The organism is Microbacterium allomyrinae, assembly GCF_020682705.1.
Classification (GTDB): domain Bacteria; phylum Actinomycetota; class Actinomycetes; order Actinomycetales; family Microbacteriaceae; genus Microbacterium; species Microbacterium allomyrinae.
The window spans coordinates 1-115,343 of sequence record NZ_JAGTTN010000009.1; the positions used below are offsets into that span (position 1 = coordinate 1).

The 115,343-nt window shown below is 68.7% G+C and carries 100 protein-coding genes and 1 pseudogene (1 of these 101 running past the window's edge); 50 read left to right on the top strand and 51 right to left on the bottom strand.

Annotation, left to right across the window (positions count from 1 at the left end):
• Positions 1–278: 278 nt before the first annotated feature.
• Entirely contained in the window at positions 279–2,294 is a 2,016-nt protein-coding gene (locus KEC57_RS17600) for an acyltransferase family protein (RefSeq protein WP_229386006.1), read from the bottom strand.
• A 114-nt stretch (positions 2,295–2,408) separates the two neighbouring features.
• Here KEC57_RS17600 and truA point away from each other — a divergent pair, with 114 nt between their 5' ends.
• Positions 2,409–3,263, top strand: coding sequence for a tRNA pseudouridine(38-40) synthase TruA (gene truA, locus KEC57_RS17605; RefSeq protein ID WP_229386007.1), 855 nt, complete (start codon positions 2,409–2,411; stop codon positions 3,261–3,263).
• A gap of 85 nt (positions 3,264–3,348) precedes the next feature.
• Positions 3,349–3,948: a hypothetical protein gene (locus tag KEC57_RS17610; RefSeq protein WP_229386008.1), complete on the top strand. Its 600-nt coding sequence runs from the start codon at positions 3,349–3,351 to the stop codon at positions 3,946–3,948.
• Here the strand turns inward: KEC57_RS17610 and KEC57_RS17615 are convergent.
• Positions 3,926–5,098, bottom strand: a complete 1,173-nt coding sequence (locus tag KEC57_RS17615; protein ID WP_229386009.1) for a hypothetical protein — start codon at positions 5,096–5,098, stop codon at positions 3,926–3,928. The two genes, KEC57_RS17610 and KEC57_RS17615, sit on opposite strands and share 23 nt — an antisense overlap.
• Positions 5,095–6,756: a sensor histidine kinase gene (locus KEC57_RS17620; protein WP_229386010.1), complete on the bottom strand. Its 1,662-nt coding sequence runs from the start codon at positions 6,754–6,756 to the stop codon at positions 5,095–5,097. The genes KEC57_RS17615 and KEC57_RS17620 overlap by 4 nt, the downstream gene beginning before the upstream one ends.
• 182 nt (positions 6,757–6,938) lie before the next feature.
• Here KEC57_RS17620 and KEC57_RS17625 point away from each other — a divergent pair, with 182 nt between their 5' ends.
• Positions 6,939–8,423 carry a glycosyltransferase family 2 protein gene (locus tag KEC57_RS17625; RefSeq protein ID WP_229386011.1) on the top strand — a complete coding sequence of 495 codons (1,485 nt, stop codon included), beginning with the start codon at positions 6,939–6,941 and terminating at the stop codon, positions 8,421–8,423.
• A gap of 105 nt (positions 8,424–8,528) precedes the next feature.
• On the opposite strand, the gene KEC57_RS17630 is transcribed toward KEC57_RS17625, so the two are convergent.
• The 3 genes from KEC57_RS17630 to KEC57_RS17640 form a co-directional block, all read right to left on the bottom strand.
• Positions 8,529–9,473, bottom strand: a complete 945-nt coding sequence (locus tag KEC57_RS17630; RefSeq protein ID WP_229386012.1) for a response regulator transcription factor — start codon at positions 9,471–9,473, stop codon at positions 8,529–8,531.
• A 128-nt stretch (positions 9,474–9,601) separates the two neighbouring features.
• Positions 9,602–10,624, bottom strand: a complete 1,023-nt coding sequence (locus KEC57_RS17635; protein WP_229386013.1) for a glycoside hydrolase family 6 protein — start codon at positions 10,622–10,624, stop codon at positions 9,602–9,604.
• Positions 10,625–10,692: 68 nt separating this feature from the next.
• Complete coding sequence (locus tag KEC57_RS17640; protein ID WP_229386014.1) at positions 10,693–11,199, bottom strand: hypothetical protein; 507 nt, start codon at positions 11,197–11,199, stop codon at positions 10,693–10,695.
• A gap of 106 nt (positions 11,200–11,305) precedes the next feature.
• Between KEC57_RS17640 and KEC57_RS17645 the strand changes: the two genes are divergently transcribed.
• The gene (locus KEC57_RS17645; protein WP_229386015.1) at positions 11,306–12,022 is read left to right on the top strand and encodes an endonuclease/exonuclease/phosphatase family protein; all 717 of its coding nucleotides are present in this window, start codon (positions 11,306–11,308) and stop codon (positions 12,020–12,022) included.
• A 73-nt stretch (positions 12,023–12,095) separates the two neighbouring features.
• Here KEC57_RS17645 and KEC57_RS17650 read toward each other — a convergent pair whose 3' ends face one another.
• The 14 genes from KEC57_RS17650 to KEC57_RS17715 form a co-directional block, all read right to left on the bottom strand.
• Positions 12,096–13,919: an amidase family protein gene (locus KEC57_RS17650; RefSeq protein WP_229386016.1), complete on the bottom strand. Its 1,824-nt coding sequence runs from the start codon at positions 13,917–13,919 to the stop codon at positions 12,096–12,098.
• 59 nt (positions 13,920–13,978) lie between these two features.
• Positions 13,979–14,704, bottom strand: a complete 726-nt coding sequence (locus KEC57_RS17655) for a cohesin domain-containing protein (protein WP_229386017.1) — start codon at positions 14,702–14,704, stop codon at positions 13,979–13,981.
• 201 nt (positions 14,705–14,905) lie between these two features.
• Positions 14,906–15,754 (bottom strand): hypothetical protein, encoded by an 849-nt coding sequence (locus KEC57_RS17660; RefSeq protein WP_229386018.1) that lies wholly within the window; start codon positions 15,752–15,754, stop codon positions 14,906–14,908.
• Between the two features lie 69 nt (positions 15,755–15,823).
• Positions 15,824–16,186, bottom strand: coding sequence for a hypothetical protein (locus KEC57_RS17665; RefSeq protein ID WP_229386019.1), 363 nt, complete (start codon positions 16,184–16,186; stop codon positions 15,824–15,826).
• A 112-nt stretch (positions 16,187–16,298) separates the two neighbouring features.
• Positions 16,299–17,609, bottom strand: coding sequence for a UDP-glucose dehydrogenase family protein (locus KEC57_RS17670; protein WP_229386020.1), 1,311 nt, complete (start codon positions 17,607–17,609; stop codon positions 16,299–16,301).
• Between the two features lie 56 nt (positions 17,610–17,665).
• Positions 17,666–18,625 carry a glycosyltransferase family 2 protein gene (locus tag KEC57_RS17675; protein ID WP_229386021.1) on the bottom strand — a complete coding sequence of 320 codons (960 nt, stop codon included), beginning with the start codon at positions 18,623–18,625 and terminating at the stop codon, positions 17,666–17,668.
• Positions 18,622–19,962 (bottom strand): wax ester/triacylglycerol synthase domain-containing protein, encoded by a 1,341-nt coding sequence (locus KEC57_RS17680; protein WP_229386022.1) that lies wholly within the window; start codon positions 19,960–19,962, stop codon positions 18,622–18,624. Before KEC57_RS17680 ends, KEC57_RS17675 begins: the two co-directional genes overlap by 4 nt.
• Before the next feature lie 10 nt (positions 19,963–19,972).
• Positions 19,973–20,623 (bottom strand): 4'-phosphopantetheinyl transferase family protein, encoded by a 651-nt coding sequence (locus tag KEC57_RS17685; RefSeq protein ID WP_229386023.1) that lies wholly within the window; start codon positions 20,621–20,623, stop codon positions 19,973–19,975.
• On the bottom strand, positions 20,620–20,904 hold the full coding sequence (locus tag KEC57_RS17690) for an acyl carrier protein (RefSeq protein WP_229386024.1): 285 nt from the start codon (positions 20,902–20,904) through the stop codon (positions 20,620–20,622). Before KEC57_RS17690 ends, KEC57_RS17685 begins: the two co-directional genes overlap by 4 nt.
• A gap of 29 nt (positions 20,905–20,933) precedes the next feature.
• Positions 20,934–22,646: a fatty acyl-AMP ligase gene (locus tag KEC57_RS17695; RefSeq protein WP_229386025.1), complete on the bottom strand. Its 1,713-nt coding sequence runs from the start codon at positions 22,644–22,646 to the stop codon at positions 20,934–20,936.
• Between the two features lie 54 nt (positions 22,647–22,700).
• Entirely contained in the window at positions 22,701–24,431 is a 1,731-nt protein-coding gene (locus tag KEC57_RS17700; protein ID WP_229386026.1) for a fatty acyl-AMP ligase, read from the bottom strand.
• 2 nt (positions 24,432–24,433) lie between these two features.
• A complete protein-coding gene (locus tag KEC57_RS17705; RefSeq protein WP_229386027.1) occupies positions 24,434–25,435 on the bottom strand; it encodes a glycosyltransferase family 2 protein in 1,002 nt (333 codons plus the stop codon).
• The gene (locus KEC57_RS17710) at positions 25,432–25,971 is read right to left on the bottom strand and encodes an acyltransferase (RefSeq protein ID WP_229386028.1); all 540 of its coding nucleotides are present in this window, start codon (positions 25,969–25,971) and stop codon (positions 25,432–25,434) included. The genes KEC57_RS17705 and KEC57_RS17710 overlap by 4 nt, the downstream gene beginning before the upstream one ends.
• On the bottom strand, positions 25,968–26,954 hold the full coding sequence (locus KEC57_RS17715) for a glycosyltransferase family 2 protein (RefSeq protein ID WP_229386029.1): 987 nt from the start codon (positions 26,952–26,954) through the stop codon (positions 25,968–25,970). Before KEC57_RS17715 ends, KEC57_RS17710 begins: the two co-directional genes overlap by 4 nt.
• Before the next feature lie 310 nt (positions 26,955–27,264).
• Between KEC57_RS17715 and KEC57_RS17720 the strand changes: the two genes are divergently transcribed.
• From KEC57_RS17720 to KEC57_RS17735, 4 genes are read left to right on the top strand one after another with little or no spacing between them, the layout of a single operon-like run.
• Positions 27,265–28,221: a hypothetical protein gene (locus KEC57_RS17720; RefSeq protein ID WP_229386030.1), complete on the top strand. Its 957-nt coding sequence runs from the start codon at positions 27,265–27,267 to the stop codon at positions 28,219–28,221.
• Between the two features lie 6 nt (positions 28,222–28,227).
• Positions 28,228–29,835: an O-antigen ligase family protein gene (locus KEC57_RS17725; protein WP_229386031.1), complete on the top strand. Its 1,608-nt coding sequence runs from the start codon at positions 28,228–28,230 to the stop codon at positions 29,833–29,835.
• An 11-nt stretch (positions 29,836–29,846) separates the two neighbouring features.
• The gene (locus KEC57_RS17730; RefSeq protein WP_229386032.1) at positions 29,847–30,677 is read left to right on the top strand and encodes a glycosyltransferase family 2 protein; all 831 of its coding nucleotides are present in this window, start codon (positions 29,847–29,849) and stop codon (positions 30,675–30,677) included.
• Positions 30,674–32,365: a lipopolysaccharide biosynthesis protein gene (locus KEC57_RS17735; protein ID WP_229386033.1), complete on the top strand. Its 1,692-nt coding sequence runs from the start codon at positions 30,674–30,676 to the stop codon at positions 32,363–32,365. Before KEC57_RS17730 ends, KEC57_RS17735 begins: the two co-directional genes overlap by 4 nt.
• A gap of 15 nt (positions 32,366–32,380) precedes the next feature.
• Here KEC57_RS17735 and KEC57_RS17740 read toward each other — a convergent pair whose 3' ends face one another.
• From KEC57_RS17740 to KEC57_RS17785, 10 genes are all read right to left on the bottom strand, one after another.
• On the bottom strand, positions 32,381–33,376 hold the full coding sequence (locus KEC57_RS17740; protein WP_229386034.1) for a hypothetical protein: 996 nt from the start codon (positions 33,374–33,376) through the stop codon (positions 32,381–32,383).
• A gap of 346 nt (positions 33,377–33,722) precedes the next feature.
• Entirely contained in the window at positions 33,723–34,766 is a 1,044-nt protein-coding gene (locus KEC57_RS17745) for an alpha/beta hydrolase family protein (RefSeq protein ID WP_229386035.1), read from the bottom strand.
• A 111-nt stretch (positions 34,767–34,877) separates the two neighbouring features.
• Positions 34,878–35,420 (bottom strand): LPXTG cell wall anchor domain-containing protein, encoded by a 543-nt coding sequence (locus KEC57_RS17750; protein WP_229386036.1) that lies wholly within the window; start codon positions 35,418–35,420, stop codon positions 34,878–34,880.
• A gap of 9 nt (positions 35,421–35,429) precedes the next feature.
• Positions 35,430–37,298, bottom strand: a complete 1,869-nt coding sequence (locus KEC57_RS17755; RefSeq protein WP_229386037.1) for a DUF4012 domain-containing protein — start codon at positions 37,296–37,298, stop codon at positions 35,430–35,432.
• Positions 37,299–37,348: 50 nt separating this feature from the next.
• The gene (locus KEC57_RS17760) at positions 37,349–38,590 is read right to left on the bottom strand and encodes a hypothetical protein (protein ID WP_229386038.1); all 1,242 of its coding nucleotides are present in this window, start codon (positions 38,588–38,590) and stop codon (positions 37,349–37,351) included.
• Positions 38,571–39,473: a glycosyltransferase gene (locus KEC57_RS17765; RefSeq protein ID WP_229386039.1), complete on the bottom strand. Its 903-nt coding sequence runs from the start codon at positions 39,471–39,473 to the stop codon at positions 38,571–38,573. Before KEC57_RS17765 ends, KEC57_RS17760 begins: the two co-directional genes overlap by 20 nt.
• Before the next feature lie 124 nt (positions 39,474–39,597).
• Complete coding sequence (locus KEC57_RS17770; RefSeq protein ID WP_229386040.1) at positions 39,598–40,797, bottom strand: glycosyltransferase; 1,200 nt, start codon at positions 40,795–40,797, stop codon at positions 39,598–39,600.
• Positions 40,794–41,351 (bottom strand): acyltransferase, encoded by a 558-nt coding sequence (locus tag KEC57_RS17775; RefSeq protein WP_229386041.1) that lies wholly within the window; start codon positions 41,349–41,351, stop codon positions 40,794–40,796. The genes KEC57_RS17770 and KEC57_RS17775 overlap by 4 nt, the downstream gene beginning before the upstream one ends.
• Positions 41,348–42,517 (bottom strand): glycosyltransferase, encoded by a 1,170-nt coding sequence (locus tag KEC57_RS17780; protein ID WP_229386042.1) that lies wholly within the window; start codon positions 42,515–42,517, stop codon positions 41,348–41,350. The genes KEC57_RS17775 and KEC57_RS17780 overlap by 4 nt, the downstream gene beginning before the upstream one ends.
• A gap of 434 nt (positions 42,518–42,951) precedes the next feature.
• Positions 42,952–44,382 (bottom strand): tyrosine-protein kinase domain-containing protein, encoded by a 1,431-nt coding sequence (locus tag KEC57_RS17785; RefSeq protein WP_229386043.1) that lies wholly within the window; start codon positions 44,380–44,382, stop codon positions 42,952–42,954.
• Positions 44,383–44,430: 48 nt separating this feature from the next.
• On the opposite strand from KEC57_RS17785, the gene KEC57_RS17790 reads away from it, so the two are divergent.
• Positions 44,431–44,805 carry a PqqD family peptide modification chaperone gene (locus KEC57_RS17790; RefSeq protein WP_229386044.1) on the top strand — a complete coding sequence of 125 codons (375 nt, stop codon included), beginning with the start codon at positions 44,431–44,433 and terminating at the stop codon, positions 44,803–44,805.
• A 4-nt stretch (positions 44,806–44,809) separates the two neighbouring features.
• On the opposite strand, the gene KEC57_RS17795 is transcribed toward KEC57_RS17790, so the two are convergent.
• Complete coding sequence (locus tag KEC57_RS17795; RefSeq protein WP_229386045.1) at positions 44,810–45,721, bottom strand: nucleotidyltransferase family protein; 912 nt, start codon at positions 45,719–45,721, stop codon at positions 44,810–44,812.
• Between the two features lie 121 nt (positions 45,722–45,842).
• On the opposite strand from KEC57_RS17795, the gene KEC57_RS17800 reads away from it, so the two are divergent.
• From KEC57_RS17800 to KEC57_RS17810, 3 genes are all read left to right on the top strand, one after another.
• Complete coding sequence (locus KEC57_RS17800; RefSeq protein ID WP_229386046.1) at positions 45,843–47,441, top strand: hypothetical protein; 1,599 nt, start codon at positions 45,843–45,845, stop codon at positions 47,439–47,441.
• Positions 47,442–47,621: 180 nt separating this feature from the next.
• A complete protein-coding gene (locus KEC57_RS17805) occupies positions 47,622–48,806 on the top strand; it encodes a glycosyltransferase (protein ID WP_229386047.1) in 1,185 nt (394 codons plus the stop codon).
• Positions 48,803–50,308: a hypothetical protein gene (locus KEC57_RS17810; RefSeq protein WP_229386048.1), complete on the top strand. Its 1,506-nt coding sequence runs from the start codon at positions 48,803–48,805 to the stop codon at positions 50,306–50,308. The genes KEC57_RS17805 and KEC57_RS17810 overlap by 4 nt, the downstream gene beginning before the upstream one ends.
• A gap of 27 nt (positions 50,309–50,335) precedes the next feature.
• On the opposite strand, the gene KEC57_RS17815 is transcribed toward KEC57_RS17810, so the two are convergent.
• The 3 genes from KEC57_RS17815 to KEC57_RS17825 form a co-directional block, all read right to left on the bottom strand.
• Complete coding sequence (locus KEC57_RS17815) at positions 50,336–50,497, bottom strand: hypothetical protein (RefSeq protein WP_229386049.1); 162 nt, start codon at positions 50,495–50,497, stop codon at positions 50,336–50,338.
• A 57-nt stretch (positions 50,498–50,554) separates the two neighbouring features.
• The gene (locus KEC57_RS17820) at positions 50,555–51,145 is read right to left on the bottom strand and encodes a class C sortase (protein ID WP_372457104.1); all 591 of its coding nucleotides are present in this window, start codon (positions 51,143–51,145) and stop codon (positions 50,555–50,557) included.
• 802 nt (positions 51,146–51,947) lie between these two features.
• The gene (locus tag KEC57_RS17825; RefSeq protein WP_229386050.1) at positions 51,948–53,288 is read right to left on the bottom strand and encodes an HNH endonuclease; all 1,341 of its coding nucleotides are present in this window, start codon (positions 53,286–53,288) and stop codon (positions 51,948–51,950) included.
• A 394-nt stretch (positions 53,289–53,682) separates the two neighbouring features.
• On the opposite strand from KEC57_RS17825, the gene KEC57_RS17830 reads away from it, so the two are divergent.
• The 3 genes from KEC57_RS17830 to KEC57_RS17840 all read left to right on the top strand — a co-directional run bounded on the left by KEC57_RS17830 (position 53,683) and on the right by KEC57_RS17840 (position 56,436).
• Positions 53,683–54,648 (top strand): hypothetical protein, encoded by a 966-nt coding sequence (locus KEC57_RS17830; RefSeq protein WP_229386051.1) that lies wholly within the window; start codon positions 53,683–53,685, stop codon positions 54,646–54,648.
• A gap of 3 nt (positions 54,649–54,651) precedes the next feature.
• Entirely contained in the window at positions 54,652–55,509 is an 858-nt protein-coding gene (locus tag KEC57_RS17835) for a caspase family protein (protein ID WP_229386052.1), read from the top strand.
• A 414-nt stretch (positions 55,510–55,923) separates the two neighbouring features.
• Positions 55,924–56,436 (top strand): DUF4916 domain-containing protein, encoded by a 513-nt coding sequence (locus KEC57_RS17840; protein WP_229386053.1) that lies wholly within the window; start codon positions 55,924–55,926, stop codon positions 56,434–56,436.
• Between the two features lie 10 nt (positions 56,437–56,446).
• Here the strand turns inward: KEC57_RS17840 and KEC57_RS17845 are convergent, their stop codons facing one another.
• From KEC57_RS17845 to KEC57_RS17860, 4 genes are read right to left on the bottom strand one after another with little or no spacing between them, the layout of a single operon-like run.
• Positions 56,447–56,731, bottom strand: a complete 285-nt coding sequence (locus KEC57_RS17845) for a Dabb family protein (RefSeq protein WP_229386054.1) — start codon at positions 56,729–56,731, stop codon at positions 56,447–56,449.
• 2 nt (positions 56,732–56,733) lie between these two features.
• The gene (locus KEC57_RS17850; RefSeq protein WP_229386055.1) at positions 56,734–57,717 is read right to left on the bottom strand and encodes a GDP-L-fucose synthase family protein; all 984 of its coding nucleotides are present in this window, start codon (positions 57,715–57,717) and stop codon (positions 56,734–56,736) included.
• On the bottom strand, positions 57,714–58,760 hold the full coding sequence (gene gmd / locus KEC57_RS17855) for a GDP-mannose 4,6-dehydratase (RefSeq protein ID WP_229386056.1): 1,047 nt from the start codon (positions 58,758–58,760) through the stop codon (positions 57,714–57,716). The genes KEC57_RS17850 and gmd overlap by 4 nt, the downstream gene beginning before the upstream one ends.
• Positions 58,761–58,784: 24 nt before the next feature.
• Complete coding sequence (locus KEC57_RS17860) at positions 58,785–60,050, bottom strand: glycosyltransferase (RefSeq protein ID WP_229386057.1); 1,266 nt, start codon at positions 60,048–60,050, stop codon at positions 58,785–58,787.
• A gap of 16 nt (positions 60,051–60,066) precedes the next feature.
• Here KEC57_RS17860 and KEC57_RS17865 point away from each other — a divergent pair, with 16 nt between their 5' ends.
• The 7 genes from KEC57_RS17865 (at position 60,067) to KEC57_RS17895 (ending at position 66,793) form a co-directional block, all read left to right on the top strand.
• Complete coding sequence (locus KEC57_RS17865; RefSeq protein WP_229386058.1) at positions 60,067–60,678, top strand: LbetaH domain-containing protein; 612 nt, start codon at positions 60,067–60,069, stop codon at positions 60,676–60,678.
• 14 nt (positions 60,679–60,692) lie between these two features.
• A complete protein-coding gene (locus KEC57_RS17870) occupies positions 60,693–61,772 on the top strand; it encodes a glycosyltransferase (protein WP_229386059.1) in 1,080 nt (359 codons plus the stop codon).
• Positions 61,769–62,875 (top strand): glycosyltransferase, encoded by a 1,107-nt coding sequence (locus KEC57_RS17875; RefSeq protein WP_229386060.1) that lies wholly within the window; start codon positions 61,769–61,771, stop codon positions 62,873–62,875. Before KEC57_RS17870 ends, KEC57_RS17875 begins: the two co-directional genes overlap by 4 nt.
• A complete protein-coding gene (locus KEC57_RS17880; RefSeq protein ID WP_229386061.1) occupies positions 62,875–63,984 on the top strand; it encodes a glycosyltransferase in 1,110 nt (369 codons plus the stop codon). The genes KEC57_RS17875 and KEC57_RS17880 overlap by 1 nt, the downstream gene beginning before the upstream one ends.
• Entirely contained in the window at positions 63,981–64,919 is a 939-nt protein-coding gene (locus KEC57_RS17885) for a polysaccharide pyruvyl transferase family protein (RefSeq protein WP_229386062.1), read from the top strand. Before KEC57_RS17880 ends, KEC57_RS17885 begins: the two co-directional genes overlap by 4 nt.
• A 22-nt stretch (positions 64,920–64,941) precedes the next feature.
• The gene (locus tag KEC57_RS17890; RefSeq protein WP_229386063.1) at positions 64,942–65,268 is read left to right on the top strand and encodes a hypothetical protein; all 327 of its coding nucleotides are present in this window, start codon (positions 64,942–64,944) and stop codon (positions 65,266–65,268) included.
• Positions 65,269–65,401: 133 nt separating this feature from the next.
• On the top strand, positions 65,402–66,793 hold the full coding sequence (locus KEC57_RS17895) for a hypothetical protein (protein WP_229386064.1): 1,392 nt from the start codon (positions 65,402–65,404) through the stop codon (positions 66,791–66,793).
• Positions 66,794–66,997: 204 nt separating this feature from the next.
• On the opposite strand, the gene KEC57_RS17900 is transcribed toward KEC57_RS17895, so the two are convergent.
• From KEC57_RS17900 to KEC57_RS17925, 6 genes are all read right to left on the bottom strand, one after another.
• The gene (locus KEC57_RS17900; RefSeq protein ID WP_229386065.1) at positions 66,998–68,059 is read right to left on the bottom strand and encodes a polysaccharide pyruvyl transferase family protein; all 1,062 of its coding nucleotides are present in this window, start codon (positions 68,057–68,059) and stop codon (positions 66,998–67,000) included.
• A complete protein-coding gene (locus tag KEC57_RS17905; RefSeq protein WP_229386066.1) occupies positions 68,060–69,295 on the bottom strand; it encodes an oligosaccharide flippase family protein in 1,236 nt (411 codons plus the stop codon).
• A 794-nt stretch (positions 69,296–70,089) separates the two neighbouring features.
• Positions 70,090–71,643 carry a sugar transferase gene (locus KEC57_RS17910; protein ID WP_229386067.1) on the bottom strand — a complete coding sequence of 518 codons (1,554 nt, stop codon included), beginning with the start codon at positions 71,641–71,643 and terminating at the stop codon, positions 70,090–70,092.
• Positions 71,644–72,161: 518 nt separating this feature from the next.
• On the bottom strand, positions 72,162–73,046 hold the full coding sequence (locus KEC57_RS17915) for a hypothetical protein (protein WP_229386068.1): 885 nt from the start codon (positions 73,044–73,046) through the stop codon (positions 72,162–72,164).
• A 47-nt stretch (positions 73,047–73,093) separates the two neighbouring features.
• Positions 73,094–74,626, bottom strand: a complete 1,533-nt coding sequence (locus KEC57_RS17920) for a tyrosine-protein kinase domain-containing protein (protein ID WP_229386069.1) — start codon at positions 74,624–74,626, stop codon at positions 73,094–73,096.
• A 134-nt stretch (positions 74,627–74,760) separates the two neighbouring features.
• Positions 74,761–75,360 carry an arsenate reductase/protein-tyrosine-phosphatase family protein gene (locus KEC57_RS17925; RefSeq protein ID WP_229386070.1) on the bottom strand — a complete coding sequence of 200 codons (600 nt, stop codon included), beginning with the start codon at positions 75,358–75,360 and terminating at the stop codon, positions 74,761–74,763.
• 36 nt (positions 75,361–75,396) lie between these two features.
• Between KEC57_RS17925 and KEC57_RS17930 the strand changes: the two genes are divergently transcribed.
• The 6 genes from KEC57_RS17930 (at position 75,397) to glmM (ending at position 80,414) form a co-directional block, all read left to right on the top strand.
• Positions 75,397–76,191 (top strand): CPBP family intramembrane glutamic endopeptidase, encoded by a 795-nt coding sequence (locus tag KEC57_RS17930; RefSeq protein ID WP_229386071.1) that lies wholly within the window; start codon positions 75,397–75,399, stop codon positions 76,189–76,191.
• Positions 76,192–76,373: 182 nt separating this feature from the next.
• Positions 76,374–76,898: an LPXTG cell wall anchor domain-containing protein gene (locus KEC57_RS17935; protein WP_229386072.1), complete on the top strand. Its 525-nt coding sequence runs from the start codon at positions 76,374–76,376 to the stop codon at positions 76,896–76,898.
• Positions 76,899–76,906: 8 nt separating this feature from the next.
• Positions 76,907–77,677, top strand: a complete 771-nt coding sequence (locus KEC57_RS17940) for a CPBP family intramembrane glutamic endopeptidase (RefSeq protein WP_229386073.1) — start codon at positions 76,907–76,909, stop codon at positions 77,675–77,677.
• A 413-nt stretch (positions 77,678–78,090) separates the two neighbouring features.
• Complete coding sequence (gene rplM, locus KEC57_RS17945; RefSeq protein ID WP_229386074.1) at positions 78,091–78,537, top strand: 50S ribosomal protein L13; 447 nt, start codon at positions 78,091–78,093, stop codon at positions 78,535–78,537.
• A gap of 25 nt (positions 78,538–78,562) precedes the next feature.
• Positions 78,563–79,042, top strand: a complete 480-nt coding sequence (gene rpsI / locus KEC57_RS17950) for a 30S ribosomal protein S9 (RefSeq protein WP_308187616.1) — start codon at positions 78,563–78,565, stop codon at positions 79,040–79,042.
• A gap of 16 nt (positions 79,043–79,058) precedes the next feature.
• Positions 79,059–80,414, top strand: coding sequence for a phosphoglucosamine mutase (glmM, locus tag KEC57_RS17955; RefSeq protein ID WP_229386075.1), 1,356 nt, complete (start codon positions 79,059–79,061; stop codon positions 80,412–80,414).
• A 16-nt stretch (positions 80,415–80,430) separates the two neighbouring features.
• On the opposite strand, the gene KEC57_RS17960 is transcribed toward glmM, so the two are convergent.
• Entirely contained in the window at positions 80,431–81,702 is a 1,272-nt protein-coding gene (locus KEC57_RS17960) for a wax ester/triacylglycerol synthase domain-containing protein (protein WP_229386076.1), read from the bottom strand.
• A 195-nt stretch (positions 81,703–81,897) separates the two neighbouring features.
• Here KEC57_RS17960 and KEC57_RS17965 point away from each other — a divergent pair, with 195 nt between their 5' ends.
• The 8 genes from KEC57_RS17965 to KEC57_RS18000 all read left to right on the top strand — a co-directional run bounded on the left by KEC57_RS17965 (position 81,898) and on the right by KEC57_RS18000 (position 92,871).
• On the top strand, positions 81,898–83,613 hold the full coding sequence (locus KEC57_RS17965) for a fatty acyl-AMP ligase (protein ID WP_229386077.1): 1,716 nt from the start codon (positions 81,898–81,900) through the stop codon (positions 83,611–83,613).
• Complete coding sequence (locus KEC57_RS17970; protein WP_229386078.1) at positions 83,610–85,283, top strand: acyl-CoA dehydrogenase family protein; 1,674 nt, start codon at positions 83,610–83,612, stop codon at positions 85,281–85,283. Before KEC57_RS17965 ends, KEC57_RS17970 begins: the two co-directional genes overlap by 4 nt.
• Positions 85,262–86,716: an acyl-CoA dehydrogenase family protein gene (locus tag KEC57_RS17975; protein WP_229386079.1), complete on the top strand. Its 1,455-nt coding sequence runs from the start codon at positions 85,262–85,264 to the stop codon at positions 86,714–86,716. The genes KEC57_RS17970 and KEC57_RS17975 overlap by 22 nt, the downstream gene beginning before the upstream one ends.
• Positions 86,713–86,964: an acyl carrier protein gene (locus KEC57_RS17980; protein ID WP_229386080.1), complete on the top strand. Its 252-nt coding sequence runs from the start codon at positions 86,713–86,715 to the stop codon at positions 86,962–86,964. Before KEC57_RS17975 ends, KEC57_RS17980 begins: the two co-directional genes overlap by 4 nt.
• Positions 86,965–87,218: 254 nt before the next feature.
• Complete coding sequence (locus KEC57_RS17985) at positions 87,219–87,971, top strand: hypothetical protein (protein WP_229386081.1); 753 nt, start codon at positions 87,219–87,221, stop codon at positions 87,969–87,971.
• Positions 87,972–88,316: 345 nt separating this feature from the next.
• A complete protein-coding gene (locus tag KEC57_RS17990) occupies positions 88,317–89,978 on the top strand; it encodes a dicarboxylate/amino acid:cation symporter (protein WP_229386082.1) in 1,662 nt (553 codons plus the stop codon).
• Entirely contained in the window at positions 89,975–90,907 is a 933-nt protein-coding gene (locus KEC57_RS17995; protein WP_229386083.1) for a fibronectin type III domain-containing protein, read from the top strand. The genes KEC57_RS17990 and KEC57_RS17995 overlap by 4 nt, the downstream gene beginning before the upstream one ends.
• A 71-nt stretch (positions 90,908–90,978) precedes the next feature.
• Positions 90,979–92,871: an LAVTG motif-containing sortase-dependent surface protein gene (locus tag KEC57_RS18000; RefSeq protein ID WP_229386084.1), complete on the top strand. Its 1,893-nt coding sequence runs from the start codon at positions 90,979–90,981 to the stop codon at positions 92,869–92,871.
• A 246-nt stretch (positions 92,872–93,117) separates the two neighbouring features.
• Here KEC57_RS18000 and KEC57_RS18005 read toward each other — a convergent pair whose 3' ends face one another.
• Positions 93,118–94,062 carry a Ppx/GppA phosphatase family protein gene (locus tag KEC57_RS18005; protein WP_229386085.1) on the bottom strand — a complete coding sequence of 315 codons (945 nt, stop codon included), beginning with the start codon at positions 94,060–94,062 and terminating at the stop codon, positions 93,118–93,120.
• A gap of 83 nt (positions 94,063–94,145) precedes the next feature.
• Here KEC57_RS18005 and coaA point away from each other — a divergent pair, with 83 nt between their 5' ends.
• The 9 genes and pseudogenes from coaA (at position 94,146) to KEC57_RS18050 (ending at position 102,341) form a co-directional block, all read left to right on the top strand.
• On the top strand, positions 94,146–95,099 hold the full coding sequence (coaA, locus tag KEC57_RS18010) for a type I pantothenate kinase (RefSeq protein ID WP_229386086.1): 954 nt from the start codon (positions 94,146–94,148) through the stop codon (positions 95,097–95,099).
• A gap of 79 nt (positions 95,100–95,178) precedes the next feature.
• Entirely contained in the window at positions 95,179–97,029 is a 1,851-nt protein-coding gene (gene glmS, locus KEC57_RS18015; protein ID WP_229386087.1) for a glutamine--fructose-6-phosphate transaminase (isomerizing), read from the top strand.
• Between the two features lie 174 nt (positions 97,030–97,203).
• Positions 97,204–97,554, top strand: a pseudogene (locus KEC57_RS18020) (holo-ACP synthase); the annotation flags it as partial.
• A gap of 119 nt (positions 97,555–97,673) precedes the next feature.
• Positions 97,674–98,798 carry an alanine racemase gene (gene alr, locus KEC57_RS18025; protein ID WP_229386088.1) on the top strand — a complete coding sequence of 375 codons (1,125 nt, stop codon included), beginning with the start codon at positions 97,674–97,676 and terminating at the stop codon, positions 98,796–98,798.
• Positions 98,795–99,295 (top strand): tRNA (adenosine(37)-N6)-threonylcarbamoyltransferase complex ATPase subunit type 1 TsaE, encoded by a 501-nt coding sequence (tsaE, locus tag KEC57_RS18030; RefSeq protein ID WP_229386089.1) that lies wholly within the window; start codon positions 98,795–98,797, stop codon positions 99,293–99,295. The genes alr and tsaE overlap by 4 nt, the downstream gene beginning before the upstream one ends.
• Positions 99,296–99,389: 94 nt before the next feature.
• Entirely contained in the window at positions 99,390–100,049 is a 660-nt protein-coding gene (gene tsaB, locus KEC57_RS18035; RefSeq protein WP_229386090.1) for a tRNA (adenosine(37)-N6)-threonylcarbamoyltransferase complex dimerization subunit type 1 TsaB, read from the top strand.
• On the top strand, positions 100,046–100,624 hold the full coding sequence (rimI, locus tag KEC57_RS18040) for a ribosomal protein S18-alanine N-acetyltransferase (protein ID WP_229386091.1): 579 nt from the start codon (positions 100,046–100,048) through the stop codon (positions 100,622–100,624). Before tsaB ends, rimI begins: the two co-directional genes overlap by 4 nt.
• Positions 100,621–101,709, top strand: a complete 1,089-nt coding sequence (gene tsaD, locus KEC57_RS18045) for a tRNA (adenosine(37)-N6)-threonylcarbamoyltransferase complex transferase subunit TsaD (protein WP_229386092.1) — start codon at positions 100,621–100,623, stop codon at positions 101,707–101,709. The genes rimI and tsaD overlap by 4 nt, the downstream gene beginning before the upstream one ends.
• Before the next feature lie 110 nt (positions 101,710–101,819).
• A complete protein-coding gene (locus tag KEC57_RS18050; protein ID WP_267492823.1) occupies positions 101,820–102,341 on the top strand; it encodes a hypothetical protein in 522 nt (173 codons plus the stop codon).
• A 25-nt stretch (positions 102,342–102,366) separates the two neighbouring features.
• Here the strand turns inward: KEC57_RS18050 and KEC57_RS18055 are convergent, their stop codons facing one another.
• Positions 102,367–103,554 carry a THUMP-like domain-containing protein gene (locus KEC57_RS18055; protein ID WP_229386094.1) on the bottom strand — a complete coding sequence of 396 codons (1,188 nt, stop codon included), beginning with the start codon at positions 103,552–103,554 and terminating at the stop codon, positions 102,367–102,369.
• A 169-nt stretch (positions 103,555–103,723) separates the two neighbouring features.
• On the opposite strand from KEC57_RS18055, the gene KEC57_RS18060 reads away from it, so the two are divergent.
• From KEC57_RS18060 to KEC57_RS18075, 4 genes are all read left to right on the top strand, one after another.
• Positions 103,724–104,728 (top strand): hypothetical protein, encoded by a 1,005-nt coding sequence (locus tag KEC57_RS18060; RefSeq protein WP_229386095.1) that lies wholly within the window; start codon positions 103,724–103,726, stop codon positions 104,726–104,728.
• A gap of 135 nt (positions 104,729–104,863) precedes the next feature.
• A complete protein-coding gene (locus tag KEC57_RS18065; RefSeq protein WP_229386096.1) occupies positions 104,864–105,166 on the top strand; it encodes a hypothetical protein in 303 nt (100 codons plus the stop codon).
• Between the two features lie 38 nt (positions 105,167–105,204).
• Complete coding sequence (locus KEC57_RS18070) at positions 105,205–107,112, top strand: dynamin family protein (RefSeq protein WP_229386097.1); 1,908 nt, start codon at positions 105,205–105,207, stop codon at positions 107,110–107,112.
• A gap of 13 nt (positions 107,113–107,125) precedes the next feature.
• Positions 107,126–108,634: a dynamin family protein gene (locus KEC57_RS18075; RefSeq protein ID WP_229386098.1), complete on the top strand. Its 1,509-nt coding sequence runs from the start codon at positions 107,126–107,128 to the stop codon at positions 108,632–108,634.
• Here the strand turns inward: KEC57_RS18075 and KEC57_RS18080 are convergent.
• From KEC57_RS18080 to KEC57_RS18095, 4 genes are all read right to left on the bottom strand, one after another.
• Complete coding sequence (locus tag KEC57_RS18080; RefSeq protein ID WP_229386122.1) at positions 108,575–109,090, bottom strand: hypothetical protein; 516 nt, start codon at positions 109,088–109,090, stop codon at positions 108,575–108,577. The genes KEC57_RS18075 and KEC57_RS18080 overlap by 60 nt on opposite strands.
• A 288-nt stretch (positions 109,091–109,378) precedes the next feature.
• Positions 109,379–110,161, bottom strand: a complete 783-nt coding sequence (locus KEC57_RS18085; protein ID WP_229386099.1) for an IniB N-terminal domain-containing protein — start codon at positions 110,159–110,161, stop codon at positions 109,379–109,381.
• Between the two features lie 109 nt (positions 110,162–110,270).
• The gene (locus KEC57_RS18090; RefSeq protein ID WP_229386100.1) at positions 110,271–112,796 is read right to left on the bottom strand and encodes a LuxR C-terminal-related transcriptional regulator; all 2,526 of its coding nucleotides are present in this window, start codon (positions 112,794–112,796) and stop codon (positions 110,271–110,273) included.
• Positions 112,796–114,646 (bottom strand): Hsp70 family protein, encoded by a 1,851-nt coding sequence (locus KEC57_RS18095; RefSeq protein WP_229386101.1) that lies wholly within the window; start codon positions 114,644–114,646, stop codon positions 112,796–112,798. The genes KEC57_RS18090 and KEC57_RS18095 overlap by 1 nt, the downstream gene beginning before the upstream one ends.
• A 448-nt stretch (positions 114,647–115,094) precedes the next feature.
• Between KEC57_RS18095 and groES the strand changes: the two genes are divergently transcribed.
• Positions 115,095–115,343, top strand: partial view of a co-chaperone GroES gene (gene groES / locus KEC57_RS18100; RefSeq protein ID WP_194414427.1) — the 5' portion only. 48 nt of this gene lie beyond the right edge of the window; the window shows 249 of its 297 coding nt (coding positions 1–249); the start codon lies at positions 115,095–115,097; its stop codon lies off the right edge, out of view.

Consider the following 115,343-nt stretch of genomic DNA (forward strand, 5'->3'; position numbering starts at 1 on the left):
GCGCGGGCTGGCGCGGGCGGGCGCGGGCTGGCGCGGGCTGGCGCGGGCGCGGGCTGGCGCGGGCGAGCGCGGACGAGCGCCGAGAAGACACCGCATTCGCGCCGAGACACCACAGGATCCATGGTGTTTCGGGACGGATGCGGTGTTTCGGCAATCGATGGGTCCGTCGGACCGGGCGGTGTTCTCGGACCGGGCGGTGTTCTCGGGGACCCGGGCGTGGTTCTCGGGCCCGGACGATGTGCCGGGGCGACGTGGCGTCTCGGTCAGCAGCGCGGCAGTCAGGGCGCGGGGGGAGTGGGGACGCGGACGTCGAGGTCGAGGCGGTCCTGGAGGCTCCGAAGGAAGTCCTCGCTTCGGTCGCGGCGCACCTGTGCGAGTTCGTCGACGGCTTCCGCGACGGCATCGGCGAAGATCCGCCCACCGGCGTCGCCCGGATGGATGCGGTCGCCTGCGAGAAGGTCCGCGTGCGGTGCGATCGCGCCCGACCAGTCGGCGATGCCGACATTGCGGCGTGAGTCGGCGAATGCCTCCAGATCGGCGTTGACACCGGGGATCCAGTCGCGGGGCGCGTACGCGTTCACCAGCACGAGGTCGCGGTCCGGGCCGACGGTCGCCGCCATGCGCTCGAGAGACTCCAGGTCGACGGGCCCGTTCGTGCCCAGCGCGACGACGACGTGAGGGCGGAGGCGTCCGCCTTCGGCGAGGGAATCGAGGATGCCGGGACCGGCCCAGATCGAGCGGGACACCTCCGCGTCCACCTCGATGCCCGGGAGGCGCGCCAGCAGGCCGGGCGCGGAGGCCAGCATCACGGAGTCGCCCACGGCGGTGATCTGATCACCCGGGACGTCGTCGCCCTGTGCGTCGGACGCGTCCGTCGCCTCGCTCTCGGCTTCGGTCCCCTGGTCGGTGGCTTCGGCCTCGGCATCCGTGCCCTGCGGTGTGGCGACGGGGGCAGGCGGGGCATCGCGCTTCGCCTGTTCGAGGGCACGACGCCCGGCCTCGACGACCGTTTCACTGCGGGACTCTTCGGGGGCTGCAGCGAGGGCGGCGCCGGTGCCCGCGAGCACGAGGACCCCGGCCAGGCTGACACCCAGAGCGCGCACACGCGCCCGAGGCCCGCCGCGCAGTCGCGCGGAGAGTGCTCGCAGCGGGGCACGGAATCCGCGTCGGCGCACCGGCGTCTCGATGAACCGGTATGACAGAGCGGATGCCACGCCCGTCGCTGCGAGCACCCCGACCCCGACCCACACCGGCACGCCTGCTGCCGTTCCGGTGCCCTGCACCGCGGCGACCGCGAGAACGAGCAGGGGCCAGTGCCAGAGGTAGATCCCGTAGGAGCGGTCGCCGATCCATCGCAGGGGCGCGACATCGAGCGCACGCCCGAACCAGGAACCGGGCCAGACCCCGGCGGTGATCGCCACCGCAGCGAGGAGGCTGGCGACCAGAAGCGCTCCGGGGAAGGTCGCCGCGGTGTCGGTCGGGGCGAGCATCGCGATGGCGACGATGCCCGAGACCGCGACGACGCCGGCGATTCCGCCGATGCGCCGGGTCGCGGGCGCGTCGACCCAGCGCGGGTGTGCGGCAGCGACACCGTCCGCAGACGAGGCTCGCGAGAAGAGCGGTGCCAGGAGGAACGCCAGTGCCACGCCGATCAGCAAACCGAACGCATGGGTGTCGGTGCCGAAGTACGCACGGGCCGAGTCGCCGCCGCGTGCGATGAGCACTCCCATCCACACCGCGGACCCTGCAGCCAGCGCGCCGGCGATCGCCACGCGCGCCCACACGCGCGGCAGCAGGAGGAAGAGCGGGAACAGGAGCGGCCAGAGCAGATAGAACTGCTCTTCGACCGCGAGCGACCAGAAGTTGCGGAAGAGCTCGGGCGACGCTGCCGAAAAATAGCCGCCGCCATCGGCGATCGACACCCAGTTGTAGCTGAACGTCGCCGCCGACGCGACCTGAGCTCCCAGGCGCACGAGCACGTCGCCGCCGACGAACCACGCGAGAGTCGAGCACACCGCGACGACGAGGGCGAGAGCGGGAAGCAGGCGGCGCACGCGACGCAGCCAGAACCGCCCGAGGGCGATGCGCCCGGTCGATCGATGCTCGCGCAGCAGCAGGCTCGTGATGAGGAACCCGCTGATGACGAAGAAGACATCCACCCCGATGAACCCGCCGGACAGCAGGCCCGGGGGGAAGAGGTGGTAGACCACGACCAGCGCCACCGCGATCGCTCGAAGCCCGTCGAGGCCACCGAAGCGGGAGACGGGGGATTCAGCAGGCGCAGTCGACGTCATGAGCTCTCAAGAGGGGGAAGAAGTCATCCTACGTGCTCGCTGCGCGAGTATCACCCTGACCTGCCGCATCTCCATGCCCGGGAGGGCAGGGGCGCAGGGCAATAGGGTGGAAGGGTGCGGATCCGGCTCGACATCGCGTATGACGGCACGCATTTTCGCGGCTGGGCACGCCAGCCGGGCCATCGCACCGTCCAGGAGACGCTGGAAGCCGCCCTCGGCCGGGTGCTGGGCGGTGCTCCGCGCCTGGTCGTCGCCGGACGCACGGATGCCGGGGTGCACGCCAGCGGCCAGGTCGCGCACGTCGACCTGGACGACGCGCAGCGCGAGCGATTGCTCGCCCGCCGGATGCGGGTGCCCGACGCGCCGGCCTCTGATCGGGTGGCGGCGCTCGCCGCTCGCGTGACCGGAGTCGTCGGGGCGTATTCGGATGTCGCGGTGATCCGGACGGCCGCGGCCGCACCGGGCTTCGACGCGCGCTTCTCGGCCGTCTGGCGACGATACGAGTACCGGATCGCCGACGCCGTATCGGGCTACGATCCGCTCGAGCGGCACCGCACCACCACGGTGCGGGCCGCGCTCGACGAGAAGGCGATGGATGCTGCCGCCCGCAGCCTCATCGGGCTCCACGACTTCGCCGCGTACTGCAAGCCCCGCGAAGAGGCCACGACGATCCGCACCCTGCTCGAGTTCGACTGGCGCCGGGATGCGCAGGGGGTGCTGGTCGCACATGTGCGGGCCGATGCCTTCTGCCACAGCATGGTGCGCGCGCTGGTCGGCGCGAGCGTCGCGGTCGGCGAAGGGCGTCTCGGCGTTGACGATGTGGCCGACATCCGTGATGCGCGCGAGCGCGTGCCCGAGGTCAAAGTGCTCGCCGCGCGCGGGCTCACGCTGTCGGAGGTCGGCTATCCGGCCGACGACCTGCTCGCCCAGCGGGCCGAGCAGACCCGCGGCCGCCGCACGCTCGACTGACCGGCGCCGGTGCGGAGTAGAGGCTCCGAGCCCGCCGCTAGACTGACCGGAGCGTGCCCTCCGGGGCGGAGACCGGGGGGTTCGAATGCGTACGATTCGCCGTTTTGCCGGAGTGGCCGTGATCGGCGGGCTGACGGCGGCCGCTCTCGTGGGTTGCGGCCCGGCACCATGGGAGTCGGGCACCGCCCCGACGGCATCGCCGACTTCGACGTCGACCTCGGTGCCGACCCCCGTGCCGAACGACCTCTCCGGCGGGTCGACGCAGCGTCAGCTGGTGGCCGGGGCGGTCACCGCGACGATCGACTACTGGTCCACGCTCACGATGGACAAGTGGACCGCCGACGCGATCAAGCCCGTCAGTATCGCAATGAGCACGACGGTGGTTCCCGACGACGGTCAGAAGGTCTATCTGCAGCGGGCGACCATGACCGCCGTGCCCTCGACGCCTGCCGGCGCCCTCACGCCGCTCGCGGTGCAGACCGATACCGCGGCGGTCAGCCCGGGGTACCTCGTGCTGTCGCCATACAGCTACTCGCAGACGTTCAACGTGGGCCCGGTGCCCGAAGAGGCGACGTTCGTCACGCTCCAGTTCGCGTACGACTTCCTCGTGCAGACCACGCCGACCTCGAGCGAGTACGCGAAGCAGACGGCCACCGACACGATCACCGTGGCTCTGTCTCGCTGAGCAGTCGCTGCACGACGTCGGCGCCGACACGCTCCCACCGGTCGCCGCCCTTCTCGCTGGCCAGGCTGGCGGCTTCGCGGCCTGTGTAGACGAGCGCGTCGAGGTCGTATCCGAGAACGGATGCCGGCGCCCAGCCGGCACTCGCGGTGGGGCGGATCGCGAGGCTGCCGTCCACGTCGAGGTCGGGCACCCGCTCGAGCACGGCGCGCAGGTGATCGCGCACGTCGGCGTCGGCTCGCGGCACGAGCACCACGGCCGTCCCGGTGGATGGCGAGCCCACATCGGACTCCGCAGGAAAGACGCTTCGCACCTCTTCTTCGAACCGGGCGGAGAGTTTCGCGAGCGCGGTCGCGCCGGCCGTCTGGCGGATGTCCTCTGCGTCATCCAGCCGCAGATAGACGACCGACCAGGCCTCGGACGTGCGCTGGGCGCGCAGCAGGCGTTCGGTGGCCGTCCGCTCGAACAGCTGCCAGTCGGTCGATGCGGTGGGTGTGCGAACGAGCCCGCCCTCACGAGCGGCGATGCCCACGACGGCCACGAGTGCGCACCCGACGTACGCCAGCATGCCGATGGAGGCGATGATCCGCAGCAGCGCGAAGTCGTCGCCGCCCGACGGCGGGAAGAAGAAGCCGGCGGCGAAGCTGCCGACCGCCAGCACCACGAAGGCGAGCGACACGATCGCCAAGGGCAGCACGAGCCGGTCGTTGCGCCGTTCCGGGGCACGGACCCAATCGATGAAGAAGAGCCCGGCGAAGGCGGATGCCGCGAGGAACGCGATGCGGTACGCGGTCGTGAAATTGTCGTCGCCCACCGACGCCAGTGTCACGGCCGACAGCACCGCGAGAGCGACACCGGCCCAGCCATGGGGTCGCAGACCCCACTGGGCGCGGAATCCCGACCAGAGGAAGGCAGGGGCACCCATCAGGGCCCCGAGCGAGGCCCGGCGCAGCGTCTCCAGATCGTTGATCTCGCCTGCGGTCACCCCGTATGTCGCGACCATCGCGAGCGCGAAGGCGAATGTCCAGTACAGAGTCGCCGCACTCGGTCGGATCATGAAGGCGATCCCGATCGTGAGCATCGTCGCCAGCGTCGCGATGGCGGCCAGCGCGATCTCCAGCTCGTAGCCGGTCATGGAGGGGACATCGCTCATGAGTGCGCCTTCGTCGATGTGCGTCGACCGGCGTCGCCGGAGCGGGGAAGCTGCACGGCGACCGTGGTGCCGACACCTGCTTCGCTGTCGATCGTCAGCGATCCGCCGTGGGCCGAGACGATCTCATGGGAGATTCCGAGACCGAGACCGGTGCCGCCTGCCTTCTGCTTCGCCTCGGCGGTGCGGAAGTAAGGAGTCATGATGTTGGGCAGATCGTCCGCGGCTATGCCGATTCCGGTATCGCGCACGGTGAGAGAAACGGAGTCGGATGCGATCGATCCGATGATCTGCACCCGCCCGTCGCGGGGCGTGTACTTGATGGCGTTGCTGACGATGTTGTCGACGACCTGACGCAGGCGGAAGCCGTCTGCGATCACGGGCAGCGGCTCGTCGATGCGCAGGTCGAGTTGGACTTCGTTCGCGGCCGCGGTGGGGCGGAACGACTGGACGGAATCCACAAGGATCTGGCGCAGGTCTATGTCGTCGACGTCTTCTCGGCCGGTGAAGCCCTTGCGTGCCAGTGAGAGCATGCTGTTCGTCATCGTCAGCATCCGCTCGCTCGCGTTCACGATCGCCTCGAATCGCTGACGCGTCCGGGGCTCGAGCGTGTCCATTTCGAGCGCGAGTTCGGCATTGCCGATCATGACGGTGAGCGGGTGCTTGAGTTCGTGCGAGGCCATCGCCGTGATCTGCTCCCGCTCGCGCTGAGCCTCTGCGATCGCCGTCACATCGTGCACCAGCAGCAGGACGGTCGGTGCTTCGTCGCCCGAGGTGCCGAGGCGCTTCGCGGTGATCGAGAGAGCCCGCCACTCGCCCTCGCGGGTGAAAAGCCAGACCGAGGCGTCAATGAACGTCTCGCCGCGCGCCGCGCGAACGAACGGACGCTCGGACAGCGGCACCGGCATGCCCCGCCGCGCGGTGTACTCGACCGACCCCGCCGGGAGCATCGGCTCGAGCGGATCGAGTCCGTACAGCCGTGCGTATGCGTCGTTGACGGTGAGAACCTGACCGTCGACGGAGAGCTGGGCGACTCCGGTGTCGACGCCGTTGAGGATCTCGGTCGTGCGCCGTTCCTGGTTCGAGCGCCGGTCGAGAGTCACGGTGAGTCGGCCCGCCTGACGCCTGAGGAGACGGCGCAGGGCGCGGGTCCGGCGCAGCGCGAGGTGGGCAGTGATGCCGATGAAGGTGAGGGAGAGCAGGACGATGAGGATACGCAATGCCGATGCGCTGCTCGGGCTGAGGGCGGAGTCGACGAGCAGGATGGCGCCGACGGTCGCGAGCATCGCGGCGAGCACGATGCCGCCGAAGTGCATGCCCACCCACATCACGGGGAAGACCCACAGATAGCTGAAGCGCAGGTCGGTGTTGCTGGCCATGAACCCGATCGCGACGGTGTCGGCGAACGGGAGGACCAGCACGGCGTTCGCGGGCAGACGAGACCACGGCACCGCGAGCGCGCCGACGCTGATCACGATGATGGCGAGGGTGCCCAGCGCGTAGTTCCAGCGTGCGAAGAGCACGGGCTGGAGGGCGAGCACGAGGACGCTGATCGTGACCACGCTGGCGGCGAGCACCATCTGGGTCAGCCAGATCGAGCGGGTGCGCGCGTCGGGGGTGCCGACGTCGAACGTCGCTCCTGCTATCCCCCCGGAAGACATGCTCCGATTCTAGGGACCCGCGCGGCAGACAGCGCGAGGCGGCGAGTCGACCTTTCCTTGAGGTTGTCTTGCGCAACGCTTGCGGGTTCGTTGGCGACCCGTGATCGTGCGCTTGCGGTCGGCGCGGGAGAGTGGTCCCCGGCGCCGCTGCGGTGCCGCGAATCCGACCTGAAAGCGAAACCGTGACCGACCTCGTGCCCTACACCCGCACCGCCCGTTCCCTGCGTGCGACTCACGAGCTCACGAGTCACGAATCACCCGCCGGAGGAGCCGCACACGGGTTCGCCGATGACTTCGAGACGGTTCTCGACGAGGCATCGGTCCACCGCTCGACCATCGGCTGCGTCATTCCCGCGTACAACGAGGAGGAGTCGATCGCACAGGTGATCGAGTCCCTCCTGAGCCAGACGCGGGTTCCGGATGTCGTCCATGTCGTCGTCAACAACACGTCCGACGCGACCGTGCGGATCGCATCGCAGTACGCCGGCCCGCACGAGATCGTGACGGAGCTCGGAGAGCAGTTCACCGAGGTGTTCGTCCACGACATCGGCAAGAACCCCGACAAGAAGGTCGGTGCCCTCAACTACGGCTTCACGCTCGTGGAAGGATACGACTTCCTGCTCGGGGTCGACGGCGATACCGTCGCCGACGCGCAGGCCGTGGAGTATCTCGAGTCGGAGGCGACCTCGGACACCCGCATCGGCGGCATCTCGGCGATCTACTCGATCGACGATCGGCCCATCAAGGGCGGCATCGCGAAGTTCCTCATCACCGGTCAGCGTGCACAGTTCGCCGCGTTCAACCTGCACAACCTGCTGCGCGGCCGCAACATGGCGGTCCTCGGCGGTCAGTTCTCGATCTTCTCGACCAAGGCGCTGCGCGACGTCATGAAGGAGAACCACCAGTCGACGCCGTGGGTCAAGGACTCCGAGGTCGAGGACTCGCTCCTGTCGCTGCAGATCAAGAGCGCCGGCTATCTCACGAAGATCAGCCCGTTCGCCCGCGCCAACGTCGGTGGGATGACGACGCTGCGCGCACTGGACGCGCAGCAGGTGAAGTGGACGTATGGCGCGATCGAGCTGATGTGGCCGGGTCAGCGTGGCGACACCAAAGGCCAGCCCTTCCACCCGAACCTGCGCGTGCGGTGGCTCGAGAACTTCGGCATGCTCACCAACCTCTTCGTCCGCGTGGCGTTCGTGGCACTGCTGGCCGGTTCGTTGTCGCTCGGCGCGTTCGTCTTCTCGCCCTGGTGGCTGCTGCCGCCCGTCGTCGCGATCGCGCTCAACACCCGCATGGCGCTGACCATGGGCAATCGCACCGGTCGCGATCTCTTCTTCGCGATGACGCTCGTACCCGCCGAGGTCTACATGTGGCTGCGCCTGAGCTATTTCGCTCGGTCGTGGACCCGCTTCCTGTCGCGCAAGAAGGTCGACAACTGGGCGATGCAGGCCAAGGCCGAGCGCGGAGCGGGCCTCGGCCATTGGACGCCGCTCGTCGTGGTCGTCGGCGTGATCATCGCGATGGCCGTGATCTGGACGATGCTCGGTCCGGTGGTGCAGTCGACCATCCTCTGGATCGGCTGGCCGATCGTCGGGATCGTCACGGTGCTGCAGACGCTGTCGATGTTCTTCAAGCTCATCCGTCGTCAGCACGGATACAAGGTCTGACGCGCCCGAACGCGTCGGAGTGGGGCGCCGATGGCTGGGGAGCATCGGCGGACCACGGGGCATCCTTCCGGAGGGGGAGGATGCCCCGTTACTGTTCTCAGCAGGTCAGGAGTCGGCGGTCAGGCGGTAGCCGACGCCGCGAACCGTCTCTATGTAGCGAGGGTTGGCCGGGTTGTCGCCGAGTTTGCGCCGGAGATTCGTCATATGCGCCTCGACGGCCCGCTTGTCGGCGTCGCCCACGAAGTAACTCGTGACGTAGGACTCACCACGGAGCACGAGCGTCAGATCGGCCTTGCTGCGCACGCGCCGCTTGGACTCCAGCAGGGTCGCGAGCAGATCGAACTCGGTGCGCGTCAGCTCGAGCTCTTCCTCGTCGATGAGCACGATTCGACTCTCGGCGTCCAGGCGCAGGTCGCGGTGGACGAGCCACGCCGCGTCGCCGTCGAACACCGCCGCCTCGGTCGAGGAGACCGGGACGGGCACGATGGCGTCGCTCGGTGCGGCGCGGCCGACGTCCACGGCAGCGGTCGGCGCGACGTACGCCGAGCCGTGCGCGGCCTGGGTCGGGACGGCTGCGGTGGCGGGCCGTGCCCCGGGAAACGAAGGTCCGACGCTGCCTTGGATGGGTGCGGCGGCGGACGCCGCCGGCGTCGCGCCCGGACCGCCGTCGCGAGTGCGGCGCAGCAGCGCCTCGACACGTGCCCGCAGCTCGCGCGGGCGAAACGGCTTCAGCAGGTAGTCGTCCGCGCCGGCTCCGAGGCCGGCGACGACATCCGCCTCGTCGTTGAGTCCCGTGAGCATGACGATGTAGGTGTCGGACCCTGCGCGGATCCGCCGGGCGGCCTCGAAGCCGTCGATGCCGGGCATGTTGACGTCGAGCGTTGTCAGCACCGGCTGATAGGTGAGCACCGCCCGTACTCCGTCGATGCCGTTGCCGACGGAAACGGTCGAGAAGCCCGCCGACTCGAGCACTTCGGCGAGGATATGACGGATCTCGGGGTCGTCCTCGATGATGACGGCGGTCTTCAACTCGTCGGCGGGGCTGTTCATGGGCGAGGACGTCCTCTCGTTCACGGTGCGTACAGGTACGCCCGAAACCGAACCCCAGCTGCGGCCCCCGACGCGTGTAGCGAGTACCCCGATGCTACACATTCCTGGCGACGGCTCGGCGAGGCCCCTCACTCGGTGACGACGTCGCGCGTGAGGTCGATGGCCGATTCGGGCCACCATGACCCCGCTGCCGGGCCGCCGTTGCACGGGCCATCGCTCTCGCCGGGGACCTTGATCCACAGGTTCGTGTCGATGACGTCGTCGCCCAGCGACCCGCCGGGCTCGCCGACGAGGCGCCCTGGGGGGTTGCACCATTCGCCGGTGGCGCCTGCGCCGTTGCGCGAGGTGTCGATGATCGCGTGGAGACCGCTCGACGAGTCCGCGACCTCGTGGGCGTAGGCGATCTCATCTGCCGTGCCGTTGTAGTTGGAGACATTCGTCGCGAAACCTCGGATGGCGTCGCCCGCGTCGAGCCGATCGATCAGATCCGCCATCTCGTCTGCGGCCAGCCAGCTCGAGTGCCCGCCGTCGACGTAGATCCACGTCCGCTCCGACGCCAGGGCGTCGATGGCGCCGCTCAGCTGTCGGACGCGGTCTGCGACGTTGCCGCACTCCGGGGCCAGCGCCAGGCTGTCGGGCTCGAGCACGACGATGGGGGAGACATCGGAGGCTTCCGACAGCGCTTCCCCGATCGCCGTCGTCCAGGCCGTGTACGCGTCTTCGTCCAGGCCGCCCGCGGAGTGATTGCCGCAGTCGCGCCCCGGCAGCCCGTACACGACGACTCCGAGACGGGCCGACTGCGCGCGCGCCTCCGCAGCGAGGTGTCCGATGCGTTCGGCGACGACCCCGACCGGGTCGGCCTCCGGCAGCAGCCAGTACATCGTCGGCTGCTCGCTGAGGTACTGGGCAGCGGAATGCTCGGCGGTCCCTTCGGCGGCGTCGGATGCGGCCTCGGTCGCGGCCGAGAGATCGGATGCGACGATGCGGGTGCCCGGACCCGGAGGCTGGGCCGTCGCTGCCTGACCCACGGCGAAGGCGACGGCGAGCGCGATCGCGACGACGAGAACGACACCCGTGATGGCGACCAGGGCGACACGACGCCGTCGCGATCGTGGCGAGCGCGCAGGGATGGTCGGAAGTGGGGCGGCCATGGGGGGACTCTATCGTCGCCCTGGGCATCGCCGTTCCCGGCGCCGGTGCGAACCCGAGGCCGGTGGGCTCAGGCGACGGTCGCGGCGACCGCCGTCGTCCTGCGTGGGCTGCGCGATGCTCGTGCCGGCGCGGGACTCGCCGGCGCCGTGAGCACTGCGAGCAGTGCGCGCGCGGCATCCGCTCCCGCGACGTCGGCCGCGTCGTCGAACGCTCGCGCGATCAGCGACGCCGCAGATTCGAGCGCGCGTGCCCGGTCTGCCGCCGCGCGTGCGAGGGTGACCTCGCGATCGGCGGCCCCGTACTGCTCGCGGAGGCGCGCGCGAGCGGCCTCGTCGCTCACGGGCGCCTCAGCGCTCGCCTCGAGGGCGCCTGCCGCGTGGCGGCGGGTGACCTCTGCCCGCCGCATCGCGTGCAGCGCGGCATCGGCGGATTCTCGTGTGGACTGCCGGACGGCCTCGAGGGCCGAGACCACGTCGATCGCGCGCGCCGCACGCGCGTGATCCGGGCCCGGAAAGACCACGGTGGTCGAATCGTAGGTCCGACGCGCGGCGGCGCCGGTGCGGGTGGTGCTCATGTCGTCTCCATCGATGTCGGGTGACCTTCTGAAAGTGCTGTGCGTCGTCGCGACGACACCAGGCAGATACCCTGTCGTCACGCTTCCCACGTAGGGTGGAGTCGTCATGAAGGTGATTTCGTACAACCTGCGCAAACACCGTGCGGCCGGCGAGCTGGTGCATCTCGTCGAGCAGCATGCTGCGGACGTGCTCTGCCTCCAGGAGGCCGACACATCCGACATCCCGGACGAGATCTCCGGCCTGCGCCTGGCGGATTCGACGCAGCGCAACCGCCTGGGTCTCGCGGTCTACTACCGCGAGAACACCTACCGTGCCGTCGACGTGCGTGCGCTGGCGCTGAAGAAGTCACTCCATGATCGGGTGCTCAAGCCTGCCGAGGAGCGCCTGCTGGGGGTTCGCCTCCACGACATCGACGAGAACATCGACATCATCGTCGCGTCGTTCCACGCGGCTCCCCTCACCGCGCTCAACTCGCTGCGCCGCCACCAGATCCGCACCGCGCTCGCGGAGCTGCAGCAGCTCGGCGAAGGGCTGCCGGCACTCATGGTGGGCGACTACAACTACCCCGTCTTCAAGGAGCACCTCGGTCAGCACGTGCGCGATCAGGGGTACGAGCTGAATCTCAGCGACTCGCGCACGTACACGCGCTACCGGTTCTTCCGCGGGCACTACGACTTCGCGACATCGATCGGCTTCGAGATCGATCGAGTGCGCACCCTTCCCCAGGGCCGCAGCGACCACCTGCCCATCCTCGTGACCGCGCGCCCGGCTGCCGGCATCCGGCGCACGGTCGAGGTCGAGGCGCATTCGGGCGCGGCCTGATACCGACCGCAGGCGGGGCCCGCAGAATCTCTCGACTCTGCGGACCCCGCCTTCTCTCGCGCGTACCGTGCTGCTACTGCAGGGGGCCGTACAGCGCCGGCGACGTGCGGGCATGCGTCGCCTGCTCGAACGCGTAGGCGAGGCCCAGCAGCGTACCCTCGGCGAAATCACGCCCGAGCAGCTCGAGGTTCACGTTCGCACCCGGGATCGCCTCGCTCGCCGTCGCCTGGCCCATGGGCAGCGTGACGGACGGCATGCCGGTGTTCGGGCTCAGCCGCAGGTTGGTGCTCTGCGTGCCGTACGGATTGCCCGACGGGTAGACGAGCGCGTCGAGATCGAGCGAGTCCAGCATCCCCGTGACCAGCACCTTGCCGTCGGCGAGGACCTTCGTGTGCGACCCCTGCGGACCCGCCCATGCCTGATACGTCTCTTCCGTGACGGTCTCGCGCGAGACGTACGTGCTGAGGCGCGAGGGCACGTGGTTGCCCTCGGCCACGATGCCCGGAAGGCTGCGCGCGGTCACATCGGGATCCAGATGCGTGGCGATGTACGAGTTCAGGTCGTGCTTGAACTCGTTGTTGCTGCCGCTGCCCTCGTTGAGGACGGCCGTGAAAGCCGCCGAGCCGGAGACCTCGACGACCGTGGCGCCGAGCGACTCGAGGGTGGCCCGTGTCTCGTTCCACAGTCGCACCGTGGTCGCATTGGTGCCGATCATCGATGCCACGTAGCCGATGCGCGCACCCTGCAGGGCGTTCGCGTCGAGCGACGCCGTGTACGACTCCGGAACGAGATCCGCCTGCCGCACGGTGACGGGATCCGCCGGGTCGACGCCCACGACCGCATCGAGTGCGACGGCCGCGTCGACGACGCTGCGCGCCATCGGGCCGCCGGTGTCCTGGCTGAGTGCCAGCGGGATGATGCCGTCGCGGCTGGCCAGGCCCACGGTCGGACGGATGCCGACCAGCTGGTTGTACGACGAGGGAACGCGGATCGAACCGCCGGTGTCGGTGCCGAAGCCGATGCCGGCGAGGTTCGCCGAGATCGCCGCACCGGTGCCACCGCTGGAGCCGCCCGCGGTGCGGGAGGTCGAGTACGGGCTCGCCACGAGCAGCGACGTGCCCGGCGCCTGGAAGGACGAGAACTCCGAGACGAAGCCGAAGGCGAACTCGTCCAGCGCGGCCTTGGCCAGGATGACGGCACCCGCGTCGCGGAGGCCCTCGACCATGAACGCGTCGGTCGCGGTCTGGTTGATGTTCCAGCAGCCGCAGCCGCCGGTGGTCACCATATCGGCGGTGTCGTAGTTGTCCTTCAGAGCGATGGGCACGCCGAGCAGCATGCTGGTCATGCCGTTCTCGGAGCGCTCCGCGTCGGCGGCGGCGGCCGCCGCGAGAGCCTGCTCGCTCACCGTGATGATCGAATTGAGCGGGCGTCCGGTGTCGGAGGGATCGACCTTGGTCCGGTCGTACGCGGCGATCCGGTCGATGTACTCCTGGGTGATGTCGACGGACGTCACCACTCCGGCGTTCATCGCCGCCTGCATGTCGATCACGGAGGCCTCGAGCAGTTCGAACGGACCGTCGTCGTACAGCACGCGCTGGGACAGCGACGCGATGTCGGCGACCGTGATCTCACCGTCGCCGTCGAGGTCGATGAGGGCGATCGACGCCCACGTGGGGTCGGTGTCGGTGACACCGATGCTCAGGGCCGCGGCATCCAGGTCGGCGATCGTGACCTGGTCGTCGCCGGTGAGGTCGAGTTCTGCGTAGAACGGCGCGAGGAACGGCGCCGCGGTCTGCGTCGCAGGGTCCGCGGCGGCGGCGGGCACGGCGACAGCCGTTGCGGCGACCGTGCCCAGGATGGCGGCGACGGCGATCGCACGAGCGGCGGGCTTGTTCACCGTGAGTCTCCTCTGGAGGGATGTGGGTTCGATGGCGGGGGAGGCGGCTGCGGTGCGGTTCATCGCGTCACCGCCCGTCGGCGCAGGACGAGAACGACGCCGAGGCCGATGACCGCGGCGGCGATGAGACCGGCGATGATCCAGACCGCCGCGTCGGCACCCGTGATCGCGAGCGGGCCGCTGCCTTCGCTCGAGGCCGGTTCGGCGCTGGTGGACGGGGTCGGTGTCGCGGACGGCTCGGGCGTTGCGGACGGCTCGGGCGTTGCGGACGGCTCCGGCGTCGGCGCTGCCACGACGGTCGTCGTCGCGGTGACCGGTGCGCCGAGCGTGGCCGTCTCGCTGGTCGAGCTGATGAACGTGGCGCTCTCGAGGTCGATGTCGGCGAGCCCGTCGGTCAGCGCGGTGAAGCTGAACGTGATCAGCGACAGCGATCCGGTCAACCCCGGCGACGTGCCCAGACGCGTGTGGGTGAAGCTCACGGTGCCGGAACCGCTCGAGACCGAGTCGAAGCCTCCATAGGGAAAGGAGCCGGTGGCGTCGTCATATGAGATCAGCGCCGGGTCGAAGCCGATCGTCAGCTCGTAGGCGAAGAGGTCCGTCGCCGCGGGCGCGGAGATCGTCACGTCGAACGTGTCTCCGGCCGTGACGGATGCGGGAGCGGCGATGGTGATCGCGCCCGTCTCGGGCGCGGCGGCGAGGGCCGCAGGCGCGAGAGCGACGGCGCCGCCGAAGAGTGCGGAGGCCGCGGCGACGACGGCGATTCCGCGAGCGCTCGCGCGTCTCATGCGGGTTCGGATGGTGGATTCAGGCATGCGTGAGCAGGTCCTTCTCTGTGGCGGACCGTCGACGCGCATGCGAGTGCATTTCGCGCCGGCGCGCCCGGATATATCGGGTACCTGGACTCTTCCACCGCCGTGTTTCCCCGCGATTTCCGAATGTTGCTCGGGAATCACACGCGGTATGAGAGAGGTGCTCGGTCCTCCCGATCAGACGCCGGCGAGCGTCGGATCAGCGTCGTTCCACTTCTCGATTCCCTGCACGACCCAGAACGCGAAGAACAGTGCGAGCGCAGCCGCTTCGGCGATGAGGACGATCGGAATGCCGCTGCCCCCGGCCTGCGGGAGCACGAAGACGTACGCCACGAGCACCAGCACCAGTCCTGCCGCGATCAGCGCGTAGAGAATGCGGAAGACCGGAGCGGGCGGTGCGCCCCGGCGAGGGAACGCCGTGAGGATCGCCACCAGCGCGAAAAGGGCGAAGAAGGCGATCGTCGCGACGAAGTGCCCCTGCTGCAGGAACGCATTCCGCGCGAGCGCCCACGCGAGTCCGACCACGGCGAGCACCGCGACCGTCACCGCCAGCGAGAACCACACCGCGGCGAGCGACACCTGTCGGAGCGCGGCCAGAAGCACCGCGACCAGCACGGTGAGCCCGCCCACGATGAGGTAGGTCATGACGCCGTTCGCGGCATCCGCTTCATAGGCGGGCGGAAAGCAGCGGTACGTGCACGGCACGGCGACGCCCGGGATGGAACCGGGGACGACCGTCGTCGGCACGAGCGCGATCAGCGGTGCGAAGAGAGCGGATGCGTCGAGAAGCGCGCGCTCGATGCCGGTGCCCGAGAGGGCGACGAGGGCGAGGGAGGCGGCGATGAGGGCGCCGACGAAGGCGTCGCGCGCGGGACTGTAGAAGTAGTCGCTCATCGACGGCAGCCAGCCGACATCCTGCGCGGCGAGCCCGACCGATACGAAGATCACGACGATCGTGCCCGCGATGCCGATGCGCAGGTAACGGTACGTGCGCTCCAGCGATGTCGAGACCGGCGCGGTGGACATGAGGTCAGGCTAGCGACACGCGCCGACGCAGGACCCGGCCACACGCGCGCCGGGACGGGAAGGCGACGCTCAGGCTCCGAAGTACGCGCGGGCCGAGCGCGTGTAGAGCAGGATCAGGCCGATGATCGACAGGCCCGCTCCGGCGATCGCCGACCAGAGGCTCTCTCCGGAGAACATGCCGAGCACTTCGAGCACGATGTTCAGCACGAACACGATCGTCGCGATGGTCCGAGCCGTGGGGTTGCCGCGCCACAGCCCGACACCCACGGCGAGCGTCACGCCGCCGATCAGAAGGCTGATCCACCCGAGGATGGCGGGCCACGTGACGAAGACGCCGGCGATGATGACGACGATCGAGCCGATGATCTGCAAGAACCCGGACAGCCACGCGATGATCGCGACCAGGGTCACGCCCAGGGGACGGTTCGCCATGAGAGCCTCTCGCTCGGTCGGCAGCGCGCTCCGGCTGCCTCGGCCCCAACGTATCGGTTCATGGCGGCCGCAGCCAACACCGAACGGATGCCGTGCAGCTGCGGTTGCCTCGCTACGGGCGACCCATGCCGTAGTACGTCCACCCGGCGTCGCGCCACGCGCCCGCGTCGAGACAGTTTCGTCCGTCGACGATGATCCGGCCGGCGGTGAGCGTGGCGGCGTGCTCGGGCGCGAGGTCGTGGCGGTACTCGTCCCACTCGGTCACGACGATGACGGCATCGGCACTGCGCAGCGCCTCATCCCGATCTTCGATGTACGTGAGCTGGGGGTGCACGCGCTGGGCATTCGGGATCGCCGCGGGATCGGTGATCGTCACGTGTGCACCGAGCCCATGCAGGCGCACCGCGACATCGAGGGCGGGCGAATCGCGGATGTCGTCGCTGTGCGGCTTGAAGGCCGCGCCGAGCACGGTGACGTTCTTCTGGAAGACGGAGCCGCCGAGCGCGTCCGAGACGATCTCGACGGCACGATCGCGGCGACGGAGGTTGATCGCGTCGATCTCGCGGAGGAAGGCGACCGATTCGCCCTTGCCGAGTTCTTCGGCACGAGCCGAGAAGGCGCGGATGTCCTTGGGCAGGCATCCCCCGCCGAATCCGATTCCCGCACCGAGAAAGCGCCGGCCGATGCGGGCGTCGTGCCCGATCGCGTCGGCGAGCTGGGTGACGTCGGCGCCGGTGACCTCGGCGATCTCGGCCATCGCGTTGATGAACGAGATCTTCGTGGCGAGGAACGCGTTGGCGGCGACCTTGACGAGCTCGGCGGTGGCGAGATCGGTGACGATGAACGGCGTGTTCTTGGCGACCGCTGGGTGGTACACCTCGCGCAGCACGTCTGCGGCGAGGACGCCCGGTTCGCCGCTCGGCACGCCGACGACCAGCCGGTCGGGATCGATCGTGTCTTTCACGGCCCATCCTTCGCGGAGGAACTCCGGGTTCCACACCAGCGTCGCGCCGGTCGCCTCGACGCGCGGGGTCAGGCCCGCCGCGGTGCCGACCGGGACGGTCGACTTGCCGGCGATGATGTCACCGGCAGACAGGTACGGCAGCAGAGCGTCGACCGCTGCGTTCACGTAGGTGAGGTCGGCGGCGTATCCGTCCTTCTGCTGCGGCGTGCCGACGCCGACGAAGTGGACCTTCGCGCCCGATGCCTCGGCCATGTCGGTCGTGAACCGCAGGCGGCCCGACGCGATGCCCTCGGTGAGGATCTCCGCGAGCCCCGGCTCGAAGAACGGCGCCTGGCCCTTGGCCAGCGAGTCGATCTTGCGCGCGTCGACGTCGATGCCGACGACATCGTGGCCGATCGATGCCATCGCCGCGGCGTGCACCGCACCCAGGTAGCCGCAACCGATCACTGACAGACGCATGAATCTCCTTTGTCGACGAACTATCCACTCTTACCAGACCGATGTTTCGGGTTCGGTCACGTGACGGTCGGAGTCTCCAGAGCACGCCGGTACCCGCGCATCGCGAGGGCCCGCCGAAGAAAGCGGGCGACACCATCCTGCAGCGTGAAGAGACGAACCGCGCCGCAAGCACGGTACACGACCACAGCAGAAGCGAGGGTCAGACCCCCCGAGTCGGCCGCGGCGATGCGGCGCTGCGCCGCCCCGAGCACTCTGCTGTATGACGGCGGGATCGTCACGATCGGAGTGAGCTGGGCCGGACGCTCGCCCCACCGCTGTTCCAGGGCGTGCACGGCGCCGCCGCGAGCTTCGCACTCGCGCAGATAGGGGCGAAGGCCACGACTGTGGTGATGTCGCGCGCGGGCCGAGTCGTCGAAGACGGCGGTCGCGCCGAGTTCGAGCAGCCGGATGCCGAGATCGAGGTCTTCGTTGTATTCCAGTCGCACCGACGGCTTGACCGCTTCCGCGCGCCGGTACAGGTCGGCCGGCAGGCTGACGTTCCCACCCCACAGCGACTTCAGAATGGTGGCGGAACCTCCGCGCCGCCACGCATCGGCCTGGATCTCGTAGTCCCGCGCGTAGAGATAGGTGGGCGCGGCATCGCGCCCGCGCTTCGCGGGCAGCGCGATCGGCATGTACCCCTGCACGACGTGGTCTTGCGCGACGGCGTGTGCCGCACGATGGCGATCCACCAGCCCCGGCTCCGGCACGACGTCGTCGTCCACCGCCAGCACGAGATCGCATCTCACTCGTTCGAGGCCGGCGATCCGCGCCCGCGCCAGCCCTCGGTTGACGGCGAGTTCGACCACTTCCACGGGGCCCGATCGTGCGATCACGTCCTCCCACCCGGGGTGCGGCCCGTCGAGGACGATGATGATCTGGTTCGCCCCCTGTCGTCGATACTCGTCCACGAGCCTGGGCAGCAGTTCGAGCCGGTGGTACGAGGGAAGGACGACCGAGAGCGTGAGTTCGCTCATGCCGGAGACGGACGGCCGGTGTCGGGAAGTCCCGTCATCAGTTCGTAGATTCGACCCGTGGTCGCCTCGACGTCCTGATCGATCGGCATGTTCGCGCCGATGAACAGCTGGCCCCGGTACATGATGCCCGCCGCGGCGAGATCATCTCGTCCGAGACTGGCCGGGAAGGGCGCCATGTCGAGGATCTCGGCACCGCAGAAGTAGCGCGGTCGCGACACCCACGGCAGGAGCGTGCTGTAGCCGATCGGGCGGCCGGGCACCGGAGGATACGGCTTGCTGTCGTCGCGCTCCTCGACCTGCCGGTGGACCGACTCGATCGTCTTCGTGAAATCGGCGTCGGCATCACCGAACACCTCCATGTCGCGCACATGGTTGCGCACGCCCCGTTCGGCGGTGCTGTGGAACGAGACGGGGAAACGCAGTCGCACGACGCGGTCCTCTCCGTCCCAGGCGCCGATGATCGCCGCCACCTGAAGGTCGCTGAGGGTGGCTCCGAGATCGCGGGCGCGGCGGCCGGCGGCGCCGGCATCCATCTTCCGATATGCGGAATGACGCGGCGGAAGCGCCTGCTCGCGGGCACGCTCCCCGCCGCGGCCATAGCGCAGCGGAAGCGTCAGCCGGGCAGCCACCCGGCGAACACGGCGCAGGAACGGCTTGGCGCGATAGGCGCTCCATGCCGCGCGCGGCGAACCGGCGCCTCGCCACCACTGCGCGATCGCGAGGATCGGGAGCTGCCAGCCGCGCGCGGGTCGGACTCCGGCGAACGGGTCGACGGGCGAGCCGGTCTCGGCGTCGGCCGAGGGCTGGCTCGTGGACGAGAAGAGACGCATGCCCGACAATCCGTCCATGCTCGCGTGATGCATCGTGATCCCGACGGTGACCGCACCGTTGGTGAGCTCGGTGATCCGCACCCGCCACAGCGGGTGACGCAGCGGCATGACCACGTCGTCGACGCCGGAGAGCTTGCGCAGATCCGCGGTCTCGAAATCGAGGACCTCGTCCCAGAAGACGAGGTGGCGATCGAGGTCGAAACGATCATCCGGCACCCACGCCGGAGGCGTGAGACCCAGGAAGGAGCGCTGTAGCCGCACGCGGAACGCCGGATGGCTGGCCATCGTGGCGTCGACGTACCGCCTGATGCGCTCGCGGTCCAGTGCGCCGTCGGAATCGCGCAGGGCATCTCCGGCGACGACGAACAGACCGGGCGTGTGCATGTTCTCGAACGAGATGTGGTTCGAGACATAGCCTTCCTCCCAGATCTGCATGAACTCCGCATGCACGCGTGAGGGACGGGTCGTTCCGCGGGTGGCGGCGGTTGCGGTCGGGGCTGCGGTCATTGCTGCTCCTTCATCGGGCGGGGCGAACCGACAGGACGGGGGACGGCTCGGCGTCGTGCCGAGCGGTGAAGACATCGAGAGCCCGGACCTCGACCGACGTACCGGTCGCCACCGCGATGTGCGCGCTCGCGCGCACATCGGGCGGCAGCGGCGCGGGCTCGATGGCGAACGTGCGGAAGTCGTCGGCGAGGCCGCGCCCGGTCGCCTTGACCGCCGCCTCCTTCGCGGTCCAGAGTGCAACCGCGTGACGTCGGCGCTCTGCGGGAGCCATCGCCGACAGGCGCGCATGCTCTGCCGGTGCGCACATGCGACGCAGCAGGGGCCCCGCCGTGAACGCCCGGTACGGCGCGACTTCGATGTCTGCGCCGATCCCCGGTCCTGCGGCCACGGCGATCAGCACGCCCCGGTCGCTGTGCGAGATGCTGAAGTCCGCATCGGGAGCGCCGATGAACCTCGGCTTGCTCCAGGCGCCGTCGCGCTCGATGCCCTGCCATCGGAACAGGTCGTAGCGGGCGACCAGCTCCTCGAGCCATTCGCGCGCGACGCGCGACGGGTCGGAGCGGGCGTCCTCTGCCCACCCGAACCGCCAGTGCACATCGCGACCGGCGAGCCGGACGGTGCCGCCGGCCTCCACGGCGCCGGCCGGCGCCGTCACGGTCACGATGCCGGGATGCGTGCGCTCAGCCCGTCGGCGAGCTCGCGCAGCGACGCGAAGTCCGCGAGGAACGTCGGGTCGATGGCGAGGCCGTAGGCGTCTTCGATGTCGCCGCACAGCGTCAGTGAGTAGATCGAGTCGAGCCCGAGCTCGGCCAGCGGCGTGTCGAGGGTGATCGCCGCCGCGTCGACCTGGTCGTAGAAGGTGATGCGGTCTACGAGCCATTGGGCGAGCGGCGACTCGGCCGTGGCGGCGGCGGACTGAGGGGTGATGGATGCTTCGGTCATGGCGTCTCCGGTGGGTGGTGTTTTCGGGATCAGCGGGCGCCGAAGCCGCTGGCGTGCAGGAACGGCACGCTGTCGGCCTCGACGAGGCTGCGTGTGGGTTTGCGACGGACCTTGCCCGTCGCCGTGCGCGGCACCGAGCCCGGCGCGACGAGTCCGACCGCGACGCTCGGCAACGAGAATCGCCGGACCAGTTCCGCACCGACCAGTGCGAGCAGCTGTTCATGGTCGTGATCATCGGGCAGCTCGCTGGTGTCGTACTCGACGATGATCCCGACGGGCGCGGGGTGATCGTCGAGTTCGAAGGCGGCGGCGATGCCCAGTGCCGGCGACAGCGCGCTCGCCGCGGCCTCGATGTCTTGCGGATAGACGTTGCGGCCCCGCAGGATGATGAGCTCTTTCAGGCGCCCGGTGATGTAGAGCTCGCCGTCGAGGACGACACCGAGGTCGCCGCTGCGCATGTAGGACCGGTCATCTCCCGGCAGCCGGTGACCGAAGGTCTCGGCGGTCGCGTCGGGGCGGCGGAAGTAGCCGGGCGAGACCATGGGCGAAGAGATCCAGATCTCGCCCACCGTGCCGTCCGCGACGGGTTCCCCTGCTTCGGCGTCGACGATGCGGATCGTCGTGCTCGACGGCGGCCTGCCGTTGGAGATCACCCGGGTGGCGGAGTCGTCGTCGCTGGGCACGAGCTGGCCCTGTTCGAGACGGTCCGCGTCGACGCGACGAACGACGAACCCGGTGCCGATCGGCTTGCACGAGACCAGCATGGCCTCGGTCATGCCGAGGGCGGGGGCGATCGTGGTGGGGTCCAGGCCCGCCGGCGCGAATCGCTCGATGAACGCGGCGACCGTCTCCGGCCGCACCGGCTCGCTCCCCGAGATGAGCGTCGTGAGGCTCGAGAGGTCGAGTTCGGCGACCCGCTCGTCGGTGGCGAACTGCACGCACAGCGCGTACGCGAAGTTTCCCGCGACGCTGACCGTGCCGCGGTAGAGGCTGATGAGCTGCAGCCACGAGAGGGGACGCCGCTGGAACAGCTCGGTCGTCGTGATCACGGTGCGCGCGCCACTCGCGACCGGCACGATGACCTGCAGCAGCAGCCCCATGGCGTGGTGCAGAGGCGCCCATCCGACGACGGTCGACTCGGGACCGATCCCGAACAGCTCGTCGCAGCCCTCCACCGTCGCCAGCAGCCCGGAGTGCGTGCCGATGACCCCCTTCGGGTCGCCCGTGGACCCCGACGTGAAGAACAGTACAGCGGTGGTTTCGCCGTCGATCTGCGGTGCCGACCAGGCGCCGGCCGACCCGCTCGCGAGGAGGTCTTCGAGCAGCACCACCGGCGCGGGCAGCTCGGTTCCGGACTCGTCGAGGACGGCGCGCATGGCCGCATCGGTGATGATGACCGTGGCATCCGATCCGCGGGAGATTCCTGCGACGCGCGACGCGAGAGCAGAGGCGTCTCCGTACCCGCCGGTGGGCGCGGGGACGAAGGTGAGTCCCGCGAACAGGATGCCGAAGAGCGCGTCGGCCCACGCGAGGCCGGGACTGAGCGCGACGACCGCGCGGTCACCGACCGCGTAGCCTCCGGCGCTCAGCGCATCGGCGATCGTGCGGGCGTGCCGATCCAGCTCCGCGTAGCCGCGGAACTGGCTCTCGGGAACGGTCAGGTGGTATGTGACCCCGCGATCGTCGCCGTGGACAGCCGCGGTGCGCTGCAGTGCTTCGATCAGGGTAAGGGGTGAGGACAAAGCGGAGAACCCCCAAGGTTCGATGTCGTGTGCGGATGAGTCCGCGGATCGGAGTCAGACGGAGAGTGTCGCGGATCGATATCCGGACGAGTGGAGGGTGACGATCGCCCCCTGCTCGAGCTGCGCGCGCGTCGGTCCGCGGCGGACCTTGCCGGTGGCCGTGCGGGGGAGCGATCCCTGAGCGACGAGGGCGACGGCGATCGACGGCAGCGAGATTCGCGTGACGAGCTCGGCGCGGATCCGATCGGCCAGTGCGTCGACGTCCTCGCCGCTCTCGCCGAGCGCCTCCTCGTCGATCTCGAGAACGACCCCCACCGCCGACGGGTGATTCGCCAGCTCGAATGCGGCGCCGATGCCGACTGCGGGGGAGAGCGGCCGCGCGGCCGCCTCGATGTCCTGCGGGTAGAGGTTGCGCCCGCGGACGATGATCATCTCTTTGAGACGACCGGTGACGTAGAGCTGACCGTCGAGGACGGCGGCGAGGTCGCCGGTGCGCATGAACGAGCCGGCGATGGCGGGCAGGGTGTGCCCGAAGGTCTCGGCGGTCGCGTCGGGGCGGCGGAAGTACCCGGGCGAGACCATGGGCGACGACACCCAGATCTCACCGACCGTGCCGTCCGGGACGGGCTCGAAGGTGTCTGGATCCACGATCACCACGGTCGTGTCGTCGCTCGGGCGTCCGCACGAGACCCACTCCACGCTCCCGTCGCCGGTGGAAGGCTCGAGGCTGCCCGTCTCGAGGGCCGCGGCGTCGAAGCGCCGGATCACCAGGTCATCTTCGGGGAACTTGCCCGAGATGAGGTTCGCCTCGGTCATCCCCATGACGGGGGCGATCACGCTCTCCGTGATGCCCGTCGACGCGAAGCGCTCGAGGAACGCGTTCAGCGTCTCGGGGCGCACCGGCTCGCTGCCCGAGAACATCGCGGTGAGACTCGACAGATCGAGCTCGGCGATCTGCTCGTCCGTGGCCAGCTGCGTGCACAGCGCGAAGGCGAAGTTTCCGGCCGCGGTCATCGTGCCGCGGTGCTTGCTGATGAGCTGGAGCCAGAAGACGGGGCGGCGCTGGAACTGCTCGGTCGAGGTCACCACGGCTTTCGCGCCGTTGACGGCCGGGATGATGACTTGCAGCAGCAGCCCCATGATGTGATGCATCGGCGACCACCCGACGAGCACCGCACTCGGGTTGCTGCCGAAGAGCACGCCCGAGGCGTTCGCGGTGCCGATCACCGTGCCGTGCGTCGCGATGACGCCCTTCGGGTCGCCGGTGGATCCCGATGTGAAGAGAAGATACGCGATCGAGTCCACGTCGATCGCGGGAGGGCTCCACGCCTCGGCGTCGCCCTCGGCCAGCAGATCCTCGAGCAGGACGACGGGGATGTCGAGGCCCGGCAGCCCGCCGCCGAGCCGCTCGAGCACACCGGCATCGGTGATGAACAGGGAGGCCTCCGCCGAGCGCGCGATCGCCGCCACACGGTCGCCGAGCTGCGGGCCGGTGCCGTACCCCGCCACCGGTGCCGGGACGAACGCGAGCCCCGCGTACAGCGTGCCGAAGGCGGCATCCGCCCAGTCCAGCCCCGCCGTCAGGCCGATCGCGGCGAAGTCGCCGGGGCCGAAGCCGCGTCGGACAAGGGCGTCTGCGATCGCGCGAGCGCGAAGGTCGAGGTCGGCGTAGCCGCGATAGCGCGACTCGTCGGGCGAGTCGTAGTAGGTGATTCCATTCTCATCGCCGAGGGTCGCCGCGCTGTTGCGGAGCCCATCGACGAGCGTGGTGCGGTCAGCGAACATCTTTATTCCTCTGATCGGGTCGCGGTGGCGACAGTGCGGATCGGAGCTCCCATCGGCTCCGAAGCGGTGGGGCCGGATGCCTGATCCGACGGGAAGAGGGCGGCGCGCGCGCGGGGGTAGCCGTCGCGCCAGTCGCGGCGGCGTCGCCACACGGTCGCCCAGGTGGCGCTGCGCGAGCGCAGCAGCGCGCCCGCCTGCAGGAGCGCGATTCCGAGGCGGCGCCGCATCGGCGACCACGAGGTGTGCAGGACGGTGGCTTTGCCGGCCATCACCATGCTCATCTTCAGCCCGCTCGACGACGTGGAGCCGCCGACGGCATGGACGATGGTCGCATCGGGCACGATCACCGGGCGCAGACCCATCTCGCGGGCGCGGCGGGAGAAGTCGGCGTCTTCTCCGTAGAGGAAGAAGCGCTCATCCATGCCGCCGAGCGCTTCCCACGACTCCCGCGCGGTCAGCAGCAGGCAGCCGGTGATGATCGGCACCTCCCGCACGGTGTCGCGCTGCCATCGGCCGAGCGACTCCGGGTCGAAGACGGCGGAGCTCTTGAAGAGGGTGGACAGACCGGTCGCGAAGGCGAACAGCGACCACAGCGTCATCTCACCCCAGCACGAGCTCGGGTCGGTCGTCCCGTCGGGACGCAGCGTCCGCCCGCCGTAGAGGCCGAACTCGGGACGCGCCCTCGCGAAGCCGACGATCGCGTCGATCGCGCCCGGCAGCGCCTCGGTATCGGGGTTGAGCAGCACGATCGCGGATGCCGTGGTGTTGCGCACTCCGAGATTGACTCCCGCTGCGAAGCCGATGTTGCCGCCTGCCTCCACGACCGTCACATCGTCGAACGCGGCACGCAGCGCATCCGCGCTTCCATCGTGCGAGCCGTTGTCGACGACGACGATCTCGAGCGGGATCCGCGTGTTCTCCCGCACGCGGCGCACCGCCGTCACCGTCTCATCCCGCGTGTTGTAGTTCACGATCACGATCGCGACGGAGGGGAGGGCGTTCATGCGGCCGCCTCTGCAGCGCCCTCGCGCCAGCCGATGACCTTCGCGGGGACGCCGCCGACGATCGCATGCGAGGGGACGTCGCGGGTGACGACGGCGCCGGCCGCGATGATGGCCCCGTCGCCGATCGTCACACCGGCGAGAACCACCGTGTTGGCGCCCAGCCACACATCGCTGCCGATCTGAATGTCCTGCTCGACCTTGGGCTGGTCCATGATGAACTCGCCCGCCGCCGTCCCGTAGTTCGATGCCGTGATCGTCACGTTCGGCGCGAGCAGGCACTTCTCGCCGAAGACGATCCGCCCCGTCGAATTGCCGGCCCAGATGATGCTGCGCTCGCCGATGTGCGTCCCGTCGCCGATCGTGATGCGCTCGGCGTTGCGGAACGACACGTTCGGCGCGAAGGTCACATTCGCTCCGCGGTCGAGCTTGCCGACCTGCTGGACGTGGGAGTACGAGGCGAAGTGGAGAAGTCGGAACACCTGCGCGTACGTGCGCGGGTCGAGAAGGGAGCGTGCGACGCCGCCGATCTTGCTCATGCCGTACCCCGTTCCGTCACGGTGTCGGGGGCGGAGGATGCGAGATCGACCGCGGCGGGCGGGTTCTGGTCCCGGAACACCAGACCGTCGACGCTCAGGTGCCCGGCGCGGCGGTAGCCGTCCTGGAACCCGCGGAGATAGGCCCACTGGCCGTGGCGCGCACGGGAATCGCCCAGCCGGCGAGCCAGTCGCACCGCCGCGCGGCGCAGCGCCAGCCGCGTGAGCGCCCTGCCCTCTCCGCCGGTGGCGGCGACCCATTTGCGCGCCATGGCGCCGATCCCGCGGCCGTAGGCCGAGTTGAGGCGGATGTAGTCGTCGTCCGAGCGAGTGAACAGGTGGCGGACGACCGCGTCGGGCGCCTGGACGACCGTGGAGCCGGAGTGCAGGACACGGCAGAACGCGTCCAGATCCTCGGCACCGCCGAAGTCCCGTCCGGCGCCGAGCACGGGGTCGAATCCCCCGAGCTGCCGGAGCAGCGCGGTGCGGAAGGCCATGAGCGCGCCGTGCCCGGCGGCGAGCCCGTCCCGGGTATCGGAGAGGACACGCGCGGGCGGCGGTTCGGCGTCGGAGGTGTCGCTGTGGTCGCGCAGCCGACCGGTGACCGCGCCGACGGTGGACGCCGCGAACGGTGCCGTGAGCCGCTCGATCGCGTCGGGCTGCAACTCGCAGTCGTCGTCGGTGAACACGACGATCTCGCGCGTGGTCGCGGCGACGCCGGCGTTGCGGGCGATGGAGAGGCCGGGGATGTCGGAGCGCACGTAGCGGATGCCGTCACGATCGGCGACGCGTCGGGTGGCATCGGTGACCGATCCGGAGTCCACGACGATCACCTCCACCGTCTCGGGCAGGACGCGCTGCAGAGCATCGAGCGCGCCGGCGAGGAACTCCGGGCGGTCGCGCGTGCAGAGCACGAGCGCGACGCGGTCGCCGGCAGGCGCTGCAGAGCGGCCGTCTTCCCCCAGTGACGTCCTCACGTCGCTCATCCCCTTCTGCGCGCGTGCGCGCATTCCCCAAAATGCGACCCTCGGACGTCCTCCCCACGACGGCGCCCGAACAGCTCAGGTTACACACTCGCGTGTCGGCCGGTCGATGTGCAAGCCGAGCGGGGACGATGACGAGACTCGTTCCATTCCGTTTACACATTCGCAACACCCGCGTGTCACGGTAGGGTCTTGAGATTGGCATCACCTCCGCATCGCTGCGAGGACGAAACTTCGCCCCGGGGCAGCTATGCGGGTGGAGGTCGTCCTCGATGGGAAGGCGGGGCGGTCACCTGGGGAAATGGGGAAAACCATGGATCAGCCTGTCTATCTGACGCGTCTGCTTCGGCAGAAGGTCCTGCTCATCATCGGTCTGATCGTGTCGATCGCGGCGGGGCTTCTCGCCGGATTCACGATCCAGAACGGTGAAGTGATTCCACGTGCGGACCGCGTCTACACCGCGTCGTCCACCGTCCTGCTCAGCTCGCCGCAGCCCGACTACTTCCAGGTCGAGATCCCGAGCGTCACGCAGGCTCTGCCCCAGACGGCCGAGGGGGAGCAGTCCCAGGAGCTGATCGTCACCGAGTCGGTTCCGATCGATCTTGCAGCCAACGCCGTCATCCTGGCGTATCTGGCCTCGTCCGACGCGATCGAGCAGGTCGTCGCGGACGAGATGGGCGGTCTCAGCGATGACGAGGGCATCACCGCCGTCAGTCGCACCACTCAACCGACCGGTGACGAGACCTTCCCCGGTCGCCTCACTCTGCCTCTGCTCAGCGTCGGCGCCACCGCGCTGTCGCCGGCCCGCGCCGAAGCTCTCGCGGCCGCCGCGACCGATGCCTTCGCCGCCATGGTCGTCGAGCAGCAGGATGCCGCCGGGGTCGCCGAAGACATCCGCCTGACCACGGACGTTCTCAACGAGCCCGTCGCCGACGAGGGAGAGGGAAGCAACCCCGCGATCCCCGTCGTGGTCGTCGCCGTGGGCGTCTTCCTCCTCTTCATCGGCGCCGCCCTCATCATCGAGTCGATCCGTGACCGTCGCCGCGGCCGCCGCGGAGACGAGAGCGCCGAAGCCGACGCCGCCGACGACGATCGGCCCGAGCCCGAGGATCACGCGACGGTGGACTCCGAGTTCGAGGAGCTGGTCGGGGCATCGTCCGCAGACACCTCGCCGGCGACGCGTCGGCGTCATGCGCGGGCGCATCGTCCCGGCGACGCGGATGCCGATCAGGACGTCCCCGTCGGCGCAGGCGACCCGACCCGCGGCTGACCTGCGATGTCCGACGACCGCCGCGCGGTCGGCGCCGGTGCCGTCGAGGCTCCTGTGCGCGACCACGATCCCGCTCCGTCGGGAAAGCTCGACGCAACCACTGCGCCGCGCGCTCGATGGGTGACCGATCTCGCCATCGCCCTCGGCCTGTCGGCGATCGTCATCGCCGGGGTCCTCTTCCTCGATCCGCTGATCGCCGGCGCGGTCCTGCTGGTCGCTGCCGCGACATGGGTGTTCCGCGGCGTCATCTTCCGGTGGACCACCGCGCTCTTCCTCCTCGCCGCGATCGTGCTGTTCATCCCGATACGCCGCTACGCCCTGCCGATCGACATCGGGTTCGCTCTCGAGCCGTACCGGGTCGTGATCGCGGTACTGCTCGTGGCGGTCGCGATCGGCCTCTACACCAAGCGCCTCACCTGGAAGCCGATCGTCTGGGGATGGCCGATCGCGATCTTCCTGTGGACGATGCTCGCCTCGGTGATGTACAACGCCGTCGAGGCGACCGAGTCCGGATTCGTCATGGGCGCGTTCTCGAATCTGTTCCAGCTCGCGTTCCTGCTGTCGGTGGTCGTGATCGTGCGCCAGCTGATCGGCTCGGAACGGCAGGTGATGTGGCTGCTGATCTTCCTCGTCGCCGCGGGCGCCGTCGTCGGGCTCTTCGCGTTCTTCGAGCGCATCAGCGGGTTCAACATCTTCCTTCAGCTGCAGAACTTCCTGCCCTTGGAGCTTCTGCGAGACGACGCCGAATCGGTGCGTGCCGGCGGCAATCGCTCCTACGCGTCGTCGCAGCATCCGATCGCGCTCTCCGTGCTCTTCTGCATGCTGGTGCCGATCGGGCTCTACCTGATGCGATTCGGCCCCTGGCCGCACAAGCCCTTCAACCGCAAACTCGCCTACACGATCGCGATCGGCGCGATGATGCTCGGGCTGCTGAGCGCCGTCTCGCGCACCGGAATCGTCGTCCTGGGCGCGATGTTCCTCTACGCACTGGTGCTGCGGCCGAAACTCGCCGGCATCCTCTTCCTCATCGGGCTGCCGTTCGTGGTGTTGATGGGACTCGTCCTGCCCAAGCTCTTCGAGTCCACCGTGCTGTCGCTGCTCAACACCGACGCCCTCATCGCATCGCAGTTCTCGAGCGTCGGCATGGCCGGTCAGGGACGCCTGGCCGACATCGAGCCCGCCATGCAGGAGCTCGTGCAGCAGCCGTGGTTCGGCAGCGGCCTCGGCAGTCGCGTCGTCGTCGGTGACGAGGCGAACGCCCAGATCCTCGACAACCAGTGGCTCGGAACGGCGATGGAAACCGGCGTCGTCGGGGTGATCGGGCTGATCGCCCTGCTGGTTTACCCCGTGATCCGGATGGTCCACTTCTCGTTCACGTCGACCGCCCCGCAGAGTCGCGTCTTCCTCACCTTCGCCATCGGCGCCTCCGCGCTCGGCTACGCGGTCGCCGCCTACTTCTACGACGCCTTCTCGTTCATGCAGACGTTGCTGATGCTGAGCATCCTGCTCGGCATCGCCGCGTGGGCGATGACGGATGGTCGAGAGACCTGGCCGAGAACGAAAGTCGGCGAGGCCGAGGCGAGCTCTCTCGACCGAGCGCGGGCCGCGGCATGACGGCGCCCAGCGTGGTGGTACCCGCGCATGACGAGGAGTCGGTCATCGGCAGGCTGCTCGAGGGCCTGCTCGACGGATCGCTGGACGACGTCGTCGTGGTGGCCAACGGATGCCGGGACCGCACGGCCGACATCGCCCGCGACGCCGGCAGCTCGGTGACCGTGGTCGAGCTCGCGGAGGGGTCCAAGATCGCCGCCCTGAACGCGGGCGACGACGCGGCCCGGGCGTTCCCGATCGCCTTCGTCGACGCGGACGTCATCGTCTCGGGCCGCACGCTGGCGGCCCTCGCCGAGCGCCTCGACGACAGCGGGTCGCTGGTCGCCTCGCCGCGACTGGAGGTGGCTCCCTCGGGTTCGTGGTGGGTGCGCCAGTACTACCGGATCTGGGCGCTCACCGACTACCGCTCCACCGGTCATGTCGGGTCGGGGATCTACATGATCAGCGCACGCGGTCGTGACAGATTCGATCGATTCCCCGACGTGATCGCGGACGACCTGTTCATCCAGCGACTGTTCGCGCCGGACGAGCGACTCACACCCGAGGACCTCGTCTTCCGTGTCGAGGCGCCCGGCACGCTGCGGTCGCTGCTGCACCGCAACACCCGGATCGCGGCGGGCAATCGTGAGCTCGCGGAGCGCTTTCCGGATCTCGCTGCACCGGCCGGCGGCGCAGGCGCGCGGTCGATCGCGCGACGCGTATGGCGCAGGCCGAGCCTGTGGGTGGCGTTCGCCACGTACGCGGTGATGTACCTCAGCGCCCACCGCCGGGCCGCCGCTCTCCTGCGCGGGCGCGAGCAGATCGCGTGGAACCGCGATGAGACCACTCGAGAGCGCACCGCATGAGCGCGCATCAGAACCTCGGCCACCGCGCGTCGCGCGGCATCATGGTCACGATGGGCGGCATGTGGGGGCGCGCCCTGCTCCAGATGCTCTCCACGATGGTGCTCGCGCGCCTGCTGACCGACGCCGATTTCGGCCTGATGGCGATGGTCGGCGCGATCATGGGCGTCGCCGAGCTCGTCCGCGACTTCGGCATGACCGGCGCGATCATCCAGGCGCAGAACCTCAGCGAGCGGGTGTGGAAGAGCCTGCTGTGGATCTCGGCCTTGATCGGCATGCTGCTCTCGGTCGCCGTCGCGCTGTCCGCGCCTCTCGTCGCCGCCCTCTACAACGAGCCGAAACTCGTCGGGATCACGCTCGTCATGGCACCGGGCGTGTTCCTGAGCGGTCTGGCGGCGCCGCTGCAGGCGATGGCCACGAAGCAGCTGCGCTTCAGCATGCTCGCCACGCTCGACATCGTGACCATGGCCGCCGGGGTGGCCGCCGGCGTCATCACTGCAATCCTCGGCTGGGGATTCTGGTCGCTCGTCGCCATGGCCGGTGCGAACTTCCTGGTCCGGCTCGTCGTGCTCTGGGTGCTGGTACGGCCGAAATGGGGTCCCCCGCGCATCGTCCGCGAGGCCTGGACCCTGCTCGGAACAGGCGGAAGCATCTTCGGTGCGGAGCTTCTCGGCTACGCCGAGAAGAACCTCGACAACGTGATCATCGGCGCCCAGCTCGGTCCGGCGGCTCTCGGACAGTACTCGCGCGCCTATGCGCTGTTCCTGTTGCCCCTGCAGCAGATGAACGGCCCGCTTGGGCGAGTCGCGCTGCCCGTGCTGAGCTCGCTCCGAGACGACGGCGCCCGTTACCGGCGGTACATCCGCAGCGCAGCCCTGGCGATCGGGTACCTCACGCTTCCCACGTACGCCATCGCCGCCGGAGTCGCGGAGCCACTCGTCCTGGTGCTGCTCGGACCAGGGTGGGACACCGCGGCGCTGCTGTTCAGCCTGCTGGCCATCGCTGGTTTCGCGCAGGCGATCGGCCGGCTCCGGACGTGGCTGTACATCTCACTCGGCCACTCGCACCGCCAGTTCGTGTACGACCTCGTGGCGCGTCCGATCGTGATCGCGGGCTACTTCTTCGGCCTCTGGTGGGGCGGTCTTCCCGGGCTCGTCATCACCTACGGGGTGCTGAGCCTGGTGCTGCTCATCCCCGGCTTCGCGTTCGCGATGCGCGGCACGTTCGTGCGGCCGGGCGACGTGTTCGCCCCGATCGTGCGGCCGTTCTTCATGGCGCTGTTCGCCTTCGGAGGGGCGTACGTGGCATCCCACCTGCTCGCCGGCACATTCGCGCTCGTGCAGGTGCTCGCGGGCGGCATCGCCGCGCTCGTGGTCGTCTCTCCGCTGTTCTTGATTCCCGGGTACCGGCGAGACATCGAGCAGATGATCGACTTCGTGAAGAAGGTGCGCAAGCCCAAGCGCGCGCCCACCGCAGATGCCGGCGAAGCGGATGCTGACGAGCTCGCTCCGGCGACCCCCGCCGAGATCGCCGCGGAACTCGCGACGCTCGAGACGTTCTCCGAGACCGTCACAGACGAGCAGCGTCTCGATGAGGACGAATTGGTGCGGACCGAGGAGCTCACCCGAAGGAAACTGCGCGACCAGCGCAACGGGGTGCGGCAGAATGCTGGACCGGGAACGGACGCCTGACGCGGAGCGGGGCGATCACCACGCCCAGATGCGCGTGAGCGTTGCCGGCTCGTAGTCGGGCACATCCTGCAGCGCCATGATCTGCTCGGCGCTCCAGTTGGAGATTCCGGTGTCCACCGTCCAGCCGCCGCCGCTCGTCGGCTGCTGGGAGTCGACGGGTGCGTAGCTCAGTTGCGAGTTCTCGACACGGGTGAAGCCCATTCGCCCGACGGGGCCGGCCACGACCGAATCGATGACCCTCACATCCTGGCAGCCGCCGGCGAAGGCGTTCGGATCGCCCTGGTAGTCGCCGGGCTGCAGAGCGTACACGCGCCACGGCAGCTGTCCGCCGAGCACCAGGCAGTGCTGGTACTCCGCGCTGATCAGCCTGTCGTGGAGGAGTTCCGTCGCGTTCGACGACCCGTAGTCGACGCAGTCGACGCTGAGGAAGGGCCCGAAGGGGCCGGTGCCGGTGCCCTCGAGCTGGAGCGTGTCGCAGTGCGCGTCGCTGTCGGCGGGCTTGACCGACGGACCGAACACGCAGCCGTAGCGGCTGATGTTCGACATCTCGAAAGTCTCGGTCGGGCGCAGCGATCCGGTGTCCTCGCTGTTGCGGCGGAAGCCGACGATGAGCTCGTAGAAGGCGATGTCACGCCCGCCACGGGTGATGCTCATCGCGTCGAAACGGCTCCAGCCGATCTGGAACGAGACGCAGCGAGTGAGCACGAACCCCCCGGCCGAGGTGAAACCGAAGAACGACAGACGCGCGCACTGCTCGAACCGCACCCCCACGTCGGCGATCTGCACCGTGCCGTACCCGTCGCGGGGAACGATCAGCACATTGCGGGTCCAGCTCTGGTTTCCCACCTGCGCGAGTGCGGGTCGTGCCGACGACGTCGCGCCCGCTCCCGGGAGGATACCCGGCGCCACGCGGATCACGACGCCGAGTGCGACCTGCTCCGCGCTGAGGGCCTGCACCCGGCGGGCGATGGCGACCCAGTCGCATTCCACTTCGACATCGATCGGTGCCACGTCGCCCGGCCACGGGAGATCATCGGGGAAGTGGGTTCCGTTCGGACCGTACGATGTCTGCCGCTGCGGTCCGGCCACGAACGTCGGTGTCGGTGTCGGTGTCAGCGTCGGCGTGGGGGCAGGTTCCGGAGCACATCCGGTGGTCACGACCGCGGCCAGCGCGAAGAGCGAAGTGCCGATGAAACCACGGCGGCTGAGGGCCGGCGTCACGCGACAGCGCCCGTCGGGCGCTGATCCGGTGCGGCGATACCGCGCGGATGCGAGTGGAACATGTCGTCTCCTGGTGGTCCGTGAACCTCCTATTGGATCACGCTCTTCTCGGATCCGCGCGCGATGCGGCCGTATGTCAGCCGAGCACGGCCTCGAACGCGGCGACGGTCATGGCGACTTCGTCCGCACGTGCAGGGCGGAAATGGTGATCGCCGCCCTCGATGGCGAAGAACTCGGCACGGTTGCCGGTCGCCGCCCACGCCTCGACCGTGTCTCTCGACCATTGCGGATCCGTGGTGTCGTCGGCACTGCCATGGATCATCAGGAGCGGTTCGGTGACGCGATCGAAGTAGCCTCGCGGTGAGACCTCGGCCCAATAGCCCGGATCGGCAGCGGGCGTTCCGCTGAAGTCGAATTCTTCGGCGAGGTCCGGCCGGGCCTCGCGAATCTCGTCGAGGGCCGCGCCCAGATCGGACGGTGCCGCCGAGAGCGCGACGACCAGGTCGGATGCCCCCGGCGCGATCACCGCGGCGTCGAGGACGAGCAGGCCGCCGAGCGAGTGGCCGAGCAGACCGACGCGGTCGGCATCCACTGTGGGTACGTCCCCGGTGCGCAGCGCCTGCAGGCCATTGGCGACGTCCAGCGCCATCGCCCAGTCGAGGGTGGTCACCCAGCCGAAGCCGGGATCGATGCCGAGCGCCGCGGTGTCTGCCGGTGCGGAGTCGGCGTAGCCGCGCAAGTCGAGCGCGAAGACCGCGAATCCGGCGTCGAGCAGACCACGCTGCTCGGGGATCAGGTCGCCGCCCGTTTCGTACGTCTCGGGGTCGGTGCTGCCGTGCACCACCACGACCGCGGGGAAGGGCCCTTCGCCGGCGGGGACGCGCAGCACGCCGGTGACACGGGATCCGCCACTGGAGTAGGCGACCTGCGTCGCCGTCTCTCCGGCAACGGACTCGACCTCATCGAGGTATTCGAGCTGCGGAGACTCGGGCGGCAGGTCGATGAGCGTGCTCAGGGTCTGCGGGCCGACCAGCGTCGGCGTGGCAGGCGTCGTGGGCGCGGGAGTCGCGATCGGTGCCGCAGGGGCGGCGCTGCACGCGCTCAAGGCGATCACGATGCCGATGAGCGGCAGTGCGACCCACCGTGGTGCGATCCGTGTGCGCGACGTGGCCCGGAACATCGGTACCGCCTTCCCCAGTAGGACGGGTGCGCGCCTCGCAGGGCGGCACAGCATCACGCTAGCAACCGAATGTGTCCGGTCGATGACGCCCAGCCGGACGAGCGCCCAGGCTCAGTCCGATGCGCGACGACGCATGACCACGGCCACGACGACGGCGACGCCGGCGAGCACGAGCGCGCCGCCGCCGATCCACAGACTGAGCAGCGACCCGCTGTCGAGCCCGGTCACGGGTAGACCGGAGTCGGTCGTGATGGTCACGGCGGCGGTACCGCCGGCCGACGTTGTCGAGATCGCGGCGATGTTGTACGTCCCGGACGCATCGGAAGGCAGGGTCACGCGGACCGCAGCGAGAGCGCCCTGCGCGTCCGAGGTCGCGCGGCCGTTCGCCGTGGAGACCGCGGTGCGCACCATGCCGATCTCGGCATCGGCACCGCTATTGCCCGTCACGGTGATGGTGACCACCTCTGAAGCCGAGAAGGTCCCCGCCTCGCAGCGGAACGAGAGTGTTTCGCTCGCTGCCGCCGTCGTCGGCGAGACGGTGCATGCTCCGGAGGGCGGGTAGATCGTGCTGGCCGCAGCGGGGGATGCCGTCGCCAGCAGGGCCGCGATGACCACGAATGCCGCAGCCGTCGTCGTCCTGATTCGGTGGTGCATGTGGCCGCCTTATCCCGTGAAGCTCGCCTTGGGTGCGGCGAGGTCGCGTTCCGAGTCGTTCGCGGCCGAGTCGCCCGAACGGTCGCCCTGATCGTAGGCGACCTCGCACTGAGACACAATTTCGCCCGCCGAGGTGATCGTCGGAGTGGCTCGCACGGCCACCGTCGACGCGCCGGGCTGCACCGAGCGTGCGGTCACCGTCACGGTCGAGGACTCTCCAGGGGCGAGGTCGGAGGAGAATCGCAGCACGCGCCGGCCCTCGTGGTAGCCGCCCCCGAATCCGGTGTCGCCCGTGATCGTGGCGTCCAGCAGTTCGAACCCGGTCGGCAGGTAGGCGTACCCGACCGTTCGGGCGACGCCCGGCGTGACGCCGTAGGAGCCGCCCCCGGTGATGTACGTGGGAAGCGACCCGTCACCCGGCGCCTCGTTGGTGAGCGTGGCGGTGAGCGTGGCAGTCCCCGAGACGGCGCCCGAGGCATCCGACGTGCAGTCGTCCCAGACGACCGAGACATCGGAGCGGACGTAGTAGTCCATCTTGGATCCGGTGCCGTCGTTCAGGTAGAGACCGAACCGCGACTCCTCGGCATCCGATTCCGGCAGGCCGCCGGCCAGGGTCGTCTCGGCGAGGAGAGCCTGCTCATCCTCGTGCGCGCTCCACAGGAGGAGGCGGCTCTCGTCGCCCGCTCGCGCGAAGGCATCCAGCAGAGCGGTGGGGTTCGCGCCACCGCGGGAGAGCGCATCGAAGATGCCGACGGCGGCCGACGCGAAGAAGGCGTCCTGATCGTGGTAATCCGGGTAGCGGATGTAGACCTCGTTGAGCAGCAGCGGAACCGCGTTCTCGGCCGTGAGCACCTCTCCGGTGTCGAGGGTCACCGGACCGGTGGCGGCGAGAAGGTACGACAGCGCGACCGGGTCGATCGCGATCACGCCGTCGAGTGAGCCGCCGCGCTCTCGCACCCACATCTCGCGTGCGAGCGCGCCGGAGAGCGCGAAATCGGGAGACTGCGTCACGTTGTGCATCCACCGACCGGGGTGCGTTCCGAAGATCGCCTCGACCTCGGGGTCGAGGGCGAGAACGGGCTCGTCGTAACGGGGAAACTCCGACGCCTCGCCCTGCGCGACGAGCGAGATTCCTCCCTGATCGGCGTGGACCAGCGCCATCGCACCGGGGATCCCACCCAGCGAACGCCACTCGGCGTTGTTCTGGAAGAGGACGAGGTAGTCTCTCGGCCCGTCGGCACCCAGCATGGCGGGCAGCAGCCGGCTCGTCCGCGCGAGCGCGGAGGCCGTGGCCTCGGTCTCGTCGAGGAGCGTGCCGACCTCTTCCACCGCGGTGCGAACCGGACCGACGAGGGGTGGGATGTCGATGGCGCCGACCGAGTTCGCGGCCCGTCCGATGGCCGCGGCGCCGGTGGAGGCGGCATCCTGCACGGCGGTGAAGACAGTGACGTCGATACGGCCGTCCTGCACGCGTGTCGCATCGGGCGGGAGCGCGGCGGCAGCTTCCGCGAGGGGCGTGAGAGCCGACTGCGCCACCTCGTCGACGGCGGCTGCGACCGTCGCGACCGCGCTCATCTGCGGCCCGATCCATGGCAGGACCTCGACCGCGTTCCACACCGGATCATCGGTGAGGGCGTGCGCGGCGGCGGTGTCGTCGGTGAGGGCGGGGATGCCGGTGGCTACCGCTGCCGGATCGGCGAGGGATGCGGACAGAGCGGATGCCGCCGTCTGGGCATCGCGCAGGTGGCCGTAGGCGAGCACCGCGCGGACCCCGACCCAGGCGGCCGCGGCCACCAGCAGGATCAGGACGGCCGCGAGGACCCACGCGAAGACGCGGCCGACGCTCTTGGCGGTGGGGCTGGTCGCGGAGGTAGACACTGCTCCACCCTAAGCCGAGGTCCCGGCTCCCACCGATTCCGTGCGGGACATCACCAGGTCCAGATGCCGGCGAGCGTGTCGGTCTCATAGTCGGGGATCGACTGGCGCGACATGATGTCGGCCTTCGTCCAGCGCGCGACGGACGTGTCGACGTCCCACGTACCCGACACGCGCGGCTCCTGCGAGGCCTGCGGCTGGTAGCTCAGAGTCGTGCCCTCGACGCGGGTGAAGCCCATGCTGCCGATCGGGCCGGCGATGATCGAGTCGTAGGCGCGGACGTCCTGGCATCCGCCCGCGAAGGCGTTCGGCGTGCCCTCGTAATCTCCCGGGCGCAGCGGGAAGACCAGCCAGGGAAGTTCCTCGCCGAGCACCATGCAGTGGCGGAACTCGGCGAGGGTGACCTGCGTGTGCAGCAGCAGCGCGGCGTTCGATGACCCGTAGTCGACGCAGTCGACGCTGGTGAACGGACCGAAGGTGCCGGTGCCGGTGCCCTCGAGCTGCATGGTGTCGCAGTGCGCGCCGCTGTCCGCCGCCTTCACCGAGGGGCCGAACACGCAGCCGTACCGGGAGATCCCCGTCATCGCGTACTGCTCGGTCGGTCGGATGCCGACCGTGTCTTCATCGTTGTACCGGAAGCCGAGAACGAGCTCGTAGAACGCCAGGTCGGTGCCGCCGCGGGTGATGTTGGCCGCGTCGAAACGGCTCCATCCGATCTGGATGGACGCGCATTGGGTCAGCGCGAACGCCTCCGGGCTGACGAAGCCGAACAACGCGAGCCACGAGCACTTGTCGAGGCGGATGCCCGCCGAGATCGTGACCGAGCCGACGCCGTCGCGGGGGCAGATCGCCACATGACGCGTCCACGCCCCGTCTCCCGCGTTCGCGAGCACCGCCTCCGAGGAAGAGTTCGCGCCTCCGCCGGGGAGGGTCCCGGGCTTCACCCGCAGCACGACGCCGTCTGCGACCTGAGTCGCCGACAGTGCGGTGATGGCCTCTGCGATCGCGGTCCAGTCGCAGTCCACGATGAGGTCGGTCGCCGCTGCCGCGCCGAGCCACGGGGTCTGCTCCGGATAGTGCGTGCCGTTCGGCCCGAACGAGGTCTGCGGGACGGGCCGCCCGTCGGCGGCAGGGGGAGCCGTGGCGGGTGGAGCCTCGGGCGTCGCGGTCGCGGCGGTGGAAGACGGAGGAGAGGCGACTGCCGGGCGGCGCTGGGGGGCGCACCCTGCGGTCACCACGGCGGTCAGGAGCAGGCCGCCGACCAGGAATCCTCGTCTATCGACCTCGTGGGCCATTGAGCTCCATCCGGGGCCTGAGGTCGAACGGCGGTGGAACGGTCGTGCGCACGCTGCGAGAACTCGCATCGAGCAGATCCTGCGCGCTCAGCGAGTCGACCGAACGCGCCGTGGCCAGTTCGCGGGTATCGAGTTCCCTCGCCACCTGCAGCTGGTGGTCGTCGATGTGCTCGCCGTGCGCGGCGTCGCGGGCGACCATGATCGGGTGCTTGCCGAGTCCGAGCGCGGTGAGTGCTCCGCCCACACCGGCATGCGTGATGACCACGTCGGCGTCTCGGATGGCGTCCTTGAGTTCGGCGTGCGGCAGGCTCACGACTCCCTCGATCCCGAGATGCGTCACGTCGGCGTCGCCGGTCTGGTAGAGCACGCGGTCGTATCCCGCCAGGAGCGGAACGACCTTCTCGAAGAGCCGGGTGAACGGGTAGCCCTCCTGTGTGCCCACGCTGACCACGGCGGTGCGCGGCGTCTTGGGAACGATCTCGCCCGGGGCGAACTCGTCGAAGACGGAGCCGCGGTACTGCCAACGGTCGTCGGCCCATGCCGGGTACTGGCAGAACGTCTGGATGCGTCGGAAGCGCGAGATGATCTTGCCCGTCATCGAGGGTCCGTCCGCCCGCGCGGCACTCTCGATGTAGAAGCTGGGGATGCCCTTGCGAGCCGCCAGCGGAAGGAAGGCGACCGCAGGACTCGATCCCGTGCTGATCACCTCGTCGAAGGTGTTCTCGGCGAGGACCCGTCGCGCCAGCGGCACGAGTCTCGCGAAGTTGCGCAGGTCACGCGGTGCGGTGAACGGCGCCCAGATCACGCGCCGTCCCTCGAGCAGCGACTCGCTGAGCCCGTTGCGGAACGTCACCCAGACCTGACGCTCCGGTGCGATACCCATTCTCTCGGTGAATCCGGCGAGTTGCCGGAGGTGTCCGCCTCCAGAGCAGACGAGCAGTACATCCCCATGCACGATTGTCCCCAGTCTCGTGTTCTGCGCCGGACCCACTCCGACGCCCCCTTGGTCAGTCCCCTGCTCCGCCTTTCAGCAGGCTCAGGATCTTGCGGTGCCGGCTCGGCCACGCGTTCTCTGCGACGAATGCGCGCCGCTGCGCCTCGGGCTGGATGCCCGAGGCGAGGACGTCGTCGACGAGGTCTGTGAAATCAGCCACCGTGGTGGCCAGGTGCACGCGGTCGCCCAGCCCGTGCACGGGCAGCAGATCGGTCGCCAGCACCGGCCGGCCCGCTGCGAGGTACTCGTACACCTTGAGCGGGCTCATCGCCTCGGTCAGCGGTGTACGGCGGTGCGCGAGGAGCGTGAGCTCGGCGTTGCGCAGCACCGCGACGACCTCGGCCCGCCCGACCTCGCCGCGGATGTGCACGTTCGCGAGCGCGCGGATCCCGGCGATGTACTTCGGGTCCGGGGCCGGGCCGATCAGCACGATGTGCAGATCGGGGCGGGCCGTGGCCAGGGTGCGGAGCCCGTCGATGTCGAGCCGGGAATCGAGCGTGCCGACGTACACGGCACGAGGCCCGGGGATGCGCGCGAACCAGTCCGGCGGGGTGGGCTCCGAGCCCAGCCACTCTGCGGGCTCGATGCCGTTCGGGACGACCGCGTGCGGGCCCCTCGGTGCGATGCGGTCGATGATCTCCTGCGACACGGCCGCGACGGCGTGGCCGCGATCGGCGATCCGCCGGTACGCCTCGCGGTAGGCGGGCCAGTAGCGGCGTCGTGCCGGCGAACTCAGCCAGTCGTCGCGTGCGTAGTACAGCGCGCCGTCGGTCCAGTCCAGATCGGCGAATCCGGCGACGAGCGGATTGGCCGTGATGAACGCGGGATGCTGCAGCCCGGCCGCATCGGCGCGGGACCGGATCGCGGACTCGTACTGTCGGTAGGTCTGCTCGACGGCGGTGATGTCTTCGGGATCGGTGCGTTCGAAGCGGAGAGGACTCACCAGGGTGAGGCGCTCGGTCTCTCGTGGGCGGTGCCGGCGGTCGATGATCGCGCGCGCCCAGTTCGTCGTCCACGAGCGATACGGGTCGGCCACGACCAGGCGACGCACGTCCGGGTGGGTCATGAGCGTCGAGACCAGGCGGTCCGGCGGGCGCATCATGCCGCGCTTGCGCGCGTCCGCGAACGATTCGTAGGAGAACGTGAAGACGTAGTCCGACATCGCGTCGGCGGCCCTTTCGGCGGATGCGTGGGTGTGATCGGCGAGTGTCACGCCAGCTCCCTCAGGACTCGAGCCGGCACGCCGGCGGCAACGGTGCGCGGAGGCACATCGTCGCGGACGACGCTGTTCGCGCCGATCACGCTCCCATGGCCGATCGTGACGCCCGGAAGTACGACGACGTTCTGGCCGAGCCACGCGCCTCGCTCGATCAGCACGGGCGCCACGCGGTCGATCGGCTGGTCGCGCACCGCGACGTCGGGTGAGGCGAAGCCGTGCGAGTGATCCGAGATGTAGCAGCCGCGGGCTATGGCCACCGCTTCTTCGATCTCGACGCGTGCGACGGCCGAGATCGATGTGCTGTTCATTCGGACGCGGTCGTGCAGCACGATGTTGGGCCCCTCCAGGTGCTGTTCCGGGACGATGAGCCACGAACCGGCGCCGATGAGCACCTTCGCGCCGACGCTCATGTGCTGGGCGCCCGACAGTCGCGTCGGCAGCAGGATGCGCGAGCCCTCGCCGAACGCGGCGAATCCGGGCGCAGCGAGCTTGCTGAAGACGAGGTCGCGCAGGCGCTGGGCGCCGATGAGCATGTCGAGGGTGTTCACGCCGGGTTCTCGATTCGTCCGGGTCGGGATGCGTCGTGGCCGGGGGGCGTCGCGGACGGATCCGGGACGGACGCGAAGGCCTCGATCGCAGGATCGGGCCGACGCCCGCCGAGCACGTCGAGGGTCAGGGTGGCGAGGCGGCGGATGTAGTCCGACTCTGTGAGCCCGTGGTCGGCGGCGAGATCCGGGCTGCTCGTCGATGCCCCGGGCTCGACCGCGCGCTGGAGGGCCTCGGCGAACGCATCCGCGTCGCCCGGAGCCACGAACGTCGCGGCACTGCCGGCCAGGTACTCCTCGATGCCGCCCGCGCGCGACGACACGATCGGCAGACCCGCCGACACCGCTTCGATGGCGACGGTGCAACCGGACGCATGCAGGTTCGGTGTGAGGGGGATCGCCACGGCGGTCGCGCCCGCGTAGGCGTTCTCGATGATGTCGCGCTGGGTGGTCGAGCGCACCTGCACGTTCACCGGCCAGTCCAGGGCACGAACCTCTTCGGAGAGAGAGACGACGTCGAAGTCGACCCCGGGCATGCGGCGGGACACCTCGAGCAGGAGCGGCCAATCGCGGTGTCGGTCGTTGCCCACGGTCAAGACCACCGGAGGGGTGGGCGCCACGCGGTCTGCCGGCGCCGGTGTCGCGGTGTGTGTGCCGAAGGGCACGCGCACCACGGTGCGACCGGACAATGCGCGGCGCGAGGCAGCGCGGTTCTCGCGGCTGAGCACGATCTCGACGGCGTGCGCGCGCAGCAGACGGCCGAGAATGCGCCGGCGCAGGCCCGAGAAGCTGTGCCACTGGTCCCAGAGCCAGACCGACTGCGCGATGCTCGCCGCCTGATAGCGCTTCGGAGACAGCACCTTCAGCAGCGCGACGGCGAGATGCTCCCTCTCGGTGTGCGTCCAGACGGCGTCGGCACTCTGGATGATCCGGCGGTTCCGCCAGACATGGACCAGATCGAAGCCGAGCGCCCGGCGCAGGGTCATCCGCAGCGTGTGCGTCATCTTCCCCTCAGGGTGATCGGCGGACCAGTCCACGGTGAACCACTCGTTGGCGAGGTCGTAGGCATAAGGCGTGCGATCGACGACTTCGCCGCGCTCGTGGCGCAGGCTCCACGACTGCGGATTCAAGCCGTATCTGAGTACGACTGCGATGCGCGGGTTCCCCATCCGCACTCCCCATCTGCTGTCTGCTCGACGATAGACCGACGAAATGGGGACATGAGCCGCCGTAACGCGATCGTTTCACGGTGTAATCACGCTGTTCACGCGCAGCGGCTCCGGGACGGCTGCCCCGGCGGGTGGCTCTTCACCCGACTGCGCGAGACACCGATGGCCCACTCCCCGGATCGCCCCAGCGGTCCGGTCGGCCTCACGCTACCAGACCTCGAACTCTCATCGGGATCTCATCGAGATCTCGCACTCCGCCGCAGTGGGGAGCTCTAGCATTGCCTCATGTTCGCCAGCCTCATTGAAGAGGTGACCGGCGTCGCGGTGCTCCTGGCGTTGACGGCTGTCCTCTCGTTCCTCGCATACACCATCGTCATGGCACGCGCCGAAAGGCTCCGTCGCCTCCATTCCTCGAGCGCGTCCGGTGCAGCGGTTCAGCCGGCCCGGGTCCGTTCGACGTCCGCGACCGTCGCATCCCGCTCCGGCGGCGGCTCCTGGGCGGAGTACGAGTAGTACGCGTCGTTGCGCCCGTGCCGGCGCGGTGCCTTGTTGAGCACGACGCCGAGTACCCGGCCATGCACCTTCTCGAGGTTGTGCAGCGATTTCTGCAGCGTCTCGATGGTGGTGCGACCCGACGACACGATGACGAGTGCTCCGTCGCACGCCGCGGTCAGCACCGCGGCGTCGCTGACGAGCAGGGTGGGCGGCGAATCGATGATGACGAGTCCGTGCGTGGTCAGCGTCGTGATGAGATCCCGCATGCGCTGTGATCCGAGCACCTCGCTGGGGTTCGGAGGGATGCGTCCCGCCGTCAGAACCAGCAGATTCCGGGATTCGCCGATGGTGTACGCCACATCCTGGATGGCCGCCGTGCCGGTGAGAACGTCGGTGAGCCCCGCTCCCTCGGGGAGGCGGAACAGCGACGCCATCGTCGGCCGGCGGAGGTCGGCATCGACGAGGGCGACCCGCTCGCCGGCGGCGGCCAGGCTCATGGCCAGGTTCGCCGCCGTCGTCGATTTGCCGTCTCCGGCGAAGGGGCTGGTGACCACGATCGATCGCGGCGGATGGTCGACATCCATGAACTGCAGGTTCGCACGGAGCTCCCGCAGCGCCTCGGTCAGCGCGAAGCGCTGCGGTGCGGTCTGCTGGGTCGAGAACGAGAGCACTTCGCGGCGGGTGTCGAGCCCGCGTTCGAGGGGAAGCGTGCCGACGACGGATGCGCCGGTCTCGCGCTCGATGTCGTCCGCGTTGCGGATGCGCCGATCGAGCACGCTTCGGATCACGGCGTAGCCCACGCCGAGGGCGAGCCCGATGACTCCGCCCAGTGCGACGTTGAGCATCAGGTTCGGTGACGACGGCGAGGAAGGCAGTCGCGCCGAGTCGCCCGGGACGAGGGTGACGGGTGCGGAGCCGGGCGTCCCATCGCCTTCGATCTCGTCGATCGCCGCCGTCATGCCGCGGATCCATGCTTCGGCGAGGTCGCGGGCGGACTCGGGTGAGCTCGCGGTAGCCGAGACGTGGATCACGACGGTGTCGAGCGGGTTGGCCACGCTGACCTTCGTGACGAGCGCCTCGGGGGTGGTCGCGAGACTCAGCTCGTCGATCGCGGACTCGGCGACCACGCGCCACGAGCCGATGTCGAGGTAGGACGTGACCTTGCTGCGGGCGAGCTGGTCGCCCACGAGCGAGGAGCCCGCCTCTCCGGCGGCGAGGTCGCTGGCCGTCACGTAGCCGCTCGCTGTCGCGGTGTAGACACGGGGCTGCAGAATCGTCCAGCCCAGCGCCACGCCGAGCCCCAGGAGGGTGAACAGGACGATGCCGATCCAGTGCGCGCGCAGCAGGTGCAGGTACTCACGGAGTTCCAACGGGTCCCCCTCGCGTCGTGGCGTCGGCATCGGGCGTCACGCACGCCGATGCCACGTACACTAACGGCCTGTGCGGTCCTCGTTCGTGATCGACGCTCTCGGAGCGCGGATGCCGCGCTGGGCATCGAGGGGATGATCGTGGTGGTGCCGGGGTGGAGTATCCGCGACGACGTCGCCTGGACCGACGACAGCGAACGAGTCGTCGCCCTGTCGCTCGCGCGCTGGCGGGACTGCCGGCCGGTCGCGATCGAGGGAACCGGCGCCGTCGTCTGGCGCGCGATCGCAGGCCGGCCGGGGATCGAGCTCGAGGTCCTTGCTCGTGAGATGGCCGCAGCCCACGACCACGACATCGGCGAGGTCCGCTCCGACCTGTCGAACCTGCTGCAGACGCTGCGGCGAGAGGTGCTGGTCCAGGCGGAGTGACGCGTCAGAACGTGCGGCGCAGCACGCGCAGCGAGCGGGGGAGCGACCGCAGGCCGCGACCGACGCGCGCCGCTCGCGCACGCAGCTTCGGCCAGACGGCGTCGCGCAGGTCCGGGTGATCGAGCAGCAGGTCGTGGTCGCTCGGCCAGACGGCGCGAAAGGCGATCGGCGGCCGGTCGCGCCATCGGGCGGCGCGGAGGGTCGTGAGCCAGAAGTAGGACGCTTCGCTTCGCGCCGCGACACGGCCGCGCCATAGCTGCAGCGCTGCGGGATCCGGTGGCGGGGCCGCGGGAGCGTCGACGCCCAGCCGGGGCAGCACGTCTTCGAGCGTCGCCGCGCAGCCCGTGTCGACGGCGAGGACCGCGGCATCCCTCCGCTCGTCCTCCGTGAGGGCGGCGATCTCGATGAGACGATCCAGTTCGCGCTGATGACGCGGGTCCCGGTGACCGCCTCGCAGGCTGTGCAGGGCGAGGATCAGGGCTGCCGCCACCCGGTCGGGGGTGGCGCACGTGCGGTGCGCCGCCGGGAAGGTCGCCCGACGCTCCCAGAGCGTGTCGAAGACGTGCTGAGGGTCGGCGAGGAAGCCGGGGAAATAGGCGTGCACGTCGAGATCGCACGGCCAGTCGGGATGGGCGAGCGCGTGGGAATGGAGCGTGAACCTGCGGCTGGCGTACGAGCTCGGCCGTTCGCGCCATCCGGCCGAGGCGACGGCGGCGAGGTAGTCGTCCAGGCGCGAGGGGTCGACGAGAACGTCGACGTCGGCGGATTGTCGCGCGTCGCGAAGTCCGTGGTGGGCCAGGCTCGCGCCCTTGACGGACAGTACGCGGATGCCGCGCTCGGATGCCACGTGGTGCGCCCACACATGCGCCAGCTCGACGGAATCGCCGAGTCCGAGGGCGACGGTGCGCGGGTTCACGAGATCAGCGTAGGGCCGGCCGTGCGACGTCTGCGCCCGATAGCGCCGCGTCTTCCCCGGGAACGCGCGTGGCGTCCTCTATTGTGCCCAGCGGGGGAACCACCGAGCGGGGGCTCGCATTATGGAGTTGTCGGACATCCGGATCGATAGGCGCACCGTCATCAAGGGCGGTGCGTGGGCGGTGCCGGTGGTCGCGTCGGCGATCGCGGTTCCCGCCGCGCAGACCTCGCCGGCGGAGCCGCCGACCGTGACGGCACGCCCCGACACGGTGAACGGGTTCGCCGCTCTCACGGTCGAATCGACCCAGAGCGGGCGGCCCATCCCGGCAGGCGTGTACATCTTCACCGCGAGCTCCGGGCTCGTGCCCTCCGCGGATGTCTTCCGGGTCGAGCCCGACCTCGGCGTCAGCGTGCAGCCGGCGACGGCCGCGAATGCCTTCGCGACGGTGACCCTGCTCGAGGGGCATGTCGTGTCCGGCTTCAGCGCCTACATTCTGACGACGGCGCTTCCCGCCGGCACGGATCGCTCCGCCACGCTCACGGTGACGCTGCCCACCGGCTCGGGGGCGACCGTGGCGCTGTTCGAGGGCGTGTCCGTTCCGAGCCCGAGCGGCTTGTTCGGCCCTGACGGCTCGCACTGGCCGGCGCGCACGCCGCGGCCCGACGACACGTTCGGGTCCGTCGTGGAGGTGGATGCCTCGTGGCCCGCCATCGCGCAGGCCATCGCATCGGCGGTCTCGGCCCACCCGGCCGGCAAGGTGAAGATCGCCGTGCGGCCGGGGGCGTTCGCGGTCGGTCGCGGCGCGCAGTCGAGCGACGCCGGCGTCCTGGCGAACGTCGGGGCGACCGGACGACCGTGGCGCGTGCTGGTCGTGCCGCGAGACGGCTGGGGGACCGTGACGGCATCGGGCTCCCTCGACACCGCAGACTCGCAGGGGTACGCCTTCGTCGGGATCGCGGGCATCGCGCTCATGGGATTCGATTTCACTCGTCAGGCCGTGCTGCTGCGCAATTCGACGGATGTCGCGATCGGGTGGTCGACGTTCGGGCAGCTGAACATCACCGCCAACGCGACCATCGATGTGAGCGACATCGAGCTGGTGGAGTGCGTGCTGCCCGACCAGGTGAACTCCGAGACCGACCGGATGGCCTTCCGCATCGCCAACGACTTCTCGATCTCGGGCGTGAGGATGCGCGGCTGCTATGTGGCTCCGGCGTACAAGGCCGGAGGATCCTCGTCCCACTGCGACACGCTGCAGACCAGCCGATCGAGCGGATCGGGCACCCATCGTGACCTCTCCTTCGAAGACACGGTGTTCTTCCAGTCCAGTTCGCAGGTGCTCATGTTCGAGAACACGAGCAGCGTGACGCTCTCGCACGTCGCTGTGCTCGGGGGCCTGCGGGGAACGGACCGGTACCCGCTCGCAGCCGGGCGCCATGTGATGACGGCGGAGAACGCTCTGCATGCGCGCACCGACGATCCCGTCGAGGGCGTCGTGGCGATTCGGAGCACCCTGCTCGGATCGATCACCGCGTGGCGGTTCGCGAGTGTCGACGATACGACGGTGTCGAAGTCGACCTCGGCGCCGGTGGCATCGGGGGCGTTCACCGTGGACGACGACTACGCCGATCGCACGGCCCCGCTCGGCGAGGACTGGTACGCGGCCAACTGTCCGGTTCCCTCGCCCGCACGCCTGCGCGTGATCTGGGCGGGCATCTAGGCGTTCCGCGGGACGATCGCCCGGTTCGCGCCACCGGTGTGGCGTGCTGTCAGCGTGCGTTAACGCCGGCGTCGTCCGCGTTAACGCCGCCGTAGTCGGCATCGGCTACGCTCACGAGCCACGGCAGGGGCTGGGTGGATCCTTCCATGAGTGGTGTTGTTCCTGATCTGGGGGATCAGCGTGAGCAGACTGGCGAAAGACGGCGTTTCGGTGGTGGTGCCGACCTTCAACGAGGGTCCGAACATCGCCGAGCTCGTACGCCGCCTCGACGCGATGCGCGTCGAGGCGGCGATCGGCGAGATCGAGGTGATCTTCGTCGACGACTCGACCGACGACACTCCCGCGGTGATCGCCCGCGTCGCCGCCGGCACGACGCTGCCGGTTCGCGTGCTGCACCGGGATGATCCGCGGGGCGGTCTCGGCGGCGCGGTGGTCGAGGGAATGCGCATGGCTCAGTTCGACTGGTGCCTGGTGATGGACGGCGATCTGCAGCATCCGCCCGAGATCATTCCGACGCTCGTGGAGCGCGCCGCCGCGGGCGACGTCGAGGTCGTCATCGCGTCGCGCTACGTCGACGGGGGCGACGCCGGGGGTTTGGCCAACCGCGTGCGCACCGGGGTGTCGCGTGCATCCACGGCACTGACGCGGGCGATGTTCCCCCGCAAGCTGTATGGCTGCACAGACCCGATGACCGGGTTCTTCCTCGTAGACAGGGCGTCCATCGACCTGGACGGGCTGCAACCGCGCGGGTTCAAGATCCTCCTCGAGATCCTCGCTCGCCGGCAGCAGCGGATCGCAGAAGTGCCGTTCGAGTTCGCCGAGCGCCACGCGGGCGAGTCGAAGGCCAGCTTCGCCCAGGGCATCCGATTCCTCGTTCAGCTCACCATGCTGAGGTTCGGACGGATGTCCGCGTTCGCGATCGTGGGCGGGCTCGGCGCGCTCGCCAACCTCGCGATCATGGCGGGGCTGACGGCGCTCGGGCTCGAGTACCTGTGGGCGGCGATCATTGCCAGCGAGGTGACGATCATCGGAAACTTCCTGCTGCTCGAGTACGTCGTCTTCCGCGACCTGCGAGATTCCTCGGGGCGGATGCGGAGCCGCTTCGTGAAATCGTTCACCTTCAACAACGCGGAGGCGATCGTTCGCATCCCGCTGATCTGGCTGCTCGTCGAAGGGGCCGGGTGGGGAAGCGTCTTCTCCGCAGCGGTGACCCTCGTGCTCGCGTTCGTGGTCCGCTTCGTCTTCCACGCGCTGATCGTGTACCGGCCGGTGACAGACGGTCGCCCCTCGCCGATGCGGGCGAAGACGGGCTCCGCCGTGTCGGGCGCGAAGTTGCGCGATGAGCTGGAGGGCGACGTGCTGTGATCGGGCGCGTGGTGCGCGATCCGGTGTTCGTGATCCTCACCATGGGCTTCGTCGCGCTCGTCGTGCGCGCCTACAGCTGGCTGCAGCCGGGGTCGTTGCTGGCCGAGCGCGAATACGACGACGGAGTCATGTTCGCCGCTTCCGTCGCCACGGTGCACGGCCTGATCCCCTATGCGGACTTCACCTTCCTGCACCCACCGGGCTCGATCGTCCTGCTTGCACCCTTCGCCGTGACGGCGAACGTGTGGACGGATGCGCAAGCGCTCGCCGGTGCGCGTGTCGCGCTGGTGTTCGTCGGCGTCGCGAACACCGTGCTCGTCGGAGTCCTGCTGCGTCCGGCGGGGCGCCTCGCGATCGTGGTGGGCGCCGGCGCTTATGCGGTGTGGTCCAACGCGGTTCGGGCCGAAGAGACCGTCCTGCTCGAGCCGCTCCTCAACCTCTGCCTGCTGGTCGCCTTGACGGCTCTCGCGGCACGCCGTCTCGCGCTCGTGTTCGTCGCGGGAGCGGCGCTCGGACTGGCGCTCACTGTCAAGTACTGGGCGGCCATCGACATCGTGGTCGTCGGCGCCATGGTCGCGGTGCTCTGGGGCTGGCGGGGGATATGGCGACTCCTGGTCGGCGGTGTCGCCGCCGCACTCGTGATCATGCTTCCCTTCTTCGTCCGAGCGCCTGGCGAGATGTGGATGCAGACGGTGCTCGCGCAACTCGGCCGGCCCCCCTCGGTGTCGGGCGCGGGTCCGTCGGTGTGGGGGCGTCACGTGTCGCCGATCGCCGGTCAGAATGCGCTGGATCAACTCGTTCCCGGGCTGGTGTGGGCCGGACTCTTCGTCGCGATCGTGCTCGCCCTGTCGCTGCCCGTCCTCTGGCGCGCGTGGCGGGCACGGCGCGCGCCGTCGCGGTGGCCGGATTCGCTCTGGTGGACGCTGCTGCTGCTCGCGCACTTCGTCGCACTGGTGCTGACGGGCAAGGCCTTCTACTACCACTACGCCTCGTGGATCATCGCGCCGTTGGCGTTGTGCCTGGGAGCTGCGACGCTCGGCATCCATCGGATCCGCGTGCGGCGCACGACCGCGATCGTGGCGGCCGCCGCGATCATCGGAGTCGGAGCGGGGAATCTGCTGCGCCCGACGCTGCCCGGCGGGGCGCCCCGCGAACTCGCGGCCGAGGCATCCTCTTACGAGTGCGTGTGGGGAACCCCCTCGCAGTTGATCGTCGCCGACCGGCTGTCCTCGGGTCTCGAGAACGGATGCGACATCGACATCGACCCCTTCGGAGTGGCGCTCACCGAGTTCCGTGAGGGAGCAGGCAGGGCCGACCTCCCGCAGTGGAACGACCTGTGGGTCGCACATGCGTGGGCTCAGATCACCACGGCGGATGCTGTGGTGATCGGTGTCGCCGACAATGACGAGGCGTTCTTCACGCCGGAGCGAAGAGCCGAGTTCGCCCGCGATTTCTTCCTCGTGTTCGAGGATGGACGTACGGCGCTCTGGGCACGGGACTGACTCTCGACAGAGGCCGTTCGTCGCGGGTCACGCCATTCCGGCGGTGAGCTCCTCTTCACGCGCCGCGTCGGCGTCGAGATCGCGCAGGAGGCGTCGGACGCGTGCCGCGGCGAGGAGGGTCAGCGCCGCCGCGGCCGCCGCCACGAGCATCGCGGCGACTGCGCGGGACGGCTTCGTGGTGCACAGCATCTCCTCCCAGGGTAGACGGATCGCCATCATCCCCGGTGAGCGCCGGTCGCTGCGCGTTCATCCGGAATCCCGCACGGCGGAGGCCGCCTCGCGGATCGGCGCGCGTCGCGCGGAGAACCACACGTATGCCCCGGCGACGACGACGGCTCCACTCGCGCCGAGTGCCCACCAGGGGAAGCCGGGGATGTCGGGGCGCTGGCCGGCGGCATCCAGATCCCGTACGGGGGTGGGGAGGATGCGCTCGCCGGTCACCAGGATCCGGTGGGTGTTGATCCCCAGGGGCGTGCACGTGACGAGCGTCACCAGGTCGACGCCGCGTTGCGGATAGAGCGTCTCGGTCTGGTCGGGCGAGACGACCTGGGTCTCGGTGACCTCGTAGGTGAGCACCTCGCCGAACGTCTCGATCGTGAAGGTGTCGCCGACGACGACCCTGTCGAGGTTGGTGAACAGCTCGGCGTCGGCGAGACCGCGATGTCCCGTCAGCACGGAGTGCGTGCTGGCGCCGCCGACCGGAAGTGCGGTGCCCTCGAGATGGCCCACGCCCTTCGCGAGGGTGGCGTCGCTGGTGCCGTGCGAGATCGGCAGGTCGACGCCGATGGAGGGGATCTTGATGCGCGCCATGAGGCCCGTCTCGTCCGCGCGCAGCAGCCGCGATCGAGGATGCCGCGCGGCGCCGCTCGGGTGCGGCCTTTCCGGAACCGTAGGGAGTGGAGGATGGCGGCGAGCGGAACCGGGGAATTACGCCCGCCACCATCCGGTCAGGAAGCCGTCACCGCGGTGACGGCGGGGTGCCCGCGGTCGTCACGGTGGTGACGTTGGTGACGTTGGTGAGCGTCGAAGCATCGCTTCGCATTTTGGTGCCCCCAAGGCATCACCACAGAGGACAGCCCCAAACCCGTTGCGCCCCCACGGCGCACGGGCTCTGCCCCCAGATGTGTCTTCCTTCGAGCGCCTACCGGCAACTTCGGGTAACCGGTCTCGCATCGAACGACGACGGTCCGAACGTACGGTGCATTCGCGCGAATTCACACTCATCTACCGGATTAATGCGAAAACACAGCAGATCCTGAGACTCGGTTTCACGTGAGACGGGTCGGAAATCGCCCTTTTGTCCCCCAAAGGGCCGACAAAGAACGCGGTTTCGCGGGAAAAGTCCTCATTCTGTCCCCCAAAAGGCCGACAGACAGACGGCGACGACCCCGAATAAGATTCTCGTGCCCGAACAGGTCCCCAAGGCTCGCTCTGGCATTCACGGCCCCCGGAAACTCCCCAAGTTTCATTCGGGGGCCGTGCCCTTTCTCTGACCGGGTTCTTTCCGGGGTGTGGTTCGTTCCGGGGTGTGGTTCGTTCCTGGGCGGAGGCTCGCTCGCGTGGCGGGCCTTGTTTCGCGCTCGCGCTCACGCTTGCGTCCGCACTTCCGCGCTCTCGTGCCCGCGCGTGTGAACACCGCTCACGCGACAGCGACGTCGAATCGTGCTCGTCCGCCGAGGCGTGGACTGCGGTCGGAGGAAACGCGCGCAGGCGGAATGAACCACACCTTGGCACGTGTGCCGGTTCCGTCGATGCGGATGTCCCAGCCGTTGTCATGGATGCGGTGATGGCAGGCGGTGCAGAGCAGCACGCCGTTTGAGAGGTCAGTGGGTCCGGCATCCCTCGCCCACCATCTCAGATGATGGGCTTTGGAATGCGATGGGGGAGCGTTGCACATCGCACAACCGCCGTCGCGTTCCACGAGAGCGAGTCGTTGGGCACGGGTGAACAGGCGCTTTTCACGACCCCAGTCGAGAATCTCACTGTCGGCGCCGAGCACGCACGAGATGATACCGCCGCCGGCGGCCATGCGTCGCGCGGTGGCGACCGACACCGGCGCCGCGACGCCGTCGATGGTGGCGTAGCCGGTGCCGTCTACGAGATCGGCGTGGTCGATCCGCACGATGACGGTTGCACCTTCGAGCGGCAGATCGCGCTGCGTGCAACCGAGGGCATGCTCGGCCAGCTGCGAGAGTGCTCGAGCCTGGAGCTGGGGAATGGTGAGGGCCGCGGCATCCGGAATGCTCGCGTCGCGTTGCGCACGCAGCCTCTCGGCGACGATCGCCTCGAGCGCGATCTTGACGGGCGCGCCGAGTTCGGGGCACAGCTTGCCGTTGATGACGATCATGCCGGTGCGGTCTTCGTAGAGGTGCAGCGTGGTTTCGGTTCGCATCTCGTCTTCGCGCGGTGCGATGTCGTCGGGATCGAGCCACGCCTCGGCGCGCGTGATCAGCCGAGCGAACTGGTCGGCCGCGAGCCCAGGCGCCTTTTCGACCAGCATCTGCTCGGCCCGTTCTATCGCGAGCTGGCCGGCTCGAAACGCCACCTTGTCGAGCAGGGTGATGATCGCGCTCGAGGCACCGGCGCCTATCCGGCCGGCGGCGAGGGCATCGGCGACGAACGGGTGCCGCGCCGGTGTCGGCTCGCCGGTGAGGGTGGTGCGTGGTGCCGTCGCGTCGCCCACCTTCACCAGCCGCGAGGCATCACCCGGTGTCGATCCGCTGACCGAGGCGATGAGGGCCGTTGGGTTGCGGTACCCCTGCTGCTTGGCCAGGCTGTCGGCGCCGAGCTCAGGGCGCGACTGCCGCGCGATCTCCGACGCGATCCTGGCGCGTGAGGCGTCGAGCAGGCGCTGTGCCTCGGCCAGGCGCTCGTTCAACTGAATCAGAACTGCAGGCGCGAGCGAGTCGACGGCCGCTCCGCCCCACATCGCACGCGCCGCGGCTACCGCCGAGGTGAGGGGTGCGAGCTGATCCATCATGCTTCCAAGCTAGCGATGAGTTGCGATCTTCTTCGAAGATGTGTTCGATCTGTGGAGAAGTTCCTGACACGTCGGGACCGCGATCGCCGTCACCGTCCTGCCGCGCTCGTGACCGATGGACTCCTCGATCGGCGCGGGCACGAGCCGGACGCAGATGCGTCCGCGTTGAAGTCCGTTGTCGACTTCCGGGGTTGTCCGTGGAATAAGTCCGCTCGCTCTAGCAGTTCGCCGGAAAGCGCGCCGTAGCGTGGCACGACCCTGGAGGAGTACTCTGCTCGCAAGTCGGCCTGGGGAATCGTCGGCGAGGGGTGTGCGCTGACCACGGGGGCAGTCGACGTGGATGCCGCGCCGGATGGCCGTCGGCGGGGCGGCCAGTGCCGATTTGGGGGCTGACGTGGCCATTGAGACGATCGTGACTGCCGACGCCGAGCCGGCGTCCGTTGCACAGGGGGGAACTCTCACTCTCACCGCGGTGCTGAAGGAGAACGGTGCCGCGCGTGCGCACCCTCGCTGGAAGTGGGAGCGCAGAGCAGGCGCGGAGGATTTCGCCGTGGAGCACGTCGGCGAGTCGACCTATACCGTGCCGACGACGACAGCCGGTGCGTGGGATTATCGCGCGACGGCAGTGGGGGCGACGGATGCCGCGATCCCAGGCGCCGAAGCGGGCGGCACCATCCGCGTGACGGTGACGGGCTCGTCGGAGCCGGGGAACACCCCCGCGGCGCCCACGACACCATTGGTGTTCAAGCCGTGGTTCGCGATCATCACGTTCGTCGTCATCATCGGCCTGCTCGTCGCATTCGCGTGGTTCTCGGGGCTCTTCGACCTCGAGGTCGTGCTCGGCGAGAAGCCGAGTGAGACCGACCCCCGGGCTGCCCTGGCCGCGAAGGTGATCGGGCCCATTCTGGTGATCGCCGCGGCGCTGATCGCGTTCGGTACATGGATGGTCGCCGTGGAGTGGCGTGGCGCCTTCCAGGCAGCCAAGACGCAATCGACTCCGAAGGGCCACCCGCTGACGGAGGCGCTCAACGTGCTCAAGGATCTGAAGGGTGCGAATCTTCTCGTGATCGGCGGCATCGCGGTGATCTTCGCGGTGGCGTGGATGGTCAGCGCGACGGTGTCGAGCGATGCCCCGGAGCCGGCTCCGTCGCAGTCACCGTCGTCCCCCGCAACCGGCAGCGACCCGCAGGAACCCGGCGACGACCCGCAGAACCCGGATCCGCAGGACCCTGACCCGCAGGCGCCAGGTGGCGACCCGCCGACAGAGCCGAGTGGCGACCCGAACGAGATCAACGGCTGGCCCGACCACGTCGGTCCCACCGGCCGGGGCGCGGTCGTGGTGCTGGTCGCGGAGGCGTGAGCCATGGTCTCGCGCGCGCTGCTCGTCGGCGTTCCGATCACCGACGTGCCTGACCTGCCTCCGCTCGATGGCGCTCCTCACGACGTGCGTCGTATCGCCGGAGTGCTGACGGGCCGAGGATTCGATGAGATCGAGATGCATCCCGAGGGCCTCGACGTTGCGCCGTTCAAGAAGCGCTTGTTCGATCTGCGGGCTCGCACGACGGACAACGACATGGCTCTCGTGTACTTCAGCGGTCATGGCTTTCGCCTGCCGACCCACGATCGGGCAGAAGCCGACGGTCATGACGAGTGCCTCGTCCTCAGCGACGACGTGCTGGCGGACAACTGGTTTCGGGCGGCCCTCTGGACGCCCGCCATTCACGGTCGCTGGATCACCTGTGCCGATACCTGCTTCGGCGCGACGGCCTTCCTCGAGTACAACCTGCTCCGAGCTGATGAACGTCGAGACGGCGGCGAAGCGGTCCACATGGCTGCCGAGCTGGATGTCGTGACCGTTCCCATCGACATCCTCGGCACCGCCGTCACGGTCGATGTGCCGGTGGAGGTCGTCGATGTGCACGCGCTCAGGCAGACCGGAATCGCCCGGGTGTCGCTCGCAGCGGCCGGCGAAGGCGAGTCCGCCCAGCAGACCACGCAAGGGCGGCTGATCTCGAGTTGGTACACCGATCGCATCGTGGAGACGATCGAGGCCGATCCGGCCACCACATACGCCACACTCTGGACGCAGCTGCAGCGCCGCTGGGCAGTGGATCGACTCTCGTTTCATGATCCCCTCGGAGAACCGTGGATGTCGAGTTCGGATGCGGCACGCAGCATGCTCAGCGCGCCGGCCTTCGCCGCACTGGACTTCCGGCCGTGAGTTCTCGCGCATCTGGCAATTCCCTGGCAAGGACTCCCGCTCGGGCTCGCTGAGGCGTATTCTGTCGCGCACGGCCGGTGTCGCTCGCCACCCGACGAGTGCAGCCGACCGGACTGGGGAAAGACAATGGCTGGTCTTACTGTCGACGTTGCGCGCACCCGAACACCACATGCGCGCAAGAGCGAACCGCTCGACAGGGCGGAAACAAGGGGATTCTGGGATGCACTGCTCTGGGGAGCCGCGCTCGAAACCTGTGCCGAATGCGGTGCGGAGGTGACGGCGAGTCATGCCTATCGGCAATCCGCCACACAGGTGTACTGCTCGCTCGAGCACGCTCGGCGCGATCTCGAGGAGTGAGGCGCGCCAGATCGGCACCGGCATCCGTCTGCCTGCGACGTGCCCGATGATGGAGGCGTGAGCTTACTCCCGGCACCGCTGTACGAGCAGATCGAGAAGTCGATTCCGATCGCGTGCGTCGACTTCGTGCCGCTGCGGCGCACCTCGACGATCGAAGTCGGACTGATTGAGCGGGAGTCACCGTTCGGTGTCGTCTGGTGCCATCTCGGGGGCCGGATCCTGCGCGGTGAGACGGTGGCGCAGGCGCTTCGGCGCCATGCCGTCGACACGCTGGACGTCGAGCTGGATCTGCCGGCAGATCCGCAGCCTGACTACGTCTACCAGTGGTTCCCACCGGCAGTAGCGCCGAACGACGGCACTCCGCACGGGGATGACCCTCGCAAACAGGCGATCGGGCTCTCGTTCATCGTCGAAATGGTCGGCGAACCGCGTCCTCGCAACGAGGCGCTCGGTTTCGACTATTTCGCGCTGGACTCCCTGCCGCAGCCGCTCTGGCCGGGCACGGAGTATCTCGTGCGCACGATGCTCGAGCGCCGGCGGGGTGCTTCGGCGGACGCCACAGGCCGGTAGTGCGACCTGCTCAGATCGCGTAGTCGCCGATCCACCAGTCGGCGATGCGGGCGAGTTGCGCTGCGGCATCCTGATGCGCAGCCCGTTCGCGCCACCGCAAGAATCCGGCTTCGTCGACGAAGGTCGCCTCCTCCACGAGGACCACACCCTTGCGGGCATCGAGCGATCGCTCGACGCGCCATTCGATGATCTCCGGGAAGACGCCGAGGGCGCGCAGGCCTGCCTGCGCGCCCTCGATGTCGTCTTCGGCCACGCCGTCGCGAATGCGGAACAGCACGATGTGGCGGAATGTCACCCTTACTCCCGCAGCGTGCCTACGTGATCGCGATACCAGGCGACCGTGCGGTCGAGGCCGTCCTGCAGGGAGATCTTCGCCGTCCATCCAGCCTCGGCGAGCTTGGAGACATCGAGCAGCTTCTGCGGAGTGCCGTCCGGCTTCGTGGTGTCCCACTCGGTCTCGCCGGCGAAGCCGACGACGTGGCCGATGGTCTCCGCGATCTCGCGGATCGTGACATCGCTGCCGGTGCCGACATTCACCTGGTCGGGTCCGTCGTAGTGCTCCATCAGGTGCAGCACGGCGTCGGCCATGTCGTCGGCGTGCAGGAACTCGCGCCGCGGCGTACCGGTGCCCCAGTTCGTGACGCTCGCCGCTCCTGATGCCGCAGCTTCGTCATAGCGGCGGATGAGCGCCGGCAGCACGTGCGACCCCTTCGGGGAGAAGTTGTCGTTCGGACCGTAGAGGTTGGTCGGCATGGCCGAGATCCAGGGCAGGCCGTATTGGCGCCGGACCGCCTGAGTCTGCAGGATGCCGGCGATCTTCGCGATCGCGTATGCGTCGTTGGTCTCTTCGAGGTGCCCCGTGAGCAGCGAATCCTCGCGGATCGGCTGCTCGGCGAACTTGGGATAGATGCACGACGAGCCCAGGAACGTCACGCGCTCGACGTCGTTCGCGAGCGCGGCATCCAGAACGTTCACCTGGATGCGCATGTTGTCGCTGAGGAAGTCGACCGGGAAGGTGCTGTTGGCGAGGATGCCGCCCACCTTCGCCGCAGCGAGCACGACATACGTGGGCTTGACCTCGGACATGTAGGCGAAGACGGCATCGCGGTCTTTCAGATCGAGTTCCGCGGAGGACTTGCCGACGATGTTCTCGAATCCGGATGCCTCGAGCTTGCGCACGATGGCCGACCCGACGAGTCCGCGATGCCCCGCGACGTAGAACGTCGCGTCGCGATCGAGTTCACCCGGTGTATAGGTCACTCCGTCGACGGCGGTCGTCATCGCGCGACCAGTGTCGGCTCGGAGGTCCACGAGGCGAGATCGACGGTGTCGATCCACTCGGAGCCCTTCTCCAGCGCCTCGATGTCGGCGTCGACCATCAGCTTCGCCAGCTCGTTGCCGTGGATCGTGGGCGTCCAGCCGAGCTTGTCTCCGGCCTTGGTCGGGTCGCCGATAAGGGCGTCGACCTCGGTGGGGCGCAGGTAGCGCTCGTCGAACTTGACGAACTCGTGCCAGTCGAGGCCCACGTGTCCGAACGACGTCTCGAGGAAGTCGCGGATCGTGATGCCGACGCCGGTCGCGAGCACGAAGTCTTCCGGCTCGTCGACCTGCAGCATGCGCCACATGCCTTCGACATACTCGGCGGCGTAGCCCCAGTCGCGGATCGAGTCGAGGTTGCCGAGGTAGATGTCCTTCTGCAGACCAGCCTTGATGCGAGCAACGGCGCGCGTGATCTTGCGCGTCACGAACGTCTCGCCGCGACGAGGCGACTCGTGGTTGAAGAGGATGCCGTTGACCGCGAACATGTCGTAGGCCTCGCGGTAGTTCTTGGTGATCCAGTAGCTGTACAGCTTCGCCGCGGCATACGGAGAACGCGGGTAGAAGGGCGTCGTCTCGCTCTGCGGCGGGGGAGTGGCGCCGTACAGTTCCGAGGTCGACGCCTGGTAGAAGCGCGTGTGGATCCCCGAGAGACGCACGGCCTCGAGCAGGCGGATCGTTCCCGTGCCGGTGGTGTCGGCGGTGTGCTCGGGCTCGTCGAACGAGACGCGCACGTGTGACTGCGCGGCGAGGTTGTAGACCTCGTCGGGGTTGATCTCGGCCATCAGCGTGACGAGGCGGGCGCCATCGCTCAGGTCTCCGTAGTGGAGGAAGAGCTTGGCGCTCGGGTCGTGCGGGTCGACGTAGAGGTGGTCGATGCGGTGGGTGTTGAAGGTCGACGCCCGGCGGATCAGGCCGTGGACCTCGTAGCCCTTCGCGAGCAGCAGCTCAGCGAGGTACGAGCCGTCCTGACCGGTGATTCCGGTGATGAGTGCGCGCTTGGTCATTGGTGCCGTTTCTCTCGTGCTGGATCAGCGCGTGGGGACGCTGACTGTGACGGCCTCACCCTGGGTGATGAGATTCGTCAACATCTCGGTGAACTTATCGATCGCCGACTCTTCATCGAGGACGGTGTTGCGGTATTCACGGCCGTTGAGCCCCAGTTGCCGCGCGCGTTCGGGATCTGCGCCCAGCTGGATCGCGGCATCCAGCAAGGCGGCGGGATCACCGGAAGGCACGACCACCCCAGCGTCCGCCGTGCGGACTTCTTCGGCCGTGATCCCGGTGACGTCAGTGGCGGCGAGCACGGGGCGCCCTGCCGAGAAATAGGAGGTGAGCTTGCTCGGCACGGCCATCTCCGACACGCCCGGAAGCTCGTTGACGAGCAGGCAGTCGGCGCTGGCGAGCACCGACGCGAAGTCGGCGTCGTCGAGCGACGGCAAGAACTGCAGAGTGGTCACGTCTTGGCCTGATTCTTCGAGCTGACGGCGCTGGCTTCCGCCGCCTACCAGCACGAATCGTACCGATTCGCGGCGACTCTCTGCGAGGCGCGCTGCCCCGATGACATTGTCGAGGCCCTGCTTGACCCCCATATTGCCGGCGTGGAGCACGACTGTGGTGTCGGCATCCCATCCGAACCGTTCGCGGGTCGCGGCGATGTCGACGTGCGGGGCAGGGGGCAGATGGGTCCAGTTGCGCACGACCGTGATCCGTGCGCGCGGCACCCCGAAGTCTTCGACGACGCGGGTGGCGAAGCGGTCGTGGATGACTACGACCGTGTCGGCGTTGCGCAGCAGCCAGCCCTCGATCGCGGCCATCGCCTTGACAACGATGCCTTTGGCCTGGCCCGTCTCGGAGAGACCGAGCGTGTAGAGGTCCTGCACCCAGACGATCAGTGGGGTCTTGCGGTGTGTGACTTTGGCACGCACGGCAGCCATGCCCGACGAGATCAGAGCCGGCGACACGGCGACGATCGCGTCGGGATGCCGCCACCGGCGTCCGGCGAGACGTGCACCGAAGCTCGCCTCCGAGGCGACGCGCTTGAGCCCGCGCGGGGTGCCCGGGACGTAGTGCTTGAGGCGGGTCACGTCGACTCCGTCGAGATGTTCGCTTCGCGACCACTCGCCGTAACCTGGCCGAACTTTCCAGTCGGGATAATGTGGGTGCGTTGTCAGAACGCGGGTGATGAAGCCTCGGCGAGCTAGGCCCCGAGCCATCGACCCTGTGTACGGCGAGATGCCGGTGGGTTCCGGGGGATAGTTCAGGCCGAGGACCAAGACCTCGTGTGCGCTCGACATGAGGTCGAGCGTATCGGTGACACCGTTTCGAATTGGTTACGCGAAAGGTACGGGTTTGTCTGAACTGCCGGTCATCGCATTGTCGAAGGCGCCTGGGGAGCGCGCCTCTTGGGATCGGCAGACGTGGGTTGTCTACCTCTGGGGCGTCTGCGAATTGCTGTTTGTTACGAACCCGTGGCAGATCAGCTCGGGCCTTCGCGTGAAGGTTCTGAGGCTGTTCGGGGCGGAGATCGCCGAGGGCGTGGTGTTCCGGCCGCGCACCCGCGTGCGGTTCCCGTGGAAGCTCCACATCGGCGCCGACAGCTGGATCGGCGAGGGTGCGTGGTTCCACAATCAGGACCACATCTACATCGGTCACGACGTCGTGATCTCGCAAGAAACTTTCCTCACCACCGGAAGCCACGCTCATCGCCGCGATATGGCGCTGATCACGCGTCCGATCCACATCGAGGACGGCGCGTGGATCACTTCGCGATGCATCGTGCTCGGGGGGTCCCGGGTCGGGCGATCGGCACTTGCCAAGCCGCTGACGGTGATCTCGGGTGACATTCCCGCGAACGCGATCGTCGCAGGCCCCGCCGCAGAGATCGTGGGCGAGCGGTTCATCAGCGAGAAGGCGCCATCGTGAGGATCGCTCACGTCGTGACATACATCTCGGAGGACGGAGCATTCGGTGGACCGGTGGCCGTTGCTGCCGGCCACGCCGAGGAGCTTGCGCGCCGCGGCCACCAGGTGGACCTGCTTGCAGGTTGGGACGGCAAGGCCCGGCTCAGCATTCCGGGCGTCAACGTCGGACTCTTTCGCGCCCGCAAGGTTGCGCCTGGCCTGAGCGGACTGACGTCGATCGGGTTGTTGTCCTACTTGCGCGCTCATGCAGCCGACTATGACGCCATCCACGTGCATATGGGCCGCGACCTGGTCACGCTGCCCGCGGCATTGCTCGCGCTCTCGAAAGGGCGGCGGGTCTTCCTGCAGACGCACGGAATGGTGATGCCCGACAATCGGGCGCTCGCCAAGGCCTTCGACGCTGCGTTGACTCGACGTGCCCTGGGACGAGCCGATTCAGTGTTCGTTCTGACGGACGCGGAGTTCGACGGGGTGACGGCGGTGGCAGGTGAGACCGTGACCCCCGTCATCGCGCGGATCCCGAATGGCGTCGCCACGCGGGGCGTCAGCGCGGAGAGGGACGTGGATCCGCCCGTGGTCCTCTTCCTTGCGCGTCTGCACCCGCGCAAGCGTGTTCTTGCCTTTGCCGAAGCTGCGCGCGAACTCTCGGAAAGCGGGGTTCGCGCGACATTTCGCGTGATCGGGCCGGACGAGGGAGACCTCGCAGCTTTCCTTGCGTACAAGAGCGAACATCGTCTGAATCAACTCGAATACGCCGGAGCCATCGCCTCGGGTGCCGCGGTTGAGGAACTGAGCAAGGCAACGGTCTACGTGCTGCCGAGCTTCGGCGAGGTCTTCCCCATGACCGTGTTGGAGTCGTTCGCAGCGGGAACGCCTGTGATTCTGACGGATGAGTGCGCAATTGCGCCTGACCTGACCGCTCGCGGATGCATCGAGCCGACGACAGGCGAACCGCGCGATATCGCCCGCGCAATCACGCAGCTACTCGATAGCAGCGACCGACGCGCGGCGCTCGTAGAGGCTGCCAACGACGCGCTCACAGATTGGCTCGCGATCGGAGCGGTCGCCGATCGCCTCGAGGAGGCATACGCATGAGAGTCAAGCTGGCTATCACGCAGCCGTATGTCCCGGCATATCGGTTCCCCCTGTGGGACGGAGTCATCGCGACCCTTCAGGACGATGGCATCGATGCGCGCATCTTCTTCGGTGGGGACGCCGAGCAGCTCGCGATTCGCGCCCGGCGCGGCGACGGGGTAGAAGCGCCGTGGGCGGAGCAAGTCGCTGCTCGCACAGTGCAAGTGACCCCGAGGCTTCCGAAGCTGATCTATCGGAGCCTTCCCGCGGAGTGGTCCAACGCTCCGCTCCTCACCGAGATGCAGGGGTCCAATGGCAATGCCTGGTCCGCGCTCGCTCGTCGACGACCGTACGTCACTTTCGGGCACGGCAAGGAATACACGTCGGAACCCGGCCGAGTCTCCGTCGCGCTGGAATCCATGCTGAATCGGCGGGCCACGCACGTGCTGACCTACCTCCCGAGCGGGCGAGACGAGGTACTCCGCCGCACTCGGCTGCAGGACGATGAGGTCACGTCCTTCAACAATTCCACCGATACCCGCGCACTCCGACAAGCGCTCTCGGATGCCACACCAGAAGTCGTCGACGCTTTCCGTGAGCTCCACGGCATACCCGCATCGGCGCGTGTCGCGCTGTTCCTGGGTGCACTCAACGAGCACAAGAGAATCGACTTGCTGGTCGACGCGGCAAGAGAAGTTCTCAGTGGCGATTCGCCCTGGTGGCTGGTCGTCGTGGGCGATGGACCCGAGATGTCTCGAGTTCAGATGCTCGCCCGAGAAACGGGACGCGTAACGCTACTGGGGCAGAGCGCGCCGACTCAATACGCGCCTGCAGCGCGAATCTCAGAAGTCATCATCAATCCTGGGCGGATCGGCCTCGTCGCGGTCGATGCCCTTGCCATGCAGTTGCCCGTGGTGACCACTGATTTCGACCGCCATGCCCCGGAAGCGGAATACCTCGCCGAGGGTACGACGATGTTCACAGCATCCGCAACGCCTGCAGCCCTCGCATCGATGTGGACGAAAGCACACCTCGGAACCGAGATCGACCCGGCTACCGCGCCCAACCTCGAAGTGTCGGTCTCCACAATCTCCTCTGTACTGCGAAAGGTCGTTCTTAGCTGATGCCTCGACCACAAGCGCCAACGGTCTTCCATTACTACGCGCGCTACCTCGTCCATCCCTCCGGCGTAACCGACTCCGTGAACAACTGGGTCGCGGCGCTGGTGGCGAACGGAATCTCTACCCGGATCGTCGCGGCCAAGCCGGCCGTCATCGGCAACGAGTTCGTCGACGCCGAGCGCACGATCACCACCGGCCACCTCGGACGCGGGCGGTCCACGTGGATCCCCCTCGGGCTGCTGAAGACGCTTCGCAAGGGCGATCTGCTCGTCCTGCACGAAGGCTGGGTGATCAGTAACGTCGTCGCCGCGGCGATTGCGAAGCTCCGCAGGGTTCCGTACGTCGTCGTTCCCCATGGCGTCTACGAACGAGGCGTGATCGATGCCACGAAGGACGTGGCGGGTGTCAGGTCGGCCGCGGAACGCTGGGCTCTGCGAAACGCGGCAGCCGTGCACGTCTTCTACGGCGGGGAGACCGACGTCGTCAAGGACCTCGAGCCGGGCACTTCCTCGTTCATGGTGCACCCCAACGGCGCGCCTGTCTCCGACCCGGTGTGGAAGGGCGACGGAGACTTCTATGTCTGGATCGGGCGCTTCGATCCGCATCACAAAGGGCTCGACAATCTCGTGCGTTCATGGTCGCGACTTCCCGAGCCTCGACCAAGGCTCGTCCTCGCCGGCCCGGACTTCCTCGGGGGACGCGATCAGATCGCCGAGCAGATCGCAGCGCTCGGTCTCGACGAGACGATCTCGATCCGCGGACGTGTCTCCGGCGACGAGAAGGCAGATCTCATGCGGGGTGCGCGCGCATACGTCCACCCTTCCCGGTGGGAGTCCTGCAGCATCATGCTCCTGGAAATGCTGGGCGCTGGCGTCCCGTCAGTCGTCTCCAGCAGCATCCACGCCGCAGACGAGCTCGGCCCCTCAGGTGTTGTACTCGTCGCCGACTTCGCCTCCGACAACGGAGGTCTCGCCGAGGCTCTCGAGCAGGCGGATCGAAATACCGCGTTGGGGAACCGCGCTCGAGCGTGGGTGGACGACGAAGGGTCCTGGGCAGCCGTCGGGCCCGACTACGCCTCAGACGTTCACAAAATACAGAGGAGTTACGCATGATCGTTGTGGTCGATCCCGGCGCCGCAACCACCAATCTGGGCGACAAGATCATCGCCGAGGCTGTGGAGAGGGAGCTCATCGCTCCCCTGAGGAACGCGAAGCTCGATGTCCATCGCGTTCCCCTGCACGGGACGCTCACGGACGGTCAGCGCGAGCTGATCGCGCAGGCTGATGATGTCATCGTGAGCGGCACGAATCTCTTGTCGGACCATATGAGGTTTCGCCGTAGCTGGCAGTGGGACCGCAAAGACATCGAGCTGACGGCCGGCAAGCTCACGACGTTCGGCGTCGGCTGGTGGCAGTACCAGCGAAGCGGAATCGATCCGCTGAGCGCGCGCTGGCTGCGAAGCCTGCGCGGCACACATGCCTGGGCAGTCCGAGACGAATACTCGGCCCGACGATTGGGTAAGGCGGGCGTGCATGCTGCTCACACGACGTGCCCGACCCTGTGGTCCTGTTCCACGCAGACTCTTCCCTCGAACGAGCGCCGCGCTGTCGTGACTTTGACCGACTACAACCAGGAGCGCGCGGCTGACGAGCAGCTCGTCCGCGCACTCAATTCGCGATTCGACGAGGTTCTCTACTGGCCGCAGGGCCCCGGAGACGCGGTGTATCTGACCTCGCTCGCCGGCGTTGGTCCGGAGCAGATACTGGCTCCGACACTCGAGGCATTCGATGCCGCACTTCTCGCTGGCGACACCGCGTACGTCGGCCTTCGTCTTCACGGCGGCGTCCGCGCGATCCAGCTCGGCGTACCCTCGCTGATCCTGAGCGTGGACAACCGCGCGAGGGAGATCAGCAAATCAGTCGACCTTGCGGCTCCGTCGCGGTTCGCAGTGAACGAGATCGAGCACGCAATGCGTTCGGGCGAGGAACGAAAGCTTGCGATACCGACTGAGACGATCGACGGTTGGCGTCGAGGATGGACAGGCTAGAACGATGAAACGCGGACATGCAGTGCTCGTCGAAGACTTCGATCGCGCGGTCGGTGAGCGATCTGCCAAGGAAGGCTATGAGTTCATGCTCGTGGTCAACCGGGATGACTACGATCTCGCGGTCGCAAGCGGTGCCCAGCCGATCCTTCCGTCGATGCGCTTCAGCGAGACAGACGACCGGGGCGCACTGCGTCGCTTTCTCGGCCCGGCGAACCGTGCCTGGAGATGGCGACGCTACTTTCTCAATGAGGGAATCTCGGAAGTGACGGTTCGGAGAATATCGCCGACCTCGCTCATCCTCCTCGGAGGATCTCTTCTCTCCGGCACACGGTACAGGGTGCGCCGATGAGGCTCCGATCATCGTCGTCCGGACTGCCTGGAGTCTGCTTCGCTGCACGCGCTGGTAGGTTCATTCCGAACCGACGGACGGCTGAAACCCCGCGGCTTTCGAATCTGCCTGCGAGCATATAGATAGGGGCGCGATGGCTACGATCATCCGGCCAGGGGCCGGGCCGAAGGCTCGGGCCCAGAGCGCCGTTCCATTGATGGTTGGGCTTGTCCTGGTCATCGCAGTTTGTGCGGCCACATTTGCTGACGTTCGCTATGCGCCGGTTCTGCCTTATGCACTGGCGTATGTCGCCATCGTGGCCGCTACTTGGCGGCGCCTTGCTCCTGTCGCATTGTCGCCTGCCTTCTACCTCTCGGCTTATCTATGCGTTGTGGCTGTGCTGGGTGTGAGCGTTGGAGATCAGCTCAGTGGGGCCGGCGGCACGGGATTCACGGATTTTCTGTTGGATCCCGCTATCAGTGCGCGTACGGCCAGCGCGCTATTCGTTGCCGCTTCACTGTGCCTCATAGGAGCAGCCCTCGTTCGAAGACGGCCGTCCCACATAGCGATTGGTGATCTGCTCGACCTCGGAGATCTTTCCAAGTACGCAAAGTGGTTCCTCTTGATCGGCGTAGTCGAACTCGCGGTTCTGGCCTACATAGTGGGTATCAACGAGATATTCGAACGTGACAGTCGATTGCTCGGACGCGGTACCAACATCGAGACGATCGTGTCGATGCTGGCCGTTGCCGTGCTCGTCCTTGTGGGAATCGCGTTTTTCACGAGCAAGGGCGCTCTCCGCTTTCTGTCGCTCGTCTTGATACTCGGATTCATCGCCTACTTCGTCTCGATGGGATCTCGCAGACTGGCGCTGGTGCCTCTTCTGCTCCTGCTGGCGTATGTTTTTGCGCGAAGAGGCAAACTCAGCGTGATCCCCGTTGTCATCGCGGCTGTCGGAGCGGTAGTCACATTGGCTTTGCCGCTGCACTTTCGGGGCCAGGCAAGTCATGGCCTGCTCCCCTATATGGCGAGTCTGTCAAGCTTCTCGCTTTCCCCTGAGATGCTTGCGACGAGCCTCAACAACTTCGTTGCGGGATTCAAGATCACCGCTGTAACCGGATTTCAGAGCGCCAAGATCCCCACGGAAGCACTGCCCATCTCTCTGAGCCCGCTCGACGGCAACGTGGTCGGTTGGTACGAGGTCGCGCCGTTGCTGAGAATCAACCGATACACCCCCTACTCCGCAATCGGCGAACTCATCAACTACGGTTCACTCGTGTTCGTTGTGATACTCCTGGGTCTTGGTATCGTCCTGGGTTTTAGTCAGGTTCTGAACGACAAGCTCCTCACGAGTCCACTCGGACGCCTCGTCGCGATTCTCGCACTGGGACTCATCTTCATGTTCGTTATCCAGTCGTCGCAGTACAACCTGAGATCGGTTGTTCGCTACATCTACCTCGCTCTGGGGGCGCAAGTTATCGGCGTCGTCTTGGTCTATGCCAATCGCGCGCTTCACAGGCGGGAAGGTTCGAGGGCGACGACCTAGGCCGAAAACTGATCGTCGATACGCGGAAGGCCGCAGCGAGATGGTCAGATCGCAGCGCGGCTGGCGGGGTCTTTCAAGCCGAACAGGTAGGCGACTTCGCTCCAGCGCCGGGCTGATGCGCGTGGATGACGAGGTCAGTCCCCGTGTGGTCGCCGAACGCTTGCCGCGAAACCACCTACGCGACAGCGGGGGAGCCGCCGGCATTCACCCCACGAGCGATACGACCTCTTCCGCCAACTCGTCGAGGCGTCGGCGGGCTTCGCGCACGCTGCGAATCAAACCATCCTCGGCCGGGGCAACCAATAGATCATCCGGCGTTCTGGTCGCCGTAGTGCCGACCCAGGTGAAGTCGACCACGCCGTCCAGCGTGGAGATGAGCTTGTCGGATCCGGGGTGCACGAGCGCAATCGGCTGCGCTCCCTTGACCATTCCGAGGATGAGCGCGTGCAGACGATCTGAGACGACGTATCGACTCGTTCGGTAGATCTCTTCGACGCGGTCGATCTGAGCTCCGTGGCCCGTTCCATCCCACCCCACGATGTCAACATTCATGTCGCCGGCGAGCTCGCGGTGCTTCTGATCGTCGCGTCCGACCTGCGTCACCAGAACGGGCGCGAGCCCGGCCGCGCGAGCTGCGTCGACGATCCCTTGGAGCAACTCCGCATTGACCTCACGATCCCCTCGAAGGGAGATGGCGAGGCGCGACCGGCCACCCGTGGTCGAGTCGATCTCTCGCATGAACGCGAGATCAGGCGCGCGATCCAGCGCGCGACCGACTACCTTCGCGGAGACGTTGTCCCTCGCGACGAAGAGCGAGTAGGCGCCGATCGCGAACCGCTCGATGCCATGGGTAGGCCAGCCGTGCCCACGCAACGCGCGTCCGAGAGCGATGACTTGCCCACCCGAGAGGCGCGCGAGGAGCACATTGCCGAGATTGACGGACGCCTTGATCGCAGGCTTGATGCCGGGCCGGATCTGAAGCGGGCCCGGCGCGAAGATGAGGTGCGCGCGACGGCGCAGCACATCGCCGAGATACTTCGCCATGAATGCCCCGGAGCCCCGCACGAGTTCGCTGTCTGCCGGGAAACTGAAGGCCGACACATAGTCAGCAGGCATGCCTCCCACAAAGACCACGAGTCGATCCTGCGCGCCCGCGAGCATGTCGATCGCGGCCTGACGAATCGCGATGTCTCCTAGGTTGTCCGGCTGCGCCGCGATGCTCATGTAGACCCGACGCGCGCGCCTTTTCCGAGGGGTGGTGCTCATCTACTCTTCTCCTCTATTGCTACCCGGGCGCACTGACGGTACAAGCTTCGCTACGGCGAGAATCGCCTGGAGCGCAAACGAGGCGGTGAGAGCCCACGCTGCGCCCACAGCGCCAGCCGCAATGGTCGCCAGCGCAACCGCGACCAAGCAGAACACTGTGCTGATCGTGGCTGCCGTAGCGACGAATCGCTTCTCTCCGATCGCCTGGAGCAGGGCGTTGCACAGCGACGCGCACGCCGCGAACGGCAATCCGAGCAAGACGATCTGGATCACGGGGATTGCGGGGACGTACGCGTCGCCGAGTGCGAGCGGAACGAACCACGGAGCTGCCACGTAGATCAACGCGTACAGGAATGTCACACCGGCGAGCAAGGCGGCGGCGGACTTCAGCAGCGGAGAGAGCGACCGGCCCGCACTCACGGCACGGGTCGCCGCCGGAATAAGCACGCTCGCCAAGGAAGTCGGAAGGATCCGAAGGGGAGTCGTCAGGCGGCTGGCGCTCGCGTAGAAGCCAGCTGCTACGGATCCAGCCAACGCGCCCACGATCACCACATCGAGGTTTCGCGCCTGCGTGGCGACGGAATTCGCCCAGTAGTGCACGCTCTCGCCGATCAGCTCGCGATAGGTCAGACTCGGTGCCGCGTCGACGCGGCGGCGAACATACACATTCGCGAACAGGGATGATGCGATCGCTGCGACTGCCAACGCAAGGGAATAGGAGAACAGGGGTTCCACACCGACGCTCACGAGCGCGAGGAATCCGATGAGCCCTGCCAGGCGACGCGACAAGAGGTTTGTGACGTTGATCCAGGCGTCTCCGTCCGCGAACACGACGGTCAGGCGAGCATCCGCGTTTCGTTCTCCGCTGAGCCAGAACGCGAGCGGGAGCATGAGGAAATACGTCGGCGAGACGAACAATCCCATGAGGCTCAACCCGACCACGACGATTGCGGCCAGAGCTGTCGAGGTGACCGCATTGAATCGCAAAGCGGTCGCGATACCCCCGCTGTTAGGGTTCGCCGCGCGCTCCCTCGTGATGTAGGTGCCGACACCGAAGTCGAGGACCGCCTGGAGCACGGTCGCAAGACTGACGACTGTGGCTAGGACACCGAACTCCGCGGGGGCGAGGAAGCGTGCCACGAATATCAGTGAGACGGCTTGCAGGGCGGCCGCGAGCAGCCGGCCGCCGCTGACCCAGGCGAACTGCCCGAAGAAGCTACGGTTTGCGCGCGCCACAAGACTCCTTGGATAGTTCGTGAGCGGTGCGAATGCGATCCGGGATGTCAGACATTCGGGCGCCCGGCTCTGGCGAGGTCAGGCGCGCGTCCGATCCTGGCGCTCTCGTGCGGGTGAGCCTGTTGTCGCTCTGCGGGATCGTGGGCCCGATTCTGCTTGACGGCAGAGCCGCGACGAGCATGCGACGGCCAGCGTTTGGCGCAGTACACATAGCCCTCGCGACCAGCGCGACAGGCTTTCGGGACCGAAAAGGCGATCCAGCAACAGGCGCCCACAAGTGGTGCGGTGCTGTTCCCGCGCTTTTCGCGGGATGCGTCATCATCGTCGCGTCGATTCCAAAATTCGACGTCACGGTGCCTTCTTCTTGTCTTGGCCGTACGGGCCCGCTTAGGGAAGCGTAGCAGGAGCTTGTGACGCGGAAACAATCGAAGAATCCGCTCGAATAGTTGTCAAGTTCGCGCGGACGGTACCTATGAGCGCACCGGAATATGCAGCCCGCCGGGAGGGTGCGTCTTCGTGAATTGGGGAGTTCAATCGTGGACAAAAGGGAGGTCCCTCGGGCCCCGGAACACGCTTCGGGGTGGAGCACGAGGGACCAGGACGCGCCGCCCATTGGTCGGGAGAGCTGGGGGTCCCCTGCCCGACAGGCCTTGGGGGATCCTGCGGGGGTGGGGCGGGCGTCTGCAACAAGCCTATTCATCCGCACGCATCAGATCACAGCCGAGCGGCAACTGTTCGCGAACTCGTAACATGCCGAGCCCCGCTCGCTTTCTGCGGGATGTCTTCGGCTCCCGTCAGTGAGCGGTTTCGCCCGGGGCGATCGCCGCTTTGCCGGTCTTGAGAATGATCGCGATGTCACCCAGCAGCGTCCAGTTCTCGACGTACGAGAGGTCGAGGCGCACCGAGTCCTCCCACGACAGACTCGAGCGACCGCTGACCTGCCAGAGGCCCGTGATGCCAGGCTTGGCGAGGAACCTGCGGTGTACATGATCGGCGTACTGCGCGACCTCGCTGGGCAGCGGGGGACGAGGGCCGACGAGCGACATCGATCCGCCGATCACATTGAACAGCTGCGGAAGCTCGTCGAGGCTGTACTTGCGCATGATCCGCCCGATAGGGGTGATGCGCGGGTCATTCTTCATCTTGAAGAGGACCTCGTTGCCCGAGTCGCGCTGCTGCGCGGCAAGGTTCTCGAGGAGCTCTTCGGCATTGACGACCATCGAGCGGAACTTGATCATGCGGAACTCTTCGCCCCGTAGACCGATGCGAGTCTGTTTGAAGAACACAGGCCCTTCGCTCGAGAGTCGCACCGCGATCGCGAGGAACGCCAACACCGGGCTGAGAAGGATCACACCGATGACGCTGGCCGACAGGTCGACCAGACGCTTCAAGAAGACCTGCCCTTTGCTGAACTTCGGCGTCTCGACGTGGATGAGGGGCAGGCCGGACACCGGGCGCGTGTGCAGGCGAGGGCCGGCGATGTCGGCGATGCTGGGAGCCAGCACGAGGTGTTGCTTGCCCGCCTCGAGGCCCCACGAGATCTGCTTGACCTTGTCTGCAGGCAGTTCATCGGTGCTCGTCACGGCCACAGTGTCGGCCGCAGTCGCGAGCATGGCGCGCTCCACAGCGTTGACGCTGCCCATGATCGGGATATCGGTGCCGGCGATCGTCGATGCGATCCTGCCCGAGGGCACACAGGCGCCGACCACGTGATATCCGGCGGATGGCGTGCGGCGAAGCTCGCGGGCGACCTGTGCGACAGACTGCTCCGAACCGACGAGCAGGACACGGGCCGAATACTCCCCGACGCGACGGTGCGCGATCAGCCACTGACGCCAGAGCCAGCGCTCGAGCAGCAGGACCACGATCCCCAGCGGCAGGCTGATCAGCAGGAATCCGCGAGCCACCTCGATCTGAAACAGGAAAGCGAGGATCGCGATCGCTCCGAAGAGGCGGAAGCTGGCATCGGCGACTCGCACGTACTCGGCGGGACCGTTGCCGATCACTCGATGCGTGCGCGAGTCGGAGAGCCCGAGCGCGATCATCCACGCTGCGATCAGCCCGGCGGAGAACAGCCAGTACGAGACCACCGTGATGCCGGTGTGCTCGCTCATCGCGATCTGCGCGTTGCCGAGACCGAACCACGCGATCTGTGCACCGTAGACCACCCACACGAGTACGAGGAAGTCGCTGACGAAGAGGCGTCTCGCATACAGTGCGCGCCAGCGAGGTGAGGTGGCCGTCGGCGCCCACTGCGTGCCAGGACCGGCGGCAGTCGAGCGGTCGACCCGGTCGGGGTCCTCGCCGGTCGCGACGCGCGCGATGGCGGCATCCGCCTCGGCGATCAAGTCCGCCGGGTTCTTTTCAGCAAATTCGTGCGACGTCGTTGTCGCGTCGATCCTCACATTCGACGTCACGCGAAACCAGTCCAATCAACACCGTGTGCGAGGGGCACGTTACCAGCAGTTTGTAACGCCGGTGTGAAGTGCGTCCCGCTCTGGAAATAAGGCCGAATCGGGGCCATTCCGGTTGTCCGCCGAAAGGGGGACAGATTGCACCGGCAATGCGCTTCACGGGTCCACCGAATGGGGGACACCCGTCCCCGATTCGCGACTTTCACTGCCTCATCCGAGGGTCAGGATGACGATTCCGGCGAGGCCGGAGAGCGCCAGCAATGCGGCGATAAGGCCCCACACCGGCAAGCCGCCCACTTCTTGACGCCACCACGGAAGAAACACGCGCGAACTCGAATTGTGCGCACGCCGACGGTCAGCCATTCGGTTTTCCCCTTACAGTAAGCCCGCTCCCCAGCAGGCACGTGCGCGAGCCTAGCGCAGCGATGTTTCGGCGCGGCTTCGGCAAGGGGTCAGAGGCGAAAGACGGTGTCGCCAGACCAGAGAATGGCGGCGTCTCGCACAGACACTGCGGCGGGTGTCGCGGGATCCGCACCCTCGGCGCAGCCCACCGATTCGCCCCCCGACGGCACTGCTCCGATGAAGCGGGTCACGGCGACGCCGGCGCAGGAATCGGGCGCGCTATAGGCGACGACGACATCGTCCCCCGCGACGTCGAGGGCGATCACTCCCGTCGCCGGGAGCGCATTCCATATTTCGCCGCTCCAGACCCACGCACTCCCGTTGCACACCAGCGCGAGCAGTCCGCCCTCCGCGCGCAGACTGCGAGCATCGGCGCAAGGTGCCGGGATCACCCCATCGGGCGTGACGACGGTGGCTGCGTCGCCGGGATCGATGTAGTGATACGCGGCGAGCAGATCGGGGTAGTCATCCCAGAACCGGCCCTGTGTGAATGTCCGCAGCGCCTGCGTCGCACAGTCATCGCCGACCGATGCGATCATCTCGGCCTCAGTGGGCGCGAATACCTCGAGGGCGGCCATCTGACGCACGCCGCGATAGCGCGGGGTCACATCGACCCACGTCTGACCGCCGTCGGTGGACCGCTCGATCAACGGCTCGGTCGCACCGCACGCTCCCGCCACACCGCGCCACATCGCCCCCGAACCGGCCGACAGGAATCTCTCGGCTGAGCGGTCGGGGACCGACGCGGCCGCAACCTCCGCCGGTGTCGGCGTCGGTGCGGGTACCGCGGTCGGCGTGGGTGACGGACTGCGCGAGCCGAACGTGAACGAAGGAACGGGTTCGGGAGCGGCCGCGCGCGGTTGCGGTGCGGTGCTCCGATACGCGAGCACCGCGAGCGCGCCCACGCCGACGGCGAGCACCACGACAAGGAGCACGGCGGCCCAGCGTGGAGCCGCGGAGTGAGAAGTGCGCGGCGACATCCTCAGGGCGTCGGTCGCCCGCGCTGCGGACCAGGCGCCGGCGGTTGTGGACGCGAACTGAGCACGGTCTCGCTCGTTGTGGCGGGAGCGCTGTCGCTCGCCTTGCGTCGCGTACCGCGGGTCGCCTTGCGAGCGGCGCGTGCACTTGCGCGGGCGCTCTCGTCGGTGGGGGGCTCGCCATACACGCCGTAGCCGTAGCCGTAGCCGTACGCGTAGTACGAATCCGGTCCGCGCGTGGGCACCATCGTGAGCACCACCCCCGCGATCTTCGCGCCGACGGTCTGCAGAGCATCGATCGCGCCGCCGAGCTGGTGGCGGGTGGTGCGCCCGGCGGCCACGGCCACGATCGCGCCGCTGGTGGCCTTCGCCAGGATTGCGCCATCGGTCACCGGCAGAAGCGGGGGAGCATCGCAGAGCACGACGTCGAAGTCGCGCTCGAGCACTGTCAGCAATGTCTGCATCTGGTGTGACCCGAGCAGCTCGCTCGGGTTCGGTGGAATCTTGCCCGCCGGAAGCACGAAGAGGCTGCGGTCGCCCCACGGCAGCATGACGTCGGCGATACGCGCCCGGCCGATGAGCACGTCGGTCAGGCCCACACCGCCTTCGATGCCCAGGTACTCGGCGATCTTCGGCTTTCGAAGGTCGGTGTCGAGCAGCGCGACCCGTTTGCCGGCATCGGCCAGCGCAATGGCGAGGTTGATCGTGGTGGTCGACTTGCCCTCGTTAGCAACGCTGGACGTCACGACGAAGCTCGACCGGCCGCCCATATCGAGGAACTGGAGGTTCGTGCGCAGAGCCCGGAACGACTCCGCACGGGGGCTGCGCGGGTCGGCGTGGACGATGAGAGGGCGCTCTTTGGCCTTCGGATCGAACGCGATCGCGCCGATCAAGGGGCGATCGGTGACCAGCTCGATGTCACGGGATGAACGCACGCGGGTGTCGAGTACCGAGCGCAGGACCGCGGCGCCGACGCCGAGCGCGAGTCCCACGAGCGCGCCCAAGACGAGGTTCAGCGGCACGTTCGGGCTCGAAGGTTTAAGTGGTGGTAGCGCGTCCTTGACACGCGACAGCCGCACCGGACTCGTATCGGTGCCGTCCGGCGTCTCGAGTTCGGCCACAGCCGAGGTGAGACTCGCCGCGAGCGCATTGGCGATGTCTGCCGCCTGCGTCGGATCGGAGTTGGTGACAGTGATCGTGATGAGAGTGGTGTTCACCGCCGCGGATGCCGAGACGTCGGCGGCCAGCGAGCCTGCGGTGGTGTCGAGCTCGAGCTCGGCGATCACCGGATTCATCACGACAGGCGTCGTAACCAGGTTCGAGTAGGTCGTCACGCGCGATTGGGTGAAGTTCGACCCCTGCTGCAGTTCGCCGATCGTCCCTCCCGCCTGCGTCGAGACGAAAACCGTGCTCGATGTCGTGTACTCGGGAGTACGAGTGAGCGACCAGGCGGCCGCCACCCCCACGCCCAACAGGGTCGCGACCACGATCACGAGCCAGTTCTTACGGAGAATACGGATGTAGTCGGTGAGCTCCATGTCGCCTTCCGGTGGTGCTTCGCCCGCCCACTATGCCATAGCGGTGTTTCGACTCCGTGACGCCGATGCGGCTTTCGACTGCCGCGCCGGACTCGTGCCGATGCTGTGTTGCGGCGTGTGACGAATTCTGTCGATCAGGTGGTGGCCAGGGCCACGCGGAGGGTCCGGACCACGCCGTCGACAGCGGGCACGAGCTGATCAGCGGACCGCACGTAGGTCTCCCACGAGCGGCGATACGGGTCGACGACGTCGTCATCTGCGGGGTCGGCAACCGGTTCGACCATGCCTCTGCGGGCGCCCACCGCCCCAGCGACCGCACGTACGCGGGCGGCGGCATCCGCTCCTGCCGAGTCGGCATGCGCGCGGATCTCGTCGTCACTCAGCCCCTCGGCCAAGCGCGCGAACTCGCGGATGGTGAAGGTGGAGCGGAGCCTCGCCGGCGCGAGCTCGGCGACTTCGCGCCGATGCTCGCGAGTCATCGCCAGGATCAGGTCGGGCGAGTCGAGATCGCCCTCACGCAGCCAGCGGGAGCGGTGAGCGGACGAAAGATCCGCTGCGACGCCGTAATGGGCCGCGAGGTGAGCGGCCTCCGCCGTCATCGGCGTGTCGGTGAGTCCCCGCGTTCCGGCGCTCAGCACGCGTGGCGCGAAATCAGCGAGCCGGGATTGGAGCAGCTGGGCGGCGAGAGGGGAGCGGCAGATGTTGCCCGTGCACACCGTCAGGATCTCGAACACCGGGGCCTTTCGCCGCGCGCGGTAACGTGAAGCGCGATGGCCTCCTACTCTACCGACGACATCGCGCCGCCGACCGCGCCGCCTGAGCCCTGGGCGTATGAAAGTCGCGCGCGCCGAAGCCCCCGCACCGATTGGCGGTTGGGCGGTCGTGCCGTGCGTCGCTGGCGGATGCCGCTGCTCGCCATCGCACTGTTCTCGCTCGGGGCGGGCGTGCTGCTGAGCGCCACCATCGACACGCTGTGGTCATCGCCGTGGGCGGGCCTCGTGTCGACGGCTGCCCTGTGGCTGGCGATGCTCGTGCCCGTCGTCTTCGCGTTCTCTCGGTCGACACCTGCAGGATTGCTGCGCTTCCGGGCAGTGGACCTGCTGTTCGGTCTCGGACTCGCTCTGCTGCTGCGCGTGAGTCAGGGGTGGCTCGAGGTCGCATTCGGAGGAATGGGTGCGCTGCCGGGCTACCCGCTCATCGACGGCAGCCTGTCAGCGACATGGTGGCTCAGTGACGCGCTCGGCGTCGTCGTCGTCGCACCCGTACTCGAGGAACTGCTCTTCCGTGGTGTCGTGCTCGTCGTCGTCTACGAAGCGCTGCGCCGCTCGACCGGACGGCTCACGGCGTCCGTCACCGCCGTCGCGGTCTCGACCGCCCTGTTCGTGGCGCTGCACGGAGTCGTCGGCGGCGCATCGCCGGACGGCATTGTCTCCCTGGCGCTGCTGGGATTGGTGTGCGGCCTTCTGGTGGTTTTGACGGGGCGCATCTGGGGCGCGATTCTCGTGCACGTCGCCTACAACGCCACCTTCGTGGCGCTTGCGCTGCTCGGCACTTTCTCGGGCTGAAGCGTGGCTGCGTGTCAGGCACTCGTTACGTCGAATTAACGTGGGAGGTTGATTCGGCCTGGGAGTTTGCCGATAGCATCGAGAAGATCGCGGGGGTTACATAAACCCCGCTGCACCGAGGGGGCTGCTACAGAGTTAGCTCTGCCCTGTCCATGCATTTCCGGAAACTGTTGGGAGATTCCGTGTTTAAGAAAACACTCAGCGTCGTCGGTATCGCCGCCGCACTCATCCTCGGTAGCGCAGCTGCCGCCACCGCCTACACCATCCCGCCCGGGGGCCTCGAGGCGTCCGACACCACCATCGCGCCGGGTGAGACCATCACCCTCACGGTGAACGACATCGAGGGCGAGACGTCCGCGACCTTCACGGCGACCGGCGGCCCCTCGACTCTCGCGTCGATCGTGCTGGCCTCGAGCACCAGCTCCTCCGTCACCAAGACGGTCGCCGACGGCTCGGCTTCGGCGAGCTTCACGCCTCAGGCCGCAGGCGAGTACACGGTCACCGCGACCGGCGGCTTCGGAACCGAGTTCGGCAGCGTCGTGATCACGGTCACCGCCCCCGCCGCAGCCGGCGGCACGGGCACCCTGCCCAGCACCGGCGGCAGCGTTCCTGCTGCTGCGATCTGGTTCGGAGCGGGCGCACTCGGCCTCGGCGGCATCGCCGTCGCTGCCGGCGTCGCACGCAAGCGTGCGTCCAGCAAGGTCTGAACGAAGACATGACGAAAGCCCCGGGCGAAAGCCCGGGGCTTTCGCGTGCGCGGCGCGACCAGAGTGACGAATCGGCGGCCCTCGGTCCCTTCGCGCGACCGGGCATCGCGGTTGCCATCGCCGCCGCCGGATTCGTGTTCGCCGCAGTGCTCCTGATCGGGTACCCGCCCGCGCGCGCCGGGTGGATCGGCCTGCCGGCCTGGCTGCTCGCTCCGCTCGATCTCATCGTGCTGTCCGCCCCCCTCGTGGCGGCGGTACTCGTCGCCCGCATCGCTGCACGCGGATCACTCGCCGCCGCACTCGGACTCACCCACTGGCGGTGGATGGACGCCGCCGTCGGCATATCGATCGCGCTCATCGTGCGCGGGCTCGTCGAGACCATCGCGCCGACGACGGGTTCGCTCGTCCCTCCGTTCGCCGAGGACGTCGGCGCGGCAGTCCCTGCGATCGTCGTCGCCGTGGTCGGGGGAGTTCTCGTCTCGCCGATCGTCGAGGAACTCTTCTTCCGTGGCCTCGCACTTCGCGCCATGACCCAGGCTTCGACGCCGGCGCTCGGTGCGATCAGCGCGTCGATCGTGTCGGTCGGCGTGACCACGTTGGGCTTCGTCGCGCTCCACATGCTCCCGTCGGGTGGAGCAGTCCCGCTCGCCCTCGTCGTCGGAGCCACCGCGATAGGCGTGGGGTGCGGCATCCTCGCCGCCGTCACCGATCGACTCGGCGGCGCGGTGGTCGCGCACGTGGTCTTCAACGCGAGCGGGATCGCGCTGCTGCTCTGGTGACCCGCGATCACGCAGGACTCGGTTGTTGTCCGGTTGTGTCGCAGGGTGCTAAAGTTCACGCGTAGTGCACTGCTGGGGAGGAGTGCATACGCCCATCTCCCTGCCGGTTTCCGTGAGGAGATCGGTATGAACGCTCTCGCGAGCGTCGTAGCGCGCCACCCGAGACGCCCTACGTGTTTCACGTCTTTGGGCGGCGGCGGGATCGTGCCCAACCACGGTTCCGCCGCTCTTGGTTTCGGGCCATTTTGTCGGCTGGCTCGGGATGCCGTAGACTCGACGTTTGGTGTCCGGCTCAGCTGACCCGGCGCCGCGAACGTGAGCCCTCCACTGGCGTGTTTCTCCGCTTCTCAGCGGGAAACCACCCCGGAGCGGGATTCACGAACCTCTCCGTTCGAACAGAAAGCAGCACTACTGTGACGCGCACTTACACCCCCAAGGCAGGCGAGACCCAGCGCGACTGGGTCGTCATCGACGCGACCGACGTCGTTCTCGGCCGCCTCGCCTCGCACGCAGCCGTTCTCCTGCGTGGCAAGCACAAGCCGACCTTCGCCAATCACATCGACACCGGTGACTTCGTCATCATCGTCAATGCCGGCAAGGTGGCCCTCACCGGCCAGAAGCTCGAGCAGAAGAAGGCGTACCGCCACTCGGGCTACCCGGGCGGTCTCTCGTCGATCACCTATGGCGAGCTCATGGAGAAGAACCCCGTCCGCGCCGTCGAGAAGGCCGTGCGCGGAATGCTCCCCAAGAACAGCATCGGCCGTCAGCAGCTGACGAAGCTCAAGGTCTACGCAGGTGCCGAGCACCCGCACGGCGCCCAGCAGCCGAAGACGTACACCTTCGACCAGGTCGCCCAGTAAGCGCCGGACAGACAAGGACACTCTCGTGGCGAACATCGAAGAAACCGAAACCACCAACTTCTCGACCGAGACCCCGGTCGACGAGACCGTCGTCGTGGCAGAGCGCCCCGTGCTCTCCGTCCCCGGTGCGGCCGTCGGCCGTCGCAAGCAGGCCATCGCCCGCGTGCGACTGGTCCCCGGCTCGGGCACCATCACCGTCAACGGCCGTGAGTTCGAGGACTACTTCCCGAACAAGCTGCACCAGCAGCTGATCACCGACCCGTTCACGGTGCTCAACCTCACCGACGCCTACGACGTCATCGTGCGCATCTCGGGCGGTGGCCCCTCGGGACAGGCCGGCGCACTGCGCCTCGGCATCGCCCGTGCGCTCAACCAGATCGACGAAGAGAACAACCGCCCGACCCTCAAGAAGGCCGGCTTCCTCTCGCGTGACGCGCGCGTCATCGAGCGCAAGAAGGCCGGTCTCAAGAAGGCCCGCAAGGCGCCGCAGTACTCGAAGCGCTGATCGGATTCCGTTCCGCATGCCGCTCTTCGGCACGGACGGGGTGAGGGGGCTGGCCAACGGCCCCCTCACCGCCGATCTTGCACTGTCCCTGGCCCAGGCGACCGCTGTCGTCCTGGGCCAGGGTCGTTCCGCCGAGGCGCGTCGCGCCTCGGGTAAGCGCCTCACCGCCGTCGTCGCGCGCGATCCGCGCGTGTCGGGAGAATTCCTCTCCGCCGCGGTCGAGGCGGGGCTCGCCTCGTCAGGCGTCGACGTCTTCGACGCCGGCGTGCTGCCCACTCCGGCCGCCGCGTTCTTGATCGCCGACATCGACGCCGACTTCGGCGTCATGGTCTCGGCCTCGCACAACCCCGCGCCCGACAACGGCATCAAGATCTTCGCGCGCGGCGGCGTCAAGCTGCCCGATGTCGTCGAGCAGCGCATCGAGCACGCGATGTCAGGGCCGAAACTGCAGCCGACCGGCGCCGCCGTCGGCCGCATCCGCCGGTTCGCCGATGCGGAGGACCGCTACGTCGTGCATCTGCTCGGCTCGCTGCCGCACCGCCTGGATGGGATCCATGTGGTGCTCGACTGTGCCAATGGTGCGGCATCCGGAGTCTCGCCCGAGACGTTCCGTGACGCCGGCGCCCGCGTCACCGTCATCGGCGCCGACCCCGACGGCTGGAACATCAACGACGGTGTCGGATCGACCCACCTCGACAAGCTCGCCGAAGCAGTGCTCGCTCACGGTGCCGACATCGGCATCGCCCACGACGGCGATGCCGACCGCTGCCTCGCCGTCGATTCCGCCGGCGGGATCGTGGACGGCGACCAGATCATGGCGATCCTGGCGGTCTCGATGAAGTCCCGCGGGGCGCTGGTCGACGACACTCTCGTGACCACGGTGATGAGCAATCTGGGCCTCCACCGTGCGATGGCCGAGCGCGGCATCCATGTCGAGACGACCGCGGTCGGCGACCGGTACGTGCTCGAGCGCATGAACGAGGGCGGCTACTCCCTCGGCGGTGAGCAGTCGGGCCACGTCATCATGAGCGAGTTCGCCACGACCGGCGACGGCCTGCTGACCGGCTTGCACCTCGTGGCCGAGATGGCGCGCACCGGCCAGAGCATCGCCGAACTGGCGTCGGTCATGACCGTCTACCCGCAGGTGCTCATCAACGTGACAGGCGTCGACCGTGAACGGGTCGGCGACGAGATCGTTCAAGATGCCGTCGCCCGTGCATCCGCGGAACTGGGGCTGTCGGGGCGCGTGCTGCTGCGACCATCGGGCACCGAGCAGCTCGTGCGCGTCATGGTGGAGGCGACGTCCGAAGGCGACGCCCAGCGTCACGCCGATGCCCTCGCCGGGGTCGTGCGGGACCGGCTGGCGCTGTAAGCGGAACGGCGCGTGCTCAGCGCACGCCGACTCCGACGAGCGTTGCGCCCAGGTCGTCGAGCACCGGTTCCAGCGGCGTCGTCGCGGGAGCCGTCACGACGACCGAGAGCTTGTCGTCGTAGAGCAGGGCGAAGGTCGACAGCTCGTCGTCGGGCAGGCTCGCGGGCAGCACGATGACCTCCTCGAGCCGGGCGCCGAGCAGATGGCGGGCACGTGAGAGCCAGGGGACCAGCGTCGCGTAGCCCACGTCGCGAGCGCTCGCAGTGAGAGCATCGTCGTCGGTCGCCGAGGCATCACGGGCGCGCGAGAGCTGATCACGCACCGACGAGACGAGATCCGCGACCTGCGGCATCCGCTCGCCGACGATCGCAGCATCCGTGACCCTGTTGCGACTCGCCTCGGTGGCCCGCCGCAGCACGGGCACCCGCACGCGGACTGGTCCGTCTCCGCGCGAGGCGGCGTCGATGGCGGCTGCGACGACGAGGTCGTTCATCGTCGCGTCGACGGCGGAGGCGGCTTCTTGAACTGCGCCGCCGGGATAGGCGCGAAAGCCGGAATGCACCGTCACGGGCCGTGCCGGGCGGTCGCGCAGCCGCCGCGTGATGCGGGCGGCCACTCGCCGTGCCCGCCGCGCGACAGGTTTGCGCCAGTATGCGCTCCAGCGGGCCCCAGGAGTGTCGGAGGCACCCCACCAGTTCTGCAGCGCCAGGATCGGCAGGGCGCCGGGACGCGGCGCTCGCGAATCGGCGAAGACGGGATCGGCGGTCGGGGGGGCGGTGACGGGCTTGGACGTCGTGAGCGACGAGAGGAACTTGAGCGTGCGGAGCGCATCGCCGCCGGCGTGATGCATGAGGATGCCGAGCGCGACGCGACCGTCGGTGAGGGGAGTCACCCGCAGGCGCCAGAGCGGTGCCGTCACATCGAGCGCACCCTCGTCCCAGCCGATGAGGCGGCGAAGCGTCTCGGCCGCGAGCACGTCGTCGTCACCGAACCGGACATGCTTGTCCATCTCGACGACCGGCACGGGCACCCACGCCGGAGGCGTGAGCCCCAGAGGCGCACGCTGCAGTCGGAGTCGCGAGTAGGGGATGCCGCGCGTCGCGGCCTCGATCCATGCGAGGATCGCGGCGCGATCCAGCGCGCCATCCGGCTTTCTCAGGCCGTCGCCGGAGAAGATCGCGACGCCTTGCATGTGCATGGTCACGAAGGATTCGGTCGTGCCGACGTAGCCTTCTTCCCACACCTGCATGAACTCGGCGTGCGGACGCCGTGAGCTGTATCCGGACATGCCGACCCCCTTGAAGAGTGTGCCCTATCCTCGCGGTGTCCTGTTGCAGGCTCGTTAACACTCGGCAACAAGGCTCCCTGGATCGCGTCGAGAGGCCCTACGATCGGATCAGCTGCCGACGACGCTCAGCTTCGATTCGATCGATTCACGACTCTGGGGGTCGCAGTGAACGTTCCGGCAACCTTTCTCGACGCAATGCGCCGTTCCGCTTCGAGAGTCGGCGACGACCGCGGCATCCGCTTCTACGCCGACGAGAAGAACTCCGTCCGGCTCGGCTATCGGGAACTCGACGAGCGCGCCCGCGCCCGGGCGAGCGAGCTGAACGATCGCGGGTACGGAGTGGGCGATGTCGCCGTCCTCGGGTTCGAGCCCGGGCTCGGGTTCGTCGAAGCGGTCTACGCGGTGCTCTACGCAGGCATGACGATCGCGCCGGTCCCCGTGACCGTCGGACGCAATCCGCAGAGCGTGATCGACCGGATCGCGGCGATCACCACCGACGCGGGTGCCCGGATCGCATTGACGGATGCCTCCGCCCGACCTCTGTTCGACGCCGCAGGGCTGTCCGGGGTCGAAGTCGCGGCGCTGCCCGAGCCCCAACTCGGGCGCGCCGCGACGTGGAGCCCGCCCGAGATCGATGCGGACAGCATCGCGCTTCTCCAGTACACGTCCGGCTCCACCGGCACGCCCAAGGGCGTGATCGTGACGCACGGCAATCTCGTCGCGAACGAGGAGGCGATCGGGGCCACCATCGATGACGGGCCGGATGCCGTCTGGGTCGGCTGGCTGCCGCACTACCACGACATGGGTCTCATCGGTCTGCTGTTCCGACCGGTCTACGCGGGTGTCGACTCGGTGCTCACATCGCCGTCGCGATTCCTCCGCAGGCCCCTGCTGTGGCTGCGCCTCATCACGAAGCACAAGGGCACGTTCACCGTCGCACCCGACTTCGCGTACCGGCTGTGCGCCCAGGTCGTCACCGACGAGCAGCTCGCCGAGCTCGACCTGTCATCGCTCACGCACATCGTGACGGGGGCCGAGCCGATCAAGACCTCGACCGTCGACCTCTTCGTCGATCGATTCGCAGCGGCGGGGCTCGACCCGGCCGCGATGATCCCCGCCTACGGCATGGCCGAGACGACGCTGATCATCTCCGCCGCCTCCGGCCGCCCGGTGCGTGCCATCTCGGCCGACCTCGGCGCCATCGAACGCGGCGATCTGCTGCCGGCTGCCGACGAGCGTTCGGTCGACCTCGTGCTGTGCGGACCGCCGGTGCCCGGTTCGACCGTGGCGATCGTCGACCCTGTCACCCACGTCGCTGTGCCGGATGGGCGCATCGGTGAGATCTGGGTCAACGGACCGAGCGTCACGCATGGCTATTGGGGGCGCCCCGAAGAGACCGCCGAAGCATACGGTTTCCACCTGCCCGACACCGACAAGACGTTCCTGCGCACCGGCGACCTGGGAGCGATCGTCGACGGCGAAGTCGTCGTCGCGGGCCGGTTGAAGGACCTCATCATCTCTCACGGGCGCAACGTCTTTCCGCAGGACGTCGAGTCGATCGCATCGGCGGTCGTCGGAACCGATCCGGCTTGCCTCAGCGCCGCATTCGCGCTCGACGAGCACCAGCCGTCGGAGGTCGGGGTGGCCGTCGAGGTGGACCCGAAGACACTCGCCACTGCCGATGTCGAGGCACTCGTGCACCGGGTGCGCCGCGACGTGATGGCCGAGTTCGGGCTGCCCAGCGTCGGCATCGCGCTCCTGCGCAAGGGCATGCTCCCGCGCACCACGAGCGGAAAGATCCAGCGCCGCCGCGCACGCGCCGAGCTGCTCGACGGGCAGCTGACCCTCGCAGCCATCGACGGCATCACGATCGCGGGCGAACGGCACGAGGTCGACCTGACGGTGACATGACCCCTGCTCCGATCATCGGCGCCGGCGAACTCGCCGCAGCGCTCGACGCGTTCCTCGGCGACCCCGACGACCCGCACGGTCGCCTGCCCGACACGGTCACGCGGCAGCGTGACAGGGCGTCCGAGCTTCCGGTCGAGGCGATCCGCGCTCTGGACGAGTGGGGGATGCCGCAGCACTACATTCCGCAGGCATGGGGCGGCGCTCTCGGAGACCTCCTCACCCCTCTTCTGCTGATGCGGACGGTTGCTCGACGTGATGTGACCGCGGCGGTCGGTCACGGCAAGACGGTGCTCGGGGCGATCTGCGCCTGGGCCGCCGCGGACGGGAGCGCCGCGCACATGGCTGCCATCGTCGGCGCAGGAGACCCCGTCTCGTGGGGTCTGACCGAGCAGGGACGCGGCAGCGACATCGCGTCCTCGACCACGACGGCGGTCGTCACCGGCAGCGGGATCCGCGTCGACGGGCACAAGTGGCCGATCGGCAACGCGACCCGCGGGCGGGCAGTCACCGTGCTCGCGCGCACCGACGATCGGCCGGGTCCGCGATCCCTCTCGCTCGTCCTCGTCGACAAGACCGAGGTCGAAAGGTCGTCGTTGACCTATCGCGCGCGGAGGCCGCTGCACGGCATCCGCGGGGCGGACATCTCGGGGATCGACTTCGCCGCGACCGTCGTGCCCGAGGGCCGGCTGATCGGCGATCCCGGTCAGGGGATCGAACTGGTCCTCAAGAGTCTCCAGGTGACTCGCACGCTCTGTGCGGCGCTCTCGCTCGGTGCCGGCGATCAGGCACTCGAGGCGGTCGCGAGTGCAGCGACTGCCGCGCCCGGCGATGCGGTCGCAGACAGGCTGCTGGCCGAGAGCGTCGCCGATCTTCTGCTGGCCGAGGCGATCGCCTTCGCGGGCACACGGATGTTCCACGGTGCCGTCAGCGAGATGGCCCTCGTCAGCGCTTTCGTGAAGGTTCTCGTGCCCGACCTCGTCGACGGCGTCTTCCGTGAAGCAGGCGAGGCGCTCGGTCCGAGCACCCGGATCGCCGACGGACCGGCGGGCCGGTTCGAGAAGGCCGCCCGCGACAGTCGTGTCGTGGGGATCTTCGACGGCAATTCGGTCGTGAACCTCAACGTCGTCATCAATGAGTTCCCCAACATCGCGCGGGGCGACGACGAGCCGGCCACAGCGCTCGCCGATTTCTCGTTCGGCGTGACTCCGGCGTCGTTCGACATGTCGGGGCTGCGTCTGGTCACGAGGCGAGGCACCTGGCTGCTGCGCGCGCTCCCCGACCTCGTCGCGCAACTCGACGACGGTCGCACCCATCCCGATGCTGTGAAGTCGGCCGCCCGGATCGCTGCCGAGTGGCGGGTCCTGCGTGCCGAGGTGCGTGATGTGGAGCGTGCGGCACGTCCGCCCGCATCGCAGTTCATCCTCGCCGAGCGTGTCACCTTCGCGTTCGCCGCCGCGGCCGCCATTGCGGTGCACCTCGCGAACCGTGACGCCGTGGCCGCGCCTGCCTGGACCGATGACCTTTGGCTGCGAGCCAGTCTCGACCGCATCGCGATGCGGCTGGGCATCGCCTCCGGTGACCTTCCGGCGCGAGCACTCGGCGATCTCGCGCGGACCGGCTCGGCATCACCCGTGTCGATCCTTCCCCTGTGGTGGACGGAGCAGCGATGATCACGGCATCCACGCCAACGGCGAACATCAGCACCCTCGCGCCCGCCCTCGAACTGGCGCTCGGAAATCCTGCGGCGGGCGGGATGCTGCGCTTCGACGACATCGTTGCCGACGAGGACCGATCTCGCGTCACGCGCTCGCTCCGCAGCACGCTGTTCGACGACGCCGGGCTGGGTTCCGCCCTGGTCTCCCCGACTTCGGGCGGGGTCCGGCCCACGGCATGGGAGCTCATGGGGGAGCTGCGGGCGCTCTTCCGCCGCGATCCATCGGTCGGGGCAGAGCTCGCCGCGCTTCCGCTGCTCGCCACCGCCGGGATCTGGACGCACCCTGCGGCGCGTATCGTCGCGCCCACCGTGCTCGCGGGCGGACCGTTGGCCGTCGGGCTCGGACTCGCCCAGGTGGCCGGAATCGGGGACTCTGTGGACGGGGTCGTCGACCTCATGAGCATCCCGGCCGGTGCCCGGCACGCTCTCGTGAGAACGACGGGGCCCGACCCGCATATGGTGGTGGTCGAGATCGACGAGCATGCAGGGTTCGCCGAGACCGGACGACGGCGCACGACCGGGCTCCGCAGCGTTCGCTTCGCCTCGGTCGAGCTGCGAAGGGCGCCGGTGAGAGCGTCGTGGGCACCCGATGCCGCCGCCGACGAAGAGGCACGGGCGCTCGTCGCCGGTCTGTGGGTCGCGACGGTCGACACCGCCATCCGGATCGCCGTTCCCTACGCTCAGGGGCGCGGGCTTTATAGCGGCACGGTGTGGGATCTGCCCCACGCGCGCAGTCTCATCGCCGATGCCCGAACCGACCTGCTCATCGCGGACGCCATCGTTCTCGCCGCGCTCGACGGCAGCACCGCAACGGCGGCGCTCGAATTGGTGCCCCGGCTCCTCGGCGATGCGATGCGCTCGCTGACGGTGCTCTTCGGGTCGACGTTCTATGCGCGGGTGGAGCCGTTCGCGGTCTTCGAGACCCTCGTCCGCGACGTCGCGAGCATGAGTCTGCTCCAGATCCGAAGCGACAGGGTGCCGAGCCCACCCATCGATATACCCGAGACCTCGGGCGCCGTGACGCGCGGACTCGTGCTGGCGGCCGCGAACGAGGTCGCCGCGGGGCCCGTCGCCGACAGGCTCGCGGCACTCGCCGGACGTGGGGCGCGGCATCCGTCCGACGAGAAGGTCTGGCAGGCGCTCTCCGCGGTCACCGGCCTGTGGGCCGGCGGGCGCGAGCCGTTGGCGACATCGCTGTGGCTGAACGCGGCGCTCACCCGCCTCGAGATGCGACTGTCACGGCGGCGTGCGGCACTCTCGGACGAGACCATCGAGGCCGCCATCGCCGATGTCGAGCACTGCGTCGATCACCGACGCGCGCTCACTTTCGACCGGGTCGAGGTCTTTCCGCCTTCGACTTTTCTCGACAACGAAGGAGCACGATCATGAGCACGACGACCACCGAGAACGATGTGCAGGCCTGGCTCGTCGCCCGCATCGTGGCGTACGGGAAGAAGGCCGCCGGCGACTTCTCGGTCGACACGGACTTCAGTGAGATCGGTCTGGACTCCGTCTATGCCCTCACGCTGTGCGGCGACATCGAGGACGAGTACGACATCGAGATCGACCCCGAGATCATGTGGGACTACTCCACGATCCGCACGCTCGCCGCGAGACTCGAAGAACTCGGCGCGTAGCCTGGGCGCCTTTGTCGCGCACCCCGACACGGCAGGAAGTCACCATGTGTCCGGGGACGACGCGTCGATTTGAGATTTGAGACTCCCAGTCTCTAAAGTATCGAAGGTGCGCGGATCGGGGGGTTCCCGCACGACGCTCGCCGGAGCAGTCTCGAGATCCGGCGGGGCCGGGTCGGGGTGCCGGCGTGTGGGGCGCGGCACCCCGATCGGGTCGTCGAAGGGGTGAAATGGACGTCCCGAGCGATAATCGAGGGGTGCCAACCCGCTCGCGAAGGCCCGCAGGCCAGACGCGGGCCCTCATGCTCGAGGTCGCCGTCGAACGCGTCAAGGTCGAGGGCCTGCTGCTCGACTACGCCAACATCGAACTCGAAGACCTCATCCGCGCGGCGGGCGTACCTCGTTCGACGGTGTTCCGCATCTGGCCCGACCGAGTCGCGTTCGTCGCCGACCTCGTCCGTGCCCTCTTCGAGGCGGATCCCGGCTTCGACACGGGGTTCGACGACGAGACGCTTCGTCTTCTCGCAGCCGCCGCTACGGGCGATGCCGAGGAGATGGCCACCCCGCACGGGCGGCAGATCGCGTTCCGGGCGGCTGTGCGCCTGGCCGTCGCGCACAACATCGCCACTGTGGCGAACTCGGTCGCCTGGCGCGCCTACCGGACGATGTCGGCAGCCCTCGCCAGTGGTGACGCCGTGCCCGGCGGCGAAGACATCCGCGCTCTCCTCTCCGAGATCGAGCACCGGTACCTGGACCGTATGGCGGAGATCTATCGCGAGCTGAACCAGGCCTTCGGTCTGCGGATGCGCGACGGCGTCACCGAGCGTGACCTCGCGCTGGCCGTCGTCGCCGTGATCGACGGCATGAGCGATCACCGTCGTATCGATCCGGCGGCAGTGGATGCCGCCCGCGTCGTGGCGATGGGGCCGGAAGGGGCGAGCGAGTGGCATCTGGCCGGGCTCGCGGTCTACGGCGTGTACGCCGCCTTCACAGAGTCCCTCGACGCATAGGGATCGCCGGCGCGCGGCCGCTCCTCCGTCGGGCCACGCCGCGTCGCGGCGGTCGGGTTGGCGGCATCGGGGATACACAGTATTCGCGCCGAGACATCATCGTGTGCGTGGTGTGTCGGCGCGGCCGCGGTGTATCCCGGACAGGCGTGTGCGGACGCGCGGGGCGATAGCCGATACGCGGGCATCGACATGAATCGAAGACGGGGCCCGACGTCATACGGCGACATGCCCTGACACCCCTCGTCATGCGAGGACGCTGTGTTTCGTCTGATTCAGCCGACTCACAGCTCGTCGATAGCTTCGCGGAGTGCTCCACGTGCTCTACTCCCGCAAGGCGGCCCTCCGATGACCGAGACCTTCGATCTCCTGTCCGCGGTATCCCTCGTCGTCACGATCGCCGCGTTCGCCGGACTGGTGCTCCTGCGCGTGCGGCGTGCGGGCTTCACCACACTCGTGCTGATCGCGCTCGCGGTCGGCATCGGCATCGGCATCCTGTTCCGCGGGCACCTGACGTACGTCGGATTCCTCGGCGATGTGTACGTGCAGGTCATCACCGCGATCGTCGCGCCGCTGATCTTCGTCTCGATCCTCTCCAGCGTCACCTCGCTCGGCTCGACCGCGAAGCTGCGGACGATCGGGCTGTCGAGCACTTTCTGGCTGCTGCTCACCAACGCGATCGCGATCGTGTTGACGCTGGCGATCGTCATCAGCCTCGGTGTCGGCACCGGCGTCGAGTTCACGACCGAAGACGGCAGCGGCGACAGCCTCGTGGGGCTCGTCCGCCCGCTCGACGAGGTGCTGCTGGGGCTGTTCCCCGCGAACCTCGCGGGCGACTTCGTCAGCAACAACATCGTTCCGATCATCCTCTTCGCGATCCTGTTCTCCGTCGCATACCTCGTCGCGAACAGGAGGACCGACCCTCAGCTCGCCGCATTCAAGAACGTCGTCGACGGCGCCAAGAAGGTCGTCATGACCGCTGTCGGATTCATCATCGAACTGACGCCGTACGCGGTGCTCGCGCTCGTCGCCACGACGACAGCAACCGCTGTCACGCGCATCGAGACGGTGCTCTCGCTCGTCGGCATCCTCGTGCTCGCGGTCGGCATCTCGTTCCTCGACGCGTACGTGGTGAACGGCGTGCTGCTGCGCGTGTTCGCCGACGTGAATCCGATCCGCTGGTTCCGCCACATGACGGCGGCTCAGTACACCGCGTTCACGACCCAGTCGAGCGTCGGCACGCTCCCGATCACGATCCCGAGCCTCACGCGCAAGGTGGGCGTATCGGAGGACGTCGCGACGTTCGCAGCTCCCGTCGGTACGACGATCGGCATGCCGGGATGCGCCGGCATCTGGCCGATCATCGTCGCCGTCTTCTCGATCAACGCGCTCGGTATCGAGTACTCGGTGTGGGACTACCTCGCGCTGGCGGGCCTGTGCATGCTCGTCTCGCTGGGCACGGCAGGGGTGCCCGGAACCGCGATCATCACCGCAACAGCCGTGCTCACCGCCGTCGGGCTGCCCATCGAGATCCTCGTGGTGCTCATTCCGGTGAGCGCCATCGCCGGAACCGCGAGCACCATGGCCAACGTCACCGCGGCCGCGACCGCTGCGACGATCGTCGCACGCCGCCTCGGCACCCTCGACGACGCGGTGTTCCGCGGAGACGGCGACCTCGGCCCCGCCTTCCCCGCGCGTTCCGAAACGCGTCGCGACCGGCGCGCTCGCGCTGCCTCCGCCGCGGGCGGAACGACCGGGGCTGCGGTCTCGTCGGCGGGCACGGCATCCGATCCGTCCGCGGCGCCGACTCTCCTTCTCGGCAGGCCTCTCGCCGGCGCAGGCACCCCTGTGACCGACGACGCCCTCGCGACCGAGAGGACGGAGCGGGATGCCGTGACGGCCGTGCTCTCCAGCGCCGGCATCACCGAATACACCATTCCCGACGACATCCCCATCGGGCAGTGCGAGCTGCCCGGCGCCCGACTCGACGACACCGCGAGGATCTCATGAGCACCACTGTTTCCCCCGTCACGCCGACCACAGTCACTCCGGCACCGGCCGCCAAGCGCCGTCGGTTCGCCGTCGCGATCGCCGCCGCCATCCTCGTCGGAGCGCTGTCTCCCACGATCGGGCTGCAGGTCGCCCCCGCCCAGGCCGCCGGCGACGTGTGCGACCTCTGCTCGCTCACTTTCGACCCGACCGCGTGCTCGAACGCCGGCGGCTGGCCGTACGATTCCACCCTCGAGTCGCCGCCGCCGGCCATCGCGGCCGGCGCCCAGCCGGCGCCGGCCGCTCCGCAGCCTGCGGCCCCCGCGCCTGCCGCTCCGCAGCCGGCGGCCCCCGCACCAGCGGCCCCCGCACCCGCTCCTGCCGCTCCGCAGACCTCGACCAAGGATTCGACGAAGAGCGCGACGACGACCACGACCCAGACCTCCGGGGGCACGGAGGGCGCCGTGGTGGTCGCGACCGCCCCGCTCGCGCCGACGCTCACGCACACGGTGTCCGGGCGGACGCTTTCGCTCTCGTGGACGGCACCTGCCGACGGCGGTTCCGCGATCACCGGCTACAAGCTCGTGCTCAACGACGGCACGCCCATCGAGATCGGCGCCGACGCCACCACCTACGAGATCACGCTGGGCGCCGGCGAGTATGACGCGGTGCTCATCGCGACGAACAGCGTCGGCGACTCCGCTCAGTCGGCGACGCTCGCCGACATCGAGATCGCGGGTACGACGGCCGCACCCAAGCCCACCAAGAGCGTCGACGCGTCGGATGCCACCGCCGCGTCGGACTCCGAAGGCGCCTCGCCTGCGGCGGGCGTGGCCGTCATCGGCGGACTCGTGCTCGCCGCCGGGGGTCTGCTCGCGTGGTGGTGGATCCGTCGCCGCGCTGCCGTCGCGACCGTCGCCCCCGGCGCCGGAACGACGCCCGCCGAATGAGGCCCTTCTTCTCTCCGCTCCCCGCAAGACCTCCGTACATTCCGAAAACGACATACAGAGAGCACCACACCATGACAACCCGCACACGCCGTGCGATCGCTGCAACGATCGCCGCGGCATCCCTCGCCATCGCCGGAGGGGTCGCGGTGGCACCAGCCGCCGTCGCCGCGCCCGCCGGATCCGATCTCGACTACTTCTCGTACGCCTACCCCGGCCTGCGCGAGGGCTCCGTCTTCGAGACCGTCACCTTCGAGCGCTTCGAGTACCTGCTCGGCAGCGAAGGAACGTACGCGTTCCTCATCGGGGGACCCGCCGACGAGACCACGAACACCGCCATCGCTCACATCGACGCGGTCGCGCAGACGTACGGCGTCGAGAAGATCTACGTCCTCGATCCGCGGGTAGACGGCGATGAGGTCGACATCCGCACGTCTTCGATCGCGACCCTGCAGAACCAGTGGACCGGCGCCGTGACGGACTTCCTGAACAAAGACACCACTCCCGCCTTCGGCGGAGAGCCCGGTGACGACCCCTACCTCTTCGTGTACGACAAAGCGCACACGGCAGGGGGCTCCGAAGACCGCATCGTCGCGTCGCTCGGCGGCGCCGTGTCTCCGTCATCCGTCGCCACCGAGGAAGGCGCAGTCGCGTACCGTGCCCAGGTCAGCGGTGTCTTCGACGCCGTTGCGGACGGCGGGTCGGCGGACGTCGACACGCAGAGCCACTTCACGTTCTACAAGAACGAGATCAACCGAAAGCACTCAGCGACCTACAAGAACGCGGCCCTCTACGGCGGTGACATCATCGAGGAGTCGGACGGCGCCGACTGGACGCTCAAGCAGATCACCTACCCCGAACTCGTGCAGCTGCTGGAGTCCGACGGCGACCACATCATCCTGTTCGGCGGCACGTGGTGCCACAACACGCGCGCAGTCGTGAAGGATGTCAACCGTGCCGCATCCGCTGCAGGCGTGAAGACCGTGTACCAGTTCGATCTCCGCCTCGACGGCAACAGTTCCGACGCCTGGCACATCCGAGACACCGCGTCGCCCCTCGCATATCTCTACGGCGACGTGGTCGCGAAGTTCTTCCCCAACCTGCGCACGCAGTACATCGTCGCAGCAGGCGGCGGTCAGAAGGTCGACTACTACCCGGGCGGCGACACCACCATCGCCGTCGCGTCGGCGAAGAAGCTCCAGGTGCCCTACCTGATCGAGTACAACAAGGCCGATGCTGCGGCGCCGATCGTGCAGGACTGGATCCAAGACAAGGGCGACGGAACCTTCACCGAGTACATGACCGAGTGGTGGTGGGTCGCAGGTCTGCCTGGCGAGCGCAACGTCAACCGCTACACGACCCCCGAGGCTTGGGCTGCCGAGCAGACCAAGCAGTGGCAGTTCGCCGATGAGGCCATCGCCAAGATCGACAGCTTCTTCGCCGCCGCGGCGGTACCGTCGGTCGGCCCGTCGCCGTCGCCGTCGGTCGAGCCTTCGCCGTCACCGTCGGTCGATCCGTCGCCGTCGCCGTCGTCCTCGCCCTCGGTTGAGCCGGTGCTCACCGATGCTGCGGTGAGCGTCACGGGTGATCTTCACCCGGGGGGAGCGATCGTCGTGTCGGGAACCGGCCTGCCCGCGTCGACCCCGAACGTCACGGTGGAGATCCGTTCGACGCCCAAGACGCTGGGCACGGTCTCGACGACCGCAGCCGGAGCCTTCCGGCTCGAGACCACGATCCCGACTTCCATCGCCTCGGGCGCTCACACGGTGGTGGTACTGATCGACGGCCAGGTCGTCGCCAGCCAGGCCGTCACGGTCGCAGCCGCGCCGACGGCGGCTGCGGCGAGCAATTCGCTCGCGGTGACCGGTGGAAGCGGCATCCCGTTCGCCATCGTGGGCGGTGCGCTCGTGCTGCTGATCGCCGGTGCCATCCTCGTGGTCGCTCGACGTCGCCGCGCTACGGTCTGACCCGCTTCGCGGACGCGGCGCGCGGGGCTTCGGCCCCGGGCGCCGCGTCGTCGCGTGCGGGCCCGGTCGCTCGGGGCGCGGGGCGCCGGGCGCCTGGCGCATCGAGGGATACACCGTAAACGCGTCGAGACACCATCGAGTGCGTGGTGTTTCGGCGCGAACATGGTGTATCCCGCCAAGGCCTCGGCGCTGACCCCGGGGTGCTGGCTCCAGAGCGGCGCTGCCCTGGCTCGAGGCTCCGTCGGCTCAGGCCCCGGGCGCGCTCCAGCTGAGCGATTCGATGTAGCGCAGCAGCACACCCTCGCGCAGCGCCCACGGCGACACTTCGAGCTCGTCGACATCGAGCGCGCGCATCGCCTCGTGCAGCACCACGGCGCCGGCGACGATTTGGAAGGTGCGGTCGGGGGTGATGCCGGGCAGTTCCTGCCGCGCCGACGCGGGAATGCGCGCCAGGCGCGGAATCCAGGAGCTGAGTGCGGCGCGGGGCAGCAGCATCCGCTCGATTCCCGACCATCCCGGAACCGGATAGCCGACGAGCTTGGCGAGCGATCGGATCGCCTTCGAGGAGCCGACGACGTGGTCGGGCTTCGGCATCCCGCTGAACGCCGTCGCCACCGGGCGGAGCACTTCGCGAGCGTGCGCGCGCAGCGCGTCGACGGCGGCTTCGCCGGGAGGGTCTTCGGGCAGGAACTGGATCGTCATGCGCCCGGCGCCGAGAGGGACGGATGCCGCGGCCTCGGGCAGTTCATCGGCACCCGAGGCGAGTTCGAGCGAGCCCCCGCCGATGTCGAAGAGGAGGATCTGCCCCGCGGCCCACCCGAACCAGCGGCGGACGGCGAGGAACGTGAATCGCGCCTCGGTCTCGCCGCCGAGCACCTGGAGCTCCTGACCGAGTGCCGTCTCGATGCGCTCGATGACGTTCTTGCCGTTCTTTGCCTCGCGAACCGCGCTGGTCGCGGTCGCCAGGAGTTCGACGACGTTCTCGCGCGCTGCGACCTCGCGCGCCTCGACCACCGCGGCCTCGAGCGCGCGCACTCCCTCTTCGCTGATCGATCCGTCCGGTTCGAGGTAGCGCATGAGGCGCAGCACCGTGCGCTGGCTCGTCTTGGCGAGCGGCCTCCCGCCGGGGATGACGTCGGCCACGAGCAGATGGACGGTGTTCGAACCGATGTCGAGAACTCCCAGGCGCACTGGTTCAGCGTAGTGCTCCGCTCTGCAGCGGGCGCGGAGGATCGTGGACAGCCCCGTCGATCGGAGCCGATACGATGGGCGCGATGTCACCGGACGACGCTGCAACCCTGACCCCGGCACTTTCGCTGTATCGCGAGATCGATCGCGGCGAGTGGTCGCGCTTGGCCGCCGGGCTCACCCAGCCGCTGAGCGAGACCGAGATCGTGCAGATCCGTGGCCTGGGCGACCGGCTCGACATGGCCGAGGTGGCGGAGGTGTACGCGCCGCTGTCGCGTCTGCTGTCGCTCTACGCCGAGTCGACGAAGCGACTCGGAGCCGAGACATCCGACTTCCTGCTCGAAGCCGATACGACCACGCCGTTCATCGTCGGCGTCGCCGGGTCGGTCGCGGTCGGCAAGTCCACGATCGCGCGTCTGCTGCGCGAGCTCACGAGCCGCTGGCCCGGCACACCGCGGGTCGAACTCGTCACGACCGACGGGTTCCTCTATCCCAACGCCGAGCTCGAGCGCCGGGGCCTCATGGAGCGCAAGGGATTCCCCGAGTCGTACGACCGGCGGGCGCTGGTGTCGTTCCTCACCGAGGTCAAGAGTGGTGCCCCCGAGGTGCGTGCGCCGTTCTATTCGCACATGCGGTACGACATCGTGCCCGATGCGGTCGTGACGCTGCGCCGACCCGACATCGTCATCGTCGAGGGCCTCAACGTCCTTCAGCCTCCGCCCACCCCCAACGACGTGGCCGTCAGCGACCTGTTCGACTTCTCCATCTACGTCGACGCCGCGGCCGAGCACATCACGCAGTGGTACGTCGATCGCTTCCTCGCCCTGCGGCGAGCGGCGTTCAGCAATCCGAGTTCGTTCTTCAACGTGTTCGCCGATCTGACCGACGAAGAGGCGGTCGAGCGCGCGCTGCACTTCTGGAACACGATCAACCTCCCCAACCTCGAAGAGAACGTGCTGCCCACCCGGCACCGGGCGAACCTCGTGCTGCAGAAGGCCGCGAACCACACGGTCGAGAAGGTGCTGCTGCGCAAACTCTGACGGCGAGCGGATGCCGCGCGCGCCGGCGTCCGGATTCGTACGGACCCCTTGCTAAAGCCCCCCGCTTACCATTGACGGCATGTGTGGAATCGTCGGATACGTGGGCCCGCGCCAGAGCCAGGCCATCCTGATCTCAGGTCTCTCGCGGCTCGAGTACCGCGGCTACGACTCTGCCGGCGTCGCGATCATCGATGCGGAGGGCGACCTGGGCATGCGCAAGCGCGCCGGCAAGCTGCAGGTGCTGCGCGACGATCTCGACGCGAGGCCGCTCGCCGACGGCACGACCGGCATCGGCCACACACGGTGGGCGACCCACGGGGGCCCGACCGATGGCAACGCCCACCCGCACCTCGCCGACGACGACAAGCTCGCCGTCATCCACAACGGCATCATCGAGAACTTCTCCGAGCTCAAGGCCGAGCTGCTGTCGGAGGGCTTCACCTTCCGGAGTGAAACCGACACCGAGGTCGCCGCGGTGCTGCTGGGACGCGAGTACCGGGCATCCGGTGATCTCGTCACCGCATTCCGTGCCGTGGTCTCACGCCTCGAGGGCGCTTTCACCCTGCTCGCCCTGCACAAGGAGCAGCCGGGTCTCGTCGTCGGGGCACGCCGCAACTCGCCGCTCGTGATCGGCCTGGGCGAGGGGGAGAACTTCCTCGGATCCGATGTCGCCGCGTTCATCGAGCACACCCGCAACGCGCTCGCGATCGGCCAGGACCAGATCGTCGCGATCACCCCCGACGCCGTCGAGGTCACCGACTTCGACGGCAACCGCGTCGAGGTCGAGCCGTTCGAGGTCACCTGGGATGCCTCGGCCGCCGACAAGGGCGGCTGGTCGTCGTTCATGGCCAAAGAGGTGTCGGAAGAGCCCGAAGCCGTCGCGAACACCCTGCGCGGACGCCTTCACGACGGCCAGGTCGTGATTCCCGAACTCGACGGCCTCGACGAGCTGTTCGCCGGCATCTCGAGGGTCATCATCATCGCGTGCGGCACCGCGGCCTATGCCGGTCAGGTGGGCAAGTACGCCCTCGAGCAGTGGACGCGTGTGCCCGTCGACGTCGAGCTCGCGCACGAGTTCCGCTACCGCGACCCGGTGATCGGTGCCGACACCCTGATCGTGTCGATCAGTCAGTCCGGCGAGACCATGGACACCCTCATGGCCGTCAAGTACGCGCGCGAGCGCGGCGCACGGACGCTGTCGATCTGCAACACGCAGGGCGCCACGATCCCGCGGGAGTCCGACGCGATCGTCTACACGCACGCCGGCCCCGAGGTCGCGGTGGCCTCGACCAAGGCGTTCGTCGCGCAGATCACCGCGCTCTATCTCATGGGCCTGCACATCGGCCGGATCCGTGGCACCGTCTCGGCGACGGACTCGGCCGCGCACGTGCGCGAGCTCGAGGCGATCCCCGGCAAGATCGCGCAGATCCTCGAGCGCGAGCAGCCGCGCATCGAGCAGTTCGCGCACTGGATGGCCGACACCCGCTCGGTGCTATTCCTCGGCCGGCACGTGGGTTATCCCATCGCGCTGGAGGGTGCCCTCAAGCTCAAAGAGCTCGCGTACATCCACGCCGAGGGCTTCGCCGCCGGCGAGCTCAAGCACGGACCCATCGCGCTCATCGAGCCGGGGCAGCCGGTCTTCGTGATCGTGCCGTCGCCGCGCAAGTCGGCCGAGATGCACAAGAAGGTCATCTCGAGCATCGAAGAGATCCGTGCGCGCGGGGCTCGCGTCATCGCGATCGCCGAAGAGGGCGATGCCGCGGTGCTGCCCAAGTCCGACGAGGTGCTGCGCATCCCGCTGGCAGGTCCGCTGTTCGAGCCGCTGCTCGCCGTCGTGCCGCTCCACATCTTCGCGATGGGCCTCGCCACGGCCAAGGGCCTCGACGTCGACCAGCCGCGCAACCTCGCGAAGTCGGTCACGGTCGAATAGCGGCTGCGTCCGTCCCCGGTCCGAGGCGGCGCGAAGTGAGCGGGCTCGATCGTGACATTCGGCACCCGGTACGCCCGTACACGGCTATCGGCCGTGCCGCATTCACCGCGGCCGGGCGGATGCGGCGCGCGATAGGGTGGCGGATGCTGCAGCCGCGGTATCCAGGAGGACCACATGATCGTCGGAATCGGCGTCGACCTCGTCGACATCCCCCGGTTCGAGCGGACGATCGAGCGCACCCCGCGGCTCGTCGAACGGCTCTTCTCCGACGCCGAACGGCGACTCAAGCCCCACTCGCTGGCCGCGCGGTATGCCGCGAAGGAGGCGCTGATCAAGGCGCTCGGCGGTTCGGACGGGGTGCACTGGACCGAGATCGAGGTCACGTCCGAGGCATCCGGTCGTCCGCTGTTCTCGCTGACCGGCTCGACGGCCGCCGTCGTAGCCGGCCGCGGGATCACCGCGCTGCATCTGTCGATGTCGCACGACGCAGGCCTTGCGACCGCGTACGTCGTGGCGGAGTCCGGGGGTCCGACGCCGAACCAGGGGATTCGCGTCGAGACCGGGGGCGACGTCATCGGTCTCGACGCGAATCCCTTGTCTCGAGGCCCGGCAGGTGCGCCTGCCCCGACCCAGGAGGAGACCGCGTGAGCCGTCTGCCGAGCGGGGTGCTCCGCGAAGCCACGATCGACGTCGGGGCGATCGAAGACAACGTGCGGCACTTGCGACGCCTCACCGGATCCGAGGTCATCGCGGTCGTGAAGGCCGACGGCTACGGGCACGGGGCCGTGCGCTCGGCCGTCGCGGCGCTCGCCGGAGGCGCCAGCCGCATCGGCGTCTCCGACATCGCCGAGGCGCTGGCGTTGCGTCGCGCGGGCATCGACGCCCCGATCGTGGCCTGGTTGCACGCGCCGGGCGCCGACTTCGCGGCGGCGGCGGCTCACGGGATCGAGCTGGGCATCTCGAGCATCGACCAGTTGCAGCAGGCGGCGGCCGCGGCATCCGCAGATCGCCCCGTGGCGGTGCACCTCAAACTCGAGACGGGTCTGTCGCGCAACGGCATCGCTCCCGAGGACTTCCGGCTCGTGTTCGCCGAGGCAGCACGCCTCGAGCGCATCGGGCGCCTGCGCGTCGTCGCGCTGTTCAGCCATCTGTCCAACACCTCGGTCGAGGACGACCGGGCCGCGCTCGCCGCGTTCGAAGACGGCGTCGCTGTCGCCGGGTCGCTCGGCCTCGCGCCACCGCTGCGCCACCTCGCCGCCACCCACGCCGCCATCGACCTCCCCGAGGCACGGCTGGGGTGCGTGCGCATCGGGATCGGCATCTACGGACTGTCGCCGTTCGCCGACCGCAGCTCCGCCGATCTCGGCCTGCGCCCCGCCATGACGCTCCACGGGGCTGTCGCGGCCGTCCGCCGCGTGCCCGCGGGCAAAGGCGTCTCGTACGGCTACGCCTATCGTGCCGATCGCGACACCACGCTCGCCCTCGTGCCGCTCGGCTATGCCGACGGCGTGCCGCGGCAGGCGTCGGGTGCGGGTCCCGTGCTCATCGGCGGACGCCGTCACACCGTCGCCGGACGCATCGCGATGGACCAGTTCGTCGTCGACGTCGGCGACACCCCGGTCGCGGTCGGCGACGAGGTCGTGCTCTTCGGCGATCCCACGCTGGGTGCACCCGCAGCGTCGGACTGGGCGGATGCCGCAGGAACGATCGACTACGAGATCGTCACGCGGATCGGGCCTCGGGTCCCGCGCCGGCAGGTGTCGGAATGAGGGGCCTCGACCCGCTGCTCGGCCGGCGCGAGATCACCTCGCCGAGCGACATGGAAGACCTGGGCAGGCAGATCGGCGGGATGCTGCGCCCCGGCGATCTCGTCGTGCTCACCGGCCCCCTCGGCGCCGGCAAGACCACCCTCACCCGCGGAATCGCCGCCGGACTCGGCGTGCGGGGCCCGGTGCAGAGTCCCACCTTCGTGCTCGCCCGGACGCATCCCTCACTCGTCGGGGGTGCCCCGCTCGTGCACGTCGACGCGTACCGTCTGGGCTCGGCGGCCGAACTGGACGACCTCGACATCGACTTCGACGGCTCGGTCGTCGTCGTCGAATGGGGCCGCGGCATGGTCGACGGCGTACGCGACACCTGGTGGGAGATCGAGCTCGAACGCGAGTGGCATGGCCGAGGCATCGACACCGCCTGCGGCATCACGGCGCATGAGATCGAGTGGGATGCCGACACCCCGCGCCGCGTGAGCATCACGCGGCGGCCGTAGCGGCGGCATCCGCTCGTCTCGTCACGTCCCGGAGGACGCCCGCTCGCGGGGGCACCTGCGAGGCGACCGCGATCACCCCGTTACGCTGGAAGGCGTGATCCTGGGCATCGACACCTCCCTCGGCTCCGCGGTGGCGGTGGTCGAGCCCGACGGCGTCATCCGGTCGCAGGTCGAGAGCGTCGACCCCCGCGGACACGCAGAGGTGATCGGCACCCTCATCGTGCGGGCGCTTGCCGAGGCGTCGATCACCCCCGCCGACGTCTCGCATGTGGTCGCGGGCATGGGGCCGGGGCCGTTCACGGGGCTGCGCGTGGGCATCGCCGCAGCGCGCACGTTCGCCCTCGGTCGCGGCATCCCGGTCGTACCGGTGGCCAGTCACGACGCTGTCGCTCTCGAGATGCTGCTGCACAGCGCGCTCACCGGCGGGTACGAAGATGTCGCCGATGAGCGCTTCGCCGTCGTGACCGATGCGCGTCGGCGCGAGTTCGCCTACACCGTCTATCGCGGGCTCGACGACGACGGGCTTCCGATCCGCCTCGCCGAGCCGGCACTCATTCCCCGCGACGACCTCGACGCCGTCCTCACCCGGGATGGCATCGCCCGCCGCGATGCCGAGCGCATCCCCGCCGCCCTCCTCGCGGTCTGCGGTGCGCGTGCTATCACCGCCGGACGCACCATCGCCTCCGCCGACGCGCTGTATCTGCGTTCGCCCGACGTGACACCGCCCTCCACCCCGAAGCGGGTGGGCACATGACCCGCCGCCCGGCCACTCCCGACGACCTCGACGCGATCATGCGCCTCGAGCGCGCGTCGTTCCCCACCGACGCATGGTCCGACGCCATGATGCGCGAAGAGCTCTCATCGCCGCACGGCTGGTACGTCGTCGACATCGAAGCCGGCCGCCTCATCGGGTACGGCGGCCTGCGGGCGGTGAAGAGTGCGACGGATGCCGACATTCAGACGATCGCGATCGCCGAAGCCGCGCGGGGCAGGGGTCGCGGACGCGGCCTGCTCCAGGCGCTGCTCGCCGAGGCCGAACGTCGCGGCGCACGCGACGTGTTCCTCGAGGTCCGCGCAGACAACCCCGTCGCGCAGGCGCTGTACGCGTCGGAGGGCTTCCTCGAGATCGGACGCAAAGCCCGGTACTACCAGCCCGACGACGTGGACGCGGTGGTCATGAAGCTCGACGTACGCGGGTGGGCCGGGCACCGGCATCCGTCCGTCGCCGACGCAACTCCTCAGAATCCGGCGTTCGCCGGTGCCGGGGCGGATGCGGGGGCGGAGATCAGCTCGGATCCGAGGAGTTCCGACGGCGGAGTGTGCACATGAACCGTTCCGAACCCCTCGTCCTCGGCATCGAGACGAGCTGCGACGAGACCGGCATCGGAATCGTCCGCGGCCGCACGCTGCTGTCGAACACCATCGCCAGTTCGATGGACGAGCATGCGCGCTACGGCGGCGTCGTACCCGAGGTCGCGGCCCGCGCGCACCTCGAAGCGCTCGAGCCCGCGATCCACGCCGCGCTCGCCGAGTCGGGTGTCGCGCTGAGCGACATCGACGCCGTCGCGGTCACCTCGGGTCCGGGCCTCGCGGGCGCCCTGATGGTCGGCGTCGGCGCGGCGAAAGCGCTCGCGGTCTCGCTCGGCAAGCCCCTGTACGCGGTCAACCACCTCGTCGGCCACATCGCCGCCGACATCCTGGACTCGAACGCCCCGCCGCTCGAGTACCCGACCGTGGCGCTCCTGGTCAGCGGCGGCCACACGTCGCTGCTGCTCGTGCGCGACCTCACGAGCGACGTCGAACTGCTCGGCGAGACCATGGACGACGCCGCCGGTGAAGCCTTCGACAAGGTCGCCCGCCTGCTGGGCCTGCCGTACCCCGGGGGTCCGCAGATCGACCGGGTGGCGGCGTCCGGAGACCCGGATGCCATCGCGTTCCCCCGCGGGCTCTCGCGCGCGAGCGACATGGCGGGGCACCGCTACGACTTCTCGTTCTCAGGGTTGAAGACCGCCGTCGCACGATGGGTCGAGCAGCGCGCGGCACGACAGGAGCAGGAGCCGGACGTCGATTGGTCGCTGCCGGTCGCAGATGTCGCGGCGAGCTTCCGTGAGGCGGTGGTCGACGTGCTCGTCACGAAGGCGCTCGCCGCCTGCCGCGACTACGACGTGCCCCGGCTGCTGCTCGGCGGCGGCGTGATCGCGAACCGGCGCTTGCGCGACGTCGCGCTCGAGCGCGGCGCGGCCGCAGGCGTCACGGTGCGCATCCCGCCGCTGTCGCTGTGCACCGACAACGGCGCCATGATCGCCGCGCTCGCGTCGGAACTGATCATGTCGGGCCGCCCCGCGTCGACCCTCGAATTCGGCGCCGATTCGACCCTGCCGGTCACCGAGATCCAGGTCGCGGAGTCCGCATGAGCGACGACGAGCGGATGCCGCGCCCCGCGGCGGACGGTGAGGGACGCCTGGCGCCCGTGGCCGATGTACCCGACCCCCGCGCAGATCCTGCCACGCCTCCCGTGCCTACGATGCCTCCCGTGCCCGTGGCGCCCACCACACCCTCGGCGCCCTCGCCCGCGCGGCCGGAGACGCAGGCGCCCGGCGCCGCGGCGGAGCCGCTCGTCGAGAAGCCCTCTCCGGATGTCGCCCTCGCGCAGGACGCGTCACCGCTGCCCGGCGCCCACCGCGGCGGCTTCCAGCGACTGCCGACGGCCCCCGTCGCGGTGACGACGCAGTCCGCACCCGCCGAGCCCGGCACCGAGGAGTCCCTGCAATCGGAGCAATGGCTCGCCTCGCAGGCGCCGGCGATGCACCGCGGCCTCGCCGGGTGGGCGCTCGCCTTCGCGGTCGTCGGGCTGCTCGTGTCGCTGTTCGTCGGCTGGGGATTCCCCATCGGCCTGGTGGCGGTGGTGTCGGCGATCTTCGCGCTGCGGCGGCCGCTCGAGAGTCGCGCGGTCGCGGTGTGGGCGATCGCCGTCGGCACCGTCTCGATCCTCTACAGCGCCGGATGGCTCTACTTCGCCGCGACGCGGGCCGAGATGATCGGCTGACGCCGACCTCGACAGCGAGCGGATGTCAGACGCGGTCGGCGAGGATCGCGGTGCGACGGTTTCCGATGCGCGTGAGAATCAACGTCGCGTCGCCGTCTCCGCTCAGCTTCAGGCGCGTGCGCAGCACGGCGGGATCGACATCCACTCCCCGCTTCTTGATCTCGAGGCGGCCGATTCCCCGCTCGCGCAGCGCCTTCGCGAGAGCTTTCACATCGGCCGGCAGCACCTCACGCACGCGGAAGGTCGCGACGAAGGGCGAGGTGAGCGCGGCGTCCGAGGTGAGATACGCGATGTGCTCGTCGAGCATCCCGGCCTCGAGGGAGCGCGCGACGTCGCCGATGAGCCGGGCCCGGATGACCGCGCCGTCGGGCTCGTGCAGATAGGCGCCGAGCTCGCGCACCGGCTCGTCCGCGGCATCCGCTCCCGCCGTCAGCTCATGGGCGGTCTCGTCTCGCACGACGAGCGCCGCCCGGCGCACGCCCTCGCGCGCGAGAGCACCCGACCACAGCACGAGTTCGAGTGTCGACCCGCCGGCGCTCACCCACTGCGCCTCGACCTCGGCGGGGATGAGATCTCGGTCGAGCGCCGGTCCGAGCTTGACGCCCACCGGCACGCGGCGCGCGAGATCGAAGACCCAGTCCAGCGACGGTGACCAATCCTCGGGGCGGGTGCGCTTCGTCTCGGAATGCCCCGCCGTGCGCCGGGCCGGATCGAGCCACACCGCGTCGAGGCCTCGGAGATCGGTCTGCTCGGCCGTCCCGTGCCGCACCTCGACGTCGTCGCCGAAGGGCGCGAGGTTGTACGCCGCGATCGCCGCTGTCACCTCGTCGGCATCGACGGCCGCCACGCGCAGCCCGAGCGCCGCAAGACCCAGGGCGTCGCCGCCGATGCCGCAGCCGAGGTCGCCCACTCGCGAGAATCCCGCGTCGCGGAAGCGAGCGGCGTGACGTGCGGCGATCGGCAGGCGCGTGGCCTGCTCGAGACCGGCGCGGGTGAACAGCATCCGCTCGGCCAGATCGCCGAACTTCGCTCGTCCGCGCGTGCGCAGCCGGGCCTGACCGACGACCGCGGACACGAGGTCGGGGGAATGCCCCTCTTTGCGCAGTCGGGTCACCGCCTTCGCGACGTCGCCCGCGGACTCGACCGGAGGCATCCCGTCGAGCAGGCGCAGCCCTTCGGGGGTCAGCAATGCGGCGAATTCGGAGAGTTCCACCCGCCGAGCCTACGACCCGCATCCTGCCACCCGCCCCCGGGGCACCCCCTATCGAACCCCCGTACCCCCCGGGGGAGAGTGCGGGATTGCACCCGATGCCCGCGAAGGCGCACGTCACCAGACTCTGAACTACGAGCCGACTGGCACCTGTTCAAGAAAGAAGATCATCATGGCCGACGACAACACCAACATCCTGGGTCTTCAGACCAACACGGACCTGCTGTCCAACAACGACGTCCTCTCCAACAACGACAACTCGACCGAGACTGACGTCGACGTCGATGTCGAGGACTCGCTGAACGACAACTCGACCGATGTCGATGTCGAAGACACCGCGAACGAAGACTCCTACAACGACACCGAGGTCGACGTCGAGGACTCCTTCAACGAAGAGACCGAGATCGACACCGAGATCGACGTCGAGGACTCCTTCAACGAGACCGACACCGAGGTCGACGTCGAGGTCGACGACTCGTTCAACGACGACCACTCGATCAACACCGACGTGGACGTCGACATCGAAGACTCGTTCAACACGCAGACGCTGAACGACCACTCGATCACCACGGGCGTGCGTCAGTACTCGACGGGCTTCCGCGACCTGAACCTCAGCGGTGCCGGCGGCGGCGCCGGTCTGCTCGGTGCGGGTGGAGGCGGCGCCTTCATCGACAACCGTGCGACGCAGGTCGACCAGTCGGTCAACCAGAACATCTGGACCGACAGCGGCGGCGGCAACGTCTTCCAGGTCTTCGGGCAGACGGCAGGCGTGGCATCCGGCGACGGTGCGATCGCAGCGGGCGACGACGTCGACATCGACAACTCGACCAACTGGGACATCGACGTCGACATCGAGGACTCCTTCAACACGGACAACTCGGTCCAGGTCGAGATCGAGGACGCCTTCAACGACGACCACTCCACCGAGTGGGACGTGGAGCTGGACGACTCGTTCAACACCGACAACTCGACGGACTTGGACGTCGAGATCGAGGACTCCTTCCAGGACAACTCGGTCGAGATCGAGGACTCGTTCCAGCAGGACAACTCGACCGAAGTCGACGTCGAGCTGGAGGACTCCTTCAACGAGTACGACACCGAGGTCGAGGTCGAACTCGAGAACGACGGCATCATCAACAGCCCCGGTGCCGAGCAGAACGAAGTCGATCTGTTCTGATCCGGTTCGTGTGCGCCCGACCGCTCGACGCGGTCGGGCGCACACGCACCCGTCCGCGCGAGTGGACGAGCATACTGAGTAGCAGAGCAGGACGAGCAGGACCCTCGAGCACGACGTGGCGAGGAGGAGAGTGCGATGGCCGAGAGCCGAGAGTGGGACGGTGCCGACGAGGCGCCGTTCGATGACGCGCTCGTGGACGGCGACGATCTGGTCGCCGGTGACGAACCGGCCGGCCAAGACGCGGCAGACGACCCGTTGCCCGCATCGTCGTTCGATGCGAGCATCGAAGAGTTCCGTTTCGGGAACTCGTTCTCGGAGGAGATCGAGAACGTGACCGCTTCGGACTGGGATGTCGACGCCGACCTGCTGTGGGGAGACGCGGGATCCTTCGACTCGGGTGCCGAACCGGACGCCACGGCGTTCGACTTCCCCGCCTGATCTCCCTCGCACCGCAGCGAAGCAAGGAGCCGCAACCTTTGCCTGACGTCAACGATCCCGCCGCCGCGATCGGCACCGCCCTGGACCGGAGCGTCCACGAAGTGGCGGATGTCGACCTCATCGATCTGGTCGGAAAGGTCGGGAAGGCCGCCGCGCAGGCCGGGCGCCGAGACCTCGTCAGACGCCTCATCCAGACGCGCGACCGCCTGCGCGACCCCCATGTGCGAGTGATCATCGTCGGGGAGTTCAAGCAGGGCAAGAGCAAGCTCGTCAACGCCCTCGTCAACGCCCCCGCCTGTCCCGTCGACGACGACATCGCCACCACCGTTCCGACCATCGTCGGCTATGCGCCCGAGCCGTCCGCGACCGTGCTGGTGCAGCCCGAGGGGGAAGAGAAGGGCGAGCCCCAGCGCAAGGTCATCCCGATCACCGAACTCGCCGAGTACGTCTCGGCCAAGGGCAACCCCGACAACGTCCGGCGCATCGTCTCGGCCGAGGTGCTGCTGCCTCGCGAGATCCTGCGCGGCGGACTGCGCATCGTCGATTCACCGGGCGTGGGCGGCCTCGACTCGCGCAGCGCGCTGCTCACCCTCTCCGCGCTCTCGAGCGCGCACGCGGTCATCCTGGTCTCGGACGCCTCGCAGGAGTACACCGAACCCGAGATGCAGTTCCTACGCCATGCGATGCGTGTCTCGCCGAACGTCGCCGCCGTGCTCGCGAAGACCGATCTCTACCCTTCGTGGCGTGAGATCGAACAGATCGACAAGGATCACCTGGCCCGTATCGGAGAGATCCCGATCTTCTCCGTGTCGAGCGATCTGCGTCTTCTCGCCGCCGACACGCGCGATGCCGAGCTCAATGACGAATCCGGATTCCCCGCGCTCGTCACGCATCTGAGACACCAGATCCTCGAGCGCGCCGAAGACATCCACGAGCGAAGCGCCATGCACGACCTCGCATCGGTCGTCGATCAGCTGACGATCACCCTGCGCTCGGAGTTGACGGCGCTCGTCGATCCGGAAGAGAGCCCGCGGCTGATCGTCCAGCTCGAAGAGGCGAAGGCGCGCGCGGACGAGTTCCGCAGCCGCTCCGCGCGCTGGCAGGTCACGCTCACCGACGGCGTCGCGGATCTGATCGCCGACATGGAGCACGATCTGCGCGATCGGCTGCGCAAGGTGCAACGCGAGGCCGAGGCCTCCATCGATGCCGGCGACCCGGGCCCGATCTGGGACAGCATCACCGACTGGCTGAACGAGCGGGTCTCTTCGGCCGTGTCGGAGACCTTCGTCTGGACCGACGAGCGCGCGCGCTGGCTGTCGGAGCAGGTCGCCGAGCTGTTCATGGAGGGCGAGGAGAGCATCCCCGCGATCGACGTCGCAGACGCGGCCGGCGTCCTCGATCCGGTCGACGCGATCAGCGGCCTCGACGAAGGACGCATGAGCGCCGCGGAGAAGATCTTCATCGGGGTGCGCGGCTCCTACGGCGGAGTGCTCATGGTCGGCCTCGCGACGGGGCTCATCGGGCTGCCGCTGATCAACCCGCTCTCGCTGCTCGCGGGCATCGTCGTCGGACGCCGTGCCTTCCGCGAAGACATGGGCGCGCGGCTCACTCGGCGCCAGGCCGAGGCCAAGAACATCGTGCGACGCCATATCGACGAAGTGGTCTTCCAGGCCGGCAAGCAGCTCAAGGACCGGCTGCGGCTCGTCCAGCGCGCGGCCCGCGATCACTTCGGTGCGCTGGCCGACGAACTGCACCGCTCGTTCACCGAGGCGATGAGCGCCGCCAAGCAGGCGGCCGGCATCGACAGCGGAAAGCGGGACGAGCGCATCAAGGTGCTGCGGGTGCAGCTGCGCCAGCTCGATGCGCTCCGGTCGCGGATATCGGCGCCCGTCCCGCAGGAGCAGGCAGCGATCGGCATGCAGGAGCCGGCGGCGATCAGCCGATGAGAGGGGTTTCGCAATGAACGAACCCGCCATCGCCGACGCACGTCGACTCGCGAGAGACGCGCTCGCCCTGTACGAAGACGATCCCGCTGCCGAGATCATCCGCGCGTACGAGCGGAGGCTGCAGGGCCCGTTGCGCATCGCCGTGGCCGGCATGGTCAAGGCCGGCAAATCCACGCTGCTCAACGCGCTGCTGGGCGAGTCCATCGCCGCGACGGATGCCGGGGAGTGCACGCGCGTGGTCACCTGGTACCGGCGAGCGAGCACACCGAGCATCACGCTCCATCCGCACGAGGGCCCGCCGCGTCGGCTGCGCTTCCAGCGTGAAGAGGGCCGAGTCGTGATCGATCTGGGCTCGACGACCGCCGACGAGGTCGCGTGGATCGACGTCGGCTGGCCGTCCGAGAGCCTGCGCTCGCTCATCCTGATCGACACCCCGGGGATCGCGTCGCTGTCCCCCGAGGTCTCCGCACGGGCGACGTCCTTTCTCACGCAGAACAGCACGGCATCGGCTGCCGACGCGGTCATCTACCTCATGCGGCATCTGCACTCTTCCGACCGGCACTTCCTCGAGTCGTTCCGCGACGCCGCGCTCGGCGGATCCCTCACCGTGAATGCGGTCGCTGTGCTCTCTCGAGCCGATGAGATCGGCGCGGCACGCATCGACTCGCTGTTGTCGGCCGGGCAGGTGGCGCAGCGCTACGCGAGTGACGGGGACCTGCACTCGCTCGTGCTCGACGTCATCCCCGTCGCGGGTCTCGTCGCGGAGGCTGCCCGCACGCTCCGCGAAGACGAGTTCCGCGCGCTCAGCGAGGTTGCGAGTCTCGAGCGCGGAGCGAGGGAGAAACTGCTCCTGTCGGCCGATCGATTCGCGAGGCCGTCGGATGCCACGGCGCTGAGCGAGGCGACCCGACGCGAGCTGCTGTCGCGCTTCGGGCTGTTCGGCATACGACTCTCGGCCGCGCTCATCCGAGGCGGCGCGAAGACCTCGACGGCGCTCGCCGAAGGTCTCATCGGGCAGAGCGGGCTCAACGCTCTGCAGGCGACCATGACCGACCATTTTCGTGCGCGCGCCGACACGCTCAAGGTGTACGGCGTGCTTCCCGGCCTGGAACAGGTGCTTCGCGATCGGCCGCGACCGGGCAGCGCGGCGCTTCTGGCCGAGATCGAGCGCATCTTCGCGACGACGCACTCATTGCGCGAGTTGGCCGCGCTCTCGCGGACTCGCGCGGGCGGTTACCCGCTCCCGGCGCAACGGCTCCTGGAAGCGGAGCGGATCGTCGGCGGGAGCGGCTCGTCGGTCGCGATACGACTGAGCCTGGACGATGCCGCGGACGGTGAGACGGTCCGCATGCGCGCCGACGAGCTGCTCACGCAATGGCGAAACCTCGCCGAGTCGCCCCTCACCCCACGGGGTGCCGTGGGACTCTGCCACATCGTCATTCGCAGCCTGGAGCAGATCGCGTCAGACGACGGGCGGAGCGTCGCCCTTCTGATGGGGAACGATGTCGTGTCTCCGCGCTGACCACGCGATCGCCTTCGGCATCACCGACGACAGCAGCGCGAGCAGCACCAGCGCGCACTGAGCGGCGAGGATCAGTCGCAGCGGTGCGGCGCGTTCCCCCGTCAGCGCGAGATCGAGGGCGATCACGAGTGTGAGCACCTGGATCACCAAAGTCAGCAGCTGCCACCACCGCATTTTGGGGCGGCGGCCCATGAACGACACCAGCAGCGTGATCTGCACGAGCAGCACCCCGACGAGAATCCCGAACACGGACCAGAAGATGATGTCGGCGGCGGTCGTGTAGGTCTGGTCGTTCCGCGCGGGGTCGACGGTCTTCACCGCCTCGGCGATCAGCGGCAGCTGCTCTCTGCGGATGATGAAGCTGTACACCACTCCGAACCCGCCGACGGCGAAGCTCAGGATCCAGAAGAGCTGAGTCATGCGGATCGAGAACGGCGGCGTGAGCTTGGTGAGCACGGGGGCCGCGTTCGCGCTGGCGAGCGTCGGCCGCGCGGGCGGTGCTTTCGGCGGTCCGGACGGAGGGGGAGCAGGCGGAAGAGCCGGGGCGGGAACGACCGCGGATCTCGAAGCGGGAGGTGGAAAGGCAGGGGCCGGAACGACCGCGGACGTCGGAGGCGGGGGTGGAAGGGCGGGAGTCCTCGGGGCTGACGCCGGCCGGGCCGCAGCCGGAACCGCAGCGTCCGTGGGACGCTGCGGTTGTACGGCAGGCGGACGAGCCTGGGATGACGGGTCGACCACCGTCGCCTACTGCTCCTCGCTCATTTCGTCCACGTACGGGACCTCTTCGACGATCGCGGGCTCGGTGGGTTCGCTCCAGACGGCCTCGTCGACTTCCGCAGCGGCTGCCGGCTCGACGGGCGCCTGCGCGACCGTCTCCACCACGTCCGCCGCCTCCTGCGGCACACCCGCGTCCACGGCGGCATCGAGTTGCTCGACCGGCGGCGTCGCAGCATCCTCGAGCGGTTCCGGCGCCTCCTCGGCGAGTTCCTCGAGGTCCGGCTCGGCGTCTGTCGTGCCGGCCTCGGCGTCCGCCACGGCGTCGTCGATGAGGCCGGCGACCAGCGGATCGGTGTCGTCCTCGGCCGCGTCGTCCGGCGGTGCGCCGGTCGTCGTGACATCGTCTCCGGCCGCGATCGAGTCGTCGCCCGATGCGACGCCTGCGGTCTGGTCGAAGACCTGGGTGACGTCGCCGCCCTCGGTCCAGATGTTCTGGTTCACGGACTGGTCGACGATCGTCGCGCGATTGTCGATCATGGTCCAGTTCGTGGTGATCCGGGTGATCTCGTTCACGACGTCGTTGTGGTTCGACGGCGGGGACGGCGGGTTCACCTTTGGGGCTACATCCGCCCGGTCGTAGATGACCGGGGCGACGGCGCGCACATCGTCTGCGCAGACGTCGGACAGCTTGTTCTTCGCAAGCGTGGTCTCGGGATCCTGCTTGAGCGCTTCGAGCGCTGCAGGATCACGGAGCAGGCTGAGGATGAACTCAATAATCGAGTTGGCGACAGTCGCCAATGGCGTGGTCATGTGACGACACCTCCGCGGTTCGTTTTGATGGCGATTGATTCAGGATAGGTCTGTCGTGTTTCGGAAGCATCGGGGGTTCCCCCGATGCTCCGGGGGTGGGGGTGCGGGGTCATGCACCGGCCGCCTCTCGGCCGGGTGAACCGGCCAGTGCTGGGGCATCCTCCAGCGCTATGCGGAGCTTGGAGAGAAGGTCTGATCTCGACGTGGCGTCGAGGCGCCGGCGGATGTGAGCGATGTGATGCTCGGCCGTGCGCGGCGAGATGAAGATGGCTGCACCGATCTCGGCGTAGGTCTTTCCCTGCAGGACCAGCTCGGCGACCTCGCGCTCGCGTTCGCTGAGCAGACCGTCCGTCACAGCCTCCGGCGTCTCGTTGCCATCCCCTGCCGGGTCGGCCGAGCGCGCGTTGTCGCGCGGGTGCAGCTCGCGCGCGCAGGCGAGCAGTCGCGCGATCACCCGGCGATCCTCCGAGCGCCCGGCGCCGTGCCCGGCCAGCCGTGCGCCGTCCCACGCGAGACCCACCGTGGCGAGGCCGCGCGCAGCGGCCTCGACCGCGTCGGGGTCGACCGTGCCCGCGAGCACCGATGTCCAGACCCGCCCGGCTCCGGCCATGCGGGCGGCGAGACGGTTGTGCGGCGCTGCCGCGACGAGCGCCCGTGCGTGGGGCGCGAGGGCCTCGGGCTGATTCAGGAGGATGCCCCGCTGTATGCCCGCCCAGTGCAGGGGAGCCGACCAGGCAGCCGGCTCTCCGAGATCGGCGACGAGTCGGAGGGCGCGCTCGAACGGCACGCGCATGCGGTCGGCATCGCCCAGCCGTGCGGCAGCGATGACGAGCTCGCCGAGCGGCAGGAGCGTGTACAGGTCGGGCTCGGTGCGCGTGATGCGCGCTCGCGAGGCCTCCCAGGCCGCAGCGAGGCCGGCGGCGTCGTCGTAGCGGCGAGCGAGGCCGATCGTGATCGTCGCGGCGAAGGCGTCGTCGCGAGGGGAGAGCACGCCGCTCTCGGTCGCGCGATCCAATGCGGCTCGCGCGTCGGCGGGGTGTTCGCGCTGGAGGGCGATCCAGGCCGACCACAGGCTCAGCCGCGCCGTGCGATGGGGGCCGCCCTGCTGGGCATGCAGCGCATCGTCGACGATCGTCTGCGCCGTCTTGAGATCGCCCAGTCCGATCGCCGCCGCCGCCGCGATCACCGCGGGCAGCTCGACCGCGGGGCCGGCATCGGCTGACGCCGTGTACAACTCGGATGCCCGTTGCAGGTCCGGCAGCGCGGTCGCTTCGGCCGCGGTCGACAGTGTCGCCGTCAGGCCGCGGTCCCACAGTTCGTAGGCCGTGCGCAGCGTCGACGGCGACGCGGCCTGGGACGGCTCGGACGCAGCTTCCGCTCCTTCCACCCTCCCGGCGCCGAGTGCCGCGAGGCGGGCGCGCGTCTGTGCGCCGATGCCGCACGCGCGCACCGATCGATAGGTGTCGTCGGCGAGCTGCATCATTCCTCTGTCGGCCCATACTGCGGCCGACAGGTCGCTGAGCCGGCCGACGGACGTGGGGGGAGCGGCCGCCAGCCGGGTGTCCAGGAGCACCCCGGCCTCGTCGAGCCGTCCCAGCGCCCAGGCCGCATACGCGCGGTCCTCGGCGAGCAGGTCGGGCTCGGCGCCGCACGCCAGGGCGAGGTCGAAGAGCGTGTTCGCGAGGGCGGGATCCTGCGGAAGCAACTCCGGCGCGCGGGCGGCCAGGGCATCCGCTATCCGGGCGTCCTTGACGCCGTCGAGACTCCGGAGCAGTCGCTCATCGTGCAGCTCCGTTGCGGATGCGGACCGGATGATGTGGATCATCCGAGTCACGGGGGCGACCGCGCGGACGGCGTCGGCGATGACGGGCGCGGGGTGGCCGTCATCCATGAGGAGGCCCTCGGCGTATCCCTCCCACAGCAGCGCGTCGACATCGTCGGGCCGAGTCGCGGCATCCGTCGCCGAGGAGAGCCCGAGCGAGAGATCGTCGACGAGGCTCCGCAACGCCGGGCGCACCGACATCAGGCGGTGCAGGATACGGGGTCGCAGAGCATCGCGCAGCGTCCGGTGGGCGGGGTCGTTTCGGCAGTCGTCCGCGTCGTGCATGTCGAGGCATCCGTGAACGAGCCATGTGATGCCGCCCGTGAGCTGCAGGACGGCTTCTTCGCAGCGGCCATCCAGTTCGTCGCCCGCTTCTTCGCGCAGCCCGTGCCGGGTCACGTCACCCAGCAGGATCGTGCGATGGCTGCGCTCGAGCGCCAGAACCAGAGCGCCCAGCTGTGGCCCCGCGGGCCAGGTCCGCGCGGCGACGAGGAGTCCGGCATCGGGGTCCTCGGCGCGGTGTGCGAGGGCGATCAGTCGATCATCCGTGAGCAGCTGCGCGTCGTCGACCAGCAGCACCGCCTCTGCCGGTATCTCATCGACATCGGTGCCCTCGCGCAGCCAGATCGTATCGGTGCCCTCGTCCTCGAGCAGCAGGGCGAGGCGGTGCAGCATCGTGGTCTTGCCGGAGCCCGCGCTTCCGGAGATGACCGCCCTCGCGGCTTCACCCGGGAAGCGGAACGCATCGAGCTCGGCGCTGGTGCGCGCGAGCGGCCGGACATGGGGCTCGGTGAACGTGGGTATCGACGACATCACTGGATCTCCGGGATCGACGTCGAGGTCGGCGACGGTTCCGGTTCGGGTGCCGGGGCTTCGAGAGTCGGCTCGGGCGCCGGGGGCTCGGGCGAGGGCTCGGGTGCCGGGGGCTCCGGCTCGGGCGCCGGAGGCTCGGGCGTCGGCTCGGGTGCCGGCGGCTCCGGAGTGGGCTCGGGTGCGGGCGGCTCGGTCGTCGGCGTCGGCGTCGGTGCCGGCGGTTCGGTGGTCGGCTCGGGTGCCGGCGGTTCCGGCTCGGTCGTCGGCTCGACAGGGTTCGGTGTCACGGGGTCGGTCGTCGTTCCGCCCGGCGTCGTCTCGTCACCGGTGCCGGAACCCGACGTGTCCGAGCCCGAGCCTGCCGGTGTCGTGCCGGAACCCGTGCTCGGAGTCGGCGTACCGCCCTTGGGAGCTGTGGGGGAAGCCGGGGGAGCAGTCGGCGTCGGGGCGACGCGCTCGGCGACCGCTTGGCGGGGGTTCGGCCTCGCCGAACGAGGTTCGGTGCCCTTGCCGATCGGTGCCGTGATCGCCGGCGGCGCCTGCTGGGCGCTCGACGACATCGGCTCGGCCGCGGCTGCGCCGGCTTCGAACGTGATGCCCAGCCATTCGCTCAGCGAGGCGGGCTCGGCGTTCTGGAGGCGGGATCCGGGAGCGAGATTCGTCGTGCTCAGCAGCACGATGCCGCTGGCGAGCACGAGCGCCCCGCCGGCGACGGCTGCCGTGGCGGGCAGCCGGTGGAACCAGCGCTTCGGCTTCACGGCGGCTGCGGCGTCATCTGATGCGGTGGCTGATTCCGTGGCTGTGAGCGCGCGGGCGCCGACCTCGCCGGTGAGCGCGGCCGCGGCATCCGGAGAATCCACGCCGACGAGCGCGACGGCGCCGAGTCCGGCCAGGGGAGCGATGGCTCCACGGCCGTTGAGGTGGTCGAACAGCACCCGGGTCGCTCCGAGGGCGACGACGGCCTTCGGGTCGGCGTCGACGGCGATGGGCGCATCGAACCGCTCCGAGAGCAGCTGGGCGACGCGCGGGATCCGCGAGGAGCCGCCGGTGAGCAGGATCGCGTCGAGCCGGTCGCCGATGTCGTTCGCCTCGAGCGTGGACTGGAGCAGGTCGATCGTTCGCTGGATCCCCGGCTCGATGAGATCTTCGAACTCTGCGCGAGTGATCCGCACCGTCGCCCCGGCGCCCGCGATCAGCACCGGGATCGCCGCCTCGGAATCGAACGAGAGCGCCTCTTTCGCCTCGACGCACTCTCGACGAAGCGTGGAGAGGGCGACGCGTGCGTCCGCATCCGCGGCGAGGTCGTCTGCCGAGAGTCCGGCGGCGGTGAACGTGAGACCCAGCACCAGGTCATCGAAGTCGGCACCGCCGAAGTCTCCGATGCCGGTGGGCGTGCCGACGATGCGAAGGTCGCCGTCATCGTCTTTGCCGACGAGGGCCACGTCGAACGTGCCGCCGCCGAGGTCGTAGACCGCCAGAACGCGGCCCGCACCGAGGGGTGTCGTGGATTCGTAGTGCCATGCGGCGGCGACGGGTTCGCTCACGAGCTCCACGGGGCACGAGACCTCGCGCGCCAGTGCTGCGGCCACCAGGCTCCGGCGATAGTCGCCCCAGGTCACCGGCACCGTCGCGATGATCGCGTCCGGTTGCACGCCCTCCCGCTCGGAGACGGCATCCACCACCCAGGCCACCATGCGGGCGAAGAGGTCTTCGGCGGCGAACCGCTGACCCGCGACGACCACGGGGACGTCGTCCCCGATGCGCCGCTTGAACTCCCGCACGAGGCGCTCGGGCTGTGCCAGCCCGCGTCGTTCCGCGGCTTCGCCGAAGAGCAGACCGTCGTGCGACACGAACACCGCGCTCGGCGCACTGTCTGCCTGGCGGCCCAGTGCGAACCGCGCAGTATCTATCGTTCCCGCTGAAGTAATCCTCGCCGTAGACGCGGCAGTCCTGCTCGTGCCGATATCCACGGCGAGTACATAGGCACTCGACGTCATTGTCCGAATCCCCCAAGATCTGGACGCGTTCTCCCCCAGGGACTGGTTTACCACCGCTGGTCCTCCAGCGCGAGGGGTAACGCGCAAGATGTGCATATATCGGCTACGAGGCTGTCCGGTCGCCGCGTGATACATGGGATCGGGAAATTCTCCTCATCCGCCTTGTGGCGCGGGTGACCCTCTGTGACACGGACTGGCACTCGCGTTGCGTGAGTGCCAGCGCCCCGCCTAGACTGAATGTCAGCACTCTCAACACCAGAGTGCTAACGAGTCTTCAGTCTCAAGAAAGCAGAGGTAGACCGTGTCGGTTTCCATCAAGCCGCTCGAGGACCGCATTGTCATCAAGCAGGTCGAGGCCGAGCAGACCACGTCCAGTGGCCTCGTCATCCCCGACACTGCCAAGGAGAAGCCCCAGGAGGGCGAGGTCGTGGCGGTGGGTCCCGGTCGTATCGACGACAACGGCAACCGCATCCCGCTCGACGTCGCCGTGGGTGACCGTGTGATCTACAGCAAGTACGGCGGCACCGAGGTCAAGTTCGGCGGTGACGAT

What these genes read in the sequence shown, in the direction of transcription:
- KEC57_RS17735 (WP_229386033.1), top strand. Translation starts at nt 30,674, where the DNA reads ATGAGCGCGCATCAGAACCTCGGCCACCGCGCGTCGCGCGGCATCATG.
- KEC57_RS17660 (WP_229386018.1), bottom strand. Translation starts at nt 15,754, where the DNA reads ATGTCCACCGCGCCGGTCTCGACATCGCTGGAGCGCACGTACCGTTAC.
- KEC57_RS17780 (WP_229386042.1), bottom strand. Translation starts at nt 42,517, where the DNA reads ATGGGGAACCCGCGCATCGCAGTCGTACTCAGATACGGCTTGAATCCG.
- KEC57_RS17655 (WP_229386017.1), bottom strand. Translation starts at nt 14,704, where the DNA reads ATGAGACGCGCGAGCGCTCGCGGAATCGCCGTCGTCGCCGCGGCCTCC.
- coaA (WP_229386086.1), top strand. Translation starts at nt 94,146, where the DNA reads ATGTCACCGGACGACGCTGCAACCCTGACCCCGGCACTTTCGCTGTAT.
- KEC57_RS17665 (WP_229386019.1), bottom strand. Translation starts at nt 16,186, where the DNA reads ATGGCGAACCGTCCCCTGGGCGTGACCCTGGTCGCGATCATCGCGTGG.
- KEC57_RS17680 (WP_229386022.1), bottom strand. Translation starts at nt 19,962, where the DNA reads ATGACCGCAGCCCCGACCGCAACCGCCGCCACCCGCGGAACGACCCGT.
- KEC57_RS17800 (WP_229386046.1), top strand. Translation starts at nt 45,843, where the DNA reads ATGGAGTTGTCGGACATCCGGATCGATAGGCGCACCGTCATCAAGGGC.
- tsaD (WP_229386092.1), top strand. Translation starts at nt 100,621, where the DNA reads ATGAACCGTTCCGAACCCCTCGTCCTCGGCATCGAGACGAGCTGCGAC.
- KEC57_RS18000 (WP_229386084.1), top strand. Translation starts at nt 90,979, where the DNA reads ATGACAACCCGCACACGCCGTGCGATCGCTGCAACGATCGCCGCGGCA.
- KEC57_RS17710 (WP_229386028.1), bottom strand. Translation starts at nt 25,971, where the DNA reads ATGAGCAAGATCGGCGGCGTCGCACGCTCCCTTCTCGACCCGCGCACG.
- tsaE (WP_229386089.1), top strand. Translation starts at nt 98,795, where the DNA reads ATGAGGGGCCTCGACCCGCTGCTCGGCCGGCGCGAGATCACCTCGCCG.
- KEC57_RS17930 (WP_229386071.1), top strand. Translation starts at nt 75,397, where the DNA reads ATGGCCTCCTACTCTACCGACGACATCGCGCCGCCGACCGCGCCGCCT.
- KEC57_RS17875 (WP_229386060.1), top strand. Translation starts at nt 61,769, where the DNA reads ATGAGAGTCAAGCTGGCTATCACGCAGCCGTATGTCCCGGCATATCGG.
- KEC57_RS17895 (WP_229386064.1), top strand. Translation starts at nt 65,402, where the DNA reads ATGGCTACGATCATCCGGCCAGGGGCCGGGCCGAAGGCTCGGGCCCAG.
- KEC57_RS17765 (WP_229386039.1), bottom strand. Translation starts at nt 39,473, where the DNA reads ATGGGTATCGCACCGGAGCGTCAGGTCTGGGTGACGTTCCGCAACGGG.
- KEC57_RS17825 (WP_229386050.1), bottom strand. Translation starts at nt 53,288, where the DNA reads ATGATGGATCAGCTCGCACCCCTCACCTCGGCGGTAGCCGCGGCGCGT.
- KEC57_RS17815 (WP_229386049.1), bottom strand. Translation starts at nt 50,497, where the DNA reads ATGCTGTGCACCACGAAGCCGTCCCGCGCAGTCGCCGCGATGCTCGTG.
- gmd (WP_229386056.1), bottom strand. Translation starts at nt 58,760, where the DNA reads ATGACCAAGCGCGCACTCATCACCGGAATCACCGGTCAGGACGGCTCG.
- KEC57_RS17705 (WP_229386027.1), bottom strand. Translation starts at nt 25,435, where the DNA reads ATGAACGCCCTCCCCTCCGTCGCGATCGTGATCGTGAACTACAACACG.
- KEC57_RS17630 (WP_229386012.1), bottom strand. Translation starts at nt 9,473, where the DNA reads ATGAACAGCCCCGCCGACGAGTTGAAGACCGCCGTCATCATCGAGGAC.
- KEC57_RS17600 (WP_229386006.1), bottom strand. Translation starts at nt 2,294, where the DNA reads ATGACGTCGACTGCGCCTGCTGAATCCCCCGTCTCCCGCTTCGGTGGC.
- KEC57_RS17920 (WP_229386069.1), bottom strand. Translation starts at nt 74,626, where the DNA reads ATGGAGCTCACCGACTACATCCGTATTCTCCGTAAGAACTGGCTCGTG.
- KEC57_RS17675 (WP_229386021.1), bottom strand. Translation starts at nt 18,625, where the DNA reads ATGAGCGAACTCACGCTCTCGGTCGTCCTTCCCTCGTACCACCGGCTC.
- KEC57_RS17860 (WP_229386057.1), bottom strand. Translation starts at nt 60,050, where the DNA reads ATGTCGAGCGCACACGAGGTCTTGGTCCTCGGCCTGAACTATCCCCCG.
- KEC57_RS18060 (WP_229386095.1), top strand. Translation starts at nt 103,724, where the DNA reads ATGGCCGACGACAACACCAACATCCTGGGTCTTCAGACCAACACGGAC.
- KEC57_RS17610 (WP_229386008.1), top strand. Translation starts at nt 3,349, where the DNA reads ATGCGTACGATTCGCCGTTTTGCCGGAGTGGCCGTGATCGGCGGGCTG.
- KEC57_RS17720 (WP_229386030.1), top strand. Translation starts at nt 27,265, where the DNA reads ATGGATCAGCCTGTCTATCTGACGCGTCTGCTTCGGCAGAAGGTCCTG.
- KEC57_RS17615 (WP_229386009.1), bottom strand. Translation starts at nt 5,098, where the DNA reads ATGAGCGATGTCCCCTCCATGACCGGCTACGAGCTGGAGATCGCGCTG.
- KEC57_RS17900 (WP_229386065.1), bottom strand. Translation starts at nt 68,059, where the DNA reads ATGAGCACCACCCCTCGGAAAAGGCGCGCGCGTCGGGTCTACATGAGC.
- KEC57_RS17725 (WP_229386031.1), top strand. Translation starts at nt 28,228, where the DNA reads ATGTCCGACGACCGCCGCGCGGTCGGCGCCGGTGCCGTCGAGGCTCCT.
- KEC57_RS17690 (WP_229386024.1), bottom strand. Translation starts at nt 20,904, where the DNA reads ATGACCGAAGCATCCATCACCCCTCAGTCCGCCGCCGCCACGGCCGAG.
- KEC57_RS17980 (WP_229386080.1), top strand. Translation starts at nt 86,713, where the DNA reads ATGAGCACGACGACCACCGAGAACGATGTGCAGGCCTGGCTCGTCGCC.
- KEC57_RS17790 (WP_229386044.1), top strand. Translation starts at nt 44,431, where the DNA reads ATGCCACGTACACTAACGGCCTGTGCGGTCCTCGTTCGTGATCGACGC.
- KEC57_RS17645 (WP_229386015.1), top strand. Translation starts at nt 11,306, where the DNA reads ATGAAGGTGATTTCGTACAACCTGCGCAAACACCGTGCGGCCGGCGAG.
- KEC57_RS18090 (WP_229386100.1), bottom strand. Translation starts at nt 112,796, where the DNA reads ATGTCGTCGATACCCACGTTCACCGAGCCCCATGTCCGGCCGCTCGCG.
- glmS (WP_229386087.1), top strand. Translation starts at nt 95,179, where the DNA reads ATGTGTGGAATCGTCGGATACGTGGGCCCGCGCCAGAGCCAGGCCATC.
- KEC57_RS17990 (WP_229386082.1), top strand. Translation starts at nt 88,317, where the DNA reads ATGACCGAGACCTTCGATCTCCTGTCCGCGGTATCCCTCGTCGTCACG.
- KEC57_RS17635 (WP_229386013.1), bottom strand. Translation starts at nt 10,624, where the DNA reads ATGGCCGCCCCACTTCCGACCATCCCTGCGCGCTCGCCACGATCGCGA.
- KEC57_RS17750 (WP_229386036.1), bottom strand. Translation starts at nt 35,420, where the DNA reads ATGCACCACCGAATCAGGACGACGACGGCTGCGGCATTCGTGGTCATC.
- KEC57_RS17850 (WP_229386055.1), bottom strand. Translation starts at nt 57,717, where the DNA reads ATGACGACCGCCGTCGACGGAGTGACCTATACACCGGGTGAACTCGAT.
- KEC57_RS17835 (WP_229386052.1), top strand. Translation starts at nt 54,652, where the DNA reads ATGGTCTCGCGCGCGCTGCTCGTCGGCGTTCCGATCACCGACGTGCCT.
- KEC57_RS17885 (WP_229386062.1), top strand. Translation starts at nt 63,981, where the DNA reads ATGATCGTTGTGGTCGATCCCGGCGCCGCAACCACCAATCTGGGCGAC.
- KEC57_RS18085 (WP_229386099.1), bottom strand. Translation starts at nt 110,161, where the DNA reads ATGACCACGCCATTGGCGACTGTCGCCAACTCGATTATTGAGTTCATC.
- KEC57_RS18050 (WP_267492823.1), top strand. Translation starts at nt 101,820, where the DNA reads ATGCCTCCCGTGCCCGTGGCGCCCACCACACCCTCGGCGCCCTCGCCC.
- KEC57_RS18065 (WP_229386096.1), top strand. Translation starts at nt 104,864, where the DNA reads ATGGCCGAGAGCCGAGAGTGGGACGGTGCCGACGAGGCGCCGTTCGAT.
- KEC57_RS17640 (WP_229386014.1), bottom strand. Translation starts at nt 11,199, where the DNA reads ATGAGCACCACCCGCACCGGCGCCGCCGCGCGTCGGACCTACGATTCG.
- KEC57_RS17880 (WP_229386061.1), top strand. Translation starts at nt 62,875, where the DNA reads ATGCCTCGACCACAAGCGCCAACGGTCTTCCATTACTACGCGCGCTAC.
- KEC57_RS17970 (WP_229386078.1), top strand. Translation starts at nt 83,610, where the DNA reads ATGACCCCTGCTCCGATCATCGGCGCCGGCGAACTCGCCGCAGCGCTC.
- KEC57_RS17670 (WP_229386020.1), bottom strand. Translation starts at nt 17,609, where the DNA reads ATGCGTCTGTCAGTGATCGGTTGCGGCTACCTGGGTGCGGTGCACGCC.
- KEC57_RS18075 (WP_229386098.1), top strand. Translation starts at nt 107,126, where the DNA reads ATGAACGAACCCGCCATCGCCGACGCACGTCGACTCGCGAGAGACGCG.
- KEC57_RS17995 (WP_229386083.1), top strand. Translation starts at nt 89,975, where the DNA reads ATGAGCACCACTGTTTCCCCCGTCACGCCGACCACAGTCACTCCGGCA.
- KEC57_RS17940 (WP_229386073.1), top strand. Translation starts at nt 76,907, where the DNA reads ATGACGAAAGCCCCGGGCGAAAGCCCGGGGCTTTCGCGTGCGCGGCGC.
- KEC57_RS17965 (WP_229386077.1), top strand. Translation starts at nt 81,898, where the DNA reads ATGCGCCGTTCCGCTTCGAGAGTCGGCGACGACCGCGGCATCCGCTTC.
- KEC57_RS17620 (WP_229386010.1), bottom strand. Translation starts at nt 6,756, where the DNA reads ATGTCTTCCGGGGGGATAGCAGGAGCGACGTTCGACGTCGGCACCCCC.
- KEC57_RS17760 (WP_229386038.1), bottom strand. Translation starts at nt 38,590, where the DNA reads ATGGCCCACGAGGTCGATAGACGAGGATTCCTGGTCGGCGGCCTGCTC.
- KEC57_RS17700 (WP_229386026.1), bottom strand. Translation starts at nt 24,431, where the DNA reads ATGTTCGCTGACCGCACCACGCTCGTCGATGGGCTCCGCAACAGCGCG.
- KEC57_RS17715 (WP_229386029.1), bottom strand. Translation starts at nt 26,954, where the DNA reads ATGAGCGACGTGAGGACGTCACTGGGGGAAGACGGCCGCTCTGCAGCG.
- KEC57_RS17745 (WP_229386035.1), bottom strand. Translation starts at nt 34,766, where the DNA reads ATGTTCCGGGCCACGTCGCGCACACGGATCGCACCACGGTGGGTCGCA.
- KEC57_RS17960 (WP_229386076.1), bottom strand. Translation starts at nt 81,702, where the DNA reads ATGTCCGGATACAGCTCACGGCGTCCGCACGCCGAGTTCATGCAGGTG.
- rimI (WP_229386091.1), top strand. Translation starts at nt 100,046, where the DNA reads ATGACCCGCCGCCCGGCCACTCCCGACGACCTCGACGCGATCATGCGC.
- glmM (WP_229386075.1), top strand. Translation starts at nt 79,059, where the DNA reads ATGCCGCTCTTCGGCACGGACGGGGTGAGGGGGCTGGCCAACGGCCCC.